The following is a 112,307-nucleotide window of genomic DNA, read 5'->3' on the forward strand; positions in this document are numbered from 1 at the left end:
CGGTACTACGAGGGCCGTACGGACCCGGAGATCGCGGACATCCTGGACATCAGTGTCGGCACGGTGAAGTCGAGCATCTGGCGGTCGCTCCGCCGGCTGCGCGAGGACGACGTCCTCGCCTTCGGCCGTGACGAGGAAGAGTCCTTCGGCGAGCTGGTGGCCTGAAGGTCCGGCCCGGCGGTGGCAGCCGCCGGAGTACGGGGGTCAGGGGGGAGCAACGGGGGCCGGCGTCTCGGGGGATACGTCGGGCGTACGGGTAACGGGGGAACAGAGCGGGACCGACGGGGCTGGGGGGCCCACTCGGTCCCGCTTTTTTTCACACCCGCGCTGCGGACGCGGCCACACACCGCCCCGCGGCCGCCGCGGCGAGGCGGCCCAGCGCCTCCTCGCGGCCGCACGGGTGCGCGCCCAGAGCGGCCTGCCGGGCCACGATGCCGCGCTCGGCCCGCATCAGCCGCCATCCCCGCCGCAGCAGGAACGGCACGGACTTGCGCCCTTCCTTGAGGTCCCGCGCGAGCCGGCGCCGGAACGTCGTCGAGGGCCGCCCGCGCAGACAGAGCGCGTCGGCGAGCACCCCGTGCTCCCGCACCCGCGCCACGATGTCGGCCGCGAAGATCCCCTCCGCGACGAACAGCGGTGTCCGGTCGATGCCGAACAGGGTCGCCCCGGTCCGCGAGCTGGTGGCGATGTCGTACTCCGGCACGGCCGTACGTCCCGTACGGCACAGCTCGACGACGGCCGCCACGGCCGCGTCGGCGTCCCAGGACAGCGGCGAGTCCCAGTCGATGTCCTCCGAGCCGGGCACACGCGGCAGGGTCGGGTCGTCGCCCTCCTTGTAGAAGTCGTCCAGGCGCAGCACGGGCAGGCCCGTGCGGGCGGCGAGGGACGACTTTCCGGAACCGGAGGGGCCCGTGAGGAGAACGACGCGGGTCGTCGGGATGGCGTGTGCGGTCACGGGACACCAGTCTGAGGCATCCACCCGGGAGGTGGACCACTCGGGGAGCCCGTTGGTATCGAGCATCACACCTCAACTACGCTGCGTATGCGAACCGATACGTAGGAGAGTGGGACGACATGGCACGAAACCAAGCCTGCGGGGCCCGTCGCGGCCGTGTGCTGCTGCGCGCCGGGCTCACCGCGACCGCCGCGGGCACGGCGCTGGCCGGGGCCGCGGGCGCGGCCCAGGCGGCTCCCGGCCCGGCCGAGGCGCTCGGGCGGACCGTGGCGGACTCGGGTGCGGCGATGGACGGCCCGACACGCTCCGTGACGGGCGACCTGTCGGCCGGGCTGACCAACGGCCTTGCCCCGGCCAAGACGCTCAGCCTCAACCCGTTCGCCAAGACGCCGGTGGACCCGTTGGACAACGCGGTGGGCACCCAGGTCGCCGACTTCAAGCCGGTCTCGACGGCGATCGCGACGGCCCCCCTGCACGAGAGCGGCGCGCTCAAGGACTTCCCGGTGATCGGCGCGGCGACCCGCCTGCTCCCGGGCTGACGGACAGACCGAACGGCGCCACGGGTGGGGGCCCGGGGCGCCGTTCGGGGTATTGGGGGGCGCGGTGACCAGCGCTTTTCAGGGGCGCGGGGCTGTGACATTCGCGGCTCCGCCGCGTGGGCGCGACCAGCCACGCACGGTCCGCAGCCGAATCACCGCACCCCGGAAATCGCGCCTAGTACGCGGAGCCGGACGCTCCCAGCGACCCCGTCGGATGCCACACCGTCTTGGTCTCCAGGAACGCCGTCATCCGGTGCGTACCGGGATCGGCGGACCAGTCGGCCGCCCGCGGGCGCAGCACCCGCTTCAGGTTGTCCGCGGCGGCGAGCTCGAGCTCGCGCGCGAGCTCCGCGTCCGCCCCGGTCAGATCGATCGCGTTGACATCCTGGTGCGCGGCCAGATGCGGCCCCATCTCCGCGGCCTTGCCGGAGAGGATGTTGACGACACCGCCCGGCAGATCGGACGTGGCCAGCACCTCGCCCAGCGACAGCGCGGGCAGCGGGGCCTTCTCCGAGGCGATCACCACGGCCGTGTTACCGGTCGCGATCACCGGCGCGATCACCGACACCAGCCCCAGGAAGGAGGACTCCTGGGGGGCGATGACGGTGACGACACCCGTCGGCTCCGGCGTGGACAGGTTGAAGTACGGCCCCGCCACCGGGTTCGCCCCGCCCACGATCTGGGCGATCTTGTCGGTCCACCCGGCGTACCAGACCCAGCGGTCGATCGCCGCGTCGACGACCGCGCCCGCCTTGGACTTCGACAGGCCCTCCGCGTCGGCCACTTCCCGTACGAACTGCTCCCGGCGCCCCTCCAGCATCTCCGCGACGCGGTAGAGGATCTGGCCCCGGTTGTACGCGGTCGCGCCCGACCAGCCGCCGAACGCCTTGCGGGCGGCGACGACCGCGTCACGCGCGTCCTTGCGGGAGGACAGGGGGGCGTTGGCCAGCCACTTGCCCTTGCCCGCCGCGCCAGCGGCTGATGACTTCGCGCTCACCTCGTACACCCGGCCGCTCTCGGAACGCGGGAACTTCCCGCCCACGTACAGCTTGTAGGTCTTGAAGACGCTCAGACGCGTCGAAGTCTCAGACATCGAGGTAGCCCTCCAGGCCGTGACGGCCGCCTTCGCGCCCGAAGCCCGACTCCTTGTAGCCGCCGAACGGCGAGGTCGGGTCGAACTTGTTGAACGTGTTGGCCCACACCACACCGGCCCGGAGCTTGTTCGCGACCGCGAGGATGCGCGAGCCCTTCTCCGTCCAGATGCCCGCCGACAGGCCGTACTGGCTGTTGTTGGCCTTGGCGACGGCCTCGTCCGGCGTACGGAACGACAGCACCGACAGGACCGGGCCGAAGATCTCGTCGCGGGCGATGGTGTGCGCCTGGGTGACGTTGGTGAACAGCGTCGGGGCGAACCAGTAGCCCGCGGACGGGAGCTCGCACGCCGGGGACCAGCGCTCGGCGCCCTCGGCCTCGCCGGTCTCGGCGAGCGCGGTGATACGGGCCAGCTGCTCGGCGGAGTTGATCGCGCCGATGTCCGTGTTCTTGTCCAGCGGGTCGCCGAGGCGCAGCGTGGACAGACGGCGCTTGAGGGCGTCAAGCAGCTCGTCCTGGATCGACTCCTGGACCAGCAGGCGCGAGCCCGCGCAGCAGACCTGGCCCTGGTTGAAGAAGATGCCGTTGACGATGCCCTCGACGGCCTGGTCGATCGGGGCGTCGTCGAAGACGATGTTGGCGCCCTTGCCGCCCAGCTCCAGGGTGACCTTCTTGTCGGTGCCGGCGACGTGGCGCGCGATCTTCTTGCCCACGGCGGTCGAGCCGGTGAAGGCGACCTTGTCGACGTCCGGGTGCTCGACGAGGGCCGCGCCCGCGTCGCCGTACCCGGTGAGGATGTTGACGACGCCCTTGGGCAGGCCCGCCTGGCGGCAGATGTCCGCGAAGAACAGGGCGGTCAGCGGGGTCGTCTCGGCGGGCTTGAGGACCACCGTGTTGCCGGTGGCCAGCGCCGGGGCGATCTTCCACGCCAGCATCAGCAGCGGGAAGTTCCACGGGATGACCTGGCCGGCGACGCCCAGCGGCTTCGGGTTCGGCCCGTAGCCGGCGTGGTCGAGCTTGTCGGCCCAGCCCGCGTAGTAGAAGAAGTGCGCGGCGACCAGCGGGAGGTCCGCGTCGCGGGTCTCCTTGATCGGCTTGCCGTTGTCCAGGGTCTCCAGGACGGCCAGCTCGCGGCTGCGCTCCTGGATGATCCGGGCGATGCGGAAGAGGTACTTGGCGCGCTCGGAGCCCGGCAGCGCCGACCACTTCTCGAACGCCTTGCGGGCGGCCTTCACGGCCCGGTCCACGTCCGCCTCGCCCGCCTGGGCGACCTCGGACAGGACCTCCTCCGACGACGGGCTGACGGTCTTGAAGACCTTGCCGTCGGCCGCGTCGACGAACTCGCCGTCGATGAACAGGCCGTACGAAGGCGCGATGTCGACGACCGAACGCGACTCCGGCGCCGGTGCGTACTCGAAAACAGATGCCATGGTGATCAGTCCACCGTCACGTAGTCGGGGCCGGAGTAGCGGCCGGTCGCCAGCTTCTGACGCTGCATCAGCAGGTCGTTGAGCAGCGAGGAGGCGCCGAAGCGGAACCAGTGGTTGTCCAGCCAGTCCTCGCCCACGGTCTCGTTGACCAGGACCAGGAACTTGATGGCGTCCTTGGTCGAGCGGATGCCGCCGGCGGGCTTCACGCCGACCTGGACGCCGGTCTGGGCGCGGTAGTCGCGCACGGCCTCCAGCAGGACCAGGGTGTTGGCGGGCGTCGCGTTCACCGCGACCTTGCCGGTCGACGTCTTGATGAAGTCGGCGCCGCCCATCATGCCGAGCCAGGAGGCGCGGCGGATGTTGTCGTACGTGGAGAGCTCGCCGGTCTCGAAGATGACCTTGAGGCGGGCCTTGTCACCGCACTCGGCCTTCACGGCCGCGATCTCCTCGTACACCTTGAGGTAGTGGCCGGCCAGGAACGCGCCCCGGTCGATCACCATGTCGATCTCGTCGGCGCCCGCGGCCACGGCGTCGCGCACGTCGGCGAGCTTGACCGGGAGGGCGGCGCGGCCCGCCGGGAAGGCGGTCGCGACGGACGCGACCTTCACGGTCGAGCCCTTCAGGGTCTCCTTGGCGGTGGCCACCATGTCCGGGTAGACACAGACGGCGGCGGTGGCCGGGGTGGTGCGGTCCAGCGGGTCGGGGTGGACGGCCTTGGCGGCGAGCGCCCGGACCTTGCCCGGGGTGTCCGCGCCTTCGAGCGTCGTCAGGTCGATCATCGAGATGGCCAGGTCGATGGCGTACGCCTTGGCCGTCGTCTTGATCGAACGGGTGCCGAGGGACGCGGCGCGCGCTTCCAGGCCCACCGGATCGATGCCGGGGAGCCCGTGGAGGAAGCGGCGCAGAGCCGCGTCCGACGCGGTCGCGTCGGCGAGGGCAGCTGCGGGTGCATTGGTGGGCATGGTCACCAGATGAGCATATCTACGCGCGTAGCGTCCTGTACAGGGCCTCTGACCTGGGCTGCTTCGGAACGCATGCCTCCGGTCCCTGTCACGCCGCCGTGACAAGGAGCGGACAGCTCCGGGGAACAAGATCACTAAATTCATTCACGCAGCCCGCCGAAGCCTCCAACGGCCCCACCCGAACGAGAACACAGCGGCATGCGGCTCTTCCCTTCCTTCACCACTTGTCTCCCTGGGAGTCGTCATGCGTCACGCCCTCCGCACCGCCCTCGCCGCCGCCGTGGTCGCCGGTGTCGCCCTCACCCCGGTCGTCACCGCGACCACCGCGCTCGCCGCGCCCGCCTCCTCCGCCGCCGAGTCCGGCGCCACCGGCGACCGCTACGACGGCCTCAAGGTCTCGCTCGCGCCGGGCTACCTGGCGGTCCTGCGCAACCACACCGCCGACGGCGGCGGCGAGGCCTGGATCCGCGCGGTCGGTCCGGACTGGAAGCCCTCGGACGGCTACGCGGGCAGGGTCCTGACCGTGCTCGACCGCAACCGCACGAGCGCCACGGTCGACGGGCTCACGCTGCGTCTGGTGGGGGCCACTGCCGAGATCCCGACGCTGGACGTCACCGGCGCCGCCGGGACCCGTACGGTCATGTTCCCCGAGCGCGTCGACGACGGTGTTCCGGTGCTCCGCACGGTCGAGCTCAAGGGCGGTCTGACCGCCAAGGTCTACCGCCGCGGCGACCAGCACCCCTACTACACGGCGACCGTCCTCAAGGGCGCCGAGGAGCTCGGCGAGCTCAAGGCCGGGGCGGGCTACCCGGCCGAGGACACCAAGCTCTTCGGCCGCGTCCGGGTGACCCTCGACGGCTCCGGCGACGTCACCTCGGCCCTGGGCGCGGGCAAGGACCTCGGCAAGCGCAGGCTGGCCGACGGCACGTACGGCGAGCTGTGGAAGAAGGGCGAGGGCTGGTACGAGCTGGAGCTCGACCGGGACGGCTACCACAGCACGATCGCCGTGGGCGGCCGGGCGGGCGGATCCACGGTCGGCGACCAGGTCGACTCGATGTGGGTCGGCGTCAACACCTCCGGCACCGTGCGCTCGTGGATCAACACGGCGGCCGGGTTCGGCCACGGCGTCATCCAGGGCACCCAGGGCTGCATGGTGGTGCGGGGGAGCGAGACCCCGTTCAGGGGCGTCAAGGTCCGGCTCACCAACGGCCCGCTGGGCCCGAAGGCCGACCTGATCAACTCGTCCGACAAGTCGATGACCCCGTTCGAGACGCTGAGCCTCAAGAACCGCACCGGCCTGGACAAGGGCGCCCGGATCACGCAGCTCGCCTCGGGGCGGACCGTGTTCCAGATGCGGGTGGGCGGCGCCCCGACCCCGTGGCAGTCCGTCGACATCCCGAAGGCGCCCACCGGCAAGAACTGCAAGGGCGCCGCCGGGACGACGGCCACCCCGGGCAAGGGCACGGGCGGCGCCACCGCCCAGACCGCCGCCACCGGCGTGCAGATCGTCCCCAAGGGCGCCGTGGCCGCCGGGGCCGAGGTCGAGGGCGGCAAGGGCGGCAACACCGCGCTCGTCGCGGGCGGCGCGGGCCTGGCGTCCGTGGGTGTGGCCGGGCTCGGCTTCGCCGCCCTGCGCCGCCGGGCCGGTGCCCGCCGCTGACGACGTCCGTGACCCGACGGGGGTGCCGCCACGACCGTGGCGGCACCCCCTCACGCGTGTTCCGGGGCGGTCGGCCGGGCGCGTCCGCGCCCTCTCTCGGCCCCGCTCGAACACGTAGTGCACAATCGGCCCCATGACGAGCCCCACGCCGCCCGCCGAGCCCACCTACGCCGACCGCGTCTACCGCTCTCCCGGCGGTATCGCCGGAGGCGCGCTGCTGCTCGTGCTCGGTCTCTGGCTCGCCGGGGACGCGATCGTCCGGGGGCACGGCAGCGCCCCCTGGCTGGCCCTGGCCGGGCTGCTCTGCGCGGTGCCGCTGGTCTTCGCGTTCACGATCCGCCCGGCCGTGTTCGCGGGCGAGGACCGGATGCGGATCCGCAACCCGTTCCGGACCATCACCCTGCCGTGGGCGGCGGTCGCGGACGTACGGGCCGGGTACTCCAGCGAGGTGTTCGACCAGAGCGGCACCAAGTACCAGCTGTGGTCGATCCCCGTCTCGCTGCGCCAGCGCAAGCGCGCCGCCCGCGCCCAGGTGCGCGAGTCCGCGTCCGACCCGTACGGCCGCACCTCGCCGACCGCGAGCGGCGACGAGAAGTCCCGGCTCGCGCCCGCCGACCGCACCATCCGCGAGCTGCGCGAGCTGGCCGAGCGGGGCGCCGGGCGGGAGGGCGCGCAGGGCGGGCCGAGCGTGCGCTGGGCCTACGAGGTCATCGCCCCGGCGGCCGCGGGCGCGGTCCTGCTGATCGTGCTCCTCGCCATCGGCTGACACGCCGGTACGGGCTGACACGCCGGTACGGGCTGATACGCCGGTACGCGCTGATACGCCGGTACGGCACGGGGGCGCCGCGTCACGGCGCCCCCGGCCACACCAGCAGCATGTACGCGCCCAGCCACGCCGAGGACAGCGCCGCCGCGCCCAGCATCAGCGCGGCCACATGGCGGCGTGCCCGGGCCAGCGCCACCGCGAGCGGCAGCAGCAGCGGGAAGCCGGGGAGCAGGAAGCGGGCGCGCGGGAAGTAGACGCCGCCGCTGCCCAGCACGACCAGCAGCAGTACGCCCGAGAAGACCAGCAGCGCCAGGGGCTGGCGGTCGGCGAGGCAGAGCAGGAACAGCACGCCCGCCAGGATCAGCACGAGCGAGACGACCACCAGGAACAGCGCCGGGGAGCGGTCGTAGACCAGCAGGGTGCGCAGCTCGCGCAGGGTGTCGGCGCCGCCGTCCCACTCGTTGCGCCACAGCCGCTGGACCGCGAAGTAGCCGTCCCAGCGGCCGAGCCGGATCCCGACCCAGGCGACGAACCCGAACCAGCCCAGCGGGGCGAGCAGCGCGCCCGTGAGCGGGCCCCGGACGGGCCCGCCGCGCCGCAGCGCGGCCAGCGCCGCCGCCACGACGGCCGCGGCGACCGCGATGCCCGTCGGCCGGGTCAGCCCCGCCAGCGCGGCCAGCGTCCCGGCCGCCACCCAGCGGCCGGTCAGGACGCAGTACAGCGACCACGCGGCGAGCGCCGTGAACAGCGATTCGGTGTAGCCCATCCACTGCACGACGGCCACCGGCAGCGCGCCCCACAGAACGGCGAGGAAGGTCCCGGCGCGCCGCCCGTACAGCCGGTCCCCGACCGCGAAGACGCCCCAGGCGGCGGCCGAGGAGCAGAGCACCGCGACGACGAGCCCCACGCTCGCGCGCGAGCCCGGCGTGACGGCGGCGACGGCCTTGACCACGGCCGGGTAGAGCGGGAAGAACGCCAGGTCGTTGTGGTCGAACCGGGTGCCGAGCTCGTGGTCATAGCCGTGGTCCGCGATGCGGAGGTACCAGTGGGAGTCCCAGGAGGTGGCGAGGGTCGTCCACACGCCGTGGTGCTGGAGGTGCGCCCAGCGGGCCAGGACGGCGAGGCCGAGCAGCCGTACGGCCAGATGGCCTAGGAGGGCCGGGGCCGCCCTGGACGCGGCCCGGACGAAACGGGAACCGCCCCCGCCGCCCTGCCCCTGCGGGCGGCGGGCTGCGGGGACGGCACGGCGGCCCGTACGGACCTCCGGTGAGGTGATCGGGGGCACGGCGGTGCTCCTGGGCTCGGCGAGCGGTTCCGGGTCACCCTTTCTCGGATGATCCGGAAAGGGCGCGGGGAGCTGCGCCGGACGCCGTAGGGGATTCACCTTTACGGGTGCGGTGCCCTTGGGCGGGGAGCGTGTTCACCTTCGTCTGCGGCTGGTCGCGCCCACGCGGCGGAGCCGCACATGTCACAGCCCCGCGCCCCTGAAAGGCGCCCCTTCGGGCCGCCCCGGGGATTGCCGCGCAGCGGCATTCTCAGGGGCGCGGGGAACTGCGCGACCAGCCACCCACGGTCCGCAGACGAGCTCCGGGCTCAGATACCCGCCGCTGCCGCCAGGTCCCGCTTGATGCCCGCCAGCAGCTCCGTCGCCTTCGTACGGGCCTCGCCCAGCGCGTCGCGCGACGCCACCGGGACCACCACCTCCAGGTAGCACTTGAGCTTGGGCTCGGTGCCGCTGGGGCGGACGATCACCCGGGCGCCTTCGAGGTAGTAGCGCAGACCGTCGGTCGGCGGGAGCTCCTCGGTGCCCTCGGTGAGGTCCTCGGCCTTGGTGACCGCCAGGCCCGCCAGCGCCGTCGGCGTCTTCTCGCGCAGGCGCCGCATCGCGTCGGAGATGACCGACAGGTCCTCGACCCGCACCGACAGCTGGTCGGTGGCGTGCAGCCCGTGCCGTACGGCCAGGTCGTCCAGGAGGTCCAGGAGCGTGCGCCCCTGCTCCTTCAGGACGGACGCCAGCTCCGCGACGAGCAGGGCGGCGGTGATGCCGTCCTTGTCGCGTACGCCCTCGGGGTCGACGCAGTAGCCCAGCGCCTCCTCGTAGCCGTACCGCAGGCCGTCCACGCGGGCGATCCACTTGAAGCCCGTCAGGGTCTCCTCGTAACCCAGACCGGCCGCCTCGGCGATCCGGCCGAGCAGCGAGGACGAGACGATCGACTCGGCGAAGACGCCGCTGACACCCCGGTCCACCAGGTGCTGGGCGAGCAGCGAGCCGACCTCGTCGCCGCGCAGCATCCGCCAGCCGCCCTCCACCGACGCGTCCGGCACGGCGACCGCGCAGCGGTCCGCGTCCGGGTCGTTGGCGATGACGATGTCGGGGTTCACCGCGCGGGCCGCCTCGAAGGCGAGGTCCATCGCGCCCGGCTCCTCCGGGTTGGGGAACGCCACCGTCGGGAACGCGGGGTCCGGGTCGGCCTGCTCGGCCACCAGGGCGGGCGGCGGGAAGCCCGCCCGGGCGAAGGCCGCCGTCAGGACGTCCTTGCCGACGCCGTGCATGGCCGTGTAGACGACGCGGGCGGTGCGCGGGGACCCGGGGGTCAGCACCGCGTCCGTACGCGCCAGATAGGCATCCAGGACCTCGTCGCCCAGCGTCTCCCAGCCGTTCTCCGGCCGCGGCACGTCGTTCAGCGAGGCGACCGCGGCGATCTCGGCGGCGATCTCGGCGTCGGCGGGCGGCACGATCTGCGAGCCGTCGCCGAGGTAGACCTTGTAGCCGTTGTCGCGCGGCGGGTTGTGGCTGGCGGTGACCTCGACGCCGGCGACGGCGCCCAGGTGCCTTATCGCGTACGCCAGGACGGGCGTCGGCAGCGGGCGCGGCAGCACGGTGGCCTTGAGGCCCGCGCCGGTCATCACGGCGGCCGTGTCGCGCGCGAAGTCGGCCGACTTGTACCGCGCGTCGTACCCGATGACGACCAGGCCGTCGCCCTGGCCCTTCGCCTTCAGGTACGCGGCGAGCCCGGCGGCCGCGCGGATGACGACCGAGCGGTTCATCCGCATCGGGCCGGCGCCCAGCTCGCCGCGCAGCCCGGCGGTGCCGAACTGGAGCGTGCCCGCGAACCGGGCGGCCAGCTCGTCGAGCTCCTCGTTGTCGATGAGCTTGGCCAGCTCCTCGCGCGTCTCGCCGTCCGGGTCCTCGGCCAGCCAGGCCTTGGCCCGCGCGATCAGGTCCTGCGTCAGGTCCTGCGTCACGTCGATGAATCCCTTCCGGGGGCGGATCGGGGTCAGATGCGGTCGAGTACCCGGGTCAGCAGCGAACCCATGCGCGCCGCCGAGTCACGGCCGGCCTGGAGCACCTCTTCGTGGTTGAGGGGCTCGCCGGTCAGACCCGCGGCCAGGTTGGTGACCAGGGAGATGCCCAGTACCTCGGCGCCCGCCTCGCGGGCCGCGATGGCCTCCAGGACGGTCGACATGCCGACGAGGTCGCCGCCGAGCACGCGGACCATGTTGATCTCGGCCGGGGTCTCGTAGTGCGGGCCGGGGAACTGGACGTACACGCCCTCTTCCAGGGACGAGTCGACCTCCTTGCACAGCGCGCGCAGACGCGGCGAGTACAGGTCCGTCAGGTCCACGAAGTTGGCCCCGATGATCGGGGACGCGGCCGTCAGGTTGAGGTGGTCGCTGATCAGCACGGGCTGGCCCGGGCGCATGCCCTCGCGCAGACCGCCGCAGCCGTTGGTGAGCACGACGGTCTTGCAGCCGGCGGCGACGGCGGTGCGCACGCCGTGCGAGACGGCGGTGACGTCGCGCTTCTCGTAGAAGTGCGTACGGCCCAGGAAGACCAGGGCGCGCTTCTCGCCGATCTTGTACGAGCGGATCTTGCCGCCGTGGCCCTCGACGGCCGGCGGCGGGAAGCCGGGCAGGTCGGTGACCGGGAACTCGGCCTCGGGCTCGCCGAGCGCGTCGACGGCCGGCGCCCAGCCGGAGCCCATCACGAGGGCGACGTCGTGGGTCTCGGCACCGGTCAGCTCGCGCAGGCGGGCGGCGGCGGCGTCGGCGGCGGCGTGCGGGTCGCCCAGGGTGTTGTCCGGAATAACAGATGCGTTCACGCGACGAGGGTAACCGCTGGATTCCTACGCGCGTAGATGACTGGCGGCACAAGGGTGCGATCGTTGTCTTGTCGTTTCCGACGAGCGGGGGTGCCAGGGGTTCGTCTGCGGGTGGTGGGTGGTTGCTCGCGCAGTTCCCCGCGCCCCTGGGTAGTCGGCCGCAGCCGGAGAAGCCAGCTCAGCCACGAGCATTTAGGGGCGCGGGGAACTGCGCGACCAGCCCACCACTCAGCCGCAGACAAAGGCCGGGCAGCGTCAGCAGGGGCGCTTGCGCAGTTCCATGACGTAGTCGTGCGGGGCCCCCGCCGACTCGGCGGCATCCGCCAGTTCGCCCAGATAACGCGCCGACGGCAGCCCGCCCTCGTACGCGTTGAGCACGTAGACCCACGCCGGCTCCTCCCCGTCCAGCGTGTCCACCCGTACCCGCATCCGGCGGTAGATGTCGAGGCCCACGCCCTCCCAGCGGTCCATGGAGTCCTCGTCGAGCGGCGCGACGTCGTACAGGGCGACGAACACCTGCGAGCGCGGGGCCTCCACGATCGTGGCGAGCGCGCCCTCCCAGCCCATCTGCTCCCCGCCGAACGTCAGCCGCCAGCCGTTCAGCCAGCCGGTGCCGCGCAGCGGGGAGTGAGGTGCGCGGCGCGTCATCAGCCGCGGATCCATGTTGCCGGCGTACGCGGCGTAGAGCGACATGGTGTCGAGGGTACGACAGCGGCCCACGGGTGCCCGCGCGAGAATGGCACACGGGTGTGACAGCCGGATGGCGCCCCGGGGGGCGAAGCATCTTGAAGCGTGCGGGACAATGAGCTACGTACTGCATTCCACAATGCGAGGCGGAACTTTTCGTGACCCGGATCGTGATCATCGGTGGCGGACCCGGCGGATACGAGGCGGCCCTGGTGGGCGCCCAACTCGGCGCGGAGGTGACCGTCGTCGACTGCGACGGTCTGGGCGGGGCGTCGGTGCTCACCGACTGCGTACCGTCGAAGACTCTGATCGCGACGGCCGAGGTGATGACCACCTTCGACTCTTCGTACGAGGAGTTGGGCATCCTGGTCGCCGACGACACTCCGCCCGAGGAGCAGTCCGCCCGTGTCGTGGGCGTCGACCTCGGCAAGGTCAACCGCCGTGTGAAGCGCCTCGCGCTCGCCCAGTCCCACGACATCACCGCCTCCGTCACCCGGGCCGGCGCCCGCGTGCTGCGCGGCCGCGGCAAGCTCGGCGGCCCGCAGGGCATCGACGGCACCCGTGACGTCATCGTCACGGCCGCCGACGGCAGCGAGGAGATCCTCACCGCCGACGCCGTCCTGATCGCCACCGGCGGGCACCCGCGCGAGATCCCGGACGCGCTGCCGGACGGCGAGCGGATCCTGAACTGGACCCAGGTGTACGACCTGGACGAGCTGCCCGAAGAGCTGATCGTGGTCGGCTCCGGCGTGACCGGCGCCGAGTTCGCCGGCGCGTACCAGGCGCTCGGCTCCAAGGTCACCCTCGTCTCGTCCCGCGACCGGGTGCTGCCCGGCGAGGACCCGGACGCGGCCGCCGTCCTGGAGGACGTCTTCCGCCGCCGCGGCATGAACGTCATGGCCCGCTCCCGCGCCCAGTCCGCCAAGCGCGTCGGCGACCGCGTCGAGGTGACGCTCTCGGACGGCCGCGTCATCAGCGGTACGCACTGCCTGATGGCGGTCGGCGCGATCCCCAACACCGCCGGGATGAACCTGGAGGAGTCCGGGGTCAAGCTCCTGGAGTCCGGCCACATCTGGACCGACAAGGTCTCGCGGACGAGCTCGCCGGGCGTGTACGCGGCCGGTGACGTCACCGGAATCTTCGCGCTCGCCTCGGTCGCGGCCATGCAGGGCCGTATCGCCATGTACCACTTCCTGGGCGACGCGGTGCAGCCGCTCAACCTCAAGACGGTCTCCTCCAACGTCTTCACCGACCCGGAGATCGCCACCGTCGGCTACTCGCAGGCCGACGTCGACGCGGGCAAGATCGAGGCCCGGGTCGTCAAGCTGCCGCTGCTGCGCAACCCGCGCGCCAAGATGCAGGGCATCCGGGACGGCTTCGTGAAGATCTTCTGCCGCCCCGGCACCGGCATCGTGGTCGGCGGCGTGGTCGTCTCGCCGCGCGCCTCGGAACTGATCCACCCCATCTCGATCGCGGTCGACAACAACCTGACCGTCGAACAGATCGCGAACGCGTTCACGGTCTACCCGTCCCTGTCGGGTTCGATCGCCGAGGTGGCGCGCCAGCTGCACACCCGCAAGAAGGCCGGAGAGGCGTAAACCGGCGCGCGGGAGCGGTCGCGGCGCGGGACAAGGCGCCCGGGAGGGCGCCTATACCACTTCGTGGACACCTCTGTGCACACCTTCTGTTATTCGGCGCAAACTGCTGAAAACAATCGGCCGCTCAGGTTACTGTCAGTTTCGTGTTCGCTGCAGAACGTCGCCAATTGATCCTCGAAATGGTGCGTGCCAACGGGGCGGTATCGCTCCGGGAGCTCGCGCGCGTCGTCCAGACCTCCGAAGTGACCGTACGGCGAGACGTGCGGGCACTGGAGGCCGAAGGACTCCTCGACCGCCGGCACGGCGGTGCGGTACTGCCGGGCGGGTTCACGCGAGAGTCCGGCTTCCCGCAGAAATCCCATCTCGCGACCGCGGAGAAGACGGCCATCGCCGACCTCGCCGCGGGCCTCGTCGAAGAGGGCGAGGCCATCGTGGTCGGCGCGGGGACGACCACGCAGGAGCTGGCCCGCCGCCTCGCCCGCGTCCCCGGCCTCACCGTGGTCACCAACTCGCTGCTCGTCGCCCAGGCGCTGGCCCACGCCAACCGCGTGGAGGTCGTCATGACCGGGGGCACCCTGCGCGGCTCCAACTACGCGCTGGTGGGCAGCGGGGCCGAGCAGTCCCTCCAGGGGCTGCGGGTCTCGCGCGCCTTCCTCTCCGGAAGCGGGCTGACCGCCGAGCGCGGTCTGTCCACGTCCAACATGCTCTCGGCGAGCGTGGACCGGGCCCTGGTGCAGGCGGCCGCCGAGGTGGTCGTCCTCGCCGACCACACCAAGCTCGGCACCGACACCATGTTCCAGACGGTGCCGACGGACGTGATCACCCGCCTGGTCACCGACGAGCCCCCCGGTCACGAGGACCGGGCGGCCACCGAGCTCCAGGCCCTGGCCGACCAGGGTGTGCAGATCACGGTGGCCGGGACGGGGTCCGGCGGTGAGGGCGTCCCGCCGGGGCGCCAGCCCCGCCGGGACGTGCCGCTGCCCGGCCAGCGGCGCAGCCATGTGCCGGGCGCCGGGCCGCAGTTGCGCAGCGCGGCCTCGCTGGGTGACCAGCAGGGTCCAGGGGAGCGGGCGAGAGTGGCCGATCTGCGCCGCCGCTAGGCGGTATTCGGCCAGGCGCCGCCGTCGTGGCGGGCGCCCTCGCGGTGGTCGGGGCCCGGCACGGCCTCGGTCACGGCTTCAGTCCGCGCAGGGTCAGGGCGAGCAGCCGGTCGGCCAACTCCGGGTCGTCCGGCGCCTGTTCGGCCGCCAGGGCGATCGCGTTGGTGAGCTGCATCAGATCGCCGATGGTCACGTCCACGCGTACGGAACCGGCCAGCTGGGCCCGTTCCAGCAGGGCGCTGCCCGCCTCCCGCATGGGCACGCTGCACTGCGCCAGGGCGGAACTGTCGTCGTGCGAGGCCGACATGAGCGCGCGGGCCACCCCTCGGTACTCACCCGTATGAGTGATGATGGCGCGCAGCCACTCCACCAGCGCCGTGCAGGGGTGTGCGGAGTCGAGCAACTCCCGCGAGCGCGCGAGGAGTACGTCCACCTCGCTCTGGAAGATCGCGTTCATCAGCGCGTGCCGGTTCGGGAAGTGCCGGTAGAGGGTGCCGATGCCGACGCCCGCGCGCTTGGCCACGTCTTCGAGCGAGGCGTCCGTCCCGTGCTCCGCGAACGCGCTCCTGGCCACGCCCAGGAGCCGCTCGTAGTTGCGGCGCGCGTCGGCACGCATGGGCCTCGTCGTCATACCCCAAGGATGCCCGAAGCGCGCGCTCAGGGGGCGGCCCGGTACCGGTCCAGTGCGGACGCCCGCTCGTGGAAGGGGATCCGCGAGAACCGCGACACCAGGGTCCACATCCGGCGCTCCTCGGCGAGCTCCCTGGGCAGGACGAGCCCCAGCGACTCGGCGAGGGGCCCCCGGCCCGCGTTCACCAGGGCGCGTACGGCCGCCGCCCACTCGTCGGTCGCGGCCACCGCCGCCCGGTACCAGAGCGGCACCAGGACCAGCAGCGCCCCGGCGGCGGTCAGCAGCGGCGGCACGTCGGCCGAGGCCGCCGGGAGGGTGGCGAGCGCCAGGAGCGCGACGGCGGTGTGCCCGGCGAGCAGCGCCACGAAGAAGTCGACGCTGGTCCGCGCCAGCTCGACCTGGCGGCAGAGCTTGTCGGGCGCGGCGCCGGTCAGCTCGTTCGACAGGAGCTGGGTGTCCAGGCAGTACCGGTTCTGCCCGTACTCCTCGAAGCGGCGGATCGCGTTGCCGAGCCGGGTCGGGGCGATCTGCGCCGGGTCCACCGGGTAGCGGCTAAGCCGCTCCTGGAGCAGCCCGCGCTGCGCCGAGGTCCGCAGCCGGTCCTTGCGGACGGCCCGGGCCAGGCGCGGATCGCTGCGTACGCGTACGAGATCGGCGGAGGCGAGCGGGCCGAGCGCGGTTCCGTCGCGGACCCGCCGCTCCAGGCCGAGCAGCTGCGTCCGGTCGGCGAGCGCGCTGCGGGCGGCCCGCGCCCGCCGGCACCCCGCCTCGTAGGCGCGGGCGGGCCACAGCACGTACCCCTCCAGGAGCCGGTAGAGGAGGTTCTGCAGCGCGTGGAGGACCAGGCCGCACAGCAGGGACGCGGTCAGCAGCACCAGCATCGGGCCCGGCGCCGCGTCCGGCCACAGCCGCCGGGCCACCGCGGTCCGGCGCAGACTCGGCGCGACGGCGAGCGCGAGGACCCCGAGGTTGAGGGCGGTCGGCAGTATCCACCCCACGAGCAGCGACCAGGCGCCTCCCAGTACCCCTTTGGCGATGTCACCCAAGGTCGTCTTCCCAGGAGTCGTCGTCGGGGTTGGTGGTGGGGCCGGGGGAGGTGTGGCGGGTGGTCCCGACGGCGCGGCCGGAGTCGCCGGTCACGAAGGAGCCGCCGGCCATGTTGCCGATGTAGATGCCGCCGCCGTGGACGACGTGCGACTCCTGGTGCCGCTCGTCGAGGCCGGGCGCGGACAGCCCCTGGTCGCGCAGGGTGGCGCGCAGGGCGCCCAGGACCAGCAGGTGCACGGTCCGCGAGATCCGTCCGGCGTCGGCGGCGGCCAGCGGCGGGAGGTCCGGCTCGGCGGCCAGTTCGCGGATGGAGGAGCGGGGGCCGCCCGGGGGCGACGGGAACCGCCGCATCCACCGGACCGACCAGGCGCCCAGCTCGGCCGGGAGGGCCGCGGGGGCCGTCAGCGCCCGGACCGGCCAGGACCACGCCCTGCCCGGCACGGTGAACTCCCGGCGCACCGGCGGCAGGGCGCAGGTGACCTGCTGGACGAAGAGGACCGGGCCGTCCAGCCGGATCTGTACGAAGACGGTGGTCAGCTGGGAGCCGAGGCCGCGCGAGACGATCCGCAGCCAGCGGGCGGAGGGCGGATGCCCGTTCGGGGACCAGGGAGGCAGACGCCGATGGGACACCCCCTCGTCCGGCAGCAGAAAACGCTCGTCGACCTGGGCGGCGAGACCGGGTACGGCCTCCACGGCCCGCGCGATGCCTCTCAGCACGTCGGACACGTCGAACGCGCCGGTGGGGCCGCGCACTTCGGTCGCCAGCGCCAGGGAGTCCCGTACCGCTCCCGATCCGAGGAACGGGGTCGCGTCCCGGTAGATCGTCACCGGTGACATCCCGTCCGCTTGGATCAGCGCGCTGATGCGACCCGGCCGCGTCGGAACTCTGTAGGACGACCGGATGACCCGCAGACGGCCCCACACCGCCGCCCGGTGCGCCCCGGCCACCCCCGCCATCAGTACGGGGCCCGCGAACGCGGCGGTGACCTCGGGCCAGTCGGCGGTCCGGGCGGTGGCCACGGCGAGTGCCGCGGAGGCGGCCAGCACCGCGCCGCCCAGCACCCGCAGCGCCCCCGCCGTGACCCGGGCGGCCGGGCGCCGCGCGGCGCGCAGGGCCACCGCCCCGGACAGGGCCGCGCACCCGGCCGCGTACAGCACGTACAGCGGGCCCGCGAAGAGGAGTCCGGCGATCCACAGGAGCGCCATCGGCACGGCCCAGCGCAGGGCGGTGCGGCGGGCGTGCAGCGCCTCGGCCAGTACGGCGGCCGCGTCGACGTCGTACGACTGCGCGCTGTAGCGCTCCCCGTGCTCGTACAGCTCGTCGATGACGGCGTTCCGGTACCGGGTGTCCAGATGGACACCGGACATCAACTGCCGAGTGGTGGAGGATGGTTGATCCGGCACCGCCGAAGCGTACCGCCGTACGCAGCGGCGAGGCCCCCGCCGGAGTGAACCGGCGGGGGCCTCAACTGCTCATGCGGCTGCGGGAGTTCAGTCCTTGATCTCGCAGATCAGCGCGCCCGAGGTGACCGACGCGCCGACCTCCGCCGCCAGGCCCTTGACGGTGCCGGAGCGGTGGGCGTTGAGGGGCTGTTCCATCTTCATGGCCTCCAGGACGACGATGAGGTCGCCTTCCTGGACTTCCTGGCCCTCTTCGACGGCGACCTTGACGATCGTGCCCTGCATCGGGGACGCCAGCGAGTCGCCGGAGGCCGCCGAGCCCGCCTTCTTGGCCGCGCGGCGCTTGGGCTTGGCCCCGGCCGCCAGGCCCGTACGGGCCAGCGACATGCCGAGCGACGACGGGAGGGAGACTTCGAGCCGCTTGCCGCCGACCTCGACCACGACCGTCTCGCGACCCGGCTCCTCGTCCGTCTCGGCGTCGGCCGGGGCGGTGAAGGGCTTGATCTCGTTGACGAATTCGGTCTCGATCCAGCGGGTGTGGATCTGGAAGGGGTCGGCGGTGAAGGCGGGGTCGGTGACGACGGCCTGGTGGAAGGGGATGGCGGTGGCCATGCCTTCGACCTTGAACTCGGCCAGGGCGCGGGAGGCGCGCTGGAGGGCCTGTTCGCGGGTGGCGCCGGTGACGATGAGCTTGGCGAGCAGGGAGTCCCAGGCGGGGCCGATCACGCTGCCGGATTCGACGCCGGCGTCCAGGCGGACGCCGGGGCCGGTGGGCGGGTTGAAGAGGGTGACGGTGCCGGGGGCGGGCAGGAAGTTGCGGCCGGGGTCTTCGCCGTTGATGCGGAACTCGAAGGAGTGGCCGCGGATCTCGGGGTCGCCGTAGCCGAGTTCCTCGCCGTCGGCGATGCGGAACATCTCGCGGACCAGGTCGATGCCGGTGACTTCTTCGGTGACGGGGTGTTCGACCTGGAGGCGGGTGTTGACTTCGAGGAAGGAGATGGTGCCGTCGGTGCCGACGAGGAACTCGACGGTGCCGGCGCCGACGTAGCCGGCTTCCTTGAGGATGGCCTTGGACGCGGCATACAGCTCCGCGTTCTGTTCCGGGCTCAGGAAGGGGGCGGGGGCTTCCTCGACGAGTTTTTGGTGGCGGCGCTGGAGCGAGCAGTCGCGGGTGGAGACGACGACGACGTTGCCGTGGGTGTCGGCCAGGCACTGGGTCTCGACGTGGCGGGGCTTGTCGAGGTAGCGCTCGACGAAGCATTCGCCGCGGCCGAAGGCGGCGACGGCTTCGCGCACGGCGGAGTCGTAGAGCTCGGGGACTTCTTCGAGGGTGCGGGCGACCTTGAGGCCGCGTCCGCCGCCGCCGAAGGCCGCCTTGATCGCGATGGGCAGGCCGTGCTGCTCGGCGAACGCGACGACCTCGTCGGCGCCGGAGACGGGGTCGGGGGTGCCGGCGACGAGGGGGGCTCCGGCGCGCTGGGCGATGTGGCGGGCGGCGACCTTGTCACCCAGGTCGCGGATGGCCTGCGGCGGCGGGCCGATCCAGGTCAGGCCGGCATCCAGGACGGCCTGGGCGAATTCGGCGTTCTCGGAGAGGAAGCCGTAGCCGGGGTGGATGGCGTCGGCTCCCGAGTCCCGGGCCGCCTGGAGGACCTTGTTCATGTCCAGGTAGCTGGTGGCCGGGGTGTCACCGCCCAGGGCGAACGCCTCGTCGGCCGCGCGGACGTGCAGAGCGTCCCGGTCCGGATCGGCGTAGACGGCTACGCTCCCGATCCCGGCGTCCCGGCAAGCACGGGCGACACGGACAGCGATTTCGCCACGGTTGGCGATGAGCACCTTGCGCACGATGGCTCCCTCCTTGAAAAACAAGCTGAGTTTAGGGAAGCCGTACACCGGCCCACGACCCGTCCCCCGTGGTGAGCTTGCCCACACGGAGTGTGACCCGCGGCTCGCTCATGTCGCGAAATCCCTTGTCGCACCACGGTACGCCGGGTCCCTGCCCGGCACATTAGCGTTCTGGTGTGGTCAAGGTCTCTGTCCCCGGGGCCAGCGAGGCCCTCACATTCTTTGTGGAGTCCCTACGAATGGCGGAATGATTCTTTGCGGTCGGAAGATCGTGCTCCCTCTGTCGTCCGGACCCTTGCCCAGGGGTTTACCGGTTAGTAGCGTTCGGTTGTAAGACGTACTAGCGGTAACAGGGGCTGGGTGGAAGCAGGGGGGTGCGCCGTGGCGCGCAGACCGGTGGCTGTGGTGGCCGCGATCGTTCTTCTGGCCGAAGCCGTCGGCATCGTCCTGATCAACTGGTTCTTCGGACACGCCGTCCATCAGCAGAACATGTCCCTGGGCGGGGTCGACTCGGACACGATGTCCCACACGACGTATGCGATGGGCGGCGTCTTCGGCTTCTACCTGGCGATGTGCGGAATCGTCCTGCTGCTCACGGGCGTACGGGACCGGGCGCCCGGGCGGTTCGGGCGGATCCTGCTCATCACCTGCGCGGTGACCCACGGGCTGCTGGGGGCGCTGACGGTCGGTCTGGTGGGCTGGACCGCTTTCGCGTTCATGATGGTGGTGCTGGCGCTGATCGTGCTGGTGCTGCTGATGTACGCGCCCCGCGTGCCCGCGGAGCCGGTCGACGCCGCCCCGTCGGGTGACGGCGGCCCGCCCGAGCCTGCCGCCGCCTGAGCGGTTTCGCAGCCCCTACCGGGCCACCCACAGCTCCGTGATCCCGATCCCCAGCTCCGCCAGCAGCGTCCGCAGCAGCGGCAGCGACAGGCCGATCACGTTGCCCGGGTCGCCGTCGATGCCGTTCACGAACGGGGCCGAGCGGCCGTCCAGGGTGAACGCGCCCGCCACGTGCAGGGGTTCGCCGCTCGCCACGTACGCGGCGATCTCCGCGTCGCTCGGCTCGCCGAAGCGGACCGTGGTGGACGCCGTCGCCGAGGCGCGGCGGCCGTTCGCCGTGTCGATGACGCAGTGGCCCGTGCGCAGCACCCCGGCGCGGCCGCGCATGGACTTCCAGCGGGCCGTGGCCTCCTCGGCGTCGGCGGGCTTGCCCAGCGCCTCGCCGTCCAGCTCCAGGACCGAGTCGCAGCCGATCAGCAGGGCCCCGGCGGCCTCGGGGCGGGCGGCGACCGCGTCGGCCTTGGCCTCGGCCAGGACGAGGGCGAGCTCGCCGGGGGTGGGGGCGGTGAGGGCGTCCTCGTCGACCCCGCTGACGATGACCTCGGGGGCGAGGCCGGCCTGGCGCAGCAGACCGAGCCGGGCGGGCGAGGCGGAGGCGAGGACGAGGCGGCGAGCGGCGGCAGTCATACGGGTCATCGTAGACAGCGCGGGGCCGCCGCCCGGCCGGGGCGCAGGTCAGTGCAGGCTGACCACGAACATCCCCAGGACCATGAGCAGCGCCAGCACCAGGCCCGCGCGCCGCATCATCGCCTGTGCGTCGCGCAGTTCCTTCGGCGGCTCGTTCTTCGGGTCGGACCAGAGCATGCCTTCGATACTGCGGCCGCGAGGGCCGGGGGCGCCTGAGTACGGGTACTCAAGCACCCCCTGGGGGCGCCGTCGGCGCGGCGGCTACGAGGGCCAGTACGTCCGCGCCCAGGACCGCGGCCCCGGCCTCGGCACCGGGTGGCGGGCGATGCGGGCCGGGGTGGACCACTCCTCGGGGGGCAGCGGCGCACCGGACGACGCGGAGGCGGTCGCCGCGGCGCGCGCCTGGACCACCGCCAGTGCGGCGGCCAGCTCCTCGGGGGTCGGGTTGCCCCGTACGACCTTGATCACAGCGGCTCCTTACAGGGGGATGTTGCCGTGCTTCTTCGGGGGGAGGGATTCCCGCTTCGTCCGCAGCTGACGCAGGCCCCGCACGATGTGCGCACGGGTCTCGGACGGCATGATCACCGCGTCCACGTATCCGCGCTCGGCCGCGATGTAGGGGTTGAGGAGCGTGTCCTCGTAGTCGGCGATCAGCTCCGCGCGCGTGGCCTCTGCTTCTTCGGGGTCCGTGACGGCCGCGATGGTGCGGCGGTGCAGGATGTTCACCGCGCCCTGCGCGCCCATCACCGCGATCTGCGCGGTCGGCCAGGCCACGTTGAGGTCGGCGCCCAGGTGCTTGGAGCCCATGACGTCGTACGCGCCGCCGAACGCCTTGCGGGTGATGACCGTGATGAGGGGGACGGTGGCTTCCGCGTACGCGTAGATCAGCTTGGCGCCGCGCCGGATGATGCCGCCGTACTCCTGGTCCACGCCCGGCAGGAAGCCCGGCACGTCCACGAAGGTGATCACCGGCACGTTGAAGGCGTCGCAGGTGCGCACGAAGCGCGCGGCCTTCTCGGAGGCGTTGATGTCCAGGCACCCGGCGAACTGCATCGGCTGGTTGGCGACGATGCCGACCGGGAAGCCCTCGACGCGCCCGAAGCCGGTGATGATGTTCGGCGCGAACAGCGCCTGGGTCTCCAGGAACTCGCCGTCGTCCAGGACGTGCTCGATGGCCGTGTGCATGTCGTACGGCTGGTTCGCGGAGTCGGGGATGAGCGTGTCCAGCTCCCGGTCGGAGTCCGAGAGCTCCAGGTCGGCCTCCTCGGGGAAGGCCGGGGCCTCGCTCAGGTTGTTCGAAGGCAGGTACGACAGCAGCGACTTGACGTACTCGATCGCGTCCTTCTCGTCGCCCGCCATGTGGTGCGCCACGCCCGAGGTGGTGTTGTGGGTGCGCGCGCCGCCCAGCTCCTCGAAGCCGACGTCCTCGCCGGTGACCGTCTTGATGACGTCCGGTCCCGTGATGAACATGTGCGAGGTCTGGTCGACCATCACCGTGAAGTCGGTGATGGCGGGGGAGTAGACCGCACCGCCCGCGCAGGGCCCGACGATCAGGGAGATCTGCGGGACCACGCCCGAGGCGTGCACGTTGCGGCGGAAGATCTCGGCGAACAGGCCGAGCGCGACCACGCCCTCCTGGATACGGGCGCCGCCGCCGTCGTTGATGCCGATGACCGGGCAGCCGGTCTTCAGCGCGAAGTCCATGACCTTGACGATCTTCTCGCCGTAGACCTCGCCGAGCGAGCCGCCGAAGATGGTGAAGTCCTGGGAGTAGACGCACACCGGGCGCCCGTCGACCGTGCCGTAACCGGTGACGACACCGTCTCCGTACGGGCGGTTCTTCTCGATCCCGAAGTTGGTCGAGCGGTGCCGGGCGAACTCGTCGAGCTCGACGAACGACCCTTCGTCGAGGAGCAGGTCGACCCGCTCACGGGCGGTCAACTTGCCCTTGGCGTGCTGCTTTTCCACAGCCCGCTCGGAGCCGGCGTGCGTCGCCTCTTCGATGCGGCGCTGCAGATCCGCGAGCTTTCCCGCGGTCGTGTGGATGTCAGTCACGTCTTGCTGCTCCGGCTCGGACATCGGGATGCGGCTCCCTGCCTGGTCACGGGTTTCGGCTGGCTACTGACTCGTAGGGTAGTGGCGCGGATACCGTTCGGCAGTGCGTCGTTTGCCACACCGGGGTGCGCTTGCGCCCGCGCGCCTAACCTGGCTCGTATGACGCCCCAGGACGCATCCGAAAGCCGCTGGTCCGACCTCGACCGGCCCCCTCTCAACGCCTCCGCCCTGCGCCACGCCCTGGTGCGGCCCGGCGCCCTGTGGACCTCCCTGGACGTGGTCCAGGCGACCGGTTCGACCAACTCCGACCTCACCGCCCGGGCCGAGGAGCTCCGCGAGGGCGCGGTCCTGGTGGCCGAGGAGCAGACCGCCGGGCGCGGCCGCCTCGACCGCAGCTGGTCGGCGCCGGCCCGCTCCGGCCTCTTCTTCTCCGTACTGCTGCGGCCCGGCGCGGGCGTCCCGGTGGACCGCTGGGGCTGGCTGCCGCTGCTCACCGGGGTGGCCGTCGCCACCGGCCTGTCCCGGGCCGCGGGCGTCGACACGTCGCTGAAGTGGCCCAACGACCTGCTGGTCACCGTCGGCGGCGAGGAGCGCAAGGCGGGCGGGATCCTCGCCGAGCGGGCGGGCGAGGACGCGGTGGTGGTCGGCATCGGCCTCAACGTCACCCTGCGCGCCGACGAACTGCCGGTGCCCGCCGCCGGGTCGCTGGCGCTGGCCGACGCGATCTCGACCGACCGCGAGACGCTGCTGCGGGCCGTGCTGCGCTCCCTGGAGCAGTGGTACGTGGACTGGCGCGAGGCGGGCGGCGACCCGGCGGCGTCCCGGCTCCAGGAGACATACGCGGCGGGCTGCGCCACGCTCGGCCGTACCGTGCGCGCCGAGCTCCCCGGTGACCGCTCGGTGACCGGGGAAGCCGTCGCGGTGGACGCGGACGGACGGCTGGTGCTCGCCACGGAAGGGGGCGGACGGGAGCCCGTGGCGGCGGGCGACATCGTCCACCTGCGCCCGGCGGCCGGCTGAGCCGGTGGTTCCCGCACACCGCCGCCGGGTGACGTCGGGCGACAAGGCAACGGGTGCGAGGACGTGAGCTACGGCACACCTGCCGTATCGTGGAGCCCGATCCAGCGACAGATCGGCAGGGAAGTGCGCAGGGAACGGGCAGGAGGCGGCTGGTGACCGTCGACGACACGCAGTCCGGTGAGGGTGCCGGCCCCCCCTCGGAGCCGGCGCCCTCCGCGTACCCGACCCCGCACCACGTCGTGGACCACACCGCCGAGCCCACCGCCGATCCGCTCGCCATCCGTCTGGAGCAGCTGATCCTGGGCGCGGACCGGCGGTACACGCCGTTCCAGGCGGCCCGGACCGCGGGCGTCTCCATGGAGCTGGCCTCGCGGTTCTGGCGGGCCATGGGGTTCGCGGACATCGGGCAGGCCAAGGCGCTCACCGAGGCCGACGTGCTGGCGCTGCGGCGCCTCGCCGGTCTGGTCGAGGCGGGGCTGCTCAGCGAGCCCATGGCGGTGCAGGTGGCCCGCTCCACCGGGCAGACCACCGCCCGGCTGGCCGAATGGCAGATCGATTCCTTCCTGGAGGGCCTGACCGAGCCGCCCGAGCCCGGTATGACCCGTACGGAAGTCACGTATCCGCTGGTGGAGCTGCTCCTGCCGGAGCTGGAGGAGTTCCTGGTGTACGTGTGGCGGCGCCAGTTGGCCGCCGCCACCGGGCGCGTGGTGCAGGCCGCCGACGACGAGGAGATGGTCGACCGGCGGCTCGCCGTCGGCTTCGCCGACCTCGTCGGCTTCACCCGGCTCACCCGGCGCCTGGAGGAGGAGGAGCTCGGCGAGCTCGTCGAGGCCTTCGAGACGACCGCGGCCGACCTGGTCGCCGCGCACGGCGGCCGGCTCATCAAGACGCTCGGCGACGAGGTCCTGTTCGCCGCCGACGACGCCGGTACGGCCGCGGAGATATCGCTCCGGCTGATCGAGACGATGGGCCACGACGAGACGATGCCCGCGCTGCGCGTGGGGATCGCCTTCGGCACGGTCACCACCCGGATGGGCGATGTCTTCGGCACGACCGTGAACCTGGCCAGCAGGCTCACCTCGATAGCGCCCAAGGATTCGGTGCTGGTGGACGGCGCCTTCGCGGAGGAGCTCGCGCGTACGGGCGACGCGCCGGTGTCGGAGACGCAGGCCGCCGAGGAGGCCGCGAAGGCGGAGAAGGAGGGCGAGGAGCCCCCCAAGTACCGCTTCGCGCTCCAGCCGATGTGGCAGCGGCCCGTGCGCGGGCTCGGGGTGGTCGAGCCCTGGATGCTGCACCGGCGTGGGGCCTGAGCCTGCTGCCGCCTGAGCGTTTTCCGGTGCGGGCCGCCGTGGGCCGGTCGCGCCCGCGCGGCGGAGCCGCACGTGTCACAGCCCCGTGCCCCTTACGGGGCGCTGACGTGCCTGCCTAAGATCCCGACGTAACGTTCGTTAACGTCGTCGGGAGGGTTCTCATGGGCACGGATGAGCAGCGGTACGGGGAGTTCGTCGGCGTGCGGCGGCACGGGTACGTCGCCGAGCTGGTGCTCGACCGGCCCAAGGCGATGAACGCGGTCTCCACCGAGATGGCCCGCTCGATCGCCGCCGCCTGCGACGCGCTCGCCGCCGACCCCTCCGCGAGGGCGGTCGTGCTGACCTCCACGCACGAGCGGGCCTTCTGCGTGGGCGCCGACCTCAAGGAGCGCAACTCCTTCACCGATGCCGAGCTGGTGCGCCAGCGCCCCACCGCACGCGCCTGCTACACCGGCGTCCTCGACCTGCCCATGCCCACCGTGGCCGCCGTGCACGGCTTCGCGCTCGGCGGCGGGTTCGAGCTGGCGCTCGCCTGCGACCTGATCGTGGCGGACGCGACGGCCGTCGTCGGGCTGCCGGAGGTCTCGGTCGGCGTCATCCCCGGCGGCGGCGGTACGCAGCTGCTGCCCCGGCGCGTGGGCGCGGCCCGGGCGGCCGAACTGGTCTTCACCGCACGGCGGGTGGAGGCCGCGGAGGCGCGCGACCTCGGCCTGGTCGACGTGCTCGTGGGCGAGGGCGAGGACCGCGACGAGGCGCTGGCGCTGGCCGCGCGGATCGCCGCGAACTCGCCGGTCGGGCTGCGCGCGGCCAAGCGGGCCATGCGGCTGGGACACGGGCTCGACCTGCGGGCGGGCCTGGAGGTCGAGGACGCGGCGTGGCGGTCGGTGGCGTTCTCGGGGGACCGGGCGGAGGGCGTCGCGGCGTTCAACGAGAAGCGGAAGCCGCAGTGGCCGGGCGAGTGAGCTGATCCTGTAGTCGGCCCGGGCCCGGCCAACTGATCAAAACGGGGCAAACCTCCCTAAGCTGGAGGGATGCGCGGTGAGGGCGAGGGTGTCGGCGGGACCGAGGACGTACGGCTGCGGGCCGTGGTGTCGCTGGCGCAGGCCATGGCGGCGGCCCACACCCCGCGCGAGTCCTGGCGGGCGGCGGCGCTCGGCGCGCGGGACGCGCTCGCCGGGAACTTCGCCGCGCTCTCCACATGGGAGCGGGAGCTGGGGCGGCTGCGGGTCCTGGTGAACGCGGGCGAACGGGCCGAGGGGGAGGAGGAGTTCCCGGAGGACGAGACGTATCCGGTGCACCAGTTCCCCGAGATCACCGAGTTCCTGCACGAGCGGTGGGCCGGCGGGGGCGAGCCCAACGCCTGGGTGGAGACGGCCGCCGGGCCCGGGGACGCGGCGGGCTACTGCCACGAGCGGGTCACCGCGCTGCGGCGGCGCGGGCGCGGCTGCTGCGTGGTCGCGCCGATCGTGCTGCACGGGCGGGCGTGGGGCGAGCTGTATGTGGCCCGGCCGGTGGGCGCGCCCGTCTTCGACGCGTCCGACGCGGACTTCGCGACCGTCCTGGCGTCGGTGGCGGCGGCCGGGATCGCCCAGACCGAACGCCTGGAGGAGGTCCGCCGCCTCGCCTTCACCGACCCGCTGACGGGCCTGGCCAACCGCCGGGCGGTGGACGTACGCCTTGACGAGGCGGTCGAGGCGCATCGGCGGGACGGCTCGGTGGTGAGCCTGGTGGTGTGCGACCTGAACGGGCTCAAGCGGGTCAACGACACCCGGGGCCACGCGGTGGGGGACCGGCTCCTCGAACGCTTCGGCTCGGTGCTGTCGCTGTGCGGGGCGAAGCTGCCGGGGGCGCTGGCGGCGCGGCTGGGCGGCGACGAGTTCTGCCTGCTGTCGGTGGGTCCGCCGCCGGACGACGTCGTCGAGGTCGCGGCCGAACTGTGCCTGCGGGCGGGGGAGTTGGAGCTGGGGGAGGGGGTCGCGTGCGGGGTCGCGTCGACGGGTGACCCCATCGGGCCGGTGCGCTCGGCCCGTCGCCTGTTCCGTCTCGCGGACGCCGCGCAGTACCGGGCGAAGGCGGCGCGCTCCGATGCGCCGGTGGTGGCGGGGCGGGACGGGGCGGTGGTGCAGCTGGCGGACGCGCCTGTGCCGGAGCGGGCGGAGCGGCGCCGCTTCCGGGGCCGGGGCTGACTTCCCGGGCTGCGCCCGGCCCCTCGTTCGTCTGCGGACCGTGGATGGCTGGTCGCGCAGTTCCCCGCGCCCCTTGGATGCGCCCCTTCGGGCCGCCCCTTCTGGGGCCCGGGGGCTAGTGACACATGGCGATTCAATACGTACGCTGCTGAATATGGATATGCACACTGTCGTGGTGGGGACGTCCGGGACGACCCCGGAGGACGTCGTCGCCGTCGCCCGTCAGGGCGCCCGTATCGAGCTCTCGGCCGAAGCCCTCGACGCCCTCGCCAGAGCCCGCGAGATCGTCGACGCCCTCGCCGCCAAGCCGGAGCCCGTATACGGCGTCTCCACCGGCTTCGGCGCCCTCGCCACCCGGCACATCAGCCCGGACCTGCGCGCCCAGCTCCAGCGCAACATCGTGCGCTCGCACGCCGCCGGCATGGGCCCGCGCGTGGAGCGCGAGGTCGTGCGCGCGCTGATGTTCCTGCGGCTGAAGACCGTCGCCTCCGGCCACACCGGCGTACGCCCCTCCGTGGCCCAGACGATGGCCGACATCCTGAACGCCGGCATCACCCCGGTCGTCCACGAGTACGGCTCGCTCGGCTGCTCCGGCGACCTCGCGCCGCTCTCGCACTGTGCGATGACCCTGATGGGCGAGGGCGACGCGGAGGGCCCCGACGGTGTCGTGCGGCCCGCCGGCGAGCTCCTCGCCGAGGCCGGCATCGAGCCCGTCGTGCTGCGCGAGAAGGAGGGCCTGGCCCTCCTCAACGGCACCGACGGCATGCTCGGCATGCTGATCATGGCCCTCGCGGACCTGAAGAAGCTCTACACCTCCGCCGACATCACGGCCGCGCTCTCCCTGGAGGCGCTGCTCGGCACCGCCAAGGTCCTCGCGCCCGAGCTGCACGCCATCCGCCCGCACCCCGGCCAGGGCGCCTCCGCCGCCAACATGCTGGCCGTGCTGAAGGGTTCGGGCCTGACCGGGCACTTCCAGCAGGACGAGGCCCCGCGCGTCCAGGACGCGTACTCGGTGCGCTGCGCCCCGCAGGTCGCGGGCGCGGGCCGCGACACCATCGCGTACGCCCTCACCGTCGCCGAGCGCGAGCTCGCCTCGGCCGTCGACAACCCGGTCGTCCTGCCGGACGGGCGCGTGGAGTCCAACGGCAACTTCCACGGCGCCCCGGTCGCCTACGTCCTGGACTTCCTGGCGATCGCCGCCGCCGACCTCGGTTCCATCGCCGAGCGCCGCACCGACCGGCTGCTCGACAAGAACCGCTCGCACGGCCTGCCGCCGTTCCTCGCGGACGACGCCGGCGTCGACTCCGGTCTGATGATCGCCCAGTACACGCAGGCCGCCCTGGTGAGCGAGATGAAGCGGCTGGCCGTCCCGGCCTCCGCCGACTCGATCCCGTCCTCCGCCATGCAGGAGGACCACGTCTCCATGGGCTGGTCGGCCGCCCGCAAGCTGCGCACCGCGATCGACAACCTGACCCGGATCATCGCCGTCGAGCTGTACGCGGCGACCCGCGGCATCGAGCTGCGCCACGGCCTCACCCCCGCGCCCGCCTCCCAGGCCGCCATCAAGGCCGCCCGCGAGGCCGGAGTCGGCGGTCCCGGCCCGGACCGCTTCCTCGCCCCCGACCTGGCCGCCGCCGACGCGTTCGTGCGCAGCGGGCAGCTGGTCGCGGCGGTGGAGCCGGTGACCGGCCCGCTGGCCTGACACCCGTACGCACATACGTGAAGGGGCGCCCGGGAACTTCCCGGGCGCCCCTTCACGCACGAGCGCTTCAGTACTGCTGTCGCGCCCTGCGCACCGAGAAGGCGACGAAACCGGCGCCCAGGCCCAGGAACAGCGTGCCGCCGAAGAGGTACGGGGACGTGTCCACGGTGCCCGTGTCGGCGAGCGCGAGATCAGCCTGGGTGCCCGCGGTGGCGGCCGTCGAACGGGCGGGGGCCGACGGTGGCTTCCCGTCCGTGGCGTTGGCCGATGGGACGAACCACAGAGCGCAGAGCAGCGAGCCCGCCGCGGTGGCGGTGAGCAGAGGCCGGCGAGCGACGGACACCTAGTCGATCCCCCTTGTGGATACGGCGAATTGGTGGTGTGGACCGATGCTAGTGAAAGCAGCGGGTCGCAGGAAAGTCGTGGAGGTCCCGAGCCCTACGCTCCGTCGCATGACCACAGAAGAGACACCACGCTATGTCCGCCTCCGAGTGGATTTGGTACTGGAGATCGACGACCCGGAGGCGCTGACCGGCGCGGCCCTGGAGCGCATCGCGGCGGACGAGCTCCTTCCGGACCAGGAGCGCGCGCATGCCCGGTCGGCGGTGCGGGAAGACGAGGCGGAGGCCCTGGCGTATCTGGTCGACCCGTTCGACCTGGTCGCCGAGGTGCCGGGGGTCGAGCTCGCGCAGGCCTCCTGGAGCAGCGAGGAGATCGAGTACGACCCCGACGACGAGGACTGGGACCTCGACGAGGAAGATGAGAGCGACGAGGAGGACGGGGACGACGGCCCGAGGCCGTGACGTCCGAGGAGCCACAGGGCCGGTTTGTCCGGCCCGGGTGGTGTTTCCCACACCTCCTCCGCAAAAGGAACCACAGCCTCAGTGGCTATGTTGTTCAGTCGACGGCTTGGTCGATGGCTTGGGGGACCGGCAACGATGGAGAAGCGTGTGATAACGGAGAGTAAGCGCCGCAAGGGTCTCGTGGCCGCGTCCGCGGTGCTCGGCGGCGTACTGCTGCTGTCGGCATGCAACGACGACGGCAAGGACAAGGGCGGCGCCGACGCCTCGAAGACGGCGCAGTCCCAGGTCGACAAGGCAGCCGAGAAGGACACCTCCGACGCGAAGATCACCATCACGCCCAAGAACGGCGCCGACAACGTCGGCATCAACAACGACACCAAGGTCTCCGTCGCCGACGGCAAGCTGACCTCGGTCGTCATGACGTCCGCCGAGGGCACGCCGGTCGCCGGCAAGATCTCCGCGGACGGGCTGAGCTGGGTGCCGGACAAGGCGCTGAAGCGCTCCGCCAAGTACAAGATCACGGCGACCGCGCAGGACGCGAAGGGCCGCGAGGCCCACGAGAACGCCTCGTTCGCGACGGTCTCGCCCGCCAACAGCTTCATCGGCAACTTCACGCCCGAGTCCGGCTCCACGGTCGGCGTGGGCATGCCCGTGTCGGTGACGTTCGACAAGGCGATCGCCAACAAGAAGGACGTCCAGTCCCACATCACGGTGACGTCCAGCAGCGGCCAGGAGGTCGTCGGCCACTGGTTCGGCGCGCAGCGCCTGGACTTCCGCCCGCAGGACTACTGGAAGTCCGGCTCGACCGTCACCATGAAGCTCGACCTGGACGGCGTCGAGGGCAAGCCGGGCGTCACCGGCGTGCAGGAGAAGACGGTCACCTTCAAGATCGGCCGCAACCAGGTCTCCACGGTGGACGCCCAGACCCACCAGATGACCGTCACGCAGGACGGCAAGACCGTCAAGACGATCCCGATCTCCGCGGGTGCGCCCGACCACAAGACGTACAACGGCACCATGGTGATCTCCGAGAAGTTCAAGGAGACCCGGATGAACGGTGCGACGGTCGGTTTCACCGACGGTGACGGCAAGGGCGAGTACGACATCAAGGACGTCCCGCACGCGATGCGGCTCTCCGCGTCCGGCACGTTCATCCACGGCAACTACTGGGGCGCCAAGTCCATCTTCGGCAGCGCCAACACCAGCCACGGCTGTGTCGGACTCTCCGACACGAAGGGTGCGGGTGACCCGGGGACCGCGGGCGCGTGGTTCTACGAGCACTCGATCGTGGGTGACGTGGTCGTCGTCAAGAACACCGGCGACAAGACCATCGCGCCGGACAACGGGTTCAGCGACTGGAACATGGGCTGGGCGGCCTGGAAGGCCGGTTCGGCGGTCTGATCCCGTACGGTCCCCGCGCGGCGGCCGCGCCCGGTTCTCCGGGCGCGGCCGTTCGCGTTCCCGGCGAAGGCGACGATCACCCGGAACGCGTCGGCGGCGCGATCACGAGGACGGCCGGGAGCGCGTCGGCGGGGTGGCGGAGGCCGGGCGGCCGTCGGGACCCGAGGGGTCGGGGGCGGCCGCCCAGCTCGCCAGCAGCCGCAGCGAGTCCGCCGACGGCGAGCCCGGCTCCGCGTAGTACGTCACCAGCGACAGATCGTGCTCCTCGGGCAGCTTCAGCGTCTCGTACGACAGCGTCAGCTCGCCCACCAGCGGGTGGTGCAGCCGCTTGGTGCCGTGGCCCTTCTGGCGGACCGTGTGGGCGGCCCACAGCGTACGGAACTCGTCGCTCTTGACCGACAGTTCGCCCACCAGGGCGGTGAGCAGCGGGTCGTCCGGGTAGCAGCCCGCGCACAGCCGCAGCACCCCCACTACCTCGACCGCCTTGTCCTCCCATTCCAGATACCGCTCGCGGGCGGTCGGGTCGAGGAAGATGTGGCGGGCGAAGTTGCGCTCCTCCGCCGGGAGGTCGACGAAGTCGCCGATGAGGGCGGCGGCCATCCGGTTCCAGGCCAGCAGGTCGAGCCGGCGGCCCAGGATGTACGCCGGGACCGCCTCCATCGAGTCGATCAGATGGTGCAGCTGCGGCCGCACCGCCGCCTGCCGCCCGCCCCCGGCCTTCTTCTTCTTGGTCGCGGTCGGCTTGGCCAGGTGGGTGAGGTGCTGCTGCTCGGCGTCGGTCAGCCGCAGCGCCCGCGCGATCGCGTCGAGCACCTCGGCCGACACGTTCTGCCCGTTCCCCTGTTCGAGGCGGGTGTAGTACGCGACCGACACCCCGGCCAGCTGGGCCAGCTCCTCCCGGCGCAGCCCCGGCACCCGGCGGTGCCGCCCGAAGTCGGGCAGGCCCACGTCCCCGGGCTTGAGCCGGGCCCGGCGGGAGCGGAGGAATTCGCTGAGTTCGGCACGCTGGTCCATGACAACCCAGTATCCGCCGTCGTACGACCGTGAGCCTGACCCTGCCAGTAGTACGCACACGGGGCGTACGCACGGCGGACGTACGCAGAACAGGGGGCTGGGTGGCGGGCGGCCGCTGCGGCACCGTGGACGGCGTACCCGAGAATCCCGAGGAGTCAAGGCAATGACCACCGTCGCCGCCTACGCCGCCCCCGCCGCCAAGGCCCCGCTGGAGCGCACCACCATCGAGCGCCGCGCCGTCGGCACGCACGACATCCTGATCGAGATCAAGTACGCCGGCATCTGCCACTCCGACATCCACCAGGCCCGCGAGGGCTGGGGCGAGGCCATCTTCCCGATGGTCCCGGGCCACGAGATCGCCGGTGTGGTCACCGAGGTGGGCCCCGGCGTCACCAAGTACGCCGTCGGCGACCGCGTCGGCGTCGGCTGCTTCGTCGACTCCTGCGGCGAGTGCGCGCAGTGCGCGGCCGGGCAGGAGCAGTTCTGCGCCCAGGCCGTCGGCACGTACAACGCCATCGGCCGCGACGGCGAGCCCACCTACGGCGGCTACTCCACCCACGTCGTCGTCTCCGAGCGCTTCGCGGTCCGCGTCCCCGACGCCCTGTCCCTTGACGTCGCCGCGCCGCTGCTGTGCGCGGGCATCACGCTCTACTCGCCGCTCAAGCGCTGGCAGGCGGGTCCCGGCAAGAAGGTCGCGATCCTGGGCCTGGGCGGCCTCGGCCACATGGGCGTCAAGATCGCGCACGCGCTCGGCGCCGAGGTGACCGTGCTCAGCCAGACGCTGCGCAAGCAGGAGGACGGCCTGAAGCTGGGCGCCGACCACTTCCACGCCACCAGCGACCCGAAGACGTTCGAGCAGCTCGCGGGCTCCCTCGACCTGATCGTCTCCACGGTCTCGGCCCCGCTGGACCTCGGCGCCTACCTCGGGCTCCTGAAGCCGGGCGGCGCGCTGGTGAACGTGGGCGCCCCCGAGGAGCCCAACCAGCTCAACATGTTCGGCCTCATCGGCGGCAACAAGATCCTCGCCGGTTCGATGATCGGCGGCATCGCGGAGACCCAGGAGATGCTGGACTTCTGCGCCGAGCACGGCCTGGGCGCGGAGATCGAGCTGATCCGCGCGGACCAGGTGAACGAAGCGTACGAGCGGGTGCTGGCGAGCGATGTGCGGTACCGGTTCGTGATCGACACGGCGACGATCTGAGACGGCCCGGGCTTTGTCTGCGGGTGTGTGGGTGGCTGGTCGCGCAGTTCCCCGCGCCCCTTTTCGCGCCCGGCCTTTGTCTGCGGGCCGGTAGTGGGTTGCTCGCGCAGTTCCCCGCGCCCCCAGGTGGTCTGTGGCTGAGCTGGGTTCTCCGGCTGCCGGGATTCCCTTGAGGGGCGCGGGGAACTGCGCGACCAGCCCGCCACCGGCCCGCAGACAACGTGCCCCCCTTAACCCACCCCCCTCAACACCCACCCCCACGCCCCCACCGATAAGGCGACTCCAGCCGGTAGACCCCCGCCCGTGGAACGGTGAGCCGAGTCCACTCCCCATCCCGCGACACACACGCCCCCTCCGCCCGCAACCACGGCGAATAAGCGACCCGCACCGTCGCCGACCCCGCCCGCGACATCCGAACGTCCAGCGTCGCGTCGTCCCCCCGCACCACCACCCCCGGCGCGGACACCAATGGCACAGCCCCCCGCACCCGGTAGACGGCCCAGTGCGCGTCCCCCCACACCCGCTCCAGCCACGGCACACCACCCCGTACGAGCGCGGCCTCCGCCGTCGCGGGCCCGTCCGGCCGACCGTCGTGGATGGCGACGAGCCCGACGGCCCACCGGTCGAGCCACGCCCGGTACGCCCCCGCCGAGAACGACCCGTCGTAGAACAGACGCCCCCGCTCCACGTCCAACTGCCGGTTCCAGCCCCGCGCGTTGTTGACGTACGCGCCGAGCACCGCCGCCTCGCGGTGGTTGCGCGCGGGCACCACCTCCACCCGCGTCCGGTCCGCGCCGAGCCGACGCAACTCGTCGACGAGCCCGTCGGTGTGCGACGCCCACGCGGGCGTGACCGTGGACACCCCGGTGTCGTCGAGCGTCTTGTCGCGCAGCCAGTTGACGGAGATGAGCAGCACCACGGCCAGCACGACCCGGCGCGTACGGTCGAGCCCGGGCGCGAGGAGCGCGGCGAGCAGCATGGGCGGCCCGGCGAGCCCGAGCAGCCGCTCCACGTTGGTGCCGACGGGCGAGGCCACCAGGAACGTGAGGACGACCCCCACCGCGTACACGGCGGCCCCGGCCCGAACGACCCGCCACGTACGGGTCGGCGGCGCGGCGACCAGCAGCGCGGCGCAGACGCCGAGCGGCATCCACAACTTGCCCAGCTGCATGGGCTGTTCGCCCTCGAAGGGGAAGAGGAGGGTGGTGGCCGCGACGATCACGCACGGCGGCACACTCAGGGCGGCGGCCTTGCGCCACTGCCGATCGAGCCCGTACGCGGCACCGACGACGAGCAGGAAGAGCCCGGCGACGGGGCTGGCCATGGTGGCGAGAGCACTGCTCACACCCGCGAGCACCAGTCGCGTCCTGGAGCGCTGCACTGCCCCGAGACCCGGCCCCGCCCCCTGCACCAATAGACACGCCGCGAGCGCGAAGACGACGCCCGTCGCGAACGTCGTCCGCCCCGACACGACGTTGCACCACAGCGCCGCCGCCGCGAGCAGCGCGGGCCACACCCCCCGCCACGGCCCGTCACCCCCGAGCCGCCCGCCCCGAGCGCCCTCCGCCCGTACGAAGAGGAGGGCCATCAGCCACGTACTGGCGACGCCCGCCACCACCGACACCGTGCGCACCCCGAACGCCGCCATCAGCCACGGCGTCAGCAGGCTGTAGTTGGCGGTGTGCGCGCCGCCGTACCAGGACAGGTTGTACGCGGACCCCGGATGCCGGGACGCGAAACCGGCCCAGGCGAGCTGGGCCGCGAGATCGCCGCCGCCGGTGGCGAGGAACAGCGCCCACACCGCGTACAGCGGAAGGACCGTCAGCGTCACCACGGCGGGCACGCGCAACTCGGGCCGCAGCCACCTTCCGCGCGGTGGCGAGGCGGCTGGATCCCTGCTCGTATCGGCCCGCAGGACCTGGCTGATGCCCACCGGCCCACCTTACGGGCGGCCACTGACAAGCCCGGTGGCCCATCTCCTTCCATCTCCCTCCAGGGGCTTCCAGGGGCGATTGTCAGACCCCTTCCCTACGCTCGAAGGCATGATCACCACACTCGCCGTCGAGAACTACCGGTCACTGCGGCACCTCGTCGTGCCCCTCGACCGCCTCAACGTGGTGACGGGCGCCAACGGCACCGGGAAGTCGTCGCTGTACCGCGCACTGCGGCTGCTCGCGGACTCCGCGCGCGGCGGCGCGGTCGCCGCCCTCGCGCGCGAGGGCGGGCTGCCGTCGACGCTGTGGGCGGGCCCGGAGAAGACGAGCCGCGCGGTCCGCGAGGGCCTGCGCCCGCTCCAGGGCACGGTCCGCACCGAACCGGTGAGCCTGCGGCTGGGCTTCGCGGGGGACGAGTTCGGTTACGCGGTCGACTTCGGGCACCCCGGAGGCGCGGCGGGCGACCCCGACTCGCTCTTCACGCTCGACCCCGAGATCAAGCGCGAGGCGATCTGGAGCGGCCCGGTGCTGCGCCCGGCGTCGGTGCTCTCCGAGCGGTCGGGCCCGGCGGTGAAGGTGCGCGCGGCGGACGGCAGGTGGCACCGCTCGTCGGGCGAGATCCGGCCGTACGACTCGATGCTGGGCGAGCTCGCGGACCCGCAGCGGGCGCCGGACGTGCTGGCGGTGCGCGAGCAGATCCGCGCCTGGCGCTTCTACGACCACGTCCGCACCGACGCGCACGCGCCCGCGCGGGGGACGCACGTCGGCACGCGTACCCCGGTCCTGAGCGGGGACGGCGCGGACCTCGCCGCCGCGCTCCAGACGATCCGGGAGATCGGGGACCGGGAGGCGCTGGACGAGGCGGTCGACGCGGCGTTCCCCGGCAGCCGGGTGGAGATCGACCTGGTGGGCGGCCGCCTCGAACTCCGGCTCCGCCAGCACGGCTTGCTGCGCCCCCTGACGGCGGCGGAACTCTCCGACGGCACTCTGCGCTACCTGCTCTGGGCAGCGGCCCTGCTCACCCCCCGCCCCCCGGCCCTGATGGTCCTCAACGAGCCGGAGACCAGCCTCCACCCGGACCTCCTGCCCCCCTTGGCCGACCTGATCCGCCAGGCGACGACCCACACCCAGATGGTGGTCGTCACCCACGCCCGCCCCCTGGCCCAGGCCCTGTCGCGCCGGGCCAACGTCATAGAACTGGTCAAGGAGTTCGGCCGCACGGTGGTCGAGGGCCAGGGAATGCTGGACGAGCCGCTGTGGCATTGGCCGAAGAGGTGAGGGGCGCGGGGAGCGGGAAGGGCCCGGAGCTCTCAAGGCGCCCCGGCCACCACGGCCTCGGCGATCCGCACGGCCACATGTGCCGGAACCATCCCGACATCCACCCAGGGCGTGCCCCGACCACTCACGGTGGGCCGCAGCCGAACCGTCTGCCCCTCGGGCACGCCCAGCCCCTCAAGGGCCACCTTCAAGGCCCGCGTGGCCTCCTCGGCCCGGCCCCAGCCGTCGCGCCATGCCCGCATCTCCATCAGTGCGCCGCCTCTCGATGCTGACGCAACTCCACATTGCGGTCGGAGACTCCGCTGTAGTCACCTCGCGAGCGCGCATTCTCGCGCGCGACCACGACGGACAGGCAGGGGGAACAGCCGGGTACGGCAGAGGGGTCGGACGGTAGTTCCGTCAGGCCGTATCCCTGCGGTTGCTGATTCTTCATATGGCCTCCCGCCATTCGCTCTGACACGGCAATGATTCACCCAGCCGTAGCGGCAGCCCAGATCCATTCGCGTTGTGGACTAAAGATCACCGCGGCAGGCCGACGACCACTCCCGTAACTTCTCCCTGGCTGCTTCATCGAACAGGGCCCGCTCTTCGTATCCGGCGAACTCGTCGAGGTAGGACCTGATGTCCCGTGCATCTCGGAACACTATTGATCCCGTGGTCAGCTCGGCAGTGACCATCCTGTCGTCATAGATCGTGAACGTATTCAGGGGGAGTCCTGGCGTTCGTGTACCGACAGGGATGACTCCCAGCCGTACGTTCGGCAGGTGCGTAAGCGAGGCCAGTCGGTCTGTCTGTACGGCCATGGCGTGTGGGCCGACGAGGGGGAACCGTACGGCTTGCTCGGTCAGGATGAACGTGAACCGCTTCGACGTGTCATAGAGAACCTGTTGACGCTCCAGTTTTCCCGCGACGGCCTTGCTGGTATCGGCCGGTGAATGCGTCAGGCTGGCACGAATGTATTCCGGAGTGGCGAGCAGGCCGGTGATCAGCGACAGCAGGAAGTACCGCATGTGCCCGGAGGAGGCTTCCAGCGCCTTCAACTCCGCCTGCCGAGTCCCCAGCCCCGCGCGTCGCAGATTCCGCAGGTTTCGCCACTCGGTGTTCGCGAGCCGGGCCAGGGACATGACCCGGTCGATTGCTTCCGGGGGAGCGTCAACGCCCCTCAGATACTGCTCCACGTCCACAATGGACGGCCGCACCCTGGCGTTCTCGATCCGGCTCACCTTGGACTGGGAGATGTTCATTCGCTTGGCAAGCCGGTCCCCGGAGAGACCGGCCGCCTTGCGCAGTCCTTTCAGCGTGGCCGCCAACTCCTCTGTGGACTGGCCCAGCTGTTCAGGCTCGAACGTCACCCGTTCACGTACTCCGAGAAGGGCACGGACTCGGTTACCGCGATGTGCTGATACGCGAGAAACGGCGCGGGGTCGCCCTCGTACAGTTCGCGACTGATCTGTCTGCCGTCCGGACCGTAGTTCATGAGCACGACCGTGGAGCGATCGAAGAGCCAGAAATCCTGAACGTCGACCAAGGGGTTCTCTCGGTCGGTCACATCGAGGATGCGAATGTCCTCTCCGGCCAGCACGTGAGGCTCGTAATAGCGAGAGAACTCGAATCGCAGATACTCGGAGAGCGGGCGGGTGAGAATGCGAACGCGCCCGTTCGTCCTGCCTTCCGCGTGTTGCCTCTTGATCCGGTCGGTGTAGCCGGACCTGTAGGACTGGAGGTCGATGCGCTTGCCGTCCCTGAATGCCTGGATCTCTGCCTCTTCGTGCGGCATCAGGTACTGCGGAAGCGTTTCGAGTCGCCAGGCTTCCGCGCGGAAGTCACGAAACATCACCCGCCACTCGTCACCATCCAAGAGCACGCACGGCCTCCCGCAGTACCTCTTCCGGAATCTCGACGAGCCCTTCCCCGGCCGGTGGCGTGAACGCTTGGGAGAGGTCTCCTGGACGACGATGGAGCCGGAGGCCGTGCGGTAGACATTCGGGCAGTCCTCTTCTCCGCATGGGCCGCCGTTGCCGTTACCGGTGAGCCGGGTCAGTTCTTTCCGCGCCATGGCCGAACCCCCTGTTCCAGGACCCTGGTTGGGGCCTGTCGCCACGACGGTACGAGGGGCGGGCACAGCCGTCCATGCGTGAATGCGACTATGCGCGTCTTGGCATAAACCCGTGTCGAGCGCACGGGCTCGGCCGCTCGGTCAGCCCGGGCTCAGCCGGGTCAGCCGTCCGCCCTGGCCACCCCGATCGGGCAGGAGACCCCCGTCCCCCCGATCCCGCAGTACCCGCCCGGATTCTTGTCCAGGTACTGCTGGTGGTACGCCTCGGCCGGGTAGAACGTGCGGCCCTCCGCCGGCAGGATCGTCGTCGTGATCTCGCCGTGGCCCGACGCCGTCAGGACCTTCTGGTAGGCCTCGCGGGACGCGGTGGCCGCCGCCTCCTGCGTGGCCGAGTGGGTGTAGATCGCGGAGCGGTACTGGGTGCCCACGTCGTTGCCCTGGCGGAAGCCCTGGGTGGGGTTGTGGGACTCCCAGAAGAGCTTCAGGAGGGAGTCGTACGAGACGGTCTTCGGGTCGTAGACCACCCGGACCGCTTCCGTGTGGCCCGTCATGCCCGAGCAGACCTCGTCGTACGTGGGGTTCTGCGTGTATCCGCCCTGGTAGCCGACCAGGGTCGTCCACACGCCCTCCGTCTGCCAGAACTTGCGCTCGGCTCCCCAGAAGCAGCCCAGGCCGAAGTCCGCCACCTCCAGGCCCTCGGGGTAGGGGCCTTGCAGCGGGTTGCCCAGGACCGTGTGGCGGTCGGGGACGGTGAATTGCGGCTCGGGGCGGCCCTTCAGGGCCTCCTCGGGCTCGGGGAGGACGGGCGTGCGGCTGTGCAGGAACATGCTGGGCTCCTCGGCCAGGGCTGCGGCTGTGGCAATGGCAGTGGCAATGGCTGTGGGGGCGGGTTCGGGTCCACCCCTTGCAACGTACGAGGGCAGGGCTGGATTCCCCCGGTTGCCCGGCCCCCCGAGCCGCCCTCGGCGCGACCCCGCCTCAGCGCGGCAGCGTCGCCGGGTTCCCCCCGTTCGCCTCGTACCCGGCCACCGCCAGCGCCCGGTATATCGCGTACTGCTCCGCCGGGTCCTGCGACAGCGTCCACGGCAGGGCGCCCACGAAGCCGTCCAGGTGGACGAACTGGTCCATCGACTCCGACCAGCGCTCCGCGCGGACCAGGAAGAACGCCAGCAGGTGGCGGACGTGGGCCAGGACCGGGTCGTCGGGGCGGGCCGAGTGGACCGCGTGCAGGGCGCCCTCCAGGGCGCGGCTCACCACCATCGTGCGGTGGAAGTCCGTGACCAGGACGATGTCGGGCATGTGCTCGTACACCGCGAACAGCGGCAGTGCGGCCAGGAGCGAGCCGTGCGGCGCCCGCGCCGCCGCCGACGTCGCGAACTCGTCCGCCAGCGCGCGCGAGCCGTGCCACTTCTCGCACCAGTAGTGGAGGGCGGACAGATGCGCCCCCATGTGGTGCGGGGCGCGGTCGATCACCTTGGCCCAGAGCTGCTCGAACTCGGGGTGGGGGTAGCCGAGGCCGCGGGCCACCGCCAGTTCGACGATGTACGGGATCGGGTCGCCGGGGGCCAGCAGCGCCGCCTCCGCGCAGACCGCGCGGGCCTCCTCCAGGATGATGCGGAAGTCGTCCTGACCGGCCGACGACGAGCGCCACGCCTGCTGGACCAGGAACTCCGCGTGCACCTGCGCCGCCCCCGCGTCCTTGGGCGACTCCGAGCGCCACTTGCGCAGCCACGCGCCGCCGACGCCGGGGCGCTGCGCCAGCTCCAGCGAGGCCGCGCCCGCGAAGGCCTGGACGCGCTGCCAGCGCAGCTCGCCCTCCTTGGGCGTGCCCGCGAGCAGCTGCGCCGCCGCCCGCCAGTCCTGGGTGGCCTGCACCACGTCCAGTACGTCCAGGAGGTCCTGGTCCGGGCCCGGCAGCCGTACGTCCAGCTCCTCCTGGCGCGCGAAGCCGTACTCCGCGGGGTCCGCGGCGTCGGGCGCGCCCGGCTCGGCCAGCTGGATGCCGGCCCGGCGCCGCCGCAGCCACGGGCTCAGGGCCATCGTCAGCATGCACGCGGCGATCAGGATCCAGAGAATCTGCATGCCTCAAGCGAAGCAGACCCCACCGACTTCTGGCGAACCCGTGCCGGGACCTGTGGATAACCCGCGTCGGCCACGCCCCCCGTTCCGCTGTCGGCCCGGCCGCCGGGGCCGCGTCCGGTGCCACGTCTCACCAAGCGGCGACCCGGATCTCAGGAAACGGCGAGCGCCCCCCGCCCCGCCACCGGCGAACTAGGCTCTGGACCATGAGCCACGAGCACCTCGACAAGAGCTTCGAGACCATCGCGATCCACGCCGGCAACACCGCGGATCCGCTGACCGGCGCGGTCGTACCCCCGATCTACCAGGTCTCCACCTACAAGCAGGACGGCGTCGGCGGGCTGCGCGGCGGCTACGAGTACAGCCGCAGCGCCAACCCGACGCGCACCGCCCTCGAAGAGAACCTGGCGGCCCTGGAGGGCGGTGTGCGCGGGCTCGCCTTCGCCTCCGGCCTGGCCGCCGAGGACTGCCTGCTGCGTACGCTGCTGGTCCCCGGCGACCACGTGGTCATCCCCAACGACGCGTACGGCGGCACGTTCCGCCTCTTCGCCAAGGTCGTCTCCCGGTGGGGCGTGGAGTGGTCGGTCGCCGACACCTCCGACCCGGCGTCGGTGCGGGCCGCCGTCACCGACCGTACGAAGGCCATCTGGGTCGAGACGCCCTCGAACCCGCTGCTCGGTATCACCGACATCGCGGCGATCGCGGCGGTCGCCAAGGACGCCGGTGCCAAGCTGGTCGTCGACAACACCTTCGCCAGCCCCTACCTCCAGCAGCCGCTCGCGCTCGGCGCGGACGTCGTCGTGCACTCCCTGACGAAGTACATGGGCGGCCACTCGGACGTCGTCGGCGGCGCCCTCGTCACCAACTCGGCCGAGCTGGGCGAGGAGTTGGCGTACCACCAGAACGCGATGGGCGCGGTCGCCGGGCCGTTCGACTCCTGGCTGGTGCTGCGCGGCATCAAGACGCTGCCCGTGCGCATGGACCGGCACAGCGAGAACGCCGGGAAGATCGCGGAGATGCTGACCCGCCACCCCAAGGTGTCGCATGTCCTCTACCCGGGGCTGCCCGACCACCCCGGCCACGAGGTCGCGGCCAAGCAGATGCGCGCCTTCGGCGGCATGATCTCCTTCCGGGTCACCGGCGGCGAGCAGGAGGCGGTCGACCTGTGCGCCCGCACCAAGGTGTTCACCCTCGGTGAGTCGCTGGGCGGCGTCGAGTCGCTGATCGAGCACCCGGGCCGGATGACGCACGCCAGCGTCGCCGGGTCCGCCCTGGAGGTGCCGGGCGACCTCGTGCGCCTTTCGGTCGGCATCGAGAACGTGGACGACCTGCTGGTCGACCTCCAGCAGGCGCTGGGCTGAGCCTGGCGGGTCACGCTGACGACCGCCCGGTAAGTCACGCTGACGGCCGCCTGGTACGTCACGCTGACGACGGCCTCGTAAGGCGTGCCGACGTGCTGACGACCCCGTAGGGGTCCCGGGGGCGACCCGGGACCCCTCACAGGCCCTCCACCGGTGGCGCCACCGTCGACGGCGGCGCCACCCACGGATGCACCCGCGCGGCCCACACGGTGAAGGCGACCGCCGCCGCCCAGATCACCAGCCACATCAGCCGCCGCGCGGCCCGGCGGCGGCGCAGCAGCCGCAGGCCCAACTCGGCCGCTCGTACGGTGAGTTCGGCCGGCACCGGCGGGTGCGGGCCCTCCAGGAGGCGGCGGACCTCCGCCTCCTTGCGGTCGGGCAGGCTCATGTCACCCCCTCGGCGCTGGTCCGCGGGCGCGGGCGGCGGGCGCCCGCCGGGGCGCTGCGCATCGTCGCGATCGCGCGCGTGCAGATCACCCGGACCCGCTCGGACGGCAGCCCGATCAGCGCGGCCACCTGCTCCTCGGCGACGCCCTCGGACAGCCGCAGCACCAGCACGATCCGCTCCTGCGGGGTGAGCCGGGCCAGGACGCCCGTCGCCCGGTCGCGGTGGCGGTGGTGGCGCCAGGAGGTGCCGGCGAACCGGGCCACCAGCTCCTGGCGGGTGCGGTCGTACGGGTCCTCGCCGCGCTCGGGGTCCCAGCGCGCGTACGTCCGCGCCAGGGCGGCCGTCAGCAGGCGCCGGGCCCGCTCGTTGTGCTCCGGCGGCTCGCCGGTGAGCAGGGTGGCCGCATGCAGCAGCCGGCCCCCCGCGCCCGCCACGAACGCCTCGAACTCGCGGGCGCTGTGGCGCTGCCGTTCCGTCTGCCGCTCGCGCATGGCCTCATATGAAGCCCGTGCGCGCGGCAGGTCAAGAGGTCGGCGCCGCCGGGTCCTGGGCGGCCGACTGGCGGGCCGACAGAGCGGAGTTGAAGCGGGTCAGGAGGGTGCAGAAGGACTCCCGTTCCTCCTCGGACCAGCCGTCGGTCACCTGCGCCATGAGCTCGCGGCGCGAGGAGCGCACCTCTTCGAGGCGGGTCTGCCCGCGCGGGGACAGCTGGAGCACGACCGCGCGGCCGTCCTCCGGGTGCGAGGTCCGTTTCACCAGGCCCGTGTCGACGAGCGGGGCGACCTGACGGGTGACCGTCGACGAGTCGATGCCCATGCCGGCGGCGAGCGCCTTGACGCCCATCGGGCCTTCCTGGTCCAGCCTGTTGAGCAGCAGATACGCCGCGCGGTCCATCGAGTTGCGGACCTGGCCGACGCCGCCGAGACGGGTCTGCTCCGCGCGGCGCGCGAAGATGGCCACCTGGTGCTGGAGGGCATCGAGGAGACCTGGGTCGAGATGGGAAGTCATGTCCTGAGTAGTGGGCATGGCCGGGGCTCTCTCGTGCGGCGGTCGGTGTGGTGGGGGACAGAGTACGCGGCCGGACCGGTACGCGTACCGGCCCTGCGCAAAGCTGTGGACAACTGCCGGGAGGATCCGGCGCGGAGCGGCCGCCGGGCCCATGAGCTGCGAGACTTGCGGTCATGAGCTTCAGTACGCCTGGCCCCTTGCGTCCCCTGATCCTCGATGACGTCCGCGGCGCGCAGAAGATGCTCGCGGGGGTCGCCAGGATGACCGCGATGGAGGGCTCCCGGCATCTGACGCAGCTGGTCGGCGCCCCGGTCCACCTCAAGTGCGAGAACCTCCAGCGCACCGGCTCCTTCAAGCTCAGGGGCGCCTACGTACGCATCGCGGGCCTGCGCCCCGAGGAGAAGGCGGCCGGGGTGGTGGCCGCCAGCGCGGGCAACCACGCGCAGGGAGTGGCGCTGGCCTCCTCGCTCCTGGGCGTGCGCTCCACGGTGTTCATGCCGGTCGGCGCGCCCCTGCCGAAGGTCGCCGCGACCCGGGAGTACGGCGCGGAGGTCGTTCTGCACGGCACGGTCGTCGACGAGACGCTGGCGGCGGCGGAGGCCTACGCGCGCGAGACGGGCGCGGTCTTCATCCACCCCTTCGACCACCCGGACATCGTCGCGGGCCAGGGCACGGTCGGTCTGGAGATCCTGGAGCAGTGCCCGGAGGTGCGCACGATCCTGGTCGGGATCGGCGGCGGCGGCCTGGCCGCGGGCATCGCGGTGGCGGTGAAGGCGGTCCGTCCCGACGTGAAGGTGATCGGCGTACAGGCGGCGGCCTCGGCGGCGTACCCGCCCTCGCTGGCCGCCGGGCACCCCGTGGCGATCGACCCGGCGCCGACGATGGCCGACGGGATCAAGGTGGGACGGCCCGGGGACGTGCCGTTCGGGCTGATCCAGGAGCTGGTGGACGAGGTCCGCACGGTCACCGAGGACGAGCTGTCCAGCGCGCTGCTGCTCTGCCTGGAGCGGGCCAAGCTGGTCGTGGAGCCCGCCGGGGCGAGCCCGGTGGCGGCCCTGCTGAGCGATCCGGGGGCGTTCCGGGGCCCGGTGGTGGCGGTGCTGTCGGGCGGCAACGTGGACCCGGTGCTGCTCCAGCGGATCCTGCGGCACGGGATGGCGGCGGCCGGGCGCTATCTGAGCCTGCGGCTGCGCCTGCCGGACCGGCCGGGGGCGCTCGCGGCGCTTCTCAGGTCGTTGTCAGTGGTCGACGCTAACGTCCTCGATGTGAGCCACGTACGGACCGATCCAAGGCTCGGACTCACCGAAGTGGAGGTGGAGTTGCACCTGGAGACGAAGGGGCCGGAGCACTGCCTGGAGGTCGGGTCGGCGCTGCGGGAAGAGGGGTACCAGGTCATCTCCTGACCCCCTGCTGGGCACTCCCGGCCGGGGCCGGGTGCTGCCCGAACCGAAGTCGTCGTACCTCTTGAGTAAACGCGATACATCGCGTTAGTCTGTGTTCCGCGCCACAGCTCCACCGGGCATCACCTGCCCGGCAAATCTAGGCTTTGTGTACGAAACGACACCCGACTCTGGGGGTACCCAACATGCCAGGCGCCATCTATGCCGAAGGCCTGGTGAAGACGTTCGGCGACGTAAAGGCTCTGGACGGCGTGGACCTCGATGTCCCCGAGGGCACGGTCCTGGGCCTGCTCGGCCCCAACGGCGCCGGCAAGACCACCACCGTGCGCGTCCTGACCACCCTGCTCCGGCCCGACAGCGGCCGGGCCACGGTCGCGGGCATCGACGTGCTCAAGCATCCCAACGAGGTGCGCCGCGCGATCGGTCTGTCCGGTCAGTTCGCGGCGGTCGACGAGTATCTGACCGGCCGTGAGAACCTCCAAATGGTCGGCCAGCTCTACCAGATGAAGGCCAAGGAGGCCAAGGCGAGGGCGGGCGAGCTGCTCGACAAGTTCAACCTCGCCGACGCGGCCGACCGCCCCGCCAAGACGTACTCCGGCGGTATGCGCCGCCGGCTCGACCTGGCCGCCGCCCTCGTCGTGTCGCCGCCCGTGATGTTCATGGACGAGCCGACGACCGGCCTCGACCCGCGCAACCGGCAGCAGCTGTGGGAGGTCATCCAGGAGCTCGTCGCGGGCGGCACCACCCTGCTGCTCACCACGCAGTATCTGGAGGAGGCCGACCACCTCGCGCACGACATCTGCGTGGTCGACCACGGCCGGGTGATCGAGCGCGGCACCGCCGACCAGCTCAAGGCCCGCACCGGCGGCGAGCGCGTCGAGGTCGTGGTGCACCAGCACGAGGAGATCGAGCCCGCCCGCGCGGTGCTCGCCGGGTTCGGCAAGGGCGAGGTCGCCGTCGCCGAGCACACCCGCAAGCTCACCGTGCCGGTCACCGGCGGCGCCAAGCTGCTCGCCGAGGTCATCCGCGAGCTCGACAACCGCGGAGTGGAGATCGACGACATCGGGCTGCGCCGCCCGACCCTCGACGACGTCTTCATCTCCCTCACCGGCCATGTGGCCGAGCAGAAGGACGAGGACGACAACGAGAAGGAGGGCTCCAAGTGACCGCCGTCGTCGAAACCCAGCACCTCACGGCCCCGCAGCCGCGCGGCGGTGTCGTCCAGTCGGTCAACGACTCCCTGGTCGTGGCCAAGCGCAATCTGATCCGGATGATGCGCATCCCCGAGATGATCATCTTCGGCCTGATCCAGCCGATCATGTTCGTGGTGCTGTTCAGCTACGTGTTCGGCGGCTCGGTCAGCATCGGCGGCTCACTGGACCCCAAGGGGTACCGCGAGTTCCTGATGGCGGGCATCTTCGCCCAGACCGTCACCTTCGCCACGGCCGGCGCGGGCGCGGGCATCGCGGACGACATGCACAAGGGGCTCATCGACCGGTTCCGCTCGCTGCCGATGGCCCGCGGCGCGGTCCTCACCGGCCGCACGCTGGCCGACCTGGTGCAGACGGCGCTGACCGTGGTGGTGCTCGCCGTCGTCGGCCTGCTGGTCGGCTGGCGCGTCCACAACGGCATCCCGAAGGCGCTCGGCGCGTTCGCGCTGCTGCTCCTGCTCGGGTACGCGTTCTCCTGGATCGGCGCCCTGATCGGCCTCTCGGTGCGTACGCCGGAGGCGGCCACCTCCGGCGGGCTGATCTGGCTCTTCCCGGTGACGTTCGTGTCCGGCGCGTTCGTCGCCACCTCCGGGATGACGCCGTGGCTGCGGCACGTCGCCGAGTGGAACCCGTTCAGCGCCACCGTCCAGGCCTGCCGGGACCTCTTCGGCAACCCCGGAGTGGTGCGGTCCGACGCCTGGCCGATGCAGCACCCCGTGATCGCCTCGCTGCTCTGGTCGCTGGTGATCATCGTGGTGTTCCGGACGCTCGCGGTGCGCAAGTACCGCTCGGCGACGGCCTGAGGCACACGGGCGTACGCACACGGACACGTACGCACACGGAAACGCACGCATCCGGCCCGCCGTACACGGCGAAGCCCCCGGCCGCCCTTTCCAGGGCCGCCGGGGGCTTCGTTCCCGTACGGAAAGGGCTCAGCCCGTGTACGGCGTGGCCGCGAGGATCTTCACCGAGGCCTTGCGGCCGTTCGGCAGCTCGTACTCGGCGTCCTCGCCGATCTTCTTGCCGTTCACGCCGGAGCCGAGCGGGGACTGCGGCGAGTACGTCTCGATCTCCGTCGACGCGTACTCGCGCGAGGCGAGCAGGAACTCCAGGGTGTCGTCCTCGTCGCCGTCGAAGGCGATCGTGACGAGCATGCCGGGAGCCACCACGCCGTCCGCGGCGGGCGCCTCGCCCACCTTGGCGTGCTCCAGGAGCTGGGTCAGCTGGCGGACCCGGAGCTCCATCTTGCCCTGCTCCTCCTTGGCCGCGTGGTACCCGCCGTTCTCCCGGAGGTCACCCTCCTCACGGGCCGCCGCGATCTTTACGGCGATCTCCGTGCGCGCGGGACCAGACAGATACTCCAGCTCGGCCTTGAGCTGGTTGTACGCCTCCTGGGTCAGCCAGGTGACGTTGTCGCTGGTCTGGGTCACAGGTGCTCCTCGTCGGTACTGGGAATACAAGCGCATCGCCCTACCCAGAAGGATGTGCCTTCTCGGGCGGGCGAAACCACGAGCCTAACAATTCAGGGCGCCAAGGGGGAGGACGAAAACCGTAGGGAAATCGTCGGCGCAGGTCAGCGCGGGCGAGGCCGGGTCGTCGACCGGCGGGGCCGCCGGGAGCGCGGCGCGCGCCCGAGCCGGGTCGGCCCGGGTCAGACCGACTTGCAGCCGACCAGGTCGACGGCGGTCGCCCGCGAGGTGGTCTGGACGGTGATCACCTCGTCGATACGGCCGCTCCGCTGCTCGAAGCGGACGTCCTTGCGGCCCACCTCGTCGCCGCCGGTCTCCAGGGCGCGCAGGGTGCAGACACCGGTCTCGCCCTTGTCCTTGCGCACTTCCAGATGGACCTCGACGGCCTTGGCGGAGACCACCTTGAACTTGATGACCTCGGCCGACACGGACTGGCCGCCCACGTAGTCGTAGCCGATCCAGCCGACCACTCCCAGCAGGACGACGCCGAGGACCGAGCCGATGATCTTGAGCTTGCGGTCGGCGCGCTGGTCCGCGGTGCGCCCGTAGCGCCCCTCGGGAAGCGGTTGGCTTGCCGCGGCCATGGTCGTCCTCCTGCTGCTGGGGGTGCCCGGAATTTTCCGCCCCCCGATTCGGTCACTATAGAAGCCGCCCATCGCGCCGGATCACAGAGGGCAACACCCAGGGCGCCGAATCACTGAGGATCTTGTCTTGACTGAGCAGCTGCGACTGATGGCCGTGCACGCCCACCCCGACGACGAGTCGAGCAAGGGCGCGGCCACCATGGCGAAGTATGTGTCCGAGGGGGTGGACGTGCTGGTCGTGACCTGCACGGGAGGCGAGCGCGGCTCCATCCTCAACCCGAAGCTCCAGGGCGACAAGTACATCGAGGAGCACATCCACGAGGTGCGCAAGAAGGAGATGGACGAGGCCCGCGAGATCCTCGGGGTCAAGCAGGAGTGGCTGGGCTTCGTCGACTCCGGTCTGCCGGAGGGCGACCCGCTGCCGCCGCTGCCGGAGGGCTGCTTCGCCCTGGAGGACGTGGACAAGGCGGCGGGCGAGCTGGTCCGCAAGATCCGCGCCTTCCGTCCGCAGGTGATCACCACGTACGACGAGAACGGTGGCTACCCGCACCCCGACCACATCATGACCCACAAGATCTCCATGGTGGCGTTCGACGGGGCGGGCGACACGGAGAAGTTCCCGGAGTCCGAGTTCGGCCCGGCGTACCAGCCGCAGAAGCTCTACTACAACCAGGGCTTCAACAAGCCGCGCACCCTGGCGCTGCACCACGCGCTGCTCGACCGGGGCATGGAGTCCCCGTACGGCGAGTGGCTGGAGCGCTGGAAGGAGTTCGAGCGCGTCGAGCGCACGCTGACCACGCACGTTCCGTGCGGGGACTTCTTCGAGATCCGGGACAAGGCGCTGATCGCGCACGCCACCCAGATCGACCCCGACGGCGGCTGGTTCCGGGTTCCGATGGAGATCCAGAAGGACGTCTGGCCGACGGAGGAGTACGAGCTGGCGAAGTCGCTCGTGGACACTTCCCTCCCCGAGGACGACCTCTTCGCGGGCGTGCGCGAGAATGCCTGATATGAGCGCAAGCCTGGCACTGACGCACTTGGTCCCGCTGGCCAAGGACATCGACAACGACAAGGTGACGCCCGGCGTCCTCGGCTTCGTCGTCTTCGCGGCGCTGGCCGTGGGGGTGTGGCTGCTGATGAAGTCGATGAACCGGCACATGGGGAAGGTCGACTTCGAGGAGGCGCCCGAGCGGGGCGAGGCCCCGGCGGCCCCGGCCGCCTCGGGCAAGGGCAGCCCGAAGGAGGCGTAGGGCTTCGCCCGGGCCCGGTTTTCGTCTGCGGGTCCGCTGTGGCTGGTCGCGCAGTTCCCCGCGCCCCTAAGGGGTGGGGTGGCTCGCGCCGGGGCGCTGGCTGCGGGCCGTGCTGGGTTGCTCGCGCAGTTCCCCGCGCCCCTGACGGGCGCGGGGCTCCCGCCCCTACCGCCCCGCCCCCACCGGCACCCCCATCACCTCGCGGGAGTGCCGGGTCGGGACCATGCCCAGGTGCCAGGCCTGCCAGCCGTCCTCCAGCTCCACGCCGCGCTCCAGCATCAGCGCGTACGCCTCCGCGCAGTCCTCCAGTTTGCCGTCGCGGGTGGCGTGGTGGGCGCGGATCAGCTGGGACAGCTCCTCCTGGGCCACCGCCGCCCCGATCTCCGAGCCGCCCGCCGAGGCGTACGGCAGCAGGGTGCAGCGCAGGAAGCGGGCCCAGTCGCCGCCCCTGCGGTCCCCGTACGAGTCGAACAGCTCGACCGCCTCGTCGCACAGCCGCAGCGCCTGGGGCGCGCGGTTGTTGCCCGCGTCGATCAGCGCCAGCTCCAGACAGGTCCAGCCCTCGCCGTGGGCGACCCCGATACGGTGGAAGTCGGCGCGGGCGTCGACCAGGAGCTGGCGGGCGAAGCCGGAGTTGCGCAGGTTGCCGGTCTGGGCGGCGCGCTGGTCCCGGGTGACCCGGCCGGAGTGGTGGCGGGCGCACGCCAGCCCGTACACGTCCCGCATCCGCGAGAACATCGTGCGGGCCCGCTCCAGCTCGCGGACCGCCTGGTCGCGGTCGCCGCGCTCCTCCAGGGCCTGGCCCAGGTAGTACAGCGTCCACGCCTCGCCGCGCGCGTCCTCCATCTCCCGGTGGCGCGACAGCGCCTGGCGCAGCCCGTCGACGGCCGGGTTCGGGTCGCCGTCCACCAGGCGGGCGCGGGCCAGCTGGGTCAGCGCCCAGGCCTCGCCGCGGCCGTCGCGGGTGCGGCCGTACAGATCGAGCGCGGTGCGCAGCTCCTCGTCCGCGCGCGGCACGTCGCCCATCCGCAGACACACCTGGCCGAGCTGGAAGTGGGTCCAGGCCTCGCCGTGCAGCGACTCGCCCTCGCGGTGCAGCGTGAGCGCCGTGTCCAGCAGGGTCAGCGCGTCCGCCAGGTTCGCCCGGTCGCGCTCGACCGCCGCCAGCGCGTGCAGCGACCACGCCCGGTCCTCGTCCTGCGCGGGCGAGGACTGGAGCTCGATCGCCTCGCGCAGCCTGGCCGCGGCCTCGGTGAGGTTGCCCTGGTGGTGCAGGGTGATGCCGAGCGAGCAGAGCGCGAGCGCCGCGCCCGCGTCGTTCTGCGCCTCCCGGTAGAGCCCGACGACCGACGACAATGTCGTACGGGCCGTGTCGAGCTCGCCCAGCTGGCGGGCCGCGATGCCGGTGCGCCACCGTACGGAACGCTCTAGCAGGCCCTGGTCGACGGCCTGGGAGAGCTCGCTGATCTCGCCCAGGCGGTAGAGGTCGCCGCGCAGCAGGCAGTAGTCGCACAGCGCGCCCAGCAGGTTGAGCACCGCCTGCTGGTTCACGTCCTCCGCGTCGCGCAGCGCGGCCGTGATGAAGCTCGACTCGTCGTCCAGCCAGCGCAGGGCCGCGTCCAGCGAGGTGAAGCCGTGGCCGCCGAACTGCCCGGCGCGGGTGGAGAGTTTGCCGTCCACCATACGGATCACCGCGTCGGCGAGGTCCGCGTAGTTCTGGATCAGCCGCTCCTGCGCGGCCGTGCGCTCGGCGGCCTCCTCCTCGTCCAGGAGCCGGGCCCGCGCGAAGGTCCGTACGGTGTCGTGCAGCCGGTAGCGGTCGGCGCGGACCTGCTCGATCAGGCCCGCCCGCGCCAGGTCGGCGAGCAGCCGGCCCGCCTCCGCCTCGCTCGTGGCGAGCAGCGCCGCGGCGGCCGCCGCGCCCAGCGAGGCGCGCCCGGCGAGCGCCAGCCGCCGCAGCAGTCTGCGCGGCTGCTCGGACTGGTCGGTGTAGCGCAGCCACAGGGCCCGCTCGACGGGCGCCACCGGCCCGTACGCCCCGAGGTCGGCGGCGAGCGCCCGGGCGTCCCTCGACCCCAGCGAGGAGCCCGCGACCCGCAGCGCGAGCGGCAGCCCGCCGCACAACTCCCGTACGAGCACGCTCGCTTCGCCATCGTACGGTTCCTTGAAGTCCTCCTGGGCCGACTCGCGCAGCAGCTCCTCCGCGCCCGCCTCGTCCAGCGGCTCCACCGCCAGCTGGTGGACCCAGGCCGGGAAGTCGGCGGGCAGCTCCAGCGGGCGGGCGGCCGTCACCAGGACCAGGCTGTCGGACCGCTCGGGCACCAGGGTGCGCACCTGCTCGGCGTCCTGGGCGTCGTCCAGGATCACCGTGACCGGAAGGCCCGTCAGATGCTGGTGGTAGAGCTCGGCGAGCCGGCGCACCTGCTGGTCGGCCGAGGAGCTCGTCCGGGCTCTCGAATCCGCCTGGGCGGGGGAGACCCCCTTGCGGAAGAGCAGCTGCTCGCGGGGCGCGCCGAGCCGGTTCAGCAGGTGCAGCAGCGCGTCCCTTGTGGGCAGCGGCGTCTGGGCGCCGCCGCGCAGGTCCACCAGGCAGGCGCCCCGGAACTGGTCCCGCAGCTGGTGCGCGGCCCGGACGGCCAGGGTCGTGCGGCCCACGCCCGCCGGGCCGTGCAGCACCACGACCGTGGGGCGGGTCTCGGTCGCGGCGCGCGCGGACTGCACCCATTGGGTGATCCTGCCGAGCTCCGCGCGCCGCCCCGCGAACGGCCCCTGCGGCTCGGGCAGATGGCCGAACGACTGCTCAAGGACCGAGCGGCGCCGGGCCGCCGCGCTCTTGTCGGTGCCGCGCAGCTGGGTGGGCACGGAGGCGTCGGCCTTCTTGCCGGTACGGGCCGCCGGTGCCGTCATGCGCTGCTGGTCCAGGAACGGGCGGATGCCCCGTACGTCCAGGGCCGTCAGCCACTGCAGGCGCAGCTGCTCGGCGCCGCCCGGCCGGCCGAGCTCGCCCGCGCGCCGGTGCGCGGCGGGCCAGTGCGCCGCCGTCACCCGCACGACGGTCGTCGCGGCCCCGGCGACGGCCACGGCCGCCCCGGCGCCGACCGCGGGCCCCGCGCCGGTCCCCAGCGCCGCGTCCGCGACGACGGCGGCGACCGCCGCGACGGCGGTCACCAGGAACGCCGTGCCCGCCTTCTCGCTCGCGAACCGGGCCCCCAGCGTGGGCTGCCCGGCCGCCGCCTCGTCCAGCGCCCGGGTGTACGCCGTGTACTCCTCCTCGGCGCTGGCCGCCAGCGCGTCCAGTGCCGCCCGGCCGCGTGTCAGCAGCGCGTTGGCGTCGGCCCGGCCGCCGGAGCGCCGCACCTCCTCCTCCACCGCGCGCACCAACAGCCGCTCGGCCTCCGCCCGATGGCCGTCCCGCATGTGCGTCCCCCTCCGAGAGCGTCCGCTGCGACTTGAGTCCTGGTCGAGTGTGCCGTCGGTGTCAAGTGTCCTGCGCGGCGCGCGTCGGCGCGAGGGAGTCGGCGGATCATCTCGGGTGTGGGGGAGGATGGGTCCATGCCGAACCGCCTGGCCCATGAGACGTCCCCGTATCTGCTCCAGCACGCCGACAACCCCGTCGACTGGTGGCCCTGGTCGCCCGAGGCCTTCGCCGAGGCACGCGAGCGCGGGCTTCCGGTGCTGCTCAGCGTGGGGTACAGCAGCTGCCACTGGTGCCACGTCATGGCCCACGAGTCCTTCGAGGACGAGGCGACGGCCGCGTACCTCAATGAGCACTTCGTCAGCGTCAAGGTCGACCGCGAGGAGCGGCCGGATGTCGATGCCGTCTACATGGAGGCGGTGCAGGCGGCGACCGGGCAGGGCGGGTGGCCGATGACCGTCTTTCTGACGCCGGACGCCGAACCGTTCTACTTCGGCACCTACTTCCCGCCCGAGCCCCGGCACGGCATGCCGTCGTTCCCGCAGGTCCTGGAGGGGGTGCGGGCCGCCTGGACGGACCGGCGCGAGGAGGTGGGGGAGGTCGCGGCGAAGATCGTGCGGGATCTGGCCGAGCGCGAGCTGGTGTACGGCGGGGGCGCCGGGGTGCCCGGTGAGGAGGAGCTCGCGGGGGCGCTGCTCGGGCTGACCCGGGACTACGACGAGCGGCACGGCGGCTTCGGCGGCGCGCCCAAGTTCCCGCCGTCCATGACGCTGGAGTTCCTGCTGCGCCACCACGCCCGTACGGGCGCTGAGGGCGCGCTCCAGATGGCCGCCGACACCTGCGAGAAGATGGCGCGCGGCGGCATCTACGACCAGCTGGGCGGCGGCTTCGCCCGCTACTCGGTGGACCGCGAGTGGGTGGTGCCCCACTTCGAGAAGATGCTCTACGACAACGCGCTGCTGTGCCGGGTGTACGCGCACCTGTGGCGGGCCACCGGCTCGGAGACGGCGCGCCGGGTGGCCCTGGAGACCGCCGACTTCATGGTCCGCGAGCTGCGCACCAACGAGGGCGGCTACGCCTCGGCCCTGGACGCCGACAGCGACGACGGCACCGGACGCCATGTCGAGGGCGCGTTCTATGTGTGGACGCCCGCGCAGCTCGCCGAGGCGCTGGGCGAGAAGGACGGCGAGGCCGCCGCGCGGCACTACGGGGTGACCGAGGAGGGCACCTTCGAGGAGGGCGCCTCCGTCCTCCAACTCCCCTCGGACGGCGGCCCGGTGGCGGCGGACGTACGGGACCGGCTCTTCGCGGCGCGCGAGCGGCGCCCGCGCCCCGGCCGGGACGACAAGGTCGTCGCCGCCTGGAACGGCCTGGCGATCGCGGCGCTCGCGGAGACCGGCGCGTACTTCGAACGCCCCGATCTGATCGAGCGGGCGACCGAGGCGGCGGATCTGCTGGTCCGCGTCCACATGGACGACCGGGCCCGGCTGTCCCGTACGTCCAAGGACGGCCAAGTGGGCCAGAACGACGGTGTGTTGGAGGACTACTCCGATGTCGCCGAGGGCTTTCTGGCGCTCGCCGGGGTGACCGGGGAGGGGGCCTGGCTGGAGTTCGCCGGGTTCCTGCTGGACATCGTGCTCGACCAGTTCACCGCCGAGGGCGGGGTGCTCTACGACACCGCGCACGACGCCGAGCAGCTGATCCGCCGCCCGCAGGACCCCACGGACAGTGCCACGCCGTCGGGCTGGACGGCCGCCGCCGGCGCGCTGCTCTCGTACGCGGCGCATACCGGCTCCACCGCCCACCGGGCCGCCGCCGAGGGCGCGTTGGGCGTGGTGAAGGCGCTCGGGCCGCGCGCCCCCCGGTTCATCGGCTGGGGTCTGGCCACGGCCGAGGCCCTGCTCGACGGCCCCCGCGAGGTGGCCGTGGTGGGCCCGCCCGGGGGCGAGCTGCACCGGGCCGCGCTGCTGGGCCGCGCGCCCGGCGCGGTGGTGGCGGTGGGCGAGCCCGGCGGCGGGGAGTTCCCGCTGCTGGCGGACCGCCCCCTGGTGCAGGGGGGCCCGGCGGCGTACGTGTGCCGCCGCTTCACCTGCGACGCGCCGGTGACCAGCGCCGACGAGCTGTCGAGGGCGCTGTCCTGAGAACGCTGTGCGGGTGGTGCGCCGCGCCCGCGCGGGCGCGGCGCACCACCCGGTGGCTCAGCTGTCGTTCTTGTAGATGCCGATGTAGTACCAGTCGCCCGACTGCGATGCCGGGACCCAGCTGTCCTGCGAGCCCAGCCAGCGGCCGCCGCTCTGGCCGCAGGTCCGGTCGGTCCACTTGCTGAAGTGCATGTAGTCGCGCCACCACCAGCCGCCGAACCGGGTCTCGTAGCCCGGCGTGGCCAGGCACGCGTGGGCCGGGCGGCCCTTCTGGTCGTAGCCGTCGATCTTGATGGACGCGACCTGGTGCGTCTCGTCGTCGATGACGATCTGCTGCCCGTCGGTGCCCGCGAACGCGGTGCCGCCGGTGGCTGCCAGGCCCGCCACGGCCAGCGTGCCGGTGGCGGCGGCCATGGCGAACTTCTTGCCCATGCCCATGAGTTGTCCCCCTTGGTCAAGCACGAATGATCTTGTGCCGGGAGATAGTACGACACGGACGACCGGGGTCGCGCACCGCGAAAAGCGGTTGATCATTCAGCTATGATCACCGCACCGACGGCGGTCGACGGGGGAAAGCGACGCCGTGGTGATGCGGGGACACCAGCTTGCCGAAGAGCGGTCGTTCCGTGCTGTCCGCGAGGGCGCGCACGGGGGCGGCCGCTGCCGGAATGCCTTGTTCCGCCATCAGGATTCACGCACCCCCGAGTCCCGAGCCCCGCTCATCAGAGAGAGAAACATGGCGGACGAGAAGGTCCTTGCTGCCCAGAAGTGGGTCAACTCCACGTACGCGGCCACTCCCGGATACGTACGCTGCCCGGAGGACGGGCGCACCGGCTGGTCGACGATGTTCTCGCTGACCATGGCGCTCCAGGCCGAGCTCGGCATCACGCCGCTGGTCGCGAGCTTCGGTCCGGGCACGCTCGCCAAGCTGGCCGCGCGCCCCGACATCAACGCCAACGAGCCGAACGTCAATATCAAGAAGATCGTCGAGCACGCGCTGTTCTGCAAGGGCTACTGGGGCGGCGACGGGACGGGTTCCTACGGCAGCGCCACCGGCACCTCGGTCATGGCGCTGAAGAAGGACGCGGGCGTCGACGCCTCCAACGGCTGGGTCCAGCCCAAGATCTTCAAGGCGCTGCTCAGCATGGACGCCTACGTCTCGGTGCCCGGCGGCACCGACCACGTCCGCGAGGTGCAGCGCTGGCTGAACAGCCGCTACTACAACCGCTCCTCGTTCTTCATCGGCCCCGCCGACGGCGTCTACTCCCGCGATGTGCAGAAGTCGCTGATGAAGGCCATCCAGTACGAGATAGGCATCCCCGACGACCAGGCCACCGGCTCCTTCGGCCCCGGCACCCAGGCGGGGCTGAAGGCCCACACGGTGAAGGAGGGCGACTCGGGCATCTTCGTCCAGCTCTTCTCCGCGGCCTGCGTGTTCAACTCGCCGATCGTCACCGGCTCCAGCAACATCGAGACGACGTTCCGCAGCAGCTTCGACGCCAAGCTCACCGAGTGGGTCAAGGCCTTCCAGTCGTTCTCCGAGCTCGACACCCGGGACGGCCGCGGCGACTACCGCACCTGGGCGCAGCTGCTCGTCTCGACCGGCGACCCAGACCGCCCGGCCTCCGCGTGCGACACCCGCTTCCAGATCACCCGCTCGCGCGCCGACGCGCTCTACAAGGCGGGCTACCGCCAGGTCGGACGCTATCTCTTCGACCCGCCGGGCAGCACGCTCGACAAGGAGATCAAGGACGGTGAGCTGGCCGACATCTTCGCCGCGGGACTGAGCGTCTTCCCGATCTACCAGGACAACGCGCGCCGACTGGCCGACTTCACGTACGGGCAGGGCTTCGAGCACGCGCTCAACGCGCACGCCTGCGCCCAGGCCTACGGGTTCAACCGGGGCACCGTCATCTACTTCGCGGTGGACTACGACGCCACGGCGGAGGAGATCGCCTCCAACATCGTGCCGTACTTCCAGGGAGTGCAGGCCGGGCTCGCCAACAAGGGCAAGCGGTACGTCCACGGCGTCTACGGCTCGCGGAACGTCTGCACCCAGGTCAGCAAGAACACCGACGCCCGCTACTCCTTCGTCTCCGGCATGTCCTGGGGCTTCTCGGGGAACCTGGGCTTCCCGCTGCCGCCGAACTGGGCGTTCAACCAGATCAAGGAGTTCAAGTTCATCTCCAGCGGTGACTCCTTCGACCTGGACAACGACGCGCACCGCACCGGCAGCGACAACGGCCAGAACACCGTCCGGGCGAACTCCTACCCGGCCGACGACTTCATCCGGTACATGGAGACGGTGTACCCGCTCGCCGTCCAGTACCCCAAGGGCGACCCGGCCGCGCACACCATGCAGTACGCCCGGCACGGGCGCTACAACACCGCGCAGTGGAAGGCGCTCATCGGCGGGGCCGACGAGGAGTTCGTCGCGTTCGCCGACAGCCACGGGGCGTCGATCCTGGACGAGTTCACGGACCCCGTGACGGGCCTCATGATCGACTGCCAGCACATGATGGCGGCGGCCAACGGCCACTACGCCAAGGTGCAGTCGGAGTCGAACATCAGGACCGTCGGCGCCGGTGACGTCACGGGCTGGGGCGGCGACCTGATGACGCTGTACGCGGAGTGGCGCCGGGACGTCAAGGTCTACCCGTCCGGCTACACCTACTGCAAGGAGAAGTTCGCCAAGCTCGGGGTGAACTCCACCTTCCCGCTCAACGACCTCATCGAGGACGCCGACGGCTACCTCATCGGCCGGCGGGCGCAGAAGGGCGAGCACCTCCTCGGCGTGGTGCGCGAGCACTACGGCAAGGGTGAACGCGACGCCGGGTCCCTGACCCGTTTCCGGGACTTCTTCGAGCAGCGGTTCGGCGGCAGCGTCGACAACGTCGTGGCGATGGCCAAGGGCATGCTGACGACCACGATCGACCCGGTCATCTCGGCCGGACGCGCGTACCTCATCACGAGCATCGCGGGCGTCCTCACGAAGATGCCGCAGGAGCTGCCGGAGCAGGAACTCCTGGACTTCTGCCGGGGCTTCGCCGACGTCCTGCACGACCGCGTGCTGCAGGAAGCCAACGCCAAGGGCCTGTAGGGCCGGTACGAGAGGGATGAGGAACCGAACCATGAGTGATGTCATGACGCAGGCGCTGCGCGTCGACCGCCGCCGCTTCCTGGTGGCCGGCGCGGGTGTCGCCGGTGGGGCGGCGCTGGTGGCGGGCGGGATGTCCGGCACGGCCGTGGCGGCCCCGGCTCCGGCCGTTCCCGCCGTTCCGGCCGTTCCGGCGGCGAAGGAGTGGCAGGGCCGTGCCTCCGCCAACGGCTGGCCGGTCGTCGCTGCGGTCCCGTCGCACCGGGTCGAGGGCGCGGGCGGGTTGAGTTTCACGGCGCTGGACGGTGACGTGGCGACCGTGCTGACCCATGTGGTGCGCCGCTACCACTACGAGATCCACACGCTCGGCGCGGGCGAGGTCACCGGGCACACCGGTGCGCGGGCGGTGGCGGCGCCGTACGAGAGCAACTACCTCTCGGGTACGGCGGTCGCGATCCGGTCGCCGCAGTACCCCGTGCGGGCGCGGAACGGGTTCTTCCCGCAGGAGCTCGTGATCGTCCGCGACATCCTGGCGGATCTGGAGGGCGTGGTGAAGTGGGGCGGCGACGAGTCGACCCCCAAGGAGTCCCACTTCCAGATCGACGTCCGTCCCGGTGACTCGGGGCTGCGGCGGGTGGCGGCGAAGCTGCGGGGCTGGGAGTCGCGGCCGGGTTCTGGGGCGGGCGCGATCGATGCGCTTGCCCCGGGCCGGGTGCGGGCTGCGAAGGCGTTGGCTGCCCGCCAGCGGTGACGCGGTGCCGGGGTCGGGGGGTGCGCCCCTCGGCCCCGGCCCGGTCGTTCGTCCGCGGGCCGGTGGTCGGCTGGTCGCGCAGTTCCCCGCGCTCCTTATCGGGCCGGTGTTTGTCTGCGGGCCGGTGGTCGGCTGGTCGCGCAGTTCCCCGCGCCCCTTATCGGGCCCGTGTTTGTCTGCGGGTCGTGGTCGGTTGCTCGCGCAGTTCCCCGCGCCCCTTATCGGGCCCGTGTTTGTCTGCGGGTCGTGGTCGGTTGCTCGCGCAGTTCCCCGCGCCCCTGAATGCGCCCCTTCGGGGCGCCCCTGTAGGGGCGCGGGGAACTGCGCGACCAGCCCGCCACCCACCCGCAGACGAATTCAGGCCCGCAACCCGTCCCGTACCGCCGACAGTGACCGTTCCACCAATTCCGCCAAGTCGTCCTTGTGGTCTCGTTCCGCCCAGTACAGCGATGCCTCGTAGACCGCTCCCAGGATCGCCATCGCGTAGGACCGGACCTCCAGTTCGCCCTCGTCCCGGCCCGTGCGTTCCGCGATCACCTGGCACAGGTTGCGGCTGCTGGTCGCCATCGACTGCATCATGCGGGCGCGCAGCGCCGGGACCTGGACCAGGAGCGTCGTCCGCTGGATCGTCTCCTCCTGGTCGTGCGCCAGGATCAGGCGGGTCGCCTCGACCAGGACGTGGCGTACGGACTCCAGAAACGGTTCGCCCGCCGGACGCGCCCGCAGCGCGGCGACTATGACCGGGTCGAACTCGTCCGTGAGGACGATGTCCTCCTTCGTGGGGAAGTAGCGGAACACCGTCGACGGCGACACCTCCGCAGCCTCCGCGATCTGCTCGACCGTCGTCGCGTCGTACCCCTGCTCGGCGATCAGCCGGTACGTCGCGCGCCGGATCGCGACGCGCGTCTTGAGCTTCTTGCGTTCGCGCAGCCCGAGCTGCGGCTGCATGTCCTCGGCTAGGGAGTCGAGGGACCGGGGGCGTGGCGTGGCGGACATGTCGACATTCTCAGGCATCCATGGCGTCCACGGCAGCAACGGGCGTACCCGCCGCCTCACGCGCGGCCGGTTCCGGCTCCTCCCGCCCCGGCAGCAGCGCCGCCGCGAGCAGCGCGGTGACCAGCGCCGCCACCCCGCACACGAGCAGCACCGTGTCCATGCCGTGGACGTACGCGGAATCGGCCGAAGCGGCGAGCCGGGAGTCGCCCAGCTTCGCCGCGACCAGGTGCGCGGCCACCACCGAGTCCCCGGCCCGGTCCGCCGCGGCCCCCGGCAGCCCGGCCGTGTCGAGCCGGTCCGTGAACACCCCGGCGAGCAGCGAGCCGAGCAGCGCGATCCCGACCGCGCTGCCCACCTGACGTACGGTCATCAGCAGCCCGGACCCGCTGCCCGCGCGCGCCGGCGGCAGCGTGGCGAGCGCGGCCGTCATCGCGGGCACCATCGCGAAGCCGAAGCCGAGCCCGGTCAGCGACAGCCACAGCGCGGTGAAGCCGTAGCCGCTCTCCACCGTCGTACGGCTGCCGAGGAAGGCCGAGAAGGCGAGCACGACCAGGCCCGCGCTGATCGTTCCGCGCGCCCCGAACCGCCGCACCAGCGGCTCGCCCGCCTTGGCCGCGATCATCAGCCCGCCCATCAGCGGCAGCATCCGCAGCCCGGTGCCGAAGGCGTCGTTGCCGAGCACCGCCTGGAGGTACTGCGGCAGCACGAACATCAGCCCGGCCAGGATGAACATCACCAGCGTGGCCGCCAGCGTGTTCAGCAGGAACGGCCGGTGGGCGAGCAGCTTCAGGTCGAGCATCGGACGCGGCACCCGCCGCTCCCGTACGACCAGGGCGGCGATCAGCGCCGCGCCGCCGACGAGCGTCGCGACCACCAGCGCGTCGCCCCAGCCGCGCGTCGGCGCCTCGATGATCCCGTAGATGAGCGAGCCCAGACCGGCGGCGGTGAGCGCGGTGGAGAGGGCGTCGACGCGCGGCGAGGCCGGGTCGCTGGTCTCCGGGAGCAGGAAGGCGCAGGCGGCGATGCCGATCGCGACCATCGGGACGTTGATCAGGAAGACCGAGCCCCACCAGAAGTGGTTGAGCAGGAAGCCGCCGATGATCGGGCCGAGCGGCAGGCCGAGCGCGGAGGAGGCGGTGACGATCGAGACGGCCTTGGTGCGCTCCTCGGCGGGAAAGAGCGAGGGCAGTACGGCCAGGGCGAGCGGCATCACGAACGCCGCTCCTATCCCCATGACCGCGCGGGCCGCGATGACCGCCCCGACGCTGGTGGTGAGCGCGCCGACGAGCGAGCCCGCCAGGAAGATCCCGAGGCCGGTGATGAGCATCCGGCGGCGGCCGAAGCGGTCGCCGAGGAGTCCGGCGGGGAGCATCAGGGCGGCGAAGACCACGACGTAGGCGTCGGCCATCCACTGCTGCTGCCCGGTGGTGGCGCCGAGCTGCTGGGCCATCGTCGGCAGCGCGACGTTGAGGATCGTCATGTCGAAGCCGAGCACCAGCATGCTCGCGACCATCGCCCCCAGCGCCCACCAGCGCCGTGGATCGGGACCTGACTGCGTCATGGCACACCTCCGTAAGAGTTACCGTCAAGTGACAGTAACTCTCAAAAGAGGGTCGGCGTCAAGAATGCTGGTAGGCGACCAGGGAGATGCCGACGTAGTGGACGACGAACGCGGCGAGCGTCAGGGAGTGGAAGACCTCGTGGAAGCCGAACCAGCGGGGAGAGGGGTTGGGGCGCTTGATGCCGTAGATCACGCCGCCCGCGCTGTAGAGCAGTCCGCCGACGATGACCAGGACGAGGACCGCGATGCCGCCGGTGCGCATGAAGTCGGGCAGGAAGAAGACCGCCGCCCAGCCCATGGCTATGTAGCAGGGGGTGTAGAGCCAGCGCGGCGCGCCGACCCAGAAGACCCGGAAGGCGATCCCGGCGAGCGCCGCCGCCCACACCGCCCAGAGCAGCACCCGGCCGGTCGAGTCCGGGAGCAGCAGCAGGGTGAGCGGGGTGTAGGTGCCCGCGATGATCAGGAAGATGTTGGCGTGGTCCAGCCGGCGCAGGATCGCCTCGCCGCGCGGGCCCCAGTCGCCCCGGTGGTAGAGGGCGCTGACGCCGAAGAGCAGACAGGCGGTCAGGACGTAGATCCCGCAGGCGATCCGGCCGCGGGTCGAGTGGGCGAGCGCGGTCAGCACGATGCCCGAGACGACCACTGCCGGAAACATCCCGGCATGCAGCCAGCCGCGCAGTTTGGGCTTCAGGGGCCTGGTCGGCGCGAGGGCCGTCACCTGATCAGTCATGTCCCGCATGCTACCTACGCCTCCGTAAGTTACGGATAGGGGCGGCCCGTAACCGTATGCCCCGGCCGGGTGCACCGCGGATGAACAAGGAGTGGCGAGTGGCGATGCTCACGTGAGAGTGCCCCTGGACATATGGGCGATTGGCACGGATGATCAGATGAGTGCGGTCGGCACCGGATGAGCGCCAGGTACCAGAAGAAGCGTCCGGGTCGCAGCCCCCACGGGGCAACGAACGAAATTCCCCCACAAGGGGATACCGAACCCTCAACAAGGAGCGATCGTGGCGCGCGACATCGCGGCTCCCACCTCTGTCCCGACGAACCACCAGGAGCTGGTCTCCTGGGTAGACGAGATCGCAGCCATCACGCAGCCGGACAGGGTGGTCTGGTGCGACGGTTCCGAGGCCGAGTACGAGCGCCTCTGCGAGGAGCTCGTCGCCAAGGGCACGTTCAAGAAGCTCGACCCGATCAAGCGCCCGAACTCGTACTACGCCGCGTCCGACCCGACCGATGTCGCACGGGTCGAGGACCGCACCTTCATCTGCTCCGAGAAGGAGGAGGACGCGGGGCCGACCAACCACTGGAAGGCTCCGGCGGAGATGAAAGAGATCTTCGCGGGTGAGAAGGGGATCTTCCGGGGCTCGATGCGCGGCCGCACCATGTACGTCGTGCCCTTCTGCATGGGCCCGCTCGGCTCGGACCTCTCCGCGATCGGCGTCGAGATCACCGACTCCGCCTACGTCGCGGTCTCCATGCGCACGATGACCCGCATGGGACAGCCGGTCCTCGACGAGCTCGGCACCGACGGCTTCTTCGTCAAGGCCGTCCACACCCTGGGCGCCCCGCTGGAGGCGGGCGAGGCCGACGTGCCGTGGCCCTGCAACTCCACCAAGTACATCTCGCACTTCCCCGAGACCCGCGAGATCTGGTCGTACGGCTCGGGCTACGGCGGCAACGCGCTGCTCGGCAAGAAGTGCTACGCGCTGCGCATCGCCTCCGTCATGGCGCGCGACGAGGGCTGGCTCGCCGAGCACATGCTCATCCTCAAGCTGACCCCGCCGCAGGGCGAGTCGAAGTACGTGGCCGCCGCGTTCCCGAGCGCCTGCGGCAAGACCAACCTCGCCATGCTGGAGCCGACGATCTCCGGCTGGACCGTCGAGACCATCGGCGACGACATCGCGTGGATGCGGTTCGGCGAAGACGGCCGGCTGTACGCGATCAACCCCGAGGCCGGTTTCTTCGGCGTCGCGCCCGGCACCGGTGAGCACACCAACGCCAACGCGATGAAGACGCTGTGGGGCAACTCGGTCTTCACCAACGTCGCGCTCACCGAGGACGGCGACGTGTGGTGGGAGGGCATGACGGAGGAGGCGCCCGCGCACCTCACCGACTGGAAGGGCAACGCCTGGACGCCCGAGTCCGAGACCCCGGCCGCCCACCCCAACGCCCGCTTCACCGTCCCGGCCGGCCAGTGCCCGACGATCGCCCCCGAGTGGGAGGACCCCAAGGGCGTCCCGATCTCCGCGATCCTCTTCGGCGGCCGCCGCGCCTCCGCCGTACCGCTGGTGACCGAGTCCTTCGACTGGAACCACGGCGTCTTCCTCGGTGCGAACGTCGCCTCCGAGAAGACCGCCGCCGCCGAGGGCAAGGTCGGCGAGCTGCGCCGCGACCCGTTCGCGATGCTCCCGTTCTGCGGCTACAACATGGGCGACTACATGGCCCACTGGGTCAAGGTCGGTGCACACGCCGTCGCAAAGGGGGACGCCGCCAAGCTGCCCAAGATCTACTACGTGAACTGGTTCCGCAAGAACGACGCGGGCAAGTTCGTGTGGCCCGGCTTCGGCGAGAACAGCCGTGTCCTGAAGTGGATCGTGGAGCGCCTGGAGGGCAAGGCCGAGGGCGTCGAGACGCCGATCGGCATCCTGCCCACCAAGGAGTCCCTGGACACCGAGGGCCTCGACCTGCCCGAGGCGGACCTGGAGTTCCTGCTCAAGGTCGACACCGAGGTCTGGCGCGAGGAGGCGGCGCTGATCCCCGAGCACCTCAACACCTTCGGCGACCACACGCCCAAGGAGCTGTGGGACGAGTACCGCTCGCTGGTCGCCCGCCTGGGCTGACCCGCCCGCCCGAGACTCGTGGCGGGCTGCCCCGAAACACCGCCCTGACCAGTGGGGTCACGACGGTCCGCCACGACATGATCGGCCCCCGGAGCCCCCTCACGGCTCCGGGGGCCGGATCGTTTTCCCGGGGTGGTTTTTCGCCAGGGCGGCTGCCGGGAGCGGGTGTTCGCGGGACACTCGGACCCGGAGCGCGTTGGGCCAGTGAGGGGGCGCGGAGCGTGCGCACACCGGTGAGTGATCCGCTGCGGGTGGGGCCGTACCGCATAGTCGGGCGGCTGGGGTCCGGCGGGATGGGGTGGGTGTATCTGGGACGCTCGCCCGCGGGCCGGGCCGTCGCGGTCAAGGTCGTACGGCCCGAACTCGCCGCCGACGAGGAGTTCCGGCGGCGCTTCGCCCGCGAGGTGGCCGCCGCGCGGCTGGTCGGCGGGGCGTTCACGGCGGCGGTCGTCGACGCCGACCCGGACGCCGAACTGCCCTGGCTGGCCACGGCGTACGTGCCCGGTCCCTCCCTGTCGGAGGCGGTCGGCGCGGACGGGCCGCTCACCGGGGGGCAGGCACGGCGCCTCGGGGCCGGGCTGGTGGAGGCGCTCCAGGCGATCCACGGCGCCGGAGTGGTCCACCGCGACCTCAAGCCGTCGAACGTGCTGCTCGCCTCCGACGGGCCGCGCGTGATCGACTTCGGCATCTCGGCGGTGGCCGGGGCGACCGGGCTGACCCGGGCCGGGCAGCTGATGGGGACGCCGCCGTACATGTCGCCCGAGCAGATGACCGGCGCCCACGCCGGGCCCGCCAGCGACGTGTTCTCGCTCGGCGGGGTCCTGGTCTACGCCGTCGCGGGGTACGCGCCGTTCCGGCACGGCGCCGGGGTGGCCTACCGGGTGGTGCACGCCGAGCCCGAACTCGACGACGTACCCGGGGAGTTGGTGGACCTGGTCGCCGCGTGCCTGGCCAAGCGGCCCGAGGACCGGCCGACCCTTGACGCGCTGCTCCAGGGGCTGATCGGCCCGGACGCGGGCGCCGCGCGGGCGCTCACCTGGCCGCCGCCCACGGTGGCCCGGCGCATCCGGGTGCGCACCGGCGAGCTGCAGGGCCGCCAGGCGTCCGGGGCCAAGGCGTCGCTGCCGTCCTGTCTGCTGCTGCACGCCCAGACGCTGCTCGACGCGGGGCTCAGCGACGCCATGGTGATCGAGGCGGTGGGCCGTGCGGCACTCTGAGGGGACGCCGGGCGGCGACGGGAGAGACCTGGGCGTCCAGTGGCGGTCGCTGGTCCACGGCTGGGCGGCCGGGCGCCATCTGCGCTGCGAGGAGGACACGGTCTCCGTCTCGCTCCGCTTCGACCTCGCGGACGCCGGAAGGGCGGTCACCGTCCGGTTCATGACCACCACCAAACTGCTGGTCGCGTTCATGACCGACGGCCGGTTCCTGCGCGGCGACCAACTGGCGACGGCCGCCGCCGCGGCCAACGCGTGGAACACCGAACAGCTGGTCCCGATGCTGTCGGTGTGGGACGTACGGGGGCCGCGGCCCTGTATCGCCGGGGTGTGCACGCTGCCGCTCAACTGCCGGATGAACCAGCCCGAATTCGATTCCCTGGCCGGGGACTGGGTGGAACAGTCGAGGCAGATGTTCGTCCGGTGTCACCAGGTGTTCCAGTTGTAGGCGGGATTACGGGGAATCCTCCGGGAATGGCCAAAACCCTTACGGACGACGGCCGGTGGCGTCATATTTGCGATGTGCTTTTCCGGGGGGCGGGGAGGTTTTCGCACATGGGGCAGCTCCGTTGGCCGCGCGCCGCGCGCGGGCCGTGGATGTGGGCCGGGCTGCTGGCCCTGGCCCTGCTGGCACCGGCCGTTCCGGCCGCCGCCGACGAAGGGTCCTGCACGGGCAAGCTGGCCGAGCGGCTGGAGTGCTGGGCCGGGCGCGTCGGCACCCAGGACGCGGCCGTCGTCACCCTGCACCGGCCGCTGGAGCTCGACGGGAAGACCGCCGACCTGAAACTCAAGGAGCGCGAGGCCGTGTTCGGCCGCGGCCCGCTCGTCGTCATGGTCCCGGCCGGGCACCCCACCGGAGCGGGCGGCACCCTGCTGCTCGTCCTCGCCGGGGACCGGCTCGTCGACAAGAAGGCCGAGATCACCCGGCTCGACGACAAGACCGTGACCGCCCTGCGCGAGGCGGGCGCCTGCGAGGGCAACCTGTGCGAGCTCGTCGCGCAGGAGAAGGGCAAGGGCGCGACCGTGAGCGGCGGCAAGCTCGTGGACGCGAAGCTGGCCGCCGACCTCGACCTCAACGCCGACAGCGTCGGCGGCTCCGTCGGCGGCTCCTCGCTGCTGGTCCCGGCCCTCGGCGTCGCCGCCCTGCTGCTGCTCCTGGTGACCGCGCTGGTCTTCGCCGTACGCCGCTCGCGGGGCCCGCGCCTCGCGTTCGCCGCACCCGCCGCACACCCCGCCCGTACGGCGGCCAAGAGCACGGCGAGGGCGGCCGAGCCCCCCGGCAGGCACCGCGCGGCGCCGGGCCGCGACGTGCGCAGGCCGAGCAGTCCCGGCCGCGTCGCCGTCGTACGCACCGCGCTGCACCCGCAGGGATACGTGGAGCTCGACCAGTGTCTGCGCCGGGCGGTCTGGGCCGAGCCGGGGGAGCCCGCGCCCGCCCCCGGCAGCTCCGTCGAGGTGAGCGAGGGCCGGGGCAAGGACGCCGGGATCCTGTACGCCCACGCGTGTGCCCAGGACGCGAGAACCGTCATCGACCGTGCCCAGCACGGCAGTTGACCCGTAGGACGAAGTACCGGGAACGGGGAGAGACCAGATGCGCAGGCAGCAGCCACCCAGGACACTTCCGGCGGAGTACGCCGACATCGAGTTCGAGAACAACGCCCAACGGCTGCCGCTGGTGCTGTGCCTCGACACCTCCAGCTCGATGGCGGGCCCGCCCATCGACGCGCTCAACACGGCCCTGAGCGAATGGACCCGTGAGCTCCACGACGACGTCAGCCTCAGCTACAGCGTCGAGGTCGCCGTCATCACCTTCGGCGGCCAGGGCGTCACCGCCTGGCGCGGCGCGCAGCCGCTCGAACCGGGCTCCCCGGTCGGCCCGTTCGTCGCCGCCCACATGTTCGAGCCGCCGCGCCTCGCCGCCTCCGGGGTGACCCTGATGACCGAGGCCCTGGAGCTCGCCATGCATGTGGTCACCGCCCGCAAGGCCGAGCTGCGCTCCCAGGGCCTGCAGTACTACCGGCCGCAGATCTGCCTGGTCACCGACGGGCTGCCGACCGACGGCACCGGCCACATCAGCCGCACCTGGCAGCGGCTGATCCCGGTGCTCGCCGAGGAGCAGGCCGCACGGCGCTTCCGGCTGTACGCGATCGGGGTCGGCGGGCTCACCGACCTGGCCGAGCAGGTGCTCCAGGCGTACGCGCCGAAGTTCAACGCCCGGCTCCAGGGCTTCCCGTTCCGCCAGCTGCTCCAGATGATGTCGGCGAGTGCCAACGCCGAGACCAAGGGCGCGGGCGACGAGGTCTTCGAGAAGATCTTCAGCCAGTTCAAGACGCAGCGCCCGGCCTGGGAAGCCTGAGCGGGCCATGGGGGCGCGGGAGCACGGGAGTTGGCGGGTGCACGGTCTGAGCGTGGAGGGCTACCGGCACCGCAGGGACGGCGTCGCCTGCCAGGACGCCTGGCGGTGCGCGACGGACGGGCCCGTCACGGTCCTCGCGGTCGCCGACGGCGCGGGCAGCAGGCCGCGCTCCGGCGAGGGCTCACTGCTCGCGGTCCGTCTGGCCGTCGAGCACTTCGGCCGGCTGCCCGCCGCGCGGACCGACGGGGCGGCCGCGAACCGGCTGCTGCGCCGGAGCTTCCAGCGGGTCGTGGACGACTTCCTCGACCGTACGGGCGAGGCGGCGGCCGACCACGCGACCACGCTCACCGTGGTGGTGCTCGCCCCCGGCTGGCTGGGGCACGCCAGCGTCGGGGACGGCTTCGTGGTGCTGCGGGCCGGGACCGAGGACGGCGAGCGGCAGTTCCATCTGCTGCCGCAGCCCGCCGCCGTGAGCGAGTACAGCAACGAGACGGTGTTCCTCAGCACCCCGGACGCCGCCCGCTGGGTGCGGACCGACTGCGTACGGGACGACGGCGTCGACGGTGTCCTGCTCTCCACCGACGGCCTGGCCCAGGCCGCGCTGTCCTGGTCGGGGGGCGCCCCGCAGGCGCCCAACGAGTCCTTCGCGGCGGCCGTGCTGCGCTCCCTGGACACGGAGGCGGTGGAGTCCGGCGACGAGGACGACCGGCTGGCCGCGCTGCTGAGGTCCGACCGGCTGACCGCGCTCAACGGGGACGACAAGACGCTTTTGCGGGCGGTACGTACGGGAGGGGGCGCATGAGCGCGCCGAGCGGGCGGACCGTGCTCCTGGGCGGGGTGCCGGTGGTGCTCGCCGCCGAGCCGCTCAAGGGCGGCGGCCAGGCGGCCGTCTACCCCGTCGAGGGCGACGACCGGGTCGTCGTCAAGCTCTACCGGGACCCGCCCGGCCCCGAGCAGGAGCGCCGGCTGACCCGGATGCTCACGATGTCCCCGCTCGGCGGGCGCCCCACCGACCGCTCCCAGCGGCCCGAACTCGCCTGGCCGACCGCGCCCGCGCGGGCGCCGGGGGGCGCGTTCCTGGGGTACGCGATGCAGCGGTTCGGGGAGCCCGAACACGTCCAGCTGGTGGGCCTGTTCACCCGCGCCCAGCGCATCCGGCTCTTCCACCAGCGGGCCGACTGGCGGTTCCTGCTGGGCGTCGCCTGGAACCTCGCGTTCATGACGGCCCGGATGCACCACGAGGGCCTGGTCATCGGGGACTTCTCCAGCAGCAACGTGGTGGTCGACGCGAACGGCTTCATCACGTTCCTGGACTGCGACTCCATCGCCTTCACCGACGCGGTCACGGGGGAGCTGTTCCCCTGTCTGATGCACACGACGGACTACTCGGCGCCGGAGCGGCTGGCGGGGGGACCGGCGACCCGCGCGAGCGACGACTTCGCGCTGGCGGTGCTGGTCTACCAGCTGCTGACGGCCGGGAACCACCCCTTCGGCGGCGTCCCGCACGACAGCGCGCCGGAGTCGACGGTCCAGGACAACATCGCGGCGAGCATCTCGTACGTGGTGCGGCCGGAGCGGGTCGTGGTGCCGCGCGGGACCGTGGACCCGTCCGTGCTCCCGCCCGAGCTGCTCGGCCTGTCCCGGGCGGCGTTCGGCCCCGGCGTCCTGGACCCCGCGGCCCGCCCGTCGGCGGAGGACTGGCTGCGGGCGCTGGACCGGGAGCGCGCGCTGGTACGGGTGTGCCCGGACCGCCCGATGCACACGTACGGCTCGCACTTGTCCGGGTGTCCGTGGTGCGGCCGGGCGTCGGTGACGGGCCACGACGTCTTCAACCTGGGCCCGGCCCCGGCGCCCCCGCAGCCCGCCCGGACGGGGACGGCGTTGCTGATCGGGTTGGCGCTGCTGGTGCTCCTGATCGTGATCCTGTCGCTCTGACACCAGGCGCGCCCCGGTGGCGGGCTGAGCGCGCAGTTCCCCGCGCCCCTTAATGGGTGCGTTGTCGTCTGCGGACCGTGCTGGGTTGCTCGCGCAGTTCCCCGCGCCCCTAGGGGGTATGGGCGAGTGCGATGGCGAAGCCGAGCCTTATAGGGGCGCGGGGAACTGCGCGACCAGTTGGGGACGGCCTGTAGACGAACTCCGGGCTATTAAGGGGCGCGGGGAACTGCGCGACCAGCCACAGACAACCCGCAGACGAACTCCGGGCACAAGGGATGGCTCCCGGTCCGCGGACCTCCGCGGCGCGCGGACCGGGGCCGATCAGGGGGCCAGCGCCAGCGCGTGCGCGTCCATCCGCTCCGCCGCCAGGATCGCCGCCGCAGTGTCCGCGCGCGACGCGGCGACCACCAGGGCGCGGCCCGCCAGCGCGTGCGCGCGGCCGTGCAGCGAGGCCGGGGCGTCGCCGCGCAGCCCCGCGTGGCGCACCGGCGGCATCCCGCCCCGCAGCCGCGCGATCTGCCGCGCTATCGCGTCCCCGGCCGAGACGAGACCCAGCTCGTCGGTCACCGCGAGCAGCGCCGCCAGATGCCCGGCGAGCTGGATGTCCAGCTCCTCCTCACGGGAGCGGTGCGGAACGCGCATGTCGGAGGCCATCGTGCTGTGCACCGACTTCGTCCGGATCGGTTCGTACATGGGATGGCCTCCTTCAACGTCCAGCGTCGCAGGAGACCATCCTATCTTAGATTCTGTCTAAAGTTGAGTTGATGCCAGCAGCGCGCGCTACATCTGGCTGTAGCCGTCCAGGAAGCTGCCGATCCGTGTCACGGCCCCCGCCAGGTCCTGCGCCGAGGGAAGCGTCACGATGCGGAAGTGGTCGGGCTCGGGCCAGTTGAAGCCGGTGCCGTGCACGACCATGATCTTCTCGGCCCGCAGCAGGTCGAGGACCATCTGGCGGTCGTCCTTGACCTTGTAGACCGCCGGGTCAAGACGCGGGAAGAGATACAGCGCGCCCTTCGGCTTCACGCAGGTGACGCCCGGGATCTGGGTGAGCAGGTCGTACGCCGTGTCGCGCTGCTCCAGGAGGCGCCCGCCCGGCAGCACCAGGTCCTCGATGGACTGGCGCCCGCCGAGCGCGGTGGCCACGGCGTACTGCGACGGCATGTTCGCGCACAGCCGCATGTTGGCGAGGATGGTGAGGCCCTCGATGTACGAGGAGGCGTGCGCCTTCGGGCCGCAGACCGCGAGCCAGCCGGAGCGGTACCCGGCGACGCGGTAGTTCTTGGACAGGCCGTTGAAGGTCAGGACCATCAGGTCCGGGGCGACGACGGCCGTCGGCGTGTGGGTGGCGCCGTCGTACAGGATCCGGTCGTAGATCTCGTCCGAGCAGACGATCAGGTTGTGGCGGCGGGCGATCTCGGTCAGCGACCGGAGCATCTCCTCGTCGTACACCGCGCCCGTCGGGTTGTTCGGGTTGATGATCACGATCGCCTTGGTGCGGTCGGTGATCTTGCGCTCGATGTCGGCGAGGTCCGGCATCCAGTCGGACTGCTCGTCGCAGCGGTAGTGCACGGCGGTGCCGCCGGCGAGCGAGACGGAGGCGGTCCACAGGGGGTAGTCCGGGGCCGGGACCAGCACCTCGTCGCCGTCGTCGAGCAGCGCCTGCATCGACATCTGGATCAGCTCGGACACGCCGTTGCCGAGGTAGATGTCCTCGACGTCGAGGTCGATGCCCTTGGTCTGGTAGTGCTGCATGACCGCGCGGCGCGCGGAGAGCAGGCCCTTGGCGTCGCCGTACCCGTGCGCCCCGGAGAGGTTGCGGAGCATGTCCTCCAGGATCTCCGGCGGGCACTCGAAGCCGAACGCGGCGGGGTTGCCGGTGTTGAGCTTGAGGATGCGGTGACCTGCCGCCTCCAGCCGCATGGCTTCTTCGAGAACCGGGCCGCGGATCTCGTAACAGACATTGGCGAGCTTGGTCGACTGGATCACCTGCATGACGGTCACCTTACGGGGGCGTTTCGGGGGACGCGCGGTGTTTGCGGCCCCGGGTGCGGTGGCGGGCGGAGCGCCGGCTTCCATCGGAATGCGGGGCGGGGGGCGGGGCCGTGGGATTACCGGGCGGGGGCGGGGTGGGGGCTTGGATTGGGGCGGCGCGTCCGGGCCGGGTGAGATGCGACACGGCGTGGTGCCCGGGGTTCGTCCGCGGCCCGGTGGCGGGCTGGTCGCGCAGTTCCCCGCGCCCCTGAAAATGCCGCTGCGCGGCAATCCCCCGGGCGCCCCGGAGGGGCGCATTTAAGGGGCGCGGGGAACTGCGCGACCAGTTGGGGACGGCCCGCGGACGAACCCCGGGCCATCAGACAATGTCGGCCAAGGCCGACACCCCCGCCCTTCCCGCCCGCCCCCCGCAGGGCTACGTTCCCGCCCCACGGACCCCCGAGGAGGCACCATGACCAACGGCAAGCAGCGAGAGCCCGTCGAGCCGACCCCGTTCGTCGTCCGCAGCAACCGGCCCGCCGCGCAGGGCGTCCCGTCCGACGGGTCGGACTTCCGCAACGCCTCGCAGGGGCTGCTCGCGCCCCCGGACGTATCCGTGATCCCCGCCAAGGACGGCAACGGAGACGCCTGGAGCTTCGGGCGGTTCGACTTCCTGCGGGACGCCGACGAGATCCCGCCGTCCGTCAACGCCCGCGTCTGGCGCCAGGGCCGTATGAACGCCATGGCGGGCCTGTACCTCGTCACCCGCGCCGAAGCCGGCGGCGTCTACCAGATCCGCGGCTACGACCTGGCCAACATGACGGTCGTCGAGGGCCGCACCGGCCTGATCGTCATCGACCCCCTCGGCTCGTACGAGACCGCCCAGTACGCCCTGCGCCTCTACCGCGCCACCACCGACGACCGCCGCCCGGTGAAAGCGATCGTCTACACCGCGAGCTGCGTCGACCACTTCGGCGGCTCGCGCGGCCTCTTCGCCGACCGGGGGGACACCGTCCCCGACGACCTCGACGTGTACGCGCCCGACGGCTTCCTCGACGACGCCGTGCGCCGCCACGTCGTGGAGGGCCTGGCCACGGCGTGCCTGGTCGACCACACGTACGGCACCCGGCTGGAAGCAGGCCCGTACGGCCTGATCGACAGCGGGCCCGGTCTCACCGTCTCGGCGGGCGAGGCCACTCTCGTCGCGCCGACCCACCAGCTTTCCGGCGAGGTCGAGGCCGACGGCGTCCGCCTCGTCCTCCAGCCCGCCGCGGGCCTCCAGTCACCGGCCGAGATGAACGTCTACCTCCCCGACCGCAAGGTCCTCTACCTCACCGCCCCCGGCCTGCTCGGCGGCCTCGGCGACGTACGCGCCCGCCACCTCGACGAGACGCTGAGGGCCTTCGGCGGGATCGCGGAGATCGTGGCCGGGGCGTACGAGTGGCCCGGCTGGGGCGACAAGTCCGTCTCCGCCCGGCTCGCCGCGCGGCGGGACGCCTGGGTCCGGCGCCAGAGCCAGCCCTCGAACCAGCCGTTCTACGCCCCCGGCTACGTCGGCACCGTCACCCAGGCCGCCCGCCAGACCTGGCTGCGTCTGCTCGGCCACGAGTTCGTCGCCGCCACCGACGCCGTCGCCGCGACCCCGGCCTCCGCCGCCACCGCCCGGCGGTACGTGGTGGCCCTCGGCGGCGCCGAGGCGGTGCTCGCCGCCGCGCGCGAGGAGTACGACGCCGAGGCACCCCGGTACGGGCGTGTCGTCGAGCTCCTCGACCACGTCGTGGCCGCCGCCTGCGACCGGGCGACCGTGTCGGCGCCAGTCCTGGAGGCCGCGACCTCGCTCCAGGCCCTGGCCCTGACCCAGCTCGGCTACCTCGCCGAGTACGGCCCGCTGCGCAACGCCTATCTCACGGCCGCCCGCGACCTGCGCCCGGGCCCGCGGCCGCCCGGCTCCCGCCCGGTCGTCGCCGACCTGGTGCGCTACGCCAACCCCGCCCAGTACTTCGCCGCCGTGGCCGCCCGCCTGGACGGCCCCCGGGCCGCCGAACTGCGCCACCCGGTCGTCCTGTTGTGGCACTTCACCAACACCGGCCAGTCGGGCGTCACCGTGCTGCGCGACGGCGTCCTCGTCTACACCGACACCCGCGGCGACACCATGCCCCCGGGCGTCGACAAACCCCAGGCCACGATCACGCTGACGCGCGACACCCTGGACCAACTCCTCGCCCCGGGCCCGGACTTCGCCGCCAACTTCGACGCGGCGGTACGCGCGGGCCGCGTCCGCATCGACGACCGGACCGCGGCCGACACGGTCTTCGGCTACCTGCGCCCGGCGGTCCCGGCCGTGAACTGAGCCAAGGGGTAGCGCGTCGGCGGGGTGGGCGTTCTGCGGACCGCCCGCCCCGCCAGTACGTCCGTGCGCCGTCCGTCCTCGATGACGAACCTGCCGTCGATCAGGACGTACGGGATGCCGGTGGGCAGGGTGCGGGGGTGCTCGAACGTCGAGCCCGCCGCGACCGTCTCCGGGTCGAAGAGGACGACGTCCGCGCGGTAGCCCTCCCTGATCAGGCCCCGGTCCGGGAGCCGCAGCCGGGCCGCCGGGCGCGAGGTCAGATGCGCGACCATCTCCTCCAGGGGAAGGACGCCCAGGTCGCGGGCGTAGTGGCCCAGGTAGTGGGGGAACGTGCCGTAGGCGCGCGGGTGGGGCTTGGCGCCCTGGAGGATGCCGTCGCTGCCGCCGGTGTGGACGCGGTGGCGCATGATCGCCCGGACGTTCTCCTCGTGGCCCACGTGCTGGAGGATCGTCGAGCCGAGGCCGTCGTCGATCAGGAGGCGGCGGGCGGTCGTCCAGGGCGCCTCGCCGCGCGCCCGCGCCGACTCGGCGACCGTACGGCCCACGAAGGACGCGAGCCCCGCCTCGCCCACCCCCGAGATCTCGATCGTCTCCCAGTCGATCGGCACCCCGTGGCAGCCGTCCGACCCCACCACCTCCATGGCGTGCCGGATCCGCTCGGCCGTCGCCTCGTCCCGCAGCCGGGCGAGAACCGTCTCCGGTCCGCCCTCGCCCGCCCAGCTCGGCAGCATCGCGGCGAGCGTCGTACAGCCCGGGGTGTACGGATAGGTGTCGAGCGTGATGTCCGAACCGGTGGCGAGCGCCCGGTCGAGGAGGGCGAGGAGCTCGGGTGCCCTTCCCTCGTTCACGCCGAAGTTCATCGTGGCGTGGGCCAGGTGCAGCGCGCAGCCGGCCGCGCGGGTGAGCTCGACCATCTCCTCGTAGGCGCGCAGGGCGCCCGCGCCGTACGAGCGGTGGTGGGGGCAGTAGTAGCCGCCGTACCGGGCGACGACCTCGCAGAGCTCGGTGAGCTCGGCGTCCGGGGCGTACATGCCCGGGGTGTAGGTCAGCCCGGACGACATCCCGACCGCGCCCTGCTCCAGGCCCTCGGCCACCAACTGCCGCATACGGTCCAGCTCTTGGCGGGTGGCCTCGCGGTCCTCCCAGCCCATCGCGTACATCCGGACCGTGCCCTGGGGGATCAGATAGGCGGCGTTGACCGCGATGCCCTGCCCGTCGAAGCCGTGGTCGAGGCGGTCGAGGTAGTCGCCGACCGTGCGCCAGTCGAGGTCGAGGTCCGAGCCGTCGCCGTTCCAGCCGGTGATCGCCCTGCGGACCTCGGCGAGGGTGCGGTCGTCGACGGGCGCGTACGAGAGGCCGTCCTGGCCCAGGACTTCCAGGGTGACGCCCTGGGCGGCCTTGGCGCTGTGGTCCGGGTCGCGGAGGAGGGCCAGGTCGGAGTGGGCGTGCATGTCGATGAAGCCGGGGGCGAGGGCCAGGCCGTGGGCGTCGAGCGTGCGGGTGCCGGTGAGGCGCGGGGTGTGCTCGGGGTGGATCGCGGTGATGCGGCCGTCTTTGATGCCGACGTCCGCGCGGTGGCCGGGGGCGCCGGTGCCGTCCATGACGAGGGTGTCGCGGATGACGAGGTCCAGGTTCATGGTTCGGTTTCCGTTCGCGGTGGCTGATGTCGCGGGCGATTCCCCCACCCCGCCCCTTCCCGAAACTCTCCGAGGGCTGTCGTTCGTCTGCCGGCCGTCGCCGATTGCTCGCGCAGTTCCCTGCGCCCCTAGGTGGTCAGGGGCGCGGGGGACTGCGCGAGAACCCACCACGGCCCGCAGTCGAAAACGCTCAGAAGTACGTCCGCACGTAGTCCGTCACCGTTCCGTCCGCCTCCACCAGCGGGATCAGGGGCCACTTGTCGAAGCTGGTGCACGGGTGGGACAGGCCCAGGCCCACCCAGTCGCCGACCTCCAGGTCCACGCCCGGGGCCGTGCGCAGCCAGGCGTGCTGGTCGGAGAGGGCGGTGACCTCGATGCCGGTCGCCGGGCGCTCGACGCCGTCCCGCGCCCCGCGCACCACCTGCGCCTCGGGAAGGTCGAGGTCGTACGCCGCGTCCCGCTTGCCCGCGTTCACGAACGCCTGGTCGGGGCCGGGCCGGGAGACGACCTGGGCCCACAGGCGGAAGGCGGGGTGCAGGGCGCCCTCTTCGGGGATGCGGTTGAAGGGTGTGAGCCGCCGGTACTGGCCGTCGTCGTGCGAGACGTACGCCCCCGAGCGCAGCAACTTCAGTACGGGGAGGGACAGTTCGGGGATCTCGGCGAAGGTGTCGGCCACCGCGTCGAACCAGGCGCTGCCGCCCGCGCTGACCACGATCTCGTCGAGTCCCGTCCCCGAGAAGCGGCCCGCCTTGTCGAACTCCGAGGCCAGCGCGGTCAGCCTGCGCAGCCAGGCCGCGACCCGCTCCGGGGTGGCCCCGGGGACCTCGGCCTCGTAACCCGCCACACCCACCAGACGCAGGGTGCGGGTCGCGGCCACCGCGTCGGCGACCGCCGTGCACTCGGCCTCGGTCCGCGCGCCGGTGCGGGCGCCCTCGCCCGCGCCCAGCTCGACGACGACATCCACCGGGCGGGCCGCGCCGGCCAGCGCCGCGTCCATCAGCTCGACCCCGCGCACCGAGTCCACGTAGCAGATGAGCTGGAACTCGGCGTCCCGCGTCAGCTCGGCGGCGATCCACTTCAGGGCCGCCGCGTCCACCAGCTCGTTGGCGAGGAAGATCCGCCGGATGCCGAACGCACGGGCCACGCGCACCTGGTGGGGCACGGCGAGCGTGATGCCCCAGGCGCCGTGGTCGAGCTGGCGGGCGAACAGCTCGGGGGCCATCGTGGTCTTGCCGTGCGGGGCGAAGGCGAGGCCGTGCCGGGTCGCGTACGTCTCCATCAGCGCGAGGTTGTGCTCCAGGCGCTCGGCGGAGAGGGCGAGGACGGGGGTGGTGAAGCCGTCCGTGAACAGGTTCCGGCGCTGGGCCGCCAGTTCGCCGACGGTCAGCCCGTCGGCGTCCGGGGGAAGCCCCTTGAAGCGGTGGTCGACGCGCTCTTCGGCCAGTCCTGCCAGGAACCCCATGGAAGCCTCCGGTGCCGCGTTGCACTGTGTGCAACGCCCGTTGCGTGTATCGCTTACTGCTGTCTAACATCCGGGCCAACGCCGGGTCAATGGTGCGCCGGGTCGAGGTGCGGGGAGTGTGGGCGCTGGTGGATGCGGACGTGGATGTGGATGTGGATGTCGTCTGTCTCGGGGAGTCCATGGTCGCCTTCCTGCCGTCCCGCCCCGGGCGCCTCGCCGACGTGCCGTCCTTCGAGCGGGGGACCGGCGGCGCCGAGTCCAACGTGGCGTGCGCGCTGGCGGCCGCCGGGCACACCGTGAAGTGGGTCAGCCGGGTGGGGGCGGACGGCTTCGGGGACCACCTGGTCGAGGCGGTGGGCGCCTACGGGGTGGACACGTCCGGGGTGCGGCGCGACCCCGGCCGCCCCACCGGCGTGTACTTCCGCACCGCCGACGACCGGGCCGCCGGGACGCACGAGGTCGCGTACTACCGGGCCGGGTCGGCCGCCTCCGCCATGTCGGTGGCGAACGTGCCGTTCGGTGAGGTGTGGGCGGGGCGGGTGCTGCATCTTTCCGGGATCACGGCGGCGCTGTCCGCAGACTGCCTCAACCTGACCCGCGAACTGACCGCCCGCCGCCCCGGCCGCCCCCTGCTCTCCTTCGACGTCAACCACCGCGCCGGCCTGTGGCACGGGGCGACGGGCCCGCGTGTACTGCTCGAACTCGCCCGGGGGGCGGACGTGGTGTTCGTGGGGGAGGACGAGGCGGAGGAGGCATGGGGGGTGCGGGGGGCTTTGGCGATCCGTGAGGCGTTGCCGGAGGTGGGGGTGCTGGTGGTGAAGCGGGGCGCCGCGGGGGTGACCGTGTTCGAAGCCCCCACCCCGCCCCTTCCCGAAAGCCTCCGGCGGTCGCCAGTCGACTGCGGGCCGTCTGTGGCTGGTCGCGCAGTTCCCCGCGCCCCCAGGTGCCCAGGGGCGCGGGGAACTGCGCGAGCAACCCACCACGGTCCGCAGCCGAACGGCACCGCGGTCCCCGCACCCCGCGTGGACGTCGTCGCCACCGTCGGTGCCGGGGACGCCTTCGCCGCCGGGTTCCTGCACGGCACCCTGCGCGGGCTCCCCGTACGGGAACGGGCCCGGCACGGGCACCTGTTCGCCGCCGCCGCGCTCACCGTCCCCGCCGACCACGCGGCCCCGCCGCCCCGCGCGCACGCCGACCGGCTTGCCGCCCTGGACGACGACGCCTGGGGGAGACTTCGTCTCGGCCCCGGGTGGACGGGGGAGGAGCAGGAGGTACGTACGTCATGAGCCAGACCGTCGACCGGGCGCTGAGCATCCTGCCGCTGCTGGCGCAGGGCCCCGCCGACCTCGGGCAGGTCGCCGAGCGGCTCGGGGTGCACAAGTCGACCGCGCTGCGGCTGCTGCGCACCCTGCACGAGCACGGGCTCGTCTACCGCCAGGAGGACCAGCGCTACCGCCTCGGCGCCCGCCTCTTCGCGCTCGCCCAGGAGGCCGTCGAGAACCTCGACGTACGGGAGATCGCGCACCCGCACCTCGTCGCGCTCAACGAGCGGATCGGACACACCGTCCACCTCGCCGTGTACGAGGACGGCGAGGTGCTGTACATCGACAAGGTGGAGAGCCGCTACCCGGTGCGGATGTACTCGCGCGTCGGCAAGCCCGTCGCCATCACCGTCGCCGCCGTCGCCAAGCTGCTCCTCGCCGACCTGCCCGACGCCGAGCGCCGCGCGGTCGCCGACAAGCTCGACTACCCGATGTACACGTCCCGTTCGACACCGAACGCCGCCGCGTTCCTGAAGGAGCTCGCGGCCGTACGCGAACAGGGCTGGGCCACCGACCTCGGCGGCCACGAGGAGTCCATCAACTGCGTGGGCGCGCCGGTGCGCGGCACCGACGGCCGCGTCGTCGCCGCCATGTCCGTCTCCGCCCCCAACGTCGTCGTCACCGCCGAGGAACTCCTCGGCCTCCTCCCGCAGGTGCGCCGCACCGCGGACGCCATCAGCCGGGAGTACTCCGGCACCATCCCCGAACAGGAAGGCAGTTCATGACCGAGAAGAACGAGAAGGTCGCTCTCACCCCCGCCACGCACACCGCCCCGCCCGCCAGGTTCTCGCACGGCGTGCGCAAGGGGAACATCCTCCAGGTCGCCGGACAGGTCGGGTTCCTGCCCGCCGAGGAGGGCAAGCCGCCGACGACCGCCGGGCCGACCCTGCGCGCGCAGACCCTCCAGACCTTCGCCAACGTCAAGGCGATCCTGGAGGAGGGCGGCGCCACCTGGGACGACGTGATGATGATGCGCGTCTACCTCACCGACGTCGACCACTTCGCCGAGATGAACGAGATCTACAACGCGTACTTCGAGGAGCAGGGCCTGAAGGCGCCCGCCTCGGCGCGTACGACGGTGTACGTGGGCCTGCCGAAGGGCCTGCTCATCGAGATCGACGCGCTGGCCGTTCTGGACGCCTGATCTTGCCCTTAGTACGACCGCTCCACAGGCCGCACGGAGCGGCGCCCCGGACCGCCGGGGCGCCGCCCCGCGGTCCCCCACGCCCTGGAACAGCCCTGCCAGCCCTGGGAGTTTCCGTATGTCGTACCCGCTCGCCGCCACCGCGCCCCCGCCGCCTCCGCCGCACACCGGCGGGATCCTCCCCCTCATCGGCGGTACGACCGGTCTGCTGACCGTCGCCGCCCTGGGCATCGCCCTCCTCCTCCACCTGATCATCAAGGTCAGGCTCCAGCCGTTCGTGGCGCTGCTCGCCGTCTCCATAGCCGTCGGCCTCGGGGCCGGTCTCTCCGTGACGGAGCTCTTCGGCACGGTCCAGAAGTCCGCCGCCGTCTCGACGGTCGAGTCCGGCATGGGCGGCATCCTCGGGCATGTGGCGATCATCATCGGGCTCGGGACGATGCTGGGCGCGATCCTCGAAGTCAGCGGCGGCGCCGAGGTGTTGAGCGCGCGGCTGCTCGCGTTGTTCGGGGAACGCCGCGCCCCGCTCGCCATGGGCCTGACCGGTCTGGTCTTCGGCATCCCGGTCTTCTTCGACGTCGGCATCTTCGTCCTGGCGCCGATCGTGTACGCGGCCGCCAAGCGGTCCGGCAAGTCGATCCTGCTCTACGCCATGCCGCTGCTCGCGGGCCTGTCCATGACGCACGCCTTCCTGCCGCCGCACCCCGGCCCGGTGGCGGCCGCCGGGCTGTTCCACGTCTCGCTCGGCTGGGTGATCCTGATGGGCGCGGTGGTCGGCCTCCCGTCGGTGGCGGCGGCGTGGGCGTACGCCGCGTGGATCGGAGAGCGGATCTTCGTGGAGGTGCCGCAGGACATGGTGGAGGCGGCCCAGGAGGCGCGGGCAGGGGTGGCGGCGGAGCAGCGGGAGCGGCCGGTCTCGCTGGCCACGGTGCTGGCGGTCATCGGCACGCCGCTGCTCCTGATCCTGGCGGCCACGTTCTCCTCGATCGCCCTGGACCCTTCTCGCGGCCGCTCGGTCATCGAGTTCTTCGGCAACCCGTTCGTGGCGCTGACGATCGCGCTGGTGCTCGCGTACTACCTGCTGGGCATACGGCGCGGGTGGTCCCGCGAGTCCCTGGAGACGGTGTCGACGGCGTCGCTCAAGCCGGTCGGCAACATTCTGCTGGTGGTGGGTGCGGGCGGGGTCTTCGGCGCGGTCCTGAAGGCGTCCGGGATCGCGGACGCGCTGGCGAGGACCTTCCACGACGTCGGCCTCCCCGTGATCGTGCTGGCCTGGCTGATCTCGGTGGCGCTGCGGGTGGCCCAGGGCTCGGCGACGGTCGCGATCGTCACGACGGCGGGGATCGTGGTGCCGCTGGTCGAGGGCGGCTCCTACTCCCAGGCGCACCTGGCCCTGATCATCATGGCGATCTCGGCGGGTTCGATCTTCGCGTCGCACGTCAATGACGGGGGGTTCTGGATGGTGTCGAAGTACTTCGGGATTTCGGAGCGGGATACGTTGCGGTCGTGGACGGTGCTGGAGTCGGTGCTGTCGGTGGCGGGGTTCGGGGTGGCGTCGCTGCTGTCCCTGCTGATCTAGCCCCCACCCCGCCCCTTCCCTAAACCCTCCGGGGGTGGAGGGGGCGGGGTGGGTTTCCCGGGGGCAGAGCCCCCGGACCCCGAGGCGGGGGCTCCGCCCCCCCTGCGCCCCGGAGCCTGTTCGTCTGCGGACCGTAGATGGCTGGTCGCGCAGTTCCCCGCGCCCCTAAATGCGCCCCTGCGGGGCGCACCTTTAGGGGCCGTGGGGCTGTGACATGTGCGGCGGCGCGAGCAACCAGGGCATGCCGCGGAGCGGCATTTTCAGGGGCGCGGGGAACTGCGCGAGCAACTCAGCACGGTCCGCAGACGAACGAAGCGGGGTGCAGGGGCCGCAGGCCCCGCGAGGCGGGAGAGCCACCTCAACCCCCCACCCACCCCCGGAGGGTTCAGGGAAGGGGTGGGGTGGGGGCTATGAACCCGTCCATCAACCCGTGCAGTACTGCGACTCCTTCCCGATCGACCGGTACATGCAGTCCGCGTTCTCCAGCAACTGCAACACCGCATCCCGGTTCCGCGACGTCTCCCGCTCGATGACCTCGTCCGGCGGGTAGAACCCGCCCCCCGCCCCGGACTCCCCGGGATACATCTCGAACGTGTAGTCGAAGATCTTCTGCGTCCCCCACAGGAAGTCGTCGATCGTGCCATCGGTGATGTACAGGTCGCTGGACTGCTCCGGCGTGTACCCGTTGGACGCCGCCATCTTCCCGCCCACGGCGGCGAACGCGTCGTGGTCGTCCTTCGTCAGCCCCGTTGCCGTGTCGTTGTACGTGTAGCCGAACGGCCACAGCACCAGCTCGCTGTACGTGTGGAAGTCGATCCCCGCCTTGATCTGCTGCTTGCCGCCCACCACCCGGCTGCGGGCGAAGTCGGAGACGACCTTCACCTCGGGCGCGGACTCGGGCGCCGTGCCGCGGTACGTCTCGGAGCTCCTGCTGGAGGAGGAGCCGCCGCAGCAGCCCCACTTGTAGTTCCAGTTGCGGTTCAGGTCCGTACCGACGTACGAGGAACCGGAGTTGGGCTGGCGGTTCTTGCGCCACGAGCGGTAGGAGCCGGTCGCGATGTCGTACTCGCCGCCGTCCGGGTTGAGGTCCGGCACGATCCAGATCTCGCGGTTGTTCACCATGTTGGTGATCCGCGCGTCCTTGCCGTAGCCCGCCCCGAACTCGCGCAGCAGGTACAGCGCCATCTCCACCGTCAGGTGCTCGCGCGCGTGCTGGTGGAAGGTGAAGAGCACCTCCGGCTCGTTCTCGTCCGTCGCCACGTTGTCGCTCACCTTGATCGCGACGATGTCCCGGCCCTGGTACGACTTGCCGATCACGCGCTTGCTCATGATCGAGGGGTAGGCCGCGAGCCGCTGGTCGATCTCCGTCGTCATCTCGGCGTAGTTGTGGTAGTTCGAGTCCGCCGGCGGGAAGTCGAAGGGCTGGGCCGCCGCGCCGTTCGTACGGGCCGGAGGGCCGGGCAGTGCCTTGAGCGCGTAGCCCAGCGTGCGCAGGTTCTTCGCCTGCGCCGCGTCCGCGCTGACCACGACGGTGTGCTCGCGCACCTCGTCGATGGCCACCCCGGTGGCGGCGATGGCGGTGCGCGCGGCGGGTGTGGCCGGGCCGTGGATCTCGTACTGGGTGGTGGCCTCGTCGGCGGCCACGTCCGCGCGTTCGCGGGGCGAGGGCGCGGGGGACGCGGTGGCGTGGGAGGTCAGGGGTGCGGCCAGGGCCATCGCGAGGAGGGCCGCGAGGCCCGCCGAACGTCTGGCGGCACGCGGGCGCGTACGGAGTCGCATGAATTCTCCTGGGGATGTGGAGGAGGTGGGGGTGTTCATGTCGACGTTGCTGGGGGGTTCGTTCTCGGCTCGCCTCCCGAGCTTCTGCTCGTGGCATGTCTGCGTCAAGGTGGCTTGCGCCTCGGTCGGGCCGGTGTAGGTGATATTTCGTCAAGAGCCTTTTGGGTGCGGCCACTTCGACCCGGAAGCGACCTGCTGCCGACCCGAGTCCGACCGGGCCCCGGCGGACAATGGGAACCCGAGGGCCGGAGCGGGGTTGTGATGCCTGCGCGTGCGGTGCGATTCTTTGCGCCATGCCGCACACTCAACTGCCCGACCACGGGGCGGTCCTCGCGGAGGTGAGGGAAGTGCGGCGGGCCGGGGTCGTCCGACTGCGGGAGCTGCGGGTACCGGGGCTCGCCGCGGTGGCGGACGGCCTGGAGGCGGGGGCCCCAGGGGCACCGCACTTCCCCGCCGTCGAGCGGCTGCTGCGGCTCGCGGTCTCCCGCATCGGCGGCGGCACGCTCCAGGAGGCCGCCGAGTACAGCCTCGGGCTCGCCCAGGGCACCCGCGACTGGCCGGCCGCCGACCGCCGCAAGCGCGCCGCGCAGGTGTACGGCATCAGCGTCGAGCGCTTCCGCAAACATCATGAGCTGATGGTGCTCGGCGAGGTCGCCGAACAGATCATCCGCATGGCACCGGTGGGCCGTACGGTCGTACGAGATGCCCCCGTGGTGCTCTTCCCCGGCACCCGCCGCGCCGCGCCCCGCCTCGCCCCCGCGCACCGGCGGCTGCGGGTCAGGGCCGCGCGGATCACCGTGCACGTCCACCCCGCCGACCTGCTCCGCGACGTCGACGTGGTGGTCTCGCCCGCCAACACGTACTTCGCGCTGCCCGAGGCCTACAAGTCCTCCGTCGCCGCCTCGCTGCGCCGCGCGGGCGCCCTGCGCGATCCGGCGGGCGGGCTCGTCGAGGACCGGATACACGACGAGTTACGGGCCTGGGTCGCCCGGCACGGCAGACCCGGCGGCGCCGTCGCCCCCGGCACGGTCGCCGTCACCGGCGCGGGGGCCCTGGAGCGGCAGGGCGTGCGGCGGCTCTACCACGCGGCCGTCGCCGTGCCCCGGGCCGGGACCAACGACTACGACGTGCTGCCCGCCGATGTCACCCGCGCCGTGGCCCGCGCCTTCGCGCTGCTCGGCGAGGAGGCCGGGCGCCACCGGCCGCCGCTCACCTCCCTGTGCCTGCCGCTGCTCGGCGCCGGGCGCGGCGGACTCGCCCCGGCCGACAGCCTCGCCGCCATGTGGGCCGCCGTCGAGGCGGAGCTCGCCCGGGGCGCCCGCTGGGACCTCCACTTCGTGGTGCGGCGCGCCGAACGCGCCGATCTGATCGAGCAGTTGCTGGGGGCGGAGATCGCGTGAATCCCTATGCCGTACTGGCGGCGGCCGCCGCCGAGTGGGACACCGTGGGGCCCCGGCTCGACGCGGGCGTACGGGAAGAGCTGACCGTGCTGCTCGCGCGCGTGCGGGCCGCCGCCCGGTTCGAGGCCGACCCGGCCGGGATCGCCGAACGTGCCGTGGAGCTGCTGCGCACCCGGCTGCCGGACCGGTTCGGGCCCGGCCGGTTCGCCCCCACCGCCTTCCTGGCGGACACGGGTGCACCGGACGCCGGCTATCTCGGCTTTCACGCCGAGGACCTCGCCGTCCTGCTGCTCGACGGGCACCGGATGGTCGGGCCGGTGCTCGGCGCCGTACGGGAGCGGCTGCTCGCCGCCCCGGCGGTGGACGGCGACACCGTGCTGCGCGCGGGCGGCGACCCGTACGCACCCGGGCTCGTGCGGCTGCGCGGCGAGGGCGGGGTGCTGCGGCTGCCCGCCTTCCAGTTCTCCGAGGGCACCCTGCCCCGGCTCGCCGTCCTGGAGGTCAACGAGGTGCTGCGGGCCGACACCGACCCCTGGGGCGCCGCCGACTGGTGGCTGTCCGAGAACGCCTGGCTGGGCACCGCCCCCGTACGGCTGCTCGGCACCCCGGACGACCGGCGGCTCGCCGCGACCGCCCGCCACCTCGTCGAGGGGGAGTAGCCCGTGCCCAACTACCAGCCGCCCGCAGCGATGGCCCAGACCCCCGCCAAGGTGACCCTGACGGCCGGGACCGTGCTCTACCGGGTGCACGCCTCGCGCCGGGCCGGGCACTGCTTCAACCCCGTTCCGGCGCACTGCCTCTACGGGGGAGGCCGGTTCGACTCGACGGGCTGCGACACGTACGGCTATCTGTACGCCGGGCTCAGCCCCGAGTCGGCGGTGAGCGAGACGCTGCTGCACTCGCTGCCGTTCGACCCGGCCGGGGGCGCCCGGCTGGTGCCCAGGGTGGCGGTGGCGGGGCGGCGGCTGACCGTGCTGCGGCTGACCACCGGGCTCGACGTGGTCTCCCTGGTGACCGGGCACGAGCTCGCCGCCGTCCACCAGGACAGCTGGCTGGTCCAGGCCGAGTCGCGGGACTATCCGTACACCCGCGACTGGGCGCACTGGATCCGCCGCCACACCGACCCGTGGGCCCAGGGCTTCCTGTGGGCCTCCAAGCGCGAGCCGGGCGACCGGGCGGTGGTGCTCTTCGGCGACCGCTGCCCGCCGGACGCGCTCGCCGCCACCGCCGACGACCCCGTCGAGTTCGCCACCCCGGCGGGCGAGGAGTGGCTGAACTCCGTCCTGCTGCCGTACCACGCGCGCCTCGCGCCCTGATGAGATCCGGACTCCGCGTGCCCGAGAACGACGAGCTGAACGACATCCTGGACGAACTGTGGGGCGAGCGCGCCGCGTTCATCGAGTCGGACGGTACGGACGAGGAGCGGCTCGCCCTGCTCGACCCGTCCGTACGCCACCACGAGGACGCCCTAGACGCGCTCGCGGACGACGCCCCCGAGGCCGCCGAACTGCACGAGGGGCTCGGGTTCCTCTGCCAGCAGCGGGCGCTGCTCACCGACGAGGGCGAGGACCTGCTGCTCTCCGCCCGGCACTACGCGGCCGTGCTCGCCGCCGCCCACCCCGACAGCGACCTCCCGCTGGTGCGCTACAGCCGGGCCGTCTCGCTGATGGTGCACGGCCGCGCCACCGGGAACCGGGCCGAACTGGAGGAGGCCCGCGCCGAGTTCGACACGGCGGCCGTCGAGGCGCGGCGGGCGGGCGGCGAGCGGCCGGACTGGGTGGAGGACGCCCAGTACAAGCTGGTGTTGTGCCGGGCGCTGATCTGGACGATGTGGCAGGACGAGGCGCAGGCGGCCGCCGCCGAGGCCGAGCTGGGGACCCTCCTCGCCGCCGACCCGGGGGTGGAGGAGCGGCTGCTGCCGCAGTACCTCGACTTCTTCGGGCGGGTGCTGTACGAGCGGGGCGTCGTCCGCCAGGACGCGGCGGCCAAGGACCGTGGCGTACGGCTGCTGCGGCGCGGGCTGCTGGAGTGGGAGCCGGAGCGGGACGGGCGGCTCGCGGCCACCGCGACCCTGCTCTGCGTGGCCCAGCAGGCCCGCTACCGCGACGACCCCGACCCCGGGCGGCTGCGCGACGTGGTGCTCGCCGCCCGCGCGGTGATCGGCGAGGAGGGCACGGAGAAGGAGCTGCGGGACATGGCCGTCCTGATGCTCGGCTGGGCCCGCCAGATGCTCGCCGAGCACGGGCTCGAAGACGACAGCGACGGGCCGGACGTCTCCTTCGAGGAGGTGCAGCGCGTCTACCGGTCGATGATGGACGGCGTCCAGGACGGCACCTACCAGCTGGACTACGGCGACGAGGGCTACTTCGCGCTGATCAACGACGCCGCCTCGCCGGACCGCGCCAAGCACGGCTTCGACCACGTCTTCGCCAAGTGGAGCGAGCTGGAGCCGGGCAGCGTCGAGCACACCCGGGGCGCGGCCGCCCTCCTCGCGCACCTGCCGATGTTCGACCCGCACGGCGACCAGGTCACCAAGGAGCAGCGGGACGCGCTGACCCGGGCCGTGCTGCGGCCGGGCCCCGACGACGACCCCGACTGGCGGCGCCGGGCCCACGCGGTGGCGGGCGGCGCGCTGCTCACCGAGGAGCTGGCGGCCGGGGCCGGAGCCCGCCTGGACGAGGTCCTCGCCCACTTCGACAGCGCCGAGGAGGGCCCCGGCATCGGCGCCGACCTGGGCCTGGTGCGGATGATGGCGACCGTGCACCGGGGCCAGATGAGCGGCACCGCCGACGACATGGCGGCGGGCGCGCAGGCGTGGCGGCAGCTGCGCGAGAACCCCGAACTGTCGCCGTACGCACGGCGGTTGATGGACGCCCAGCAGTCCGGCTACGACGCGGCGCAGGCGGCCCGCAGCGGCGATCTGGACGCCACGGACGGGCACATCGCGGCCCTCCACGCGGCCATCGGCACACTCGCCGAGGACGACACCTCCCGCATCGAGCTGTGGACGTTGCTGGAGAACGCCCGCTCGGCCCGCGACGAACTCGCCGAGCGGCTCGGCGCCCCGCCCGCGCCCCCGCTCGCCGGCCGGCCCACCGCCGCCGAACTGCGTCGCGGCGCCGCCCGGTTGAGCCGCGACCACCGGGCGTGGGTGCTCGGCGACGGCGGCATCGCGCGGGCGCGCCGGGCCGGGCTCACCGGGGACGTGGAGCGGATCCGGGAGGCGCTCGCGCTGATCGAGGAGGGGCTCGCACTCAGCGACGAGGGCAGCGACAGCTGGCTGCGCTACTCGCACACGGCGGGCAGCGTGTACTGCGGGCTCGCTTCGGGGGAGCGGCTGCCGTACCGCCGCACCGAGCTCCTCGCCAAGGGCATCGGCCTGCTGGAGGCGGCGACCCGCCAGGCCGCCGGGCCCGGACACCGGCTCTGGGCGCAGGCGGCGCTCGCGCTCGGCCGGGCGTACCGCACGCGCGGCCGGACCGGGGACCGCGCGGCGGGCCGCCGCTACGGCCTGGACGCGCTGCGCGGCCACGCCTGGGCGGCCCTGCTCCAGTCCGGCACGGCCGACGCCGCCGAGGCCGCGCGTACGGCCACGGCCATGTCCCTGGAAGTGGCGGCGTGGTGCCTGGCGGACGGGGTGCCCGAGGAGGCCGTGCAGGCCCTCGACTCCTGCCGGGGCCTGGTCCTGCACGCCGCGACCACCGCGTCCTCGGTGCCCGAGCTCCTGGAGGAGGGCGGCCACGACGCGCTGGCCCGCGAGTGGCGCGCCACGGGCGCGAGCGCCGACCTGGTGCCGAGCGCCCTGCGCCGCCGGGCGCTCTCGGCACTGACGGCGGACGGCTCCACGGCGGACGGCTCCACGGGGGAGGGCTCCACGGGGGACGGCTCCACGGCAGACGGCGAGGGCCGGGGCGGGCCCGGCACCGGGGGCGCGGGGGCCGCCCGTCTCCTCGACACGCCCGCGCCCGGCGAGATCGGCGACGCTCTGAAGGCGCTCGGCAAGGACGCCCTGGTCTATCTGGTGCCCAAGTCGGAGGACGGCGGGGGAGTCGCCGTCCTGGTCACCTCGCGCGGCGACGTGCACCACGTGCCGCTGCCCCGGCTCACCGAGGACGCCGGGCCGCTGCGGGAGTACGAGCCGCTGGCCCGGGCCGCCGGGCGCGACCTCGGGCCGGTGCCGGGCTGGGGCGCGGCCGCACCCGCGCGGCCCCTGCGCGACCAGCTCGACCGGCTCTGCTCCTGGGCCTGGTACGCCGCCGTGCGCCCGCTCTTCGACCTCTTCGTGGTGCCCGACAAACCCGGCCGCGTGCCCCGGCTCGTCCTCGTCCCGATGGGGGCGCTCGGCCTGGTGCCCTGGCACGCGGCGTGGGCGCCCGACGGCGACGGGGCGCGGCGGCACGCCATCGAGGAGGCGGAGATCTCCTACGCCGCCTCGGCCCGGCTGCTCTGCGAGGTCGCCGCCCGCCCCCGCACCCCGCACACCGGCTCGGCCCTGGTGGTGGGCAACCCCACCGGCGACCTGCGGTACGCGGGCGAGGAGGCCGACGCGGTGTGCCGGGCGTTCTACCCGGGCGCGCGCTTCCTCGGGCTGCGCACCGGTGACGGCACCCCGGACGAGGTCGCGCACTGGCTGCGCGAGGGCGGCGACGGCGGGGCCGTGCTGCACCTGGCGTGCCACGCCGCCGTCGAGGAGAGCCGGAGCAGCAGCGCCTACCTCTCCCTCAAGGGCGGCGAGCTGGCCGCCGAGCGGCTCACCGGCGCCCTGCGCGGCCGGCTCGGCCTCGTGGTGCTCGCCGCCTGCCGCAGCCATGTCTCCGGGCGCGGCCACAACGAGGCCTACAGCCTGGCCGCCGCCTTCCTGGTGGCGGGCGCCCGCTCGGTCGTCGGCTCGCTCTGGCCGGTCCCGGACGACGCCACCTCCGTGCTGATGTTCATGACCCACTACTTCCTGCGCCGCGAGGACGAGCCGCCCGTACGGGCCCTGCGCCGCGCCCAGTTGTGGATGCTGGACCCGGCGCGCGAGCTGCCGCCCGAGCTGCCGCCGGTGCTCGCGGCCCGGGCCACCGCCATCGACCCGGCGGACCTCAGCGCCTGGGCGGGCTTCACCCACCTGGGCCAGTGACCCCCGGCACCACCGTCCGCAGCGCGACCGTCCGCGTCGCCCACTGACCGGGCCCGGCCGCCGGGGCCGCGCCGACGTCCCGGCGCCCGGGTCCGGCCAGCCGCAACACCCCGTCCGGGGCGGCGCCGCCGCGCGCCCCGGGCCCGTACGGATCCCACGCCCCCAGCCGGAACGGCACCGTGTTCAGCTCGCCCTCGGCCACGATCAGCTTGAGCCAGTCGCGCGCGTACGCCCCCGGGCGCGGCGCCCGGGTCGCGGGCAGGCTCAGCTGCACGGGCCGGCCGTCGAGGGCGTACCCGGTGTGGCCCGGGGCGATGAAGTGGCCCGGGAACAGGGACGAGTTGACGGCGTACCGGTCGTTCAGGTCGAGCAGGACGCACCACAGTGGGCGGTCGCCCGCGTTGCGCAGCCGGATGGAGACCCACGGCTCGCGCGGCCCGTCGTAGGCGCGGACGATCTCGCCGTTCCCGTCCGGCGCCAGCGGCTCCTCGGCGCCCCACGGCACGACCTCCACCCGTATGTGCCCGCGCAGCGGCGAGGTGCGCGCCTCCAGGTCGCGGATACCGTGCCAGTGGGCCAGGTGCGTGAGGCAGTCGGCGACCCGGGCGGTGTCCGCCGGGTCGTACAGCGGCAGCGGCGCCACGAACGGCGAGCCGTCGCGCCGCAGCACCCGCACCTGCCCGTCGCCGTGCGCCTCGACCCGCAGCAGCAGCCCGGCGGACTCGGCCTCCGGGCCCGTCACCAGACGTACGAGCGGTGAAGTGAGGTGATCGGCGAGCGACTTGGTGAAACCTTCCGGCCCGTCGACCGTCACGGCGGCCGACGCCAGCGGCGTCGCGCTCAGCGCCACCGGATGCACCCGCTGAGCCTGCGGCGCCCACCCGTCGGGGTCCACCAGCGTGCGGTCCGCCAGGACGGCACGGGCCATCAGCACGCCACCGTCCGGCCCGGTCGCCGTGAACTCGGTGCTCAGGCCGCCGGGCAGCCCGTGGACCCGCCCGCAGTCCACCTCCCAGCCGTCCGCCCCGAACCGCAGCAGGTGCGGGCTCGGCGTACGCGGCGCACCGCCCAGGAACGGGGTGTCCGCGAGGCCGCCCGCGTCGGCCGGGAACAGCACCGGGTGCTGCGCGAACCGGGTGCGCCGCACCCGGGCGTGCGCGGCGGCGAGCAGCTCCCGGTAGGTGGCGTCCGGGCCCGCCGTGCGCAGGGCGTCCAGGAGCGCGTGGGTGAACACCCCGCGCCGGACGGGAGGGCCGCCCGTGCCGGGGTCCTCGGGCTCGTAATCCGCCTCGTACGACAGCTGGTTGAGGCGGCTCGCCGCGAGGAGCACATGGCCTGGCGCGCGCTGCGGGCCGCCGGTGTCCCGGGGTGCGGCGGGCGGGAGCCAGGACGGGTCGGGCGGGGTGAAGCGCGCGGCCGTCCCGCCGCCGTGCTCGCGGGTGCCGCCGCCCGAGAAGCAGCAGTCGAGCACCGCCGCCACATGCGCGCCGCCCGCCGCGAGCCCGTCCAGGAGCGCGCCCAGGCGCTTGTCGGGCAGCGGCCCGTCCACGCACACCAGCGCCTGGCTGCGGCCGGTCGCCTCCACGGCCAGCTCCTCGGCGGTGCCCAGGACGAGTTCGGTGCCGTGCCCGGAGAACCACAGCAGCGCCGTGTCGTCGGGCCCGGCCTGCCCGAGGTGGTCGCGGAGCGCGGACTCCACGGCCGCCGCGGTGGCCTCGCCGTCGAGCAGCGTACGCACCGACAGCCGGTCGCCGACGCGGTGTTCGAGGGCCCGCCGGGCCGCCAGGACGTCGTTCACACAGCCCGAGAGGCGGGCGTGCCGGTCGCCGCGGTAGGCGTCGATGCCGACGAGCAGGGCGTAGATCATTCGCATGGGCGGGAGTCTGGCAGCAGAAGCTGGCCGGAAACAGGTCGTACCACGGTCGTGGTCGGGGCGCCGAGGCGACAATTCCCGTTCCGGTCCACACGATTGACGCCGACTCACTAGTCTGCCTGAGTCCGCCCGCACGACCCATGATCTCGGGGGAAGCCATGGGACCCATCGAACGACCCCGCCGCGTGGTGCAGCCGCCCGCGACCTCGCCCGTCCAGCCGCTCCGGCGGACCGGGACCGAGCGGACCGCCCACCAGCCGTGGCAGTCCGCGCCGCGGGAGCAGACCTCGCAGCGCCGGGGTGCCACCGTCCCGCCCCTGCGCCACGCGCTGTACGGGAAGCGCTCGGCGGAGCTGCGGGAGGCGCTGTCGCGTCTGGACGCGCAGGTCGACGAGGCCGCGCGCCGGCAGCTCGCGGAGTGGATCCGCAAGGAGTACGAGGTCCAGCACACCGCGATCCCCGTCGGGTTCGTCACCAAGTGCTACCTCGGCGCCCCCTTCGTGGACCACATCCTCGACCTCGCCGGGGCGATCGTGGAGCACTACGCGCCCGGCACGCCCATGCCCGAGCCCTTCTCGGCGGGCCGGATGCTGGCCCGCTCCGGCTCGTACCTCTGTGTCGAGGTGTACGGCGACGGGCTCGTGCTGCCCGTGCTGCCGGACGGCTCGGTCGTCCACCCGTGAGCACCCCCGCGGACGCGCACCCGTACACGTACATCTGACGCACCCCGATCGGAGACACCGCATGGCTGACGTCGACTACTCCCTGCACAGGAAGGTGCAGGAAGTCAGCGGCCTCGTCGTCCGGCTCAGCGAGCAGGTGGGAGCCGTGGGCGGCCAGGTGGCCGCCGTCGACGCCAACCAGCAGCTCACCCGCACCGAACTCCAGGAGCTGCGCGACGAGTTCCGCGCCTTCGTCCAGCAGGCCCAGCTCACCGCGAACGTCCAGCGCGCGGAGACCCGCGTCGGCGTCATCCAGGACCAGGTCGACCACGAGTTCGGGCACCACAAGGTGGTGCGCCGCACCGCCGTCGGCATGCTCCAGGCGTTCGACGTGGGCCTGGTCTCCGAGGAGACCGTGCGCGCGGTCAGCGAGCAGCTGATGATCCAGACGCCCCGGTACTGGCTCGCCCCGGCCCTGGTCGCGCTGGCGGCCTGGTCGGCCGACGAGCCGGGGATGTGCGGGCGCGCCGTGGAGGAGGCGTTCCGCCGCTCCGCCCACCGCACCTCGCTCTTCTTCGCCCTGGTGCTGCGCCGCCAGAACCGCCGGGAGGAGTCGGTGCGCTGGCTGCGCCACTATCTGCTCGCCCAGGACCCGGCGCACCTCGGCCGGGAGTTCGCCGTCATCCTGGAGTCCATCTCGCAGGGCGCGTTCGGCGCGGCGGGCCGCGAGCTGCTGCGCGACACGCTCGACGGCTGGCGCGAGACGATGCTGAACGACGACGCGGCGCAGCGGGCCCAGATCACCCGCTGGCGCGCCGAGCTCGACTCGCTGCGCCCGGCCGCCCCGCAGGGCGAGTACCCGGTGCTCGCCCAGGTCTCCCCGCAGGGCCCCCAGCTCGCGGGCGTGCTGTCGTCGGCCCGGGTGCAGCGGGTGGCGCACGACAAGTACCGGGCGCTCCTGGGGAGGGAGTTCACCACCTCGGACCGGATCGAGGACGCCGTCGACGACATCCTCGACCGGCTCGTGTCCGAGTACGACAACGAGGAGCTGCCGCTGCGGCGCGACCTCGCCTTCAACCACGCCGTCATCGACCACGGCGGCGACCTCACCGCCGCCAGGGGCGCCGTCGACACGGACTCCGCCGCGTACGAGGAGACGCTCGACTATCTGACCGTGCAGACCACGGCCGCGCTCAGCCCGGAGGCCATCGGCACCTCGGTCGCCACCCAGCGGCTCGCGGTCGCCGCCTGCCGGGACTGGTTCCGCCACGCCCACCAGCAGTTCTCGGCGGACTACCGGGGAGCCGTGCCGCAGGACGTGCAGGCGAGGTTCGGCGGCGCGTACCCGATCGCCGGGCGCACCTTCCAGCTCCCGCCGTGGACCGGCTCGTACACCCAGCCGCTGCCGGGCCTCGAACAGCAGCTCGCCGCGCACTGGGACACCCACGCGCGCACGTTCCTCGCCTCCTTCGCCTATCCGCTGGCCCGCAAGGCGACCCCGCCGGCCCTGGTGCTGCTGGGGATCCTGGTGATCGGCTTCGGGATCAGCGCGGGCGTCACGCTCACGGTCATGGCGGTCACCGCCGCCGTCTGGGGGCTGGTGATCCACCAGGGGCTGAGCGCCGCCCGCAAGGTCGAACAGGCCGCGAAGACCGTCCTCGACCAGTCCAGACGCGACGCACTGCACCAACTGCGGGCCGGATCGGCCGAGTTGACCGACTGGTACGAGTCCTACCGCGCCGCCGACGCCGTGGAGCCGCAGCTGCGCGAACTGATCGACTCGCTGGGGGCCGCCCTCGACGGCGCCTCCCCCTTCGACGGCCGTACCGTCCGCACGGAAGGCAGCCACGCATGACCGTCCCCCACCAGCCCCCGCCGCCGGACCGCCCCGCGCCCTCGCCGTGGGCGGCCACCGCCGCCAAACCCGGCGAGCGCGTCACCACCCGGCTGCGCCGGGTCGTCGAGGGCCTGCCCGACTGGTCCCCGCTGCCGCCCGGCGAGACGCTGGTACGCCGCCGCCGCGACCCCGGAGGGCTGTGAGCGCGATGTGGGGGCACGGCGGCAACTACCAGACGTGGACGGACCACCTCGCCCGCTGGTCGCGCGGCGAGCAGGTCGACGGGTGCGGGCTGCCCGCCCTGGAGCGGGGCGACTACCACCAGGACACCTGGGTGCGGCTCACCGACCAGCTCACCCGGGCGCTCTCCACCCGGCTCCAGGGCTGGGCTGACGACCTGACCCGGGCGCTCAACGCCGAGCAGGACGAGTTCGCGGCCGCCCGCGCCCTCGTCCAGGCCCGCTCGGGCTGCACGCGGTGCGCTCCCTGGCCGGGCACCCCTCGCTCACGCCCGAGCTGCGCACCCGGCTCCTCACGCTCGTGGACGGCCAGATCGCGGACCTCCAGCGGCAGTTGGAGAGCCAGCTCGACCGCCTCGGGCGCACCGGGGCGGACCCGCGCTGGATCGAGGCGAGGCGCCGCACCCTGCGCGACAACCCGCTGACGGGCGGCGCCGCGCCCGGCACGGCCGAGGCCCCGCAGCCCTGGGCGTACGACCCGACGGCGACACCGCGCCGCAGAATCGTCACGGACTGATCCGGTCCGGGCGCCCGCCGACCTCCGTATACGTACGCAACCGATCCGACCGGAGAAGCCCCCGCATGCCCAACTACGCCGAAAGCCATCGCGACCTCGACAGCTACATCTCCGCCCGGGTGCCGGTCATCGGGATGCGCACCATCGAGCAGCAGCGGGCGCTGCGGCTGGTGCGGGAGGTGGCGACGCACCCGCGGCGCAGCAGCATGCCGTTCTGGATCTACACCCGGGCCACCGGCCTGCGGGACCTGCGCACCAACGCGCCGCTCCAGGAGGACCGTTCGCTGACCGGGGCGATGGAGTACGCGGCGTCCCAGTTCGCCGCCCGCCCCAATGCCACCCTCGTCCTGGTCGACCCGGACGACCTGGAGGGCGACACCCCGCTGACCCGGCACATCGCGGAGGTCGCCCGGCTCGCGGGCAACAACTCCGGCTCGATCATCCTGCTCACCGACACCCCGGTGTGGAGCGGGCTCCAGCGGCTCGGCATGAGCCTCCAGCTCGACCTGCCGGACGCGGACGAGATGTACGGGGTGCTCGCGGGCTTCCTCACCGACCACCAGGGGATCATCCCGATCGCCTGGAGCGAGGACGACGCCCGCCGGGCCGCCGAGACGCTGCTCGGGGTCACCGAGGCGGAGGCGGTCAACCTGATGGCGACGGTCGCCGCCAAGGGCTCGGTCGAGAAGGACGACGTACCCGCGCTCGCCCAGTCCAAGGACCGTATCTTCAGCGATCTGACGGGCCTGGTGAAGGTACAGCTCAAGGACGCCGACTACACGGTCGGCGGGCTCTCCAACCTGCGCGACTGGCTGCGGCGCAAGAACCAGCTGATGCAGGCGGACCTGCGCCACACCGAGATCCGGCCGCCGCGCGGGGTGCTGCTCGTCGGCGTCCCCGGCTGCGGCAAGTCGCTGTCCGCCAAGGCGATCGCCGCCGAGTGGAAGCTGCCCCTCTACCGGCTCGACATGGGCGCCATCCACGGCAAGTACCTCGGCGAGTCCGAGGGCCGCTTCCGGGAGGCCCTGGAGACCGCCGACCGGGTGGCGCCGTGCGTGCTGTGGATCGACGAGATCGAGAAGGGCCTGGCGGGCCGGGACGACGGCACGGGCGTACCGCAGCGGATCATCGGGCAGTTCCTGTTCTGGCTCCAGGAGTCCCGCTCGCGCGCGTTCGTCGTCGCCACCGCCAACGACGTGCGCAGCCTGCCGCCCGAGCTGCTGCGCAAGGGCCGCTTCGACGAGCTGTTCTTCGTGGACCTGCCGGACGCCCAGGACCGCAAGGAGATCATCCAGCTCTACTACCGCCGCTATGTGAAGGCCGAGCCCGACGCCGACCAGCTGGCCCGTCTCGTCGACCTCTCCGAGGGCTTCGCGGGCTCCGACATCGAGGGCGCGCTGCACGACGTGGGCGCGGAGGTCTACCTCGGCGGTGGCGCGGAGGCCCTGCGCCCGTCCTTCGTCATGGACACCTTCGCCAACACGATCCCGCTGAGCCGCAACAACCCCGAACAGATCGAGGAGATCCGGGCGTGGGGCCGCGAGCGCGCGGTGGCGGCGGGCCGCACGGCGGGGGCGGCGACGCAGGGGGTGCCGGGCCCGGCCCGTCGGATCGTGTTCATGGAGAACTGATTCGTGCGGGACCGACCGGATTCGTGGGGGCGGTTGATCGAACTGTCCTGAACTCACCTGTTGCCCAGGGGTGTTGGCGCGTCCAACAATGCGCATGACAACTTCAGGAAAACCCATTCCTGAATCCCTTCAGAGGGGAACCCCCACATGAAGAAGCCTCTCGTCGGCACGGCGCTCGCGCTGGTGCTCGCCGGAGCGGGTGCGGCACCGGTCGTCGCGGCGCCGCACACCCCCAGCGGCGCCAAGGCGACGGTCAAGGCGGTCGACTTCGCCGGAACGGTCGCGCTCAGCAACTGTTCCGGGTCGCTGATCCGCACGCCCGGCTCGCAGCCGAACGACCCCGCTCTCATCCTCTCGAACGGCCACTGCCTGGAGACCGGATTCCCGGCCGCCGGCGAGGTCATCACCGACCAGCCTTCCACGCGCAGCTTCTCGCTGCTCAACGGCTCGGGCAGCAAGGTCGGCACGCTGCGGGCCACCAAGGTCTCGTACGCGACGATGACCGACACCGACATCACGGTCTACGAGCTGAGCAAGACGTACGCGCAGATCCAGAGCCAGTACGGGATCGGCGCGCTCACGCTCAACGACCAGCACCCGGTCGCGGGCACCGCCATCAAGGTGGTCTCCGGGTACTGGAAGCGCACCTACAGCTGCAACATCGACGGGTTCGTCTACCGCCTCAAGGAGGGCGACTGGACCTGGAAGGACTCGGTCCGCTACACCTCCGCCTGCCAGACCATCGGCGGCACCTCGGGCTCCCCGGTCATCGACACGGCCACCGGCAAGGTGGTCGCGGTGAACAACACCGGCAACGAGGACGGGCAGCGCTGCACCGAGAACAACCCGTGCGAGGTGGACGAGAACGGCAAGGTCACCGTCCGCTACAAGATCAACTATGCCCAGGAGACGTACATCATCGTCCCCTGCATAGGCACCGGCAACAAGTTCGACCTGAGCCGGCCCGGCTGCACCCTGCCCAAGCCGTAAAAGGCGGAACTCCCCGCGCCCCCGGACGGAGGGGGCGCGGGGAGTCTCCCGGCTACGGGAGCGCGTGGACGTGCGGGCCCACCGCGTTCGACCAGGCGTTGCCCGACCTGGCGTCCCAGTTCGTCGACCAGGTCATCGCGCCCCGCAGGCCCGGGTACGTCTTCGACGGCTTGAAGGACCCGCAGTTGGTCCCGGCCGTCAGGCAGTCCAGCGCCGCGTTCACCACCGACGGCGGAACGTAGCCGCTGCCCGCGCCGCTGGTGGAGGCCGGCAGGCCCAGGCCCACCTGGGAGGGGTCGAGCCCGCCCTGGAGCTGGATGCAGGCGAGCGCGGTCAGGAAGTCGACCGTGCCCTGCGAGTAGACCTTGCCGTCGCAGCCGTTCATCGCACCGCTGTTGTAGTACTGCATGTTGACGACGGTCAGGATGTCCTTGATGTTGAGCGCCGTCCTGAAGTACTCGTTCGACGTCGACTGCATGTCGATCGTCTGCGGCGCCATCGTGATGACCAGCTTGCTGCCCGCCTTCGCGGAGAGGGACTTCAACGCCTGGGTCATATAGGTGGAGTTGAGGCCGTTCTCCAGGTCGATGTCGACCCCGTCGAAGCCGTATGTCTGCATCAGCGAGTAGACCGAGTTGGCGAAGTTCGCCGCGGACGTCGAGTCGTTGACCGACACCGTGCCGTTCTGGCCGCCGATGGAGATGATCACCGACTTGCCCGCCGCGTGCTTGGCGGCGATGTCCGCCTTGAACTGGTCGACGGTGTAGCCGCCCAGGCCGTTGGTGTCGAGGTTGAAGGTCACCCCGCCCGGCGTGCCGGTGGCGTCCGCGAACGAGACCGCGATGATGTCGTAGTTCGCGGGCACGTCGCTGATCTTCTGGACGGTCGCGCCGTTGTTGAAGTTCTGCCAGTAGCCGGTCACCGCGTGCTTGGGCACCGTGCCGCCGCCCGGGTTGCCGCCACCGCCGGAGGTGGTCCCGGTGACCGCCGCCGACTTGGGCGACTCGCCCGCCGCGTTGGTCGCGGTCACCTGGAACTGGTACGAGGTCGACGCGCTCAGCCCGCTCACGGTCGCCGAACTCCCGCTCACCGACTGCACCTTGGTGCCGTCCCGGTAGACGTTGTACCCGGTCGCGTTGGAGACCGCGCCCCAGGACAGGCCCACGGACGAGGACGTCACCGAGCCGACCGCGAGGCCGCCCGGGGCCGCCGGGATCGTCGGGGCGGGGTCGCCGCCCCCGCCGCCGTCCGGGCCGAAGACCGAGACGTCGTCGGCGTAGTACGCGGGCTGGCCGTACCAGCCGTGCGTGTAGACCTGCACGGACGTGGTGGAGGTGCCCGTCCTGAAGGTGGTGGAGAGCTGGTTCCAGCCGCCGCCGGTGCCCGGCGTCCAGGTGGAGACATCGCTCGTGCCGGTCCCGGTGGCACCGATGTAGACGTACGAGCCCTGGACCCAGGAGCTCAGTGTGTACGTCGAGTTGGGCTTCACGGCGACCGTCTGGACGCACTGGCCGGTGTCGGAGCCCGACGGGGTCGCCTTGAGGGCGGCGGCCCCGCCGTGCACCGGCGAGGAGACGGCGGCGCCGCTCCCCGCCGTACAGCTCCAGTCGGCGAGCCCCGACTCGAAGCCCGCGTTCCTGGCGTTGTTGACGTCCGCCGCGTGGGCGGTGCCGGTGAGCCCGGCTATGGACAGGGCGCCGGCCGCGGCCACGGCCACGCCGATTCTGCCGCCTGCTCGTTTCACTTGCTGCCTCCGGTGGGGGAGTGGGGAGGTCGGTGGGGGAGGTGGGGCGCGCCGTGCGGACAAGCTGGTCCAGACCTGCGTACAAACTGGTCCAGACCAATCGGCTTGTCAAGACCTCTGGCGCCCCTCGTGGCATCACAGAAACGAGAAGACTGTTCACCCGCAGCTATCTCCTGGATACAGTGCTGCTTCAGGAGGGAAGTGCGGTGATCACTTACGGCTGAGGGGGCCCGCAACGGGCCGAGGGAACGGGGACTTGATGTGCCAACCGCGATAGCCGTCACCAGCCCGGACCTGGTGTTACCGGCACCCGATCCACACACGCCCCCGGCGGCGGTCTTCTCGTCCCCGGACGTCCAGCCGCTCGACGACGCCCTCGCCCACGCGCACCGCCTGCTCGACGTGCACGGCCATCTCGTGGTGCTGTACCCGGAGTCGCTCCCGGCCGCCCATGAGCAGCGCCTCCACACGGTCCGCTCGATCCTGGAGAGCGACCGGATCGCGCTGCTGCGCTCGCCGCTTCCACCGCTCGGCCTGGCCGTGCTCGCACGCCAGTTGTGCCAGCTGTCGGTGTGCGACTTCAGCCCCGGCGTGCTCGCCTCGGCCGCCCGCCTGCTCGCGCACTACGTGCACGCGGGCGCCGTGCTGAACTCGGTCACCCGGCTCGACCGCGTCCCCGTCGGCCTCAAGACGCACGCCAAGTCCTGGCTGCCCGGCAGCCACTTCGCGGTGCTCGCCCACCCGGTCCCGCAGCTGGTCAGGATCGGCGCGGGCGACCTGGAGGGGCCCGACTACGCCTGCCATCTGCTGGTGGCGAGCGCGGCGGCGCCCTCCGAGTGGGTGACCGGCACGCTGGCCGCAGGGTGGCAGGTCGCCGCGGTCCTTGAAGCCCCCCTGCCGGGGTACTCGCCCGGCTGGTGGGGGACGGCCAAGCTCACCGAGTTCGCCGCCCATCTGTCCGACCTGTCCGTGCTCTACCAGCTCGTGGCGTCCGTGCGCCGGGAGTCGTGCCGGTGGTGCGGCATGGAACTCATCGGCGACCGCTGCGGGTTCTGCGCCTCCCCCGTCCCCGCCCCCGAGCTCCGGCTGCCTTCGGGAGGCACGTACAGCTAGCCGCCGCGCAGCCCGCCCGGTGGCCTTGTCCGCTCAGTCCCACGTCATCGAACGAGGTCGTACGGTCAATGAACTCCCGTCAGCGCCGTGGCGTCATCCTTCTCCTGGTCTCGGTCCTGTGCGCCGCGGGCGCCTTCGCCGGGGTCCTCTCGGTGATCCACGACGCCAACTCGAAGGTCGGCCCCGAGGTGACGGCGTACCGGGTGAACAGTGACATCAAGCCCAACACGGAGCTGAGCGCCGAGCAGTTCAGCCGGACGAGCATGCCCAAACGGTGGCTCTCCGACAACGCCGTCACCGACCTCTCCGCGATCCGCGGGAAGGTCGCCGTCACCAAGCTCACCAAGGGCTCGCTGCTCCAGTCCGACATGATCGCGCAACGCCCCGAACTGCGGCCGGGACAGCAGGAGATCGCCATCATGATCGACGCGTCCACCGGGGTCGCGGGCAAGATCCAGCGCGGCTCCTCGGTCAACATCTTCGCCACCTTCGCCGCCGCCAAGCAGGGCGACACCCCCCAGTCGAAGATCATCGTGGCGGGCGCCAAGGTCCTCGACGTCGGCAAACTCACCCCTCTCGATCCCGGCCGGGACGACCGCAACAAGACCACCGAGGCCGTCCCGATCACCTTCGCCCTGGGCACCCTCGACGCCCAGCGCGTCGCGTACGCGGAGTCCTTCGCCCAGCACGTGCGCCTCGCGCTCGTCGCGCCCGGCAGCGACCCCTCGGTCCCGCCCGGCGACCGTACGTACCGCCTCGAAAAGGACCAGTGAGGTTCGGATGACCACCAGGATCCTCCCGGCCGTCGCCGACGCCGACGCCGCCCGGTCCGTCACCACCCTGCTCAGCCAGCTCCCCGACGCCGAACCCGCCGCGCCCGTCGCGGACTCGACCCAGCTCCTGGACACCCTGGCCCGGCTCGCCGGGGAGTCCCTGGACGAGCTGCCCGAGGTCGTCCTCGTCCACGAGCGCATCGGCCCCGTCCCCGCCCTCGACCTGGTGCGCGAGGTCGCCCTGCGCTTCCCCGCTGTCGGCGTCGTCCTGATCACCTCCGACGCGGGGCCCGGCCTGTTCGCCGCCGCCATGGACTCGGGCGCGCGCGGCCTGGTCACCCTTCCGCTGCACTACGAGGAGCTGGTCAGCCGGGTCCAGGTGGCCGCCCAGTGGTCGGTCGGGGTCCGCCGCCACCTCGGCGGCGGGGGCGAGGCGGCCGGCGGCCCCGGCGGCACGGTCGTCACCGTCACCGGCGCCAAGGGCGGGGTCGGCGCCACCGTCACCGCCGTCCACCTCGCGCTGGCCGCCCGGGCGTCGGGCCGCACCACGGCCCTGGTCGACATGGACCTCCAGGCCGGGGACGTGGCCTCCTACCTCGACGTCCAGTTCCGCCGCTCCATCGCCGACCTCGCCGCGATCACCGACATCTCGCCCCGGGTCCTCCAGGACGCCCTGTTCACCCACTCCACCGGCGTCGGCCTGCTGCTCGCCCCCGGTGACGGCGAACGGGCCGAGGAGGTCACCGACCGCGCGGCCCGCCAGATCCTCTCCGCCCTGCGCCACCGCTACGAAGTGGTGATCGCGGACTGCGGCACCCAGATGAACGGCGCCAACGCCGCCGCCGTCGAACTCGCCGACACCGCCCTCCTGGTCACCACCCCGGACGTGGTGTCGGTACGGGCCGCCAAGCGGATCGTCCGGATGTGGGACCGCCTCCAGATCCGCAAGGCCGAGGAGACCACGACCGTGGTCAACCGGCACACCCGCGCCACCGAGATCCAGCCCGCGCTGGTCCAGAAGGTCACGGGCACCCGGATCACCCGCACCTCCGTCCCCGCCAACTTCAAGGAGCTGCAAGCCGTCGTCGACGCCGGGCGGCTGCACGACCTGGACGCCAAGTCCACGGTCAAGCAGGCGCTGTGGACGCTCGCGGGCGAGCTCGGCCTCGTCAAAGGGGTGGGCCCGGCGCCGGAGAAGAGCGGCCGGGGCACCCTGGTGCTACGGCGCCGGGGGCACGGATGAGGGGCATACGGACGCGGGCCGACCGGGACCGGGGCCAGGTCGTGGTCGAGTTCACCGGGATGGTGCCGATCATCCTGGTGACCCTCGCCGCGATCTGGCAACTGGTCCTGACCGGCTACACGTTCACCGTCGCGGGGCACATGGCCGACGAGGGGGCGCGGGCGGGGGCCGCCAAGGGCGGCGGCCCGGCCGCGTGCCAGGCGGCGATGGCGGCGGCCCTGCCGGACGGCTGGGACGCCTCTCCGGGGTGCGGCGGTGGCGGCGACCCCGATGTCTTCACGGCCACCGTCGGCGTGCACGTCCCGGTGCTCTTCCCGGGCGCGTTGAACTTCGGGTTCACCGTGCACGGGCACGCGGGGGCGGCCAGGGAGGAGAAGCCGTGACCCACGCCTGTACGAGCGGACCCACGGGGCGGCTGGGGTGGATTCGACGCGGCGCCCGCCGGGAAGCCGGGCGGACCCGGTGCGGCGCTCGCCCGGCCGCCCGCCTGGCTGCCCGGCCGACCCGGTCCGGCACCCGCCGGGTCGCCGCGGCGGGCCCCTTCCGCGCCCGCCGCGACCGCGGCTCCGCCGCCGTCGAGTACCTCGGCTTCCTGCCCCTGCTGCTCCTGGTCGCGCTCGCCGGGGTGCAGCTGGGGCTCGCCGCGTACGCCGCCCAGCAGGCGGGGACGGCCGCCCGGGCCGCCGCCCGTACCGGCGCGCAGACCGAACGGGCGGGCGGCGCCGCCCAGGCCGGGAAGGCCGCGGTGAGCGACTGGGTCGGCAAGCGCGCCGACATCGGCGTGGCGGGCTGCCCCGGGGCCACGGTGACCGCCACGGTCACCGTCTCCATCCCGTCCGTCTTCCCCGGCATCGACCACTTCGGCCCGGTCCACAAGAGCGCCACCATGCCCTGCGACGAGAGCAACTGACCGAGGAGGCACGCCACATGAGCCTGCGGGCCCGTATCACCGCCCCCGAGGAGACCCGGGGCGGCGAGGGCGACGCCCATCTCGTCGCCACCTACCGGGGCAAGCTCCTGGAGGAGATCGACCTCGCCGAGATGTCCTCGCTCGCCGCCGCCGAGCGCCGGGCGCGGCTCGAACGCGTCCTCGGCCACATCCTCAGCCGCGAGGGCCCGGTCCTGTCCACCGGCGAGCGGGCCCAGCTGATCCGCCGGGTCGTCGACGAGGCGCTGGGCCTGGGCGTACTGGAACCGCTCCTGGAGGACGCCTCCGTCACCGAGATCATGGTCAACGGCCCCGACCAGATCTATGTGGAGCGCGGCGGGCGGGTCGAGCGGCTGCCGATGCGGTTCGCCTCGCACGAGCAGCTGATGCAGACCATCGAGCGGATCGTGTCGACCGTCAACCGCCGGGTCGACGAGTCCAACCCGATGGTGGACGCCCGGCTGCCGTCCGGCGAGCGCGTCAACGTGATCATCCCGCCGCTCTCGCTGACCGGCGCGACCCTCACCATCCGCCGCTTCCCGCGCTCCTTCACGCTCCCCGAGCTGATCTCCTTCGGCTCGCTCGACCAGTCCATGCTGATGCTGCTCGCCGGGCTGATCCAGGCGAAGTTCAACGTGATCGTCTCCGGCGCCACCGGCACCGGCAAGACGACCCTGCTCAACGCGCTCTCCGGGCTCATCCCCGAGCACGAGCGCATCATCACCATCGAGGACTCCGCCGAACTCCAGCTCCAGCAGACCCATGTGATCCGCCTTGAGGCCCGCCCGGCCAACGTCGAGGGCAAGGGCCATGTCTCCATCCGCGACCTGGTCCGCAACTCGCTGCGTATGCGCCCCGACCGGATCGTGGTCGGCGAGGTGCGCGGCGGCGAGTCCCTCGACATGCTCCAGGCGATGTCCACCGGCCACGACGGCTCGCTGGCCACCGTCCACGCCAACAGCGCCGAGGACGCCCTGATGCGGCTCCAGACGCTGGCCTCCATGTCCGAGATCAAGATCCCGTTCGAGGCGCTGCACGACCAGATCAACTCGGCCGTCGACGTCCTGGTCCAGCTCACCCGGCACGCCGACGGCTCCCGCCGGGTCACCGAGATCGCCCTGCTCGACTCGCACGGCCGCGACCCCTACCGGCTCGCCACCGTCGCCCGGTTCGAGCCGCGCCCGATGGCCGCCGACGGGCGCGTCCACGGCGAGTTCCGCCACTTCCCGCTCCCGCGCCGCGTCGCCGAACGCCTCTACCTCGCGGGCCAGCCCGTCCCGCAGGCGTTCGGCATCGCGTCCTTCGACGAACAGCTCACCACCCGAGAGGCCAGGTAGCACCGCCCATGTCCGCACTCACCCAGCTGACGACCGGGGTCGCGCTGCTCGCCTGCACGGCGGCGGTCGTCGGTGTGCACGTGTACGCCACGGGCCGCGCCCAGCGCCGGGCCCTGGTCGAACGGCTCTCCACCGCCGGGGAGCCGCTGCCCGCCGGACGCCGGCGGCCCTTCGCCGGGGTGGACCGCAGGCTGCGCCGCACCACGGCCGGCAAGCGCATCGAGCGCAAGCTCGCGGTGACCGGCCTGGACCTCACCCCCGGCGAGTTCTTCGTCTACGTACTCGCCTCGGTCGTCGGGCTGTGGGTGGTGGCCGCCTCGGTGCTCGCCTCCTTCTTCGGCCCGCTCGCCGCGCTGGCCGGGCTGTGGGCCGCCAACACCTTCCTGAACTGGCAGCGCACCCGGCGTACCGAGGCATTCATCAACCAGCTCCCGGAGATCTCCCGGGTAATCGCCAACGCCACCCAGGCCGGGCTCGCCCTGCGCACCGCGATCGCCATGGCGGCGGACGAGCTGGAGGCACCGGCGGGCGACGAGCTCAAGACGGTCGCCGACCAGCTCGCCGTCGGCCGCACCCTCGACGACGCGCTCGGCGAGCTCGCCCACCGGCTGCCCTCGCGCGAACTGGTCGTCCTCGTCTCGACGCTGATCCTCTCCAACCGGGCGGGCGGCGCGGTCGTCAACTCGCTGCGCAACCTCACCACCACCCTGGAGGAGCGCAAGGAGACCCGCCGCGAGGTCCGCACCCAGCTCTCCCAGGTGAACACCACGGCGTACGCGGTCCCGGCCATCGGGGTCGGTGCCATGCTGCTCGTCAACCAGATCGCGCCGGGCTCGCTCGCCAAGATGACCGGCACGTTCCTGGGCCAGGCCGCGGTCGTGGTGGCGCTCGGTCTCTATGTGCTGGGCTTCGTCGCGATCCGGCGCATCTCGAAGATCGACGTCTGAGGGGGCGGGCATGGAACTGATCCTGGGACTCATCGGCGGGCTCAGCGTCCTGGGCGCCTTCGAGGGCGTACGGATGTACCGCGCCGAGGCCAAGCTCCCCGGCGACCTGGCCCTCGCCCTGGAGGTCGGTGCCACCCGCACCACCCGCACCGGCGGCGCCATCGACCGCCTCGGCATCCGCTACGCCCCGCTCGTCCTGCGGCTGATGGGCCCCAAGCGCGTCAGCGAGAAGCGCCGCCGGATCGACATGGCGGGCAACCCCGGCGGTCTGACCATCGACCGGTACGCGGCGCGGCGCGCGGTGTACGGGGCGCTCGGCGCGGTCGGCGCGGTGGTGATGGTCTCCGGCGGCAACTACCTGCTGGCCCTGCTGATGGTCGCGTTCGCGTACTACTGGGTCGAGGTCGGCATCTGGGCGGCCGTCCGCCGCCGCCGCGACGACATCGAGCGGACCCTGCCGGACTTCCTCGACGTCCTGGCGGTGGTGGTCTCCGCCGGGCTCGGCTTCCGCCAGGCCCTGGAGCGGGTCGCGGAGAAGTACGAGGGCCCCTGGGCCGACGAGGTGCGGATCGCGCTGCGCCAGATGGACATGGGGGTGAGCCGCCGCCAGGCCTTCGACGACCTGCGCCGGCGCAACGACTCCGAGCAGGTCGCCATGTTCGTCACGGCCCTCCAGCAGGGCGAGGAGCTGGGCGCGCCGATCGTGGACACGCTGATAGCGATCGCCACCGACATGCGCCGCACCGACGCCCAGAACGCCCGTCGCAAGGCCGCCAAGGCGGTGCCCAAGGCGACGCTGATGGTCACCACGTTCATGGTGCCCGCCACCATGATCCTGATGGCGTCCGCGATGCTGCTCGGATCCGAGGCCGATCTCGGCTCGCTCACGGGGAAGTGAGGGGGACCACCATGCCCAGGCCACCGCAGCCGTACGGCCCGCCGCCCGAGCCCGAGGTCTCCCTCCAGCTCAACGCCCTCCAGGCGCTCTGCCGCCAGGTCTTCCTGTTCCGCCTCGCGATGATAGGGCTCGCCACCCCCTTCGCCCTGGCCAACTCGGCCCGGGGCATCGCCACTTGGCTGGTCTCCGGAGCCGTGCTGATCACCTTCATGGGCTCGTACGCGCTCTACCGCGACTGGGAGCGCTTCGGCCCGCTGCTGCTGCGCCACCCGTGGCTGCTGGGCGTGGACACCGCGTTCGGCGCGCTGCTGCTGTTCACCGCGACCCCCGACTCCCCGCTCGGTTACGTCGTCGTCTGCACCCCGCTGCTCGCCGGTCTGGTGTACGGGTGGCGGGGCGCGGGGATCTTCGCCGGGCTCCAGTGCGTGATCCTGGCGCTCGCCTACATGGCCCAGAGCCGGCACCACCCCCAGCCGCTCGCCCCGGCCCTGCTGCTGCCCGGCTTCTGCGTCCTCGCGGGCGCGGCCGGGGTCGCGCTGCGGGGCCTGCTGCTGCGGTTCGGGGTGGCCTCGCGGGCGCTCACCGAAGCACGGGCGAGGCTGGCGGTGGAGGAGGAACGAGCCCGCCTGGCAAGGGAGTTGCACGACTCGGTCGCCAAGACCCTGCACGGCGTGGCGCTCGCCGCCGAGGGCCTGGCCGCCTCGGCCGACCGCACCGACCCGGTGACGGTACGCCGGGGCGCGACCCTGGTGGCCCGCTCGGCCCGCCGCGCCGCCGCCGAGTCCCGCGAACTCCTCGCCGACCTGCGCCGCGAGCCGGGCCCGGACGGGGGAGTGGACGTCCTGGCGGAACTGGCGGCGCGGGTGCGGGACTTCGCGGACCGAAGCGCGGACGTGGGCGTGAGCTACCACTCCCTGTCCCGGGGCGACTCCGCCACACGGGTCCCGCACCCGGTCGCCCGCCAGCTCCTCACCATCGCCTCGGAGGCCCTGGAGAACGCCCACCGCCACGCGGGCCCCGCCCGGGTGGACGTGTCGGCGGGGGTGGTCGGGGACGTCCTGCGCATCAGCGTGTACGACGACGGGCGCGGCCTGCCCCCCGGCACCACGCTCGACGGGCTGCGCCGCTCGGGCCACTTCGGCCTGGTCGGCATGGTGGAGCGGGCGGCGGACCTCGGCGCGCGCATCCGTATCGGCCGGGGCGAGGCGGCGAAGGGCACCGAGGTCCGCCTCGACCTGCCGCTGGCGGCGCTGGGGCCGTCGCGGGCCGTGGAAAGGAGCGGCGTATGACCCGGGTACTGGTGGTGGACGACAATCCGGTCGTACGGGCCGGGCTCACCGCGCTCCTCGACGGCCGCGGCGGTACACGGGTGGTCGCCGAGGCGGCGGACGGCCGCGAGGCGTACGAGGCGGCGCTACTGCACCGGCCGGACGTGGTCCTGCTCGATGTGCGGATGCCCGGCGTGGACGGCCTCACGGCGCTGCCCCGCCTGGTGCGGGTGGCGCCGGTGATGATGCTGACGTACAGCGGCGAGCCCGGGACCGTACGCGAGGCGCTGCGGCTGGGCGCACGCGGCTATCTCGTGCACGGCGAGTTCACGGTGGAACAACTGGTCGGCGCGGTACGGGAGGTGGGGGCGGGCGCAGTGGCCTCCCTCGGCTGTTCCGCCACCCTTCCGGGTGTCATGCCCCGGTCGATTTCATTAAATCCGAACGAAGAGGCTTCGCGGATGCAATCGGATGTGGGACAGTCGTCACCAGGGCGCCGGAGGGGAACTCCGCTCCTTCGCAAGGGACTTGGGGTACATCGGCTCAGCAGGAGGGAGGTGGAGGTGATGGAGCTGATCGCGGCGGGCATGAGCAATCAGCAGATCGCCGCCGCCTGCTTCATCAGCGAGAAGACGGTGAAGAACCACATCAACCGGATCTTCGCGAAGCTACACAGCAACAGCCGCACCCAGGCGGTGGCGACGTGGCTGGGCACGCGGGGAGCGACGGGATGAGGCCCCTTCGACCCCGACTCGCCCCCCGGCCCCGGAATTGGGCCCAGGGGCCCTGTGCCACAACCGGAGGCCCCGGGTACGGTGCGGCTGTCGAGCGCGGCACCGCCGTAGACCCCGGAGGGGACCACCATGAACGACAAGCTCCTCAAGCCCGCGACCGCCGCCAGGATCCGGGTCCACGGCTGGCTGAACACGACGGCGACGGCGCTGCGGCGGCGGGGGGACCGGGGGCAGGGCGCGGTCGAGTACATGGGGATCATCATCGTGGTGGTGGCGATCATTCTGGTGCTTACGCAGACGAATTTCGGCACGGCCATCGCCCAGAAGATCACCGCCGCGATCAACAAGATCAACCCCTGAAGTCCCGTCGCCTCCGCGGCGACCGGGGGCAGGCCTTCCCCGTGTACATCACGGTGGTGGCGGGCCTGCTCTTCCTCGCGTTCGCGTACTTCGCGGTGGGCCAGGCGGCGGTCAAGCGCAACGAGGCCGGGACGGCGGCGGACGCGGCGGCGCTCGCGGCCGCGCAGGACTACCGCGACCGGCTCCGCGACAAGCTCCTCGACGGCTTCGACCCCGTCGTGTGGAAGGACGTACTGGACGGCCTGCGGGGCGGCAGCGCCGCCGCGTCGTGCGCGGCCGCCGACACCCTGGCCGCCAGGAACGACGCCTCGGTCGAGAGCTGTGTGCCGGGCGACTGGCCCGGCTACACCGTGTCCGTACGGACCAACGCGACGGCGGGCAAGTCCGTCATCGCCGTCACGGAGAACAGCAAGGGCACGGCGAAAGCCACCGCTGTGATCGAACCCCGGTGCGGTATCGAGCCGAGCGACGCCCCGCAGACCTCCGCGCCCCCGGACAACGGCAGCCCGAGCCCGGACCCCAGCCCCAGCCCCGGCGGCGAGGACAAGAAGGCCTACCGGCTCGTCTGCGACAAGCAGCGGGACTTCGAGGTCGACCCCGGCAGGCTCGACCTGCTCCCCGATGCGGCCGATCTGTTCGCCGTGCACCTGGCCAAGAAGTAAGCGCAGGAAGAAGCGAGGACTGAGTGATGGACAGGGCCGAGAACAGAGCCCGGACGAAAGCGGCCGCCGTGACGGCCGCCGTCGCCCTGGCTCTCACCTTGACCGCCTGCGGCGGGGACGGCGGCGGCAAGAAGTCGGACGACAAGCCCTCCACCCCCGCCTCGGCACCCGGCGGACAGTCCCGGCCGCAGACCAACGCGCCCACGGCGCAGAGCACCGAGGTGCTGGCGACCGTCCGGGGCGGCGACGGCATCGAGATCGTGATCAACAGCGCCAAGCGCGACGCCGGGGGGTTCGTCACCGTCGAGGGCGTGGTCGCGAACAACTCCTCGCAGGGCTTCACGGCACCCGGCTGGCAGGGGAGCGAGCAGGAGCTGCGGGACAACGGGGCTTCCATGGCGGGTGCCTCGCTGGTCGACAAGAGCGGCAAGAAGCGCTATCTGATCCTGCGGGACACCGACGGCCGGTGCCTGTGCACCCGTTTCCCGACGGGTCTGACCGCCGGTCAGAAGATCCCCTTCTACGCCCAGTTCCCCGCGCCTCCGGCGACCGTCACCGACGTCGACTTCCAGCTCCCCACCATGCCCACCGCCACCATCAAGATCTCCGGCTGAGGCTGAGGCACCCCATGCAGGCCACCCAGGCAACACCCGCGACCCCGGCCCCCGGCCCCCGCCGCCGTCACGCCCGCCCCGCGGTCCTCGCCGCCGCGGTGCTGCTGTTCGTCGCGGCGGGGTCCGGCGCGGCCGTCGCCGACGATCCGAACCCCACCGCCGTGCCCGCCGCCGCCCCGCCCGTGAAGGTCGACGCCAACGCGCCCGGGCTCAAGCTCTCCGACGGGGCGACGCTCGCCGCGCCGAGGGTCGTGGACATCAAGTCGGTCGTCGAGGACATGGGCGGCGAGGAGCGCCGCTCCGACACCAACGCCGACATCTCCTTCGCCCTGCAGGCCGAGGTCCTCTTCGGCAAGGACAGTGCCGCGCTCTCCGCCGAGGCGACCGGCCGTATCCAGGCGATCGCCGACGAGATCAAGAAGCAGAAGGCCACGAACGTCCGCGTGTTCGGCTTCACCGACAACCTCGGTACGCACGAGCACGGCGTCGTCCTTTCCAAGCAGCGCGCGGACGCCGTCCAGGGCGCGCTCTCGCAGGCGGTCGGCGGCGCGGTCACGTTCGACATCCGGGGGTACGCGGAGGACTACCCGATCGCGGACAACTCCTCGGAGGACGGCCGCCGCAAGAACCGCCGCGTCGAGGTGTCCTTCCCGCGCGGGGCCTCCGGCTAGAACCGGGGCCCCGGCAGCGAGGGCGGGCCCGGCCGGCCGGGTGGAGGTGCGGTCGGCCGGGCCCCGTATGTGCGCGGGCCCCCGTCAACGCCCGTAGGAAGTGACGCTCCCGCGCACCACAGAGGCTGCCAGCGGGGGCGCACCCGGGACTTGGACAAAAGCGCACGCGAGCGTGAGGTGGCCGGGAATCGACCATAAGGCCGTGGGCGAAGTATGGACAGATAGTCTGCGCGCAGATAATCTACGGGAAGGTTAAAGCGCGACACGTCGACGGCACAGGCATCAGAGGAGAACCGACATGTGGGTGTACGAGCACGGCATCGAGACCAGCGCCGCCCCCGAGGCCGTCTGGCGGCTGTGGGCTGACGTCCCGAACTGGGGCGTCTGGAACGCCGACGTCCAGAAGATCGAGATCCGGGGCCCCTTCGCGGCCGGGACCGGGATCACCATGGGGGCGGACGGGCAGGACCCGATCGAGCTGCGGATCACCGAAGTGGCCGAGAACGAGCTGTTCGTGGACGAGGCCCGCTTCGACGGCCTGGTCCTGCGCACCGCGCACCGGCTGGACCGGGCGGGCCAGGACCGTACCCGGGTGGTCTACCGAATGGAGATCACCGGTGAGGGGGCCGACGAACTGGGCCCGCAGATCGGCCCGGCCGTCACCGCCGACTGGCCGCAGACCATGGCCGCGCTCGTCCGGCTCGCGGAGGCGGGGCACTGATGGCGCTCACCCCCGGCGAGAGCCCCGGGTTCCTGCTCTGGCACGCCACCCTGCGCTGGCAGCGCGGGGTGACCGCGGCCCTGACGCCGCTGGGCCTCACGCATGTGCAGTTCGTGCTGCTCGCGTGCACCTGGTGGCTCAACGGGCAGGGCGAGCACCCCAACCAGCTGGCGGTCGCCCGCCAGGCGGGCACCGACGTCAAGATGACGTCGCAGGTCGTCCGTACGCTGGAGGGCAAGGGCCTGCTCGTCCGCGAGACCGACCTGGCGGACACCCGGGCCAAGCGGCTGCGGGTGACGGAGGCCGGGGCGGAGCTCGCGCCGCGGGCGATCGCGGCGGTCGAGGCGGTGGACGCGGAGTTCTTCCGGCCGGTGCCGGTGGCCGAGGCGGTGGCGCTGCTCGCGGCGCTGGCCCGGCCGGAAGAGTAGGCCCTAGGCCCTAGGAGCCGCTGCCGTACGGCCTGGTGATCATCTCCAT

At 72.4% G+C, this 112,307-nt stretch carries 106 protein-coding genes and 1 pseudogene (2 of these 107 only partly in view); 63 read left to right on the forward strand and 44 right to left on the reverse strand.

Annotated elements, in window-relative coordinates; translation table 11 throughout:
• Positions 1 to 165: the 3' end of a SigE family RNA polymerase sigma factor gene (locus BX283_RS25120; RefSeq protein WP_101389751.1), read on the forward strand. It extends 585 nt beyond the left edge of the window; 165 of the gene's 750 nt are visible here — the last part of the coding sequence; its start codon lies beyond the left edge, outside the window; its stop codon occupies positions 163 to 165.
• 151 nt (positions 166 to 316) lie between these two features.
• On the opposite strand, the gene BX283_RS25125 is transcribed toward BX283_RS25120, so the two are convergent.
• Positions 317 to 1,021 (reverse strand): uridine kinase, encoded by a 705-nt coding sequence (locus tag BX283_RS25125; RefSeq protein ID WP_101389752.1) that lies wholly within the window; start codon positions 1,019 to 1,021, stop codon positions 317 to 319.
• 53 nt (positions 1,022 to 1,074) lie between these two features.
• Between BX283_RS25125 and BX283_RS25130 the strand changes: the two genes are divergently transcribed.
• A complete protein-coding gene (locus BX283_RS25130; protein ID WP_101389753.1) occupies positions 1,075 to 1,494 on the forward strand; it encodes a hypothetical protein in 420 nt (139 codons plus the stop codon).
• Between the two features lie 175 nt (positions 1,495 to 1,669).
• Here the strand turns inward: BX283_RS25130 and BX283_RS25135 are convergent, their stop codons facing one another.
• The 3 genes from BX283_RS25135 to deoC are packed head-to-tail and all read right to left on the reverse strand — an operon-like array spanning position 1,670 to position 4,978.
• On the reverse strand, positions 1,670 to 2,587 hold the full coding sequence (locus tag BX283_RS25135) for an aldehyde dehydrogenase family protein (protein ID WP_101389754.1): 918 nt from the start codon (positions 2,585 to 2,587) through the stop codon (positions 1,670 to 1,672).
• Entirely contained in the window at positions 2,580 to 4,016 is a 1,437-nt protein-coding gene (locus BX283_RS25140) for an aldehyde dehydrogenase family protein (protein ID WP_101389755.1), read from the reverse strand. The genes BX283_RS25135 and BX283_RS25140 overlap by 8 nt, the downstream gene beginning before the upstream one ends.
• 5 nt (positions 4,017 to 4,021) lie before the next feature.
• Positions 4,022 to 4,978, reverse strand: coding sequence for a deoxyribose-phosphate aldolase (gene deoC / locus BX283_RS25145; protein WP_101389756.1), 957 nt, complete (start codon positions 4,976 to 4,978; stop codon positions 4,022 to 4,024).
• Between the two features lie 244 nt (positions 4,979 to 5,222).
• Between deoC and BX283_RS25150 the strand changes: the two genes are divergently transcribed.
• Positions 5,223 to 6,638, forward strand: a complete 1,416-nt coding sequence (locus tag BX283_RS25150) for a hypothetical protein (protein ID WP_101389757.1) — start codon at positions 5,223 to 5,225, stop codon at positions 6,636 to 6,638.
• 133 nt (positions 6,639 to 6,771) lie between these two features.
• Positions 6,772 to 7,404: a PH domain-containing protein gene (locus tag BX283_RS25155; protein WP_101389758.1), complete on the forward strand. Its 633-nt coding sequence runs from the start codon at positions 6,772 to 6,774 to the stop codon at positions 7,402 to 7,404.
• Between the two features lie 82 nt (positions 7,405 to 7,486).
• Here BX283_RS25155 and BX283_RS25160 read toward each other — a convergent pair whose 3' ends face one another.
• The 4 genes from BX283_RS25160 to BX283_RS25175 all read right to left on the reverse strand — a co-directional run bounded on the left by BX283_RS25160 (position 7,487) and on the right by BX283_RS25175 (position 12,200).
• Positions 7,487 to 8,689 carry a glycosyltransferase family 39 protein gene (locus tag BX283_RS25160; RefSeq protein ID WP_180357245.1) on the reverse strand — a complete coding sequence of 401 codons (1,203 nt, stop codon included), beginning with the start codon at positions 8,687 to 8,689 and terminating at the stop codon, positions 7,487 to 7,489.
• 308 nt (positions 8,690 to 8,997) lie between these two features.
• On the reverse strand, positions 8,998 to 10,638 hold the full coding sequence (locus BX283_RS25165; RefSeq protein ID WP_101392565.1) for a phospho-sugar mutase: 1,641 nt from the start codon (positions 10,636 to 10,638) through the stop codon (positions 8,998 to 9,000).
• A 44-nt stretch (positions 10,639 to 10,682) separates the two neighbouring features.
• The gene (locus tag BX283_RS25170; RefSeq protein ID WP_101389759.1) at positions 10,683 to 11,507 is read right to left on the reverse strand and encodes a purine-nucleoside phosphorylase; all 825 of its coding nucleotides are present in this window, start codon (positions 11,505 to 11,507) and stop codon (positions 10,683 to 10,685) included.
• A gap of 255 nt (positions 11,508 to 11,762) precedes the next feature.
• Entirely contained in the window at positions 11,763 to 12,200 is a 438-nt protein-coding gene (locus tag BX283_RS25175; protein WP_101389760.1) for a gamma-glutamylcyclotransferase, read from the reverse strand.
• A gap of 152 nt (positions 12,201 to 12,352) precedes the next feature.
• Between BX283_RS25175 and BX283_RS25180 the strand changes: the two genes are divergently transcribed.
• On the forward strand, positions 12,353 to 13,792 hold the full coding sequence (locus BX283_RS25180; protein WP_101389761.1) for an NAD(P)H-quinone dehydrogenase: 1,440 nt from the start codon (positions 12,353 to 12,355) through the stop codon (positions 13,790 to 13,792).
• Between the two features lie 143 nt (positions 13,793 to 13,935).
• Complete coding sequence (locus BX283_RS25185; protein WP_101389762.1) at positions 13,936 to 14,892, forward strand: DeoR/GlpR family DNA-binding transcription regulator; 957 nt, start codon at positions 13,936 to 13,938, stop codon at positions 14,890 to 14,892.
• Between the two features lie 70 nt (positions 14,893 to 14,962).
• On the opposite strand, the gene BX283_RS25190 is transcribed toward BX283_RS25185, so the two are convergent.
• The 4 genes from BX283_RS25190 to BX283_RS25205 form a co-directional block, all read right to left on the reverse strand.
• Positions 14,963 to 15,523, reverse strand: a complete 561-nt coding sequence (locus BX283_RS25190) for a TetR/AcrR family transcriptional regulator (RefSeq protein WP_101389763.1) — start codon at positions 15,521 to 15,523, stop codon at positions 14,963 to 14,965.
• 26 nt (positions 15,524 to 15,549) lie between these two features.
• A complete protein-coding gene (locus BX283_RS25195) occupies positions 15,550 to 16,569 on the reverse strand; it encodes a hypothetical protein (protein WP_101389764.1) in 1,020 nt (339 codons plus the stop codon).
• On the reverse strand, positions 16,562 to 17,974 hold the full coding sequence (locus BX283_RS25200; protein ID WP_143676454.1) for a DUF423 domain-containing protein: 1,413 nt from the start codon (positions 17,972 to 17,974) through the stop codon (positions 16,562 to 16,564). The genes BX283_RS25195 and BX283_RS25200 overlap by 8 nt, the downstream gene beginning before the upstream one ends.
• Before the next feature lie 87 nt (positions 17,975 to 18,061).
• Positions 18,062 to 19,816: a biotin carboxylase N-terminal domain-containing protein gene (locus tag BX283_RS25205; RefSeq protein WP_101389766.1), complete on the reverse strand. Its 1,755-nt coding sequence runs from the start codon at positions 19,814 to 19,816 to the stop codon at positions 18,062 to 18,064.
• Between the two features lie 381 nt (positions 19,817 to 20,197).
• On the opposite strand from BX283_RS25205, the gene BX283_RS25210 reads away from it, so the two are divergent.
• On the forward strand, positions 20,198 to 20,656 hold the full coding sequence (locus BX283_RS25210) for a hypothetical protein (protein WP_101389767.1): 459 nt from the start codon (positions 20,198 to 20,200) through the stop codon (positions 20,654 to 20,656).
• A gap of 15 nt (positions 20,657 to 20,671) precedes the next feature.
• Here BX283_RS25210 and BX283_RS25215 read toward each other — a convergent pair whose 3' ends face one another.
• The 4 genes from BX283_RS25215 to BX283_RS25225 all read right to left on the reverse strand — a co-directional run bounded on the left by BX283_RS25215 (position 20,672) and on the right by BX283_RS25225 (position 23,362).
• Positions 20,672 to 21,292: a nucleoside triphosphate pyrophosphatase gene (locus BX283_RS25215; RefSeq protein WP_180357246.1), complete on the reverse strand. Its 621-nt coding sequence runs from the start codon at positions 21,290 to 21,292 to the stop codon at positions 20,672 to 20,674.
• 39 nt (positions 21,293 to 21,331) lie between these two features.
• Positions 21,332 to 21,460 (reverse strand): morphogenic membrane protein MmpB, encoded by a 129-nt coding sequence (gene mmpB / locus BX283_RS41695; protein WP_257583798.1) that lies wholly within the window; start codon positions 21,458 to 21,460, stop codon positions 21,332 to 21,334.
• Positions 21,461 to 21,544: 84 nt separating this feature from the next.
• The gene (locus BX283_RS25220) at positions 21,545 to 21,751 is read right to left on the reverse strand and encodes an acyl-CoA carboxylase epsilon subunit (protein WP_101389769.1); all 207 of its coding nucleotides are present in this window, start codon (positions 21,749 to 21,751) and stop codon (positions 21,545 to 21,547) included.
• Between the two features lie 9 nt (positions 21,752 to 21,760).
• On the reverse strand, positions 21,761 to 23,362 hold the full coding sequence (locus BX283_RS25225) for an acyl-CoA carboxylase subunit beta (protein ID WP_101389770.1): 1,602 nt from the start codon (positions 23,360 to 23,362) through the stop codon (positions 21,761 to 21,763).
• Between the two features lie 135 nt (positions 23,363 to 23,497).
• Here BX283_RS25225 and BX283_RS25230 point away from each other — a divergent pair, with 135 nt between their 5' ends.
• The 5 genes from BX283_RS25230 to hutH all read left to right on the forward strand — a co-directional run bounded on the left by BX283_RS25230 (position 23,498) and on the right by hutH (position 29,556).
• Positions 23,498 to 24,358 carry a biotin--[acetyl-CoA-carboxylase] ligase gene (locus BX283_RS25230; RefSeq protein WP_101389771.1) on the forward strand — a complete coding sequence of 287 codons (861 nt, stop codon included), beginning with the start codon at positions 23,498 to 23,500 and terminating at the stop codon, positions 24,356 to 24,358.
• Positions 24,359 to 24,510: 152 nt separating this feature from the next.
• Positions 24,511 to 25,668 carry an adenylate/guanylate cyclase domain-containing protein gene (locus BX283_RS25235; RefSeq protein ID WP_101389772.1) on the forward strand — a complete coding sequence of 386 codons (1,158 nt, stop codon included), beginning with the start codon at positions 24,511 to 24,513 and terminating at the stop codon, positions 25,666 to 25,668.
• 161 nt (positions 25,669 to 25,829) lie between these two features.
• Complete coding sequence (locus BX283_RS25240; protein ID WP_101389773.1) at positions 25,830 to 26,630, forward strand: enoyl-CoA hydratase/isomerase family protein; 801 nt, start codon at positions 25,830 to 25,832, stop codon at positions 26,628 to 26,630.
• A 69-nt stretch (positions 26,631 to 26,699) separates the two neighbouring features.
• Positions 26,700 to 27,854 (forward strand): sensor domain-containing diguanylate cyclase, encoded by a 1,155-nt coding sequence (locus BX283_RS25245; RefSeq protein ID WP_101389774.1) that lies wholly within the window; start codon positions 26,700 to 26,702, stop codon positions 27,852 to 27,854.
• 160 nt (positions 27,855 to 28,014) lie between these two features.
• Positions 28,015 to 29,556: a histidine ammonia-lyase gene (gene hutH / locus BX283_RS25250; RefSeq protein WP_101389775.1), complete on the forward strand. Its 1,542-nt coding sequence runs from the start codon at positions 28,015 to 28,017 to the stop codon at positions 29,554 to 29,556.
• A gap of 67 nt (positions 29,557 to 29,623) precedes the next feature.
• Here the strand turns inward: hutH and BX283_RS25255 are convergent, their stop codons facing one another.
• Entirely contained in the window at positions 29,624 to 29,899 is a 276-nt protein-coding gene (locus BX283_RS25255) for a hypothetical protein (protein ID WP_101389776.1), read from the reverse strand.
• 109 nt (positions 29,900 to 30,008) lie between these two features.
• Here BX283_RS25255 and BX283_RS25260 point away from each other — a divergent pair, with 109 nt between their 5' ends.
• Positions 30,009 to 30,359: a hypothetical protein gene (locus BX283_RS25260; RefSeq protein WP_101392566.1), complete on the forward strand. Its 351-nt coding sequence runs from the start codon at positions 30,009 to 30,011 to the stop codon at positions 30,357 to 30,359.
• 135 nt (positions 30,360 to 30,494) lie between these two features.
• Positions 30,495 to 31,760 carry an Ig-like domain-containing protein gene (locus BX283_RS25265; RefSeq protein WP_101389777.1) on the forward strand — a complete coding sequence of 422 codons (1,266 nt, stop codon included), beginning with the start codon at positions 30,495 to 30,497 and terminating at the stop codon, positions 31,758 to 31,760.
• Between the two features lie 102 nt (positions 31,761 to 31,862).
• Here BX283_RS25265 and BX283_RS25270 read toward each other — a convergent pair whose 3' ends face one another.
• Positions 31,863 to 32,774: a helix-turn-helix domain-containing protein gene (locus tag BX283_RS25270; protein WP_101389778.1), complete on the reverse strand. Its 912-nt coding sequence runs from the start codon at positions 32,772 to 32,774 to the stop codon at positions 31,863 to 31,865.
• A gap of 163 nt (positions 32,775 to 32,937) precedes the next feature.
• Between BX283_RS25270 and BX283_RS25275 the strand changes: the two genes are divergently transcribed.
• Positions 32,938 to 33,975, forward strand: a complete 1,038-nt coding sequence (locus BX283_RS25275) for an NAD(P)-dependent alcohol dehydrogenase (RefSeq protein ID WP_101389779.1) — start codon at positions 32,938 to 32,940, stop codon at positions 33,973 to 33,975.
• Between the two features lie 244 nt (positions 33,976 to 34,219).
• Here BX283_RS25275 and BX283_RS25280 read toward each other — a convergent pair whose 3' ends face one another.
• On the reverse strand, positions 34,220 to 35,818 hold the full coding sequence (locus BX283_RS25280; protein ID WP_101392567.1) for a hypothetical protein: 1,599 nt from the start codon (positions 35,816 to 35,818) through the stop codon (positions 34,220 to 34,222).
• Positions 35,819 to 36,017: 199 nt separating this feature from the next.
• Here BX283_RS25280 and BX283_RS25285 point away from each other — a divergent pair, with 199 nt between their 5' ends.
• Complete coding sequence (locus BX283_RS25285) at positions 36,018 to 37,187, forward strand: AAA family ATPase (RefSeq protein WP_101389780.1); 1,170 nt, start codon at positions 36,018 to 36,020, stop codon at positions 37,185 to 37,187.
• A 32-nt stretch (positions 37,188 to 37,219) separates the two neighbouring features.
• On the opposite strand, the gene BX283_RS25290 is transcribed toward BX283_RS25285, so the two are convergent.
• The 6 genes and pseudogenes from BX283_RS25290 to BX283_RS25320 form a co-directional block, all read right to left on the reverse strand.
• Positions 37,220 to 37,435, reverse strand: coding sequence for a hypothetical protein (locus BX283_RS25290; RefSeq protein WP_101389781.1), 216 nt, complete (start codon positions 37,433 to 37,435; stop codon positions 37,220 to 37,222).
• 264 nt (positions 37,436 to 37,699) lie between these two features.
• A complete protein-coding gene (locus tag BX283_RS25300; RefSeq protein ID WP_101389783.1) occupies positions 37,700 to 38,539 on the reverse strand; it encodes a helix-turn-helix transcriptional regulator in 840 nt (279 codons plus the stop codon).
• The gene (locus BX283_RS25305; RefSeq protein ID WP_101389784.1) at positions 38,536 to 39,051 is read right to left on the reverse strand and encodes a DUF6879 family protein; all 516 of its coding nucleotides are present in this window, start codon (positions 39,049 to 39,051) and stop codon (positions 38,536 to 38,538) included. Before BX283_RS25305 ends, BX283_RS25300 begins: the two co-directional genes overlap by 4 nt.
• Positions 39,035 to 39,243, reverse strand: a pseudogene (locus BX283_RS25310) (hypothetical protein). The gene BX283_RS25305 and the pseudogene BX283_RS25310 overlap by 17 nt, the downstream one beginning before the upstream one ends.
• Before the next feature lie 161 nt (positions 39,244 to 39,404).
• A complete protein-coding gene (gene msrA, locus BX283_RS25315; protein WP_101389785.1) occupies positions 39,405 to 40,070 on the reverse strand; it encodes a peptide-methionine (S)-S-oxide reductase MsrA in 666 nt (221 codons plus the stop codon).
• A gap of 151 nt (positions 40,071 to 40,221) precedes the next feature.
• Positions 40,222 to 41,325, reverse strand: coding sequence for a hypothetical protein (locus tag BX283_RS25320; RefSeq protein WP_101389786.1), 1,104 nt, complete (start codon positions 41,323 to 41,325; stop codon positions 40,222 to 40,224).
• A 203-nt stretch (positions 41,326 to 41,528) separates the two neighbouring features.
• Between BX283_RS25320 and BX283_RS25325 the strand changes: the two genes are divergently transcribed.
• Positions 41,529 to 42,683, forward strand: a complete 1,155-nt coding sequence (locus tag BX283_RS25325; RefSeq protein WP_101389787.1) for a cystathionine gamma-synthase — start codon at positions 41,529 to 41,531, stop codon at positions 42,681 to 42,683.
• A 136-nt stretch (positions 42,684 to 42,819) separates the two neighbouring features.
• Here BX283_RS25325 and BX283_RS25330 read toward each other — a convergent pair whose 3' ends face one another.
• Genes BX283_RS25330 through BX283_RS25340 form a run of 3 tightly spaced genes read right to left on the reverse strand, consistent with a single transcriptional unit; the run spans position 42,820 to position 44,097 of the window.
• Complete coding sequence (locus BX283_RS25330; RefSeq protein ID WP_101389788.1) at positions 42,820 to 43,071, reverse strand: hypothetical protein; 252 nt, start codon at positions 43,069 to 43,071, stop codon at positions 42,820 to 42,822.
• On the reverse strand, positions 43,068 to 43,562 hold the full coding sequence (locus BX283_RS25335) for a sigma factor-like helix-turn-helix DNA-binding protein (RefSeq protein ID WP_101389789.1): 495 nt from the start codon (positions 43,560 to 43,562) through the stop codon (positions 43,068 to 43,070). Before BX283_RS25335 ends, BX283_RS25330 begins: the two co-directional genes overlap by 4 nt.
• 31 nt (positions 43,563 to 43,593) lie before the next feature.
• Positions 43,594 to 44,097, reverse strand: a complete 504-nt coding sequence (locus BX283_RS25340; RefSeq protein ID WP_101389790.1) for a MarR family winged helix-turn-helix transcriptional regulator — start codon at positions 44,095 to 44,097, stop codon at positions 43,594 to 43,596.
• A gap of 155 nt (positions 44,098 to 44,252) precedes the next feature.
• Here BX283_RS25340 and ilvA point away from each other — a divergent pair, with 155 nt between their 5' ends.
• The 3 genes from ilvA (at position 44,253) to BX283_RS25355 (ending at position 47,493) form a co-directional block, all read left to right on the forward strand.
• A complete protein-coding gene (ilvA, locus tag BX283_RS25345; protein ID WP_101389791.1) occupies positions 44,253 to 45,482 on the forward strand; it encodes a threonine ammonia-lyase in 1,230 nt (409 codons plus the stop codon).
• 182 nt (positions 45,483 to 45,664) lie between these two features.
• A complete protein-coding gene (locus BX283_RS25350) occupies positions 45,665 to 46,645 on the forward strand; it encodes an ATP-binding cassette domain-containing protein (RefSeq protein WP_101389792.1) in 981 nt (326 codons plus the stop codon).
• Positions 46,642 to 47,493, forward strand: coding sequence for an ABC transporter permease (locus BX283_RS25355; protein ID WP_101389793.1), 852 nt, complete (start codon positions 46,642 to 46,644; stop codon positions 47,491 to 47,493). The genes BX283_RS25350 and BX283_RS25355 overlap by 4 nt, the downstream gene beginning before the upstream one ends.
• Positions 47,494 to 47,622: 129 nt before the next feature.
• Here BX283_RS25355 and greA read toward each other — a convergent pair whose 3' ends face one another.
• The gene (greA, locus tag BX283_RS25360; RefSeq protein ID WP_101389794.1) at positions 47,623 to 48,120 is read right to left on the reverse strand and encodes a transcription elongation factor GreA; all 498 of its coding nucleotides are present in this window, start codon (positions 48,118 to 48,120) and stop codon (positions 47,623 to 47,625) included.
• 221 nt (positions 48,121 to 48,341) lie between these two features.
• Positions 48,342 to 48,743, reverse strand: a complete 402-nt coding sequence (locus BX283_RS25365) for a DUF4307 domain-containing protein (protein WP_101389795.1) — start codon at positions 48,741 to 48,743, stop codon at positions 48,342 to 48,344.
• Positions 48,744 to 48,870: 127 nt separating this feature from the next.
• Between BX283_RS25365 and mca the strand changes: the two genes are divergently transcribed.
• Together mca and BX283_RS25375 are read left to right on the forward strand one after the other, a co-directional pair.
• On the forward strand, positions 48,871 to 49,752 hold the full coding sequence (mca, locus tag BX283_RS25370; RefSeq protein ID WP_101389796.1) for a mycothiol conjugate amidase Mca: 882 nt from the start codon (positions 48,871 to 48,873) through the stop codon (positions 49,750 to 49,752).
• A complete protein-coding gene (locus BX283_RS25375) occupies positions 49,745 to 49,993 on the forward strand; it encodes a hypothetical protein (protein ID WP_101389797.1) in 249 nt (82 codons plus the stop codon). The genes mca and BX283_RS25375 overlap by 8 nt, the downstream gene beginning before the upstream one ends.
• Positions 49,994 to 50,158: 165 nt before the next feature.
• Here BX283_RS25375 and BX283_RS25380 read toward each other — a convergent pair whose 3' ends face one another.
• A complete protein-coding gene (locus tag BX283_RS25380) occupies positions 50,159 to 53,410 on the reverse strand; it encodes a tetratricopeptide repeat protein (RefSeq protein ID WP_101389798.1) in 3,252 nt (1,083 codons plus the stop codon).
• Positions 53,411 to 53,545: 135 nt separating this feature from the next.
• On the opposite strand from BX283_RS25380, the gene BX283_RS25385 reads away from it, so the two are divergent.
• The gene (locus BX283_RS25385; RefSeq protein ID WP_101389799.1) at positions 53,546 to 55,549 is read left to right on the forward strand and encodes a thioredoxin domain-containing protein; all 2,004 of its coding nucleotides are present in this window, start codon (positions 53,546 to 53,548) and stop codon (positions 55,547 to 55,549) included.
• Positions 55,550 to 55,606: 57 nt separating this feature from the next.
• Here the strand turns inward: BX283_RS25385 and BX283_RS25390 are convergent, their stop codons facing one another.
• Positions 55,607 to 55,987, reverse strand: a complete 381-nt coding sequence (locus BX283_RS25390; RefSeq protein WP_101389800.1) for a hypothetical protein — start codon at positions 55,985 to 55,987, stop codon at positions 55,607 to 55,609.
• Positions 55,988 to 56,285: 298 nt separating this feature from the next.
• On the opposite strand from BX283_RS25390, the gene BX283_RS25395 reads away from it, so the two are divergent.
• Both BX283_RS25395 and BX283_RS25400 read left to right on the forward strand, forming a co-directional pair.
• Complete coding sequence (locus tag BX283_RS25395; protein ID WP_101389801.1) at positions 56,286 to 58,649, forward strand: glycoside hydrolase domain-containing protein; 2,364 nt, start codon at positions 56,286 to 56,288, stop codon at positions 58,647 to 58,649.
• Between the two features lie 31 nt (positions 58,650 to 58,680).
• Positions 58,681 to 59,397 (forward strand): hypothetical protein, encoded by a 717-nt coding sequence (locus BX283_RS25400; protein WP_101389802.1) that lies wholly within the window; start codon positions 58,681 to 58,683, stop codon positions 59,395 to 59,397.
• A gap of 357 nt (positions 59,398 to 59,754) precedes the next feature.
• On the opposite strand, the gene BX283_RS25405 is transcribed toward BX283_RS25400, so the two are convergent.
• From BX283_RS25405 to BX283_RS25415, 3 genes are read right to left on the reverse strand one after another with little or no spacing between them, the layout of a single operon-like run.
• Positions 59,755 to 60,393: a TetR/AcrR family transcriptional regulator gene (locus BX283_RS25405; RefSeq protein WP_180357247.1), complete on the reverse strand. Its 639-nt coding sequence runs from the start codon at positions 60,391 to 60,393 to the stop codon at positions 59,755 to 59,757.
• Between the two features lie 10 nt (positions 60,394 to 60,403).
• Positions 60,404 to 61,954, reverse strand: a complete 1,551-nt coding sequence (locus tag BX283_RS25410; RefSeq protein ID WP_101389804.1) for an MFS transporter — start codon at positions 61,952 to 61,954, stop codon at positions 60,404 to 60,406.
• Positions 61,955 to 62,012: 58 nt separating this feature from the next.
• Positions 62,013 to 62,693: a hemolysin III family protein gene (locus tag BX283_RS25415; RefSeq protein ID WP_180357248.1), complete on the reverse strand. Its 681-nt coding sequence runs from the start codon at positions 62,691 to 62,693 to the stop codon at positions 62,013 to 62,015.
• Between the two features lie 271 nt (positions 62,694 to 62,964).
• Between BX283_RS25415 and BX283_RS25420 the strand changes: the two genes are divergently transcribed.
• From BX283_RS25420 to BX283_RS25450, 7 genes are all read left to right on the forward strand, one after another.
• Complete coding sequence (locus tag BX283_RS25420) at positions 62,965 to 64,800, forward strand: phosphoenolpyruvate carboxykinase (GTP) (protein WP_101389805.1); 1,836 nt, start codon at positions 62,965 to 62,967, stop codon at positions 64,798 to 64,800.
• A gap of 221 nt (positions 64,801 to 65,021) precedes the next feature.
• Positions 65,022 to 66,017 (forward strand): serine/threonine-protein kinase, encoded by a 996-nt coding sequence (locus tag BX283_RS25425; protein ID WP_306822819.1) that lies wholly within the window; start codon positions 65,022 to 65,024, stop codon positions 66,015 to 66,017.
• Entirely contained in the window at positions 66,004 to 66,462 is a 459-nt protein-coding gene (locus tag BX283_RS25430) for a hypothetical protein (RefSeq protein WP_257583812.1), read from the forward strand. Before BX283_RS25425 ends, BX283_RS25430 begins: the two co-directional genes overlap by 14 nt.
• Before the next feature lie 107 nt (positions 66,463 to 66,569).
• Positions 66,570 to 67,568, forward strand: a complete 999-nt coding sequence (locus tag BX283_RS25435) for a hypothetical protein (RefSeq protein WP_101389807.1) — start codon at positions 66,570 to 66,572, stop codon at positions 67,566 to 67,568.
• 37 nt (positions 67,569 to 67,605) lie between these two features.
• Complete coding sequence (locus BX283_RS25440) at positions 67,606 to 68,370, forward strand: VWA domain-containing protein (RefSeq protein WP_101389808.1); 765 nt, start codon at positions 67,606 to 67,608, stop codon at positions 68,368 to 68,370.
• Positions 68,371 to 68,407: 37 nt separating this feature from the next.
• Positions 68,408 to 69,172, forward strand: a complete 765-nt coding sequence (locus BX283_RS25445; RefSeq protein WP_306822820.1) for a PP2C family serine/threonine-protein phosphatase — start codon at positions 68,408 to 68,410, stop codon at positions 69,170 to 69,172.
• Entirely contained in the window at positions 69,169 to 70,305 is a 1,137-nt protein-coding gene (locus BX283_RS25450) for a hypothetical protein (protein WP_101389810.1), read from the forward strand. Before BX283_RS25445 ends, BX283_RS25450 begins: the two co-directional genes overlap by 4 nt.
• Positions 70,306 to 70,626: 321 nt before the next feature.
• Here BX283_RS25450 and BX283_RS25455 read toward each other — a convergent pair whose 3' ends face one another.
• Both BX283_RS25455 and BX283_RS25460 read right to left on the reverse strand, forming a co-directional pair.
• Entirely contained in the window at positions 70,627 to 70,998 is a 372-nt protein-coding gene (locus tag BX283_RS25455; protein WP_101389811.1) for a hypothetical protein, read from the reverse strand.
• 87 nt (positions 70,999 to 71,085) lie between these two features.
• Entirely contained in the window at positions 71,086 to 72,297 is a 1,212-nt protein-coding gene (locus tag BX283_RS25460) for a pyridoxal phosphate-dependent aminotransferase (RefSeq protein WP_101389812.1), read from the reverse strand.
• Between the two features lie 451 nt (positions 72,298 to 72,748).
• Between BX283_RS25460 and BX283_RS25465 the strand changes: the two genes are divergently transcribed.
• Positions 72,749 to 74,626, forward strand: coding sequence for an alkyl sulfatase dimerization domain-containing protein (locus tag BX283_RS25465; RefSeq protein WP_101389813.1), 1,878 nt, complete (start codon positions 72,749 to 72,751; stop codon positions 74,624 to 74,626).
• Here the strand turns inward: BX283_RS25465 and BX283_RS25470 are convergent.
• Both BX283_RS25470 and BX283_RS25475 read right to left on the reverse strand, forming a co-directional pair.
• The gene (locus tag BX283_RS25470) at positions 74,593 to 76,257 is read right to left on the reverse strand and encodes an amidohydrolase family protein (protein WP_101392569.1); all 1,665 of its coding nucleotides are present in this window, start codon (positions 76,255 to 76,257) and stop codon (positions 74,593 to 74,595) included. The genes BX283_RS25465 and BX283_RS25470 overlap by 34 nt on opposite strands.
• Positions 76,258 to 76,453: 196 nt before the next feature.
• Positions 76,454 to 77,725 carry an amino acid deaminase gene (locus BX283_RS25475; protein WP_101389814.1) on the reverse strand — a complete coding sequence of 424 codons (1,272 nt, stop codon included), beginning with the start codon at positions 77,723 to 77,725 and terminating at the stop codon, positions 76,454 to 76,456.
• Between the two features lie 179 nt (positions 77,726 to 77,904).
• Between BX283_RS25475 and BX283_RS25480 the strand changes: the two genes are divergently transcribed.
• The 4 genes from BX283_RS25480 (at position 77,905) to BX283_RS25495 (ending at position 81,767) form a co-directional block, all read left to right on the forward strand.
• Positions 77,905 to 79,011 (forward strand): PfkB family carbohydrate kinase, encoded by a 1,107-nt coding sequence (locus tag BX283_RS25480; RefSeq protein WP_257584372.1) that lies wholly within the window; start codon positions 77,905 to 77,907, stop codon positions 79,009 to 79,011.
• Complete coding sequence (locus tag BX283_RS25485; RefSeq protein WP_101389816.1) at positions 79,008 to 79,772, forward strand: IclR family transcriptional regulator; 765 nt, start codon at positions 79,008 to 79,010, stop codon at positions 79,770 to 79,772. The genes BX283_RS25480 and BX283_RS25485 overlap by 4 nt, the downstream gene beginning before the upstream one ends.
• A complete protein-coding gene (locus BX283_RS25490; RefSeq protein ID WP_101389817.1) occupies positions 79,769 to 80,191 on the forward strand; it encodes a RidA family protein in 423 nt (140 codons plus the stop codon). Before BX283_RS25485 ends, BX283_RS25490 begins: the two co-directional genes overlap by 4 nt.
• 118 nt (positions 80,192 to 80,309) lie before the next feature.
• Positions 80,310 to 81,767: a GntP family permease gene (locus BX283_RS25495; RefSeq protein WP_101389818.1), complete on the forward strand. Its 1,458-nt coding sequence runs from the start codon at positions 80,310 to 80,312 to the stop codon at positions 81,765 to 81,767.
• 423 nt (positions 81,768 to 82,190) lie between these two features.
• Here BX283_RS25495 and BX283_RS25500 read toward each other — a convergent pair whose 3' ends face one another.
• Entirely contained in the window at positions 82,191 to 83,546 is a 1,356-nt protein-coding gene (locus BX283_RS25500) for a M14 family metallopeptidase (RefSeq protein WP_101389819.1), read from the reverse strand.
• Positions 83,547 to 83,839: 293 nt separating this feature from the next.
• On the opposite strand from BX283_RS25500, the gene BX283_RS25505 reads away from it, so the two are divergent.
• The 4 genes from BX283_RS25505 to BX283_RS25520 are packed head-to-tail and all read left to right on the forward strand — an operon-like array spanning position 83,840 to position 90,068.
• The gene (locus tag BX283_RS25505; RefSeq protein ID WP_101389820.1) at positions 83,840 to 84,946 is read left to right on the forward strand and encodes a hypothetical protein; all 1,107 of its coding nucleotides are present in this window, start codon (positions 83,840 to 83,842) and stop codon (positions 84,944 to 84,946) included.
• Positions 84,943 to 85,605: a hypothetical protein gene (locus BX283_RS25510; RefSeq protein WP_101389821.1), complete on the forward strand. Its 663-nt coding sequence runs from the start codon at positions 84,943 to 84,945 to the stop codon at positions 85,603 to 85,605. Before BX283_RS25505 ends, BX283_RS25510 begins: the two co-directional genes overlap by 4 nt.
• 3 nt (positions 85,606 to 85,608) lie before the next feature.
• Positions 85,609 to 86,262 carry an RES family NAD+ phosphorylase gene (locus BX283_RS25515; protein WP_101389822.1) on the forward strand — a complete coding sequence of 218 codons (654 nt, stop codon included), beginning with the start codon at positions 85,609 to 85,611 and terminating at the stop codon, positions 86,260 to 86,262.
• Between the two features lie 17 nt (positions 86,263 to 86,279).
• Positions 86,280 to 90,068 carry a CHAT domain-containing protein gene (locus BX283_RS25520; protein WP_101389823.1) on the forward strand — a complete coding sequence of 1,263 codons (3,789 nt, stop codon included), beginning with the start codon at positions 86,280 to 86,282 and terminating at the stop codon, positions 90,066 to 90,068.
• Here the strand turns inward: BX283_RS25520 and BX283_RS25525 are convergent.
• Positions 90,049 to 91,941 (reverse strand): caspase family protein, encoded by a 1,893-nt coding sequence (locus BX283_RS25525; protein ID WP_101389824.1) that lies wholly within the window; start codon positions 91,939 to 91,941, stop codon positions 90,049 to 90,051. The two genes, BX283_RS25520 and BX283_RS25525, sit on opposite strands and share 20 nt — an antisense overlap.
• Positions 91,942 to 92,099: 158 nt before the next feature.
• Here BX283_RS25525 and BX283_RS25530 point away from each other — a divergent pair, with 158 nt between their 5' ends.
• The 3 genes from BX283_RS25530 (at position 92,100) to BX283_RS25540 (ending at position 94,643) form a co-directional block, all read left to right on the forward strand.
• The gene (locus BX283_RS25530; protein ID WP_101389825.1) at positions 92,100 to 92,624 is read left to right on the forward strand and encodes a hypothetical protein; all 525 of its coding nucleotides are present in this window, start codon (positions 92,100 to 92,102) and stop codon (positions 92,622 to 92,624) included.
• A gap of 61 nt (positions 92,625 to 92,685) precedes the next feature.
• Positions 92,686 to 94,458 (forward strand): hypothetical protein, encoded by a 1,773-nt coding sequence (locus BX283_RS42205; protein ID WP_101389826.1) that lies wholly within the window; start codon positions 92,686 to 92,688, stop codon positions 94,456 to 94,458.
• Entirely contained in the window at positions 94,455 to 94,643 is a 189-nt protein-coding gene (locus BX283_RS25540; protein WP_101389827.1) for a hypothetical protein, read from the forward strand. The genes BX283_RS42205 and BX283_RS25540 overlap by 4 nt, the downstream gene beginning before the upstream one ends.
• A gap of 112 nt (positions 94,644 to 94,755) precedes the next feature.
• Here BX283_RS25540 and BX283_RS40740 read toward each other — a convergent pair whose 3' ends face one another.
• A complete protein-coding gene (locus BX283_RS40740; protein ID WP_180357249.1) occupies positions 94,756 to 94,914 on the reverse strand; it encodes a hypothetical protein in 159 nt (52 codons plus the stop codon).
• 3 nt (positions 94,915 to 94,917) lie between these two features.
• Here BX283_RS40740 and BX283_RS25545 point away from each other — a divergent pair, with 3 nt between their 5' ends.
• The 3 genes from BX283_RS25545 to BX283_RS25555 all read left to right on the forward strand — a co-directional run bounded on the left by BX283_RS25545 (position 94,918) and on the right by BX283_RS25555 (position 97,817).
• Positions 94,918 to 95,196: a hypothetical protein gene (locus BX283_RS25545; RefSeq protein WP_101389828.1), complete on the forward strand. Its 279-nt coding sequence runs from the start codon at positions 94,918 to 94,920 to the stop codon at positions 95,194 to 95,196.
• 65 nt (positions 95,197 to 95,261) lie between these two features.
• The gene (locus BX283_RS25550) at positions 95,262 to 96,827 is read left to right on the forward strand and encodes an AAA family ATPase (RefSeq protein ID WP_101389829.1); all 1,566 of its coding nucleotides are present in this window, start codon (positions 95,262 to 95,264) and stop codon (positions 96,825 to 96,827) included.
• A gap of 147 nt (positions 96,828 to 96,974) precedes the next feature.
• The gene (locus tag BX283_RS25555; protein ID WP_101389830.1) at positions 96,975 to 97,817 is read left to right on the forward strand and encodes a serine protease; all 843 of its coding nucleotides are present in this window, start codon (positions 96,975 to 96,977) and stop codon (positions 97,815 to 97,817) included.
• 52 nt (positions 97,818 to 97,869) lie between these two features.
• Here BX283_RS25555 and BX283_RS25560 read toward each other — a convergent pair whose 3' ends face one another.
• Entirely contained in the window at positions 97,870 to 99,561 is a 1,692-nt protein-coding gene (locus BX283_RS25560) for a chitinase (protein WP_101389831.1), read from the reverse strand.
• Positions 99,562 to 99,822: 261 nt separating this feature from the next.
• Here BX283_RS25560 and BX283_RS25565 point away from each other — a divergent pair, with 261 nt between their 5' ends.
• The 16 genes from BX283_RS25565 to BX283_RS25635 all read left to right on the forward strand — a co-directional run bounded on the left by BX283_RS25565 (position 99,823) and on the right by BX283_RS25635 (position 112,258).
• Positions 99,823 to 100,674, forward strand: a complete 852-nt coding sequence (locus BX283_RS25565) for a hypothetical protein (RefSeq protein ID WP_180357250.1) — start codon at positions 99,823 to 99,825, stop codon at positions 100,672 to 100,674.
• A 68-nt stretch (positions 100,675 to 100,742) separates the two neighbouring features.
• Positions 100,743 to 101,447, forward strand: coding sequence for a Flp pilus assembly protein CpaB (gene cpaB, locus BX283_RS25570; RefSeq protein WP_101389832.1), 705 nt, complete (start codon positions 100,743 to 100,745; stop codon positions 101,445 to 101,447).
• Positions 101,448 to 101,454: 7 nt separating this feature from the next.
• Positions 101,455 to 102,690 (forward strand): AAA family ATPase, encoded by a 1,236-nt coding sequence (locus BX283_RS25575; RefSeq protein ID WP_101389833.1) that lies wholly within the window; start codon positions 101,455 to 101,457, stop codon positions 102,688 to 102,690.
• Entirely contained in the window at positions 102,687 to 103,073 is a 387-nt protein-coding gene (locus BX283_RS25580; protein ID WP_101389834.1) for a TadE/TadG family type IV pilus assembly protein, read from the forward strand. Before BX283_RS25575 ends, BX283_RS25580 begins: the two co-directional genes overlap by 4 nt.
• Positions 103,070 to 103,600, forward strand: coding sequence for a TadE/TadG family type IV pilus assembly protein (locus tag BX283_RS25585; RefSeq protein WP_257583826.1), 531 nt, complete (start codon positions 103,070 to 103,072; stop codon positions 103,598 to 103,600). Before BX283_RS25580 ends, BX283_RS25585 begins: the two co-directional genes overlap by 4 nt.
• A 17-nt stretch (positions 103,601 to 103,617) precedes the next feature.
• Entirely contained in the window at positions 103,618 to 104,955 is a 1,338-nt protein-coding gene (locus tag BX283_RS25590) for a CpaF family protein (RefSeq protein ID WP_101389835.1), read from the forward strand.
• Between the two features lie 8 nt (positions 104,956 to 104,963).
• On the forward strand, positions 104,964 to 105,902 hold the full coding sequence (locus BX283_RS25595; protein ID WP_101389836.1) for a type II secretion system F family protein: 939 nt from the start codon (positions 104,964 to 104,966) through the stop codon (positions 105,900 to 105,902).
• A 10-nt stretch (positions 105,903 to 105,912) separates the two neighbouring features.
• Complete coding sequence (locus tag BX283_RS25600) at positions 105,913 to 106,800, forward strand: DUF5936 domain-containing protein (protein WP_101389837.1); 888 nt, start codon at positions 105,913 to 105,915, stop codon at positions 106,798 to 106,800.
• Positions 106,801 to 106,811: 11 nt separating this feature from the next.
• The gene (locus BX283_RS25605; protein ID WP_101389838.1) at positions 106,812 to 108,089 is read left to right on the forward strand and encodes a sensor histidine kinase; all 1,278 of its coding nucleotides are present in this window, start codon (positions 106,812 to 106,814) and stop codon (positions 108,087 to 108,089) included.
• Positions 108,086 to 108,802: a response regulator transcription factor gene (locus BX283_RS25610; protein ID WP_101389839.1), complete on the forward strand. Its 717-nt coding sequence runs from the start codon at positions 108,086 to 108,088 to the stop codon at positions 108,800 to 108,802. Before BX283_RS25605 ends, BX283_RS25610 begins: the two co-directional genes overlap by 4 nt.
• A gap of 129 nt (positions 108,803 to 108,931) precedes the next feature.
• Positions 108,932 to 109,162 (forward strand): hypothetical protein, encoded by a 231-nt coding sequence (locus BX283_RS41705; RefSeq protein WP_257583829.1) that lies wholly within the window; start codon positions 108,932 to 108,934, stop codon positions 109,160 to 109,162.
• On the forward strand, positions 109,159 to 109,824 hold the full coding sequence (locus tag BX283_RS41710; protein WP_306822866.1) for a pilus assembly protein TadG-related protein: 666 nt from the start codon (positions 109,159 to 109,161) through the stop codon (positions 109,822 to 109,824). Before BX283_RS41705 ends, BX283_RS41710 begins: the two co-directional genes overlap by 4 nt.
• Positions 109,825 to 109,850: 26 nt before the next feature.
• On the forward strand, positions 109,851 to 110,438 hold the full coding sequence (locus tag BX283_RS25620) for a hypothetical protein (protein WP_101389841.1): 588 nt from the start codon (positions 109,851 to 109,853) through the stop codon (positions 110,436 to 110,438).
• A 14-nt stretch (positions 110,439 to 110,452) separates the two neighbouring features.
• Positions 110,453 to 111,109 carry an OmpA family protein gene (locus BX283_RS25625; protein ID WP_101389842.1) on the forward strand — a complete coding sequence of 219 codons (657 nt, stop codon included), beginning with the start codon at positions 110,453 to 110,455 and terminating at the stop codon, positions 111,107 to 111,109.
• Positions 111,110 to 111,407: 298 nt separating this feature from the next.
• The gene (locus BX283_RS25630; RefSeq protein ID WP_101389843.1) at positions 111,408 to 111,830 is read left to right on the forward strand and encodes an SRPBCC family protein; all 423 of its coding nucleotides are present in this window, start codon (positions 111,408 to 111,410) and stop codon (positions 111,828 to 111,830) included.
• Positions 111,830 to 112,258 carry a MarR family winged helix-turn-helix transcriptional regulator gene (locus BX283_RS25635; protein ID WP_101389844.1) on the forward strand — a complete coding sequence of 143 codons (429 nt, stop codon included), beginning with the start codon at positions 111,830 to 111,832 and terminating at the stop codon, positions 112,256 to 112,258. The genes BX283_RS25630 and BX283_RS25635 overlap by 1 nt, the downstream gene beginning before the upstream one ends.
• 10 nt (positions 112,259 to 112,268) lie before the next feature.
• Here the strand turns inward: BX283_RS25635 and BX283_RS25640 are convergent, their stop codons facing one another.
• On the reverse strand, positions 112,269 to 112,307 hold the end of the coding sequence (locus BX283_RS25640) for a VOC family protein (protein ID WP_101389845.1). The gene runs 348 nt beyond the window's last position; 39 of the gene's 387 nt are visible here — the last part of the coding sequence; its start codon lies beyond the right edge, outside the window; its stop codon occupies positions 112,269 to 112,271.

The organism is Streptomyces sp. TLI_146 (assembly GCF_002846415.1).
Classification (GTDB): domain Bacteria; phylum Actinomycetota; class Actinomycetes; order Streptomycetales; family Streptomycetaceae; genus Streptomyces.

What these genes read in the sequence shown, in the direction of transcription:
- BX283_RS25125 (WP_101389752.1), bottom strand. Translation starts at nt 1,021, where the DNA reads ATGCTCGATACCAACGGGCTCCCCGAGTGGTCCACCTCCCGGGTGGAT.
- BX283_RS25130 (WP_101389753.1), top strand. Translation starts at nt 1,075, where the DNA reads ATGGCACGAAACCAAGCCTGCGGGGCCCGTCGCGGCCGTGTGCTGCTG.
- BX283_RS25135 (WP_101389754.1), bottom strand. Translation starts at nt 2,587, where the DNA reads ATGTCTGAGACTTCGACGCGTCTGAGCGTCTTCAAGACCTACAAGCTG.
- BX283_RS25140 (WP_101389755.1), bottom strand. Translation starts at nt 4,016, where the DNA reads ATGGCATCTGTTTTCGAGTACGCACCGGCGCCGGAGTCGCGTTCGGTC.
- deoC (WP_101389756.1), bottom strand. Translation starts at nt 4,978, where the DNA reads ATGCCCACCAATGCACCCGCAGCTGCCCTCGCCGACGCGACCGCGTCG.
- BX283_RS25150 (WP_101389757.1), top strand. Translation starts at nt 5,223, where the DNA reads ATGCGTCACGCCCTCCGCACCGCCCTCGCCGCCGCCGTGGTCGCCGGT.
- BX283_RS25155 (WP_101389758.1), top strand. Translation starts at nt 6,772, where the DNA reads ATGACGAGCCCCACGCCGCCCGCCGAGCCCACCTACGCCGACCGCGTC.
- BX283_RS25175 (WP_101389760.1), bottom strand. Translation starts at nt 12,200, where the DNA reads ATGTCGCTCTACGCCGCGTACGCCGGCAACATGGATCCGCGGCTGATG.
- BX283_RS25190 (WP_101389763.1), bottom strand. Translation starts at nt 15,523, where the DNA reads ATGACGACGAGGCCCATGCGTGCCGACGCGCGCCGCAACTACGAGCGG.
- BX283_RS25215 (WP_180357246.1), bottom strand. Translation starts at nt 21,292, where the DNA reads ATGACCCGTATGACTGCCGCCGCTCGCCGCCTCGTCCTCGCCTCCGCC.
- mmpB (WP_257583798.1), bottom strand. Translation starts at nt 21,460, where the DNA reads ATGCTCTGGTCCGACCCGAAGAACGAGCCGCCGAAGGAACTGCGCGAC.
- BX283_RS25225 (WP_101389770.1), bottom strand. Translation starts at nt 23,362, where the DNA reads ATGTCCGAGCCGGAGCAGCAAGACGTGACTGACATCCACACGACCGCG.
- BX283_RS25230 (WP_101389771.1), top strand. Translation starts at nt 23,498, where the DNA reads ATGACGCCCCAGGACGCATCCGAAAGCCGCTGGTCCGACCTCGACCGG.
- BX283_RS25240 (WP_101389773.1), top strand. Translation starts at nt 25,830, where the DNA reads ATGGGCACGGATGAGCAGCGGTACGGGGAGTTCGTCGGCGTGCGGCGG.
- BX283_RS25245 (WP_101389774.1), top strand. Translation starts at nt 26,700, where the DNA reads ATGCGCGGTGAGGGCGAGGGTGTCGGCGGGACCGAGGACGTACGGCTG.
- hutH (WP_101389775.1), top strand. Translation starts at nt 28,015, where the DNA reads ATGCACACTGTCGTGGTGGGGACGTCCGGGACGACCCCGGAGGACGTC.
- BX283_RS25260 (WP_101392566.1), top strand. Translation starts at nt 30,009, where the DNA reads ATGACCACAGAAGAGACACCACGCTATGTCCGCCTCCGAGTGGATTTG.
- BX283_RS25265 (WP_101389777.1), top strand. Translation starts at nt 30,495, where the DNA reads ATGGAGAAGCGTGTGATAACGGAGAGTAAGCGCCGCAAGGGTCTCGTG.
- BX283_RS25270 (WP_101389778.1), bottom strand. Translation starts at nt 32,774, where the DNA reads ATGGACCAGCGTGCCGAACTCAGCGAATTCCTCCGCTCCCGCCGGGCC.
- BX283_RS25275 (WP_101389779.1), top strand. Translation starts at nt 32,938, where the DNA reads ATGACCACCGTCGCCGCCTACGCCGCCCCCGCCGCCAAGGCCCCGCTG.
- BX283_RS25285 (WP_101389780.1), top strand. Translation starts at nt 36,018, where the DNA reads ATGATCACCACACTCGCCGTCGAGAACTACCGGTCACTGCGGCACCTC.
- BX283_RS25290 (WP_101389781.1), bottom strand. Translation starts at nt 37,435, where the DNA reads ATGGAGATGCGGGCATGGCGCGACGGCTGGGGCCGGGCCGAGGAGGCC.
- msrA (WP_101389785.1), bottom strand. Translation starts at nt 40,070, where the DNA reads ATGTTCCTGCACAGCCGCACGCCCGTCCTCCCCGAGCCCGAGGAGGCC.
- BX283_RS25320 (WP_101389786.1), bottom strand. Translation starts at nt 41,325, where the DNA reads ATGCAGATTCTCTGGATCCTGATCGCCGCGTGCATGCTGACGATGGCC.
- BX283_RS25325 (WP_101389787.1), top strand. Translation starts at nt 41,529, where the DNA reads ATGAGCCACGAGCACCTCGACAAGAGCTTCGAGACCATCGCGATCCAC.
- BX283_RS25330 (WP_101389788.1), bottom strand. Translation starts at nt 43,071, where the DNA reads ATGAGCCTGCCCGACCGCAAGGAGGCGGAGGTCCGCCGCCTCCTGGAG.
- BX283_RS25335 (WP_101389789.1), bottom strand. Translation starts at nt 43,562, where the DNA reads ATGCGCGAGCGGCAGACGGAACGGCAGCGCCACAGCGCCCGCGAGTTC.
- BX283_RS25340 (WP_101389790.1), bottom strand. Translation starts at nt 44,097, where the DNA reads ATGCCCACTACTCAGGACATGACTTCCCATCTCGACCCAGGTCTCCTC.
- ilvA (WP_101389791.1), top strand. Translation starts at nt 44,253, where the DNA reads ATGAGCTTCAGTACGCCTGGCCCCTTGCGTCCCCTGATCCTCGATGAC.
- BX283_RS25350 (WP_101389792.1), top strand. Translation starts at nt 45,665, where the DNA reads ATGCCAGGCGCCATCTATGCCGAAGGCCTGGTGAAGACGTTCGGCGAC.
- BX283_RS25365 (WP_101389795.1), bottom strand. Translation starts at nt 48,743, where the DNA reads ATGGCCGCGGCAAGCCAACCGCTTCCCGAGGGGCGCTACGGGCGCACC.
- BX283_RS25375 (WP_101389797.1), top strand. Translation starts at nt 49,745, where the DNA reads ATGCCTGATATGAGCGCAAGCCTGGCACTGACGCACTTGGTCCCGCTG.
- BX283_RS25380 (WP_101389798.1), bottom strand. Translation starts at nt 53,410, where the DNA reads ATGCGGGACGGCCATCGGGCGGAGGCCGAGCGGCTGTTGGTGCGCGCG.
- BX283_RS25385 (WP_101389799.1), top strand. Translation starts at nt 53,546, where the DNA reads ATGCCGAACCGCCTGGCCCATGAGACGTCCCCGTATCTGCTCCAGCAC.
- BX283_RS25390 (WP_101389800.1), bottom strand. Translation starts at nt 55,987, where the DNA reads ATGGGCATGGGCAAGAAGTTCGCCATGGCCGCCGCCACCGGCACGCTG.
- BX283_RS25395 (WP_101389801.1), top strand. Translation starts at nt 56,286, where the DNA reads ATGGCGGACGAGAAGGTCCTTGCTGCCCAGAAGTGGGTCAACTCCACG.
- BX283_RS25400 (WP_101389802.1), top strand. Translation starts at nt 58,681, where the DNA reads ATGAGTGATGTCATGACGCAGGCGCTGCGCGTCGACCGCCGCCGCTTC.
- BX283_RS25405 (WP_180357247.1), bottom strand. Translation starts at nt 60,393, where the DNA reads ATGTCCGCCACGCCACGCCCCCGGTCCCTCGACTCCCTAGCCGAGGAC.
- BX283_RS25410 (WP_101389804.1), bottom strand. Translation starts at nt 61,954, where the DNA reads ATGACGCAGTCAGGTCCCGATCCACGGCGCTGGTGGGCGCTGGGGGCG.
- BX283_RS25415 (WP_180357248.1), bottom strand. Translation starts at nt 62,693, where the DNA reads ATGCGGGACATGACTGATCAGGTGACGGCCCTCGCGCCGACCAGGCCC.
- BX283_RS25435 (WP_101389807.1), top strand. Translation starts at nt 66,570, where the DNA reads ATGGGGCAGCTCCGTTGGCCGCGCGCCGCGCGCGGGCCGTGGATGTGG.
- BX283_RS25440 (WP_101389808.1), top strand. Translation starts at nt 67,606, where the DNA reads ATGCGCAGGCAGCAGCCACCCAGGACACTTCCGGCGGAGTACGCCGAC.
- BX283_RS25450 (WP_101389810.1), top strand. Translation starts at nt 69,169, where the DNA reads ATGAGCGCGCCGAGCGGGCGGACCGTGCTCCTGGGCGGGGTGCCGGTG.
- BX283_RS25455 (WP_101389811.1), bottom strand. Translation starts at nt 70,998, where the DNA reads ATGTACGAACCGATCCGGACGAAGTCGGTGCACAGCACGATGGCCTCC.
- BX283_RS25460 (WP_101389812.1), bottom strand. Translation starts at nt 72,297, where the DNA reads ATGCAGGTGATCCAGTCGACCAAGCTCGCCAATGTCTGTTACGAGATC.
- BX283_RS25465 (WP_101389813.1), top strand. Translation starts at nt 72,749, where the DNA reads ATGACCAACGGCAAGCAGCGAGAGCCCGTCGAGCCGACCCCGTTCGTC.
- BX283_RS25475 (WP_101389814.1), bottom strand. Translation starts at nt 77,725, where the DNA reads ATGGGGTTCCTGGCAGGACTGGCCGAAGAGCGCGTCGACCACCGCTTC.
- BX283_RS25480 (WP_257584372.1), top strand. Translation starts at nt 77,905, where the DNA reads ATGGTCGCCTTCCTGCCGTCCCGCCCCGGGCGCCTCGCCGACGTGCCG.
- BX283_RS25485 (WP_101389816.1), top strand. Translation starts at nt 79,008, where the DNA reads ATGAGCCAGACCGTCGACCGGGCGCTGAGCATCCTGCCGCTGCTGGCG.
- BX283_RS25490 (WP_101389817.1), top strand. Translation starts at nt 79,769, where the DNA reads ATGACCGAGAAGAACGAGAAGGTCGCTCTCACCCCCGCCACGCACACC.
- BX283_RS25495 (WP_101389818.1), top strand. Translation starts at nt 80,310, where the DNA reads ATGTCGTACCCGCTCGCCGCCACCGCGCCCCCGCCGCCTCCGCCGCAC.
- BX283_RS25500 (WP_101389819.1), bottom strand. Translation starts at nt 83,546, where the DNA reads ATGCGACTCCGTACGCGCCCGCGTGCCGCCAGACGTTCGGCGGGCCTC.
- BX283_RS25505 (WP_101389820.1), top strand. Translation starts at nt 83,840, where the DNA reads ATGCCGCACACTCAACTGCCCGACCACGGGGCGGTCCTCGCGGAGGTG.
- BX283_RS25525 (WP_101389824.1), bottom strand. Translation starts at nt 91,941, where the DNA reads ATGCGAATGATCTACGCCCTGCTCGTCGGCATCGACGCCTACCGCGGC.
- BX283_RS25530 (WP_101389825.1), top strand. Translation starts at nt 92,100, where the DNA reads ATGGGACCCATCGAACGACCCCGCCGCGTGGTGCAGCCGCCCGCGACC.
- BX283_RS42205 (WP_101389826.1), top strand. Translation starts at nt 92,686, where the DNA reads ATGGCTGACGTCGACTACTCCCTGCACAGGAAGGTGCAGGAAGTCAGC.
- BX283_RS25540 (WP_101389827.1), top strand. Translation starts at nt 94,455, where the DNA reads ATGACCGTCCCCCACCAGCCCCCGCCGCCGGACCGCCCCGCGCCCTCG.
- BX283_RS25550 (WP_101389829.1), top strand. Translation starts at nt 95,262, where the DNA reads ATGCCCAACTACGCCGAAAGCCATCGCGACCTCGACAGCTACATCTCC.
- BX283_RS25555 (WP_101389830.1), top strand. Translation starts at nt 96,975, where the DNA reads ATGAAGAAGCCTCTCGTCGGCACGGCGCTCGCGCTGGTGCTCGCCGGA.
- cpaB (WP_101389832.1), top strand. Translation starts at nt 100,743, where the DNA reads ATGAACTCCCGTCAGCGCCGTGGCGTCATCCTTCTCCTGGTCTCGGTC.
- BX283_RS25575 (WP_101389833.1), top strand. Translation starts at nt 101,455, where the DNA reads ATGACCACCAGGATCCTCCCGGCCGTCGCCGACGCCGACGCCGCCCGG.
- BX283_RS25580 (WP_101389834.1), top strand. Translation starts at nt 102,687, where the DNA reads ATGAGGGGCATACGGACGCGGGCCGACCGGGACCGGGGCCAGGTCGTG.
- BX283_RS25590 (WP_101389835.1), top strand. Translation starts at nt 103,618, where the DNA reads ATGAGCCTGCGGGCCCGTATCACCGCCCCCGAGGAGACCCGGGGCGGC.
- BX283_RS25595 (WP_101389836.1), top strand. Translation starts at nt 104,964, where the DNA reads ATGTCCGCACTCACCCAGCTGACGACCGGGGTCGCGCTGCTCGCCTGC.
- BX283_RS25600 (WP_101389837.1), top strand. Translation starts at nt 105,913, where the DNA reads ATGGAACTGATCCTGGGACTCATCGGCGGGCTCAGCGTCCTGGGCGCC.
- BX283_RS25605 (WP_101389838.1), top strand. Translation starts at nt 106,812, where the DNA reads ATGCCCAGGCCACCGCAGCCGTACGGCCCGCCGCCCGAGCCCGAGGTC.
- BX283_RS25610 (WP_101389839.1), top strand. Translation starts at nt 108,086, where the DNA reads ATGACCCGGGTACTGGTGGTGGACGACAATCCGGTCGTACGGGCCGGG.
- BX283_RS41705 (WP_257583829.1), top strand. Translation starts at nt 108,932, where the DNA reads ATGAACGACAAGCTCCTCAAGCCCGCGACCGCCGCCAGGATCCGGGTC.
- BX283_RS25620 (WP_101389841.1), top strand. Translation starts at nt 109,851, where the DNA reads ATGGACAGGGCCGAGAACAGAGCCCGGACGAAAGCGGCCGCCGTGACG.
- BX283_RS25625 (WP_101389842.1), top strand. Translation starts at nt 110,453, where the DNA reads ATGCAGGCCACCCAGGCAACACCCGCGACCCCGGCCCCCGGCCCCCGC.
- BX283_RS25630 (WP_101389843.1), top strand. Translation starts at nt 111,408, where the DNA reads ATGTGGGTGTACGAGCACGGCATCGAGACCAGCGCCGCCCCCGAGGCC.
- BX283_RS25635 (WP_101389844.1), top strand. Translation starts at nt 111,830, where the DNA reads ATGGCGCTCACCCCCGGCGAGAGCCCCGGGTTCCTGCTCTGGCACGCC.